Origin of the sequence: Vitreoscilla sp. C1, assembly GCF_002951955.2 — a bacterium.
Lineage (GTDB): Bacteria > Pseudomonadota > Gammaproteobacteria > Burkholderiales > Neisseriaceae > Vitreoscilla > Vitreoscilla stercoraria.
On the sequence record NZ_CP019644.2, the window covers coordinates 1320380 to 1435090 of the forward strand.

Annotated in this window: 125 protein-coding genes, 2 tRNA genes, 2 pseudogenes and 1 CRISPR repeat array (1 of these 130 running past the window's edge); of the genes and pseudogenes, 56 read left to right on the forward strand and 73 right to left on the reverse strand. The window is 42.6% G+C overall.

Annotated features, from left to right (window positions below):
• The 9 genes from accC to ADP71_RS06445 form a co-directional block, all read left to right on the forward strand.
• Nucleotides 1-1187 carry the 3' portion of an acetyl-CoA carboxylase biotin carboxylase subunit gene (gene accC / locus ADP71_RS06405; RefSeq protein ID WP_019958891.1) on the forward strand. Its footprint begins 175 nt before the window's first position, so the window shows 1187 of its 1362 coding nt (coding positions 176-1362); the start codon falls outside the window, past its left edge; the stop codon is at nucleotides 1185-1187.
• A gap of 1 nt (nucleotide 1188) precedes the next feature.
• Nucleotides 1189-2079: a 50S ribosomal protein L11 methyltransferase gene (gene prmA, locus ADP71_RS06410; protein ID WP_019958892.1), complete on the forward strand. Its 891-nt coding sequence runs from the start codon at nucleotides 1189-1191 to the stop codon at nucleotides 2077-2079.
• A 97-nt stretch (nucleotides 2080-2176) separates the two neighbouring features.
• The gene (locus tag ADP71_RS06415; protein WP_171460998.1) at nucleotides 2177-3448 is read left to right on the forward strand and encodes an MJ0042-type zinc finger domain-containing protein; all 1272 of its coding nucleotides are present in this window, start codon (nucleotides 2177-2179) and stop codon (nucleotides 3446-3448) included.
• Nucleotides 3445-4767, forward strand: a complete 1323-nt coding sequence (gene argA, locus ADP71_RS06420; RefSeq protein WP_026353630.1) for an amino-acid N-acetyltransferase — start codon at nucleotides 3445-3447, stop codon at nucleotides 4765-4767. The genes ADP71_RS06415 and argA overlap by 4 nt, the downstream gene beginning before the upstream one ends.
• Nucleotides 4768-4833: 66 nt before the next feature.
• Complete coding sequence (locus ADP71_RS06425; RefSeq protein ID WP_019958895.1) at nucleotides 4834-5106, forward strand: oxidative damage protection protein; 273 nt, start codon at nucleotides 4834-4836, stop codon at nucleotides 5104-5106.
• A gap of 126 nt (nucleotides 5107-5232) precedes the next feature.
• Nucleotides 5233-7293: a polyphosphate kinase 1 gene (gene ppk1, locus ADP71_RS06430; RefSeq protein ID WP_171460999.1), complete on the forward strand. Its 2061-nt coding sequence runs from the start codon at nucleotides 5233-5235 to the stop codon at nucleotides 7291-7293.
• Between the two features lie 146 nt (nucleotides 7294-7439).
• On the forward strand, nucleotides 7440-8519 hold the full coding sequence (locus ADP71_RS06435; protein ID WP_171461000.1) for an SIR2 family protein: 1080 nt from the start codon (nucleotides 7440-7442) through the stop codon (nucleotides 8517-8519).
• Between the two features lie 93 nt (nucleotides 8520-8612).
• Nucleotides 8613-9158 (forward strand): hypothetical protein, encoded by a 546-nt coding sequence (locus tag ADP71_RS06440; RefSeq protein WP_171461001.1) that lies wholly within the window; start codon nucleotides 8613-8615, stop codon nucleotides 9156-9158.
• A 513-nt stretch (nucleotides 9159-9671) separates the two neighbouring features.
• On the forward strand, nucleotides 9672-11093 hold the full coding sequence (locus tag ADP71_RS06445; protein ID WP_171461002.1) for a hypothetical protein: 1422 nt from the start codon (nucleotides 9672-9674) through the stop codon (nucleotides 11091-11093).
• A gap of 74 nt (nucleotides 11094-11167) precedes the next feature.
• Here ADP71_RS06445 and pth read toward each other — a convergent pair whose 3' ends face one another.
• The 3 genes from pth to ADP71_RS06460 are packed head-to-tail and all read right to left on the reverse strand — an operon-like array spanning nucleotide 11168 to nucleotide 12461.
• Nucleotides 11168-11749 (reverse strand): aminoacyl-tRNA hydrolase, encoded by a 582-nt coding sequence (gene pth, locus ADP71_RS06450; RefSeq protein ID WP_026353631.1) that lies wholly within the window; start codon nucleotides 11747-11749, stop codon nucleotides 11168-11170.
• Nucleotides 11750-11755: 6 nt separating this feature from the next.
• Nucleotides 11756-12037, reverse strand: a complete 282-nt coding sequence (locus ADP71_RS06455) for an RnfH family protein (protein ID WP_019958900.1) — start codon at nucleotides 12035-12037, stop codon at nucleotides 11756-11758.
• Nucleotides 12027-12461, reverse strand: coding sequence for a type II toxin-antitoxin system RatA family toxin (locus ADP71_RS06460; protein ID WP_171461003.1), 435 nt, complete (start codon nucleotides 12459-12461; stop codon nucleotides 12027-12029). Before ADP71_RS06460 ends, ADP71_RS06455 begins: the two co-directional genes overlap by 11 nt.
• Nucleotides 12462-12580: 119 nt before the next feature.
• Between ADP71_RS06460 and smpB the strand changes: the two genes are divergently transcribed.
• From smpB to ADP71_RS06480, 4 genes are all read left to right on the forward strand, one after another.
• Complete coding sequence (smpB, locus tag ADP71_RS06465) at nucleotides 12581-13027, forward strand: SsrA-binding protein SmpB (protein ID WP_019958902.1); 447 nt, start codon at nucleotides 12581-12583, stop codon at nucleotides 13025-13027.
• Between the two features lie 22 nt (nucleotides 13028-13049).
• Nucleotides 13050-13397, forward strand: coding sequence for a hypothetical protein (locus ADP71_RS06470; protein ID WP_019958903.1), 348 nt, complete (start codon nucleotides 13050-13052; stop codon nucleotides 13395-13397).
• Nucleotides 13398-13404: 7 nt separating this feature from the next.
• Nucleotides 13405-14967 (forward strand): glutamine-hydrolyzing GMP synthase, encoded by a 1563-nt coding sequence (guaA, locus tag ADP71_RS06475; RefSeq protein WP_104931775.1) that lies wholly within the window; start codon nucleotides 13405-13407, stop codon nucleotides 14965-14967.
• A gap of 174 nt (nucleotides 14968-15141) precedes the next feature.
• Nucleotides 15142-16341, forward strand: a complete 1200-nt coding sequence (locus ADP71_RS06480; RefSeq protein ID WP_104931776.1) for a tyrosine-type recombinase/integrase — start codon at nucleotides 15142-15144, stop codon at nucleotides 16339-16341.
• Nucleotides 16342-16460: 119 nt separating this feature from the next.
• Here the strand turns inward: ADP71_RS06480 and ADP71_RS06485 are convergent, their stop codons facing one another.
• From ADP71_RS06485 to ADP71_RS06530, 10 genes are all read right to left on the reverse strand, one after another.
• A complete protein-coding gene (locus tag ADP71_RS06485) occupies nucleotides 16461-16742 on the reverse strand; it encodes a hypothetical protein (protein ID WP_104931777.1) in 282 nt (93 codons plus the stop codon).
• Nucleotide 16743: 1 nt separating this feature from the next.
• Nucleotides 16744-17148, reverse strand: coding sequence for a hypothetical protein (locus ADP71_RS06490; protein ID WP_019958907.1), 405 nt, complete (start codon nucleotides 17146-17148; stop codon nucleotides 16744-16746).
• Entirely contained in the window at nucleotides 17145-17903 is a 759-nt protein-coding gene (locus tag ADP71_RS06495) for an N-acetylmuramidase domain-containing protein (protein ID WP_104931778.1), read from the reverse strand. Before ADP71_RS06495 ends, ADP71_RS06490 begins: the two co-directional genes overlap by 4 nt.
• 86 nt (nucleotides 17904-17989) lie before the next feature.
• Nucleotides 17990-18508: a hypothetical protein gene (locus tag ADP71_RS06500; RefSeq protein ID WP_104931779.1), complete on the reverse strand. Its 519-nt coding sequence runs from the start codon at nucleotides 18506-18508 to the stop codon at nucleotides 17990-17992.
• Entirely contained in the window at nucleotides 18508-19398 is an 891-nt protein-coding gene (locus ADP71_RS06505) for a hypothetical protein (RefSeq protein WP_104931780.1), read from the reverse strand. The genes ADP71_RS06500 and ADP71_RS06505 overlap by 1 nt, the downstream gene beginning before the upstream one ends.
• The gene (locus ADP71_RS06510; RefSeq protein ID WP_104931781.1) at nucleotides 19395-20084 is read right to left on the reverse strand and encodes a hypothetical protein; all 690 of its coding nucleotides are present in this window, start codon (nucleotides 20082-20084) and stop codon (nucleotides 19395-19397) included. Before ADP71_RS06510 ends, ADP71_RS06505 begins: the two co-directional genes overlap by 4 nt.
• Entirely contained in the window at nucleotides 20074-20352 is a 279-nt protein-coding gene (locus ADP71_RS06515) for a hypothetical protein (RefSeq protein WP_104931782.1), read from the reverse strand. The genes ADP71_RS06510 and ADP71_RS06515 overlap by 11 nt, the downstream gene beginning before the upstream one ends.
• Before the next feature lie 27 nt (nucleotides 20353-20379).
• Complete coding sequence (locus ADP71_RS06520) at nucleotides 20380-21222, reverse strand: IS3 family transposase (RefSeq protein ID WP_104931415.1); 843 nt, start codon at nucleotides 21220-21222, stop codon at nucleotides 20380-20382.
• Nucleotides 21198-21512, reverse strand: a complete 315-nt coding sequence (locus tag ADP71_RS06525) for a transposase (protein WP_104931416.1) — start codon at nucleotides 21510-21512, stop codon at nucleotides 21198-21200. Before ADP71_RS06525 ends, ADP71_RS06520 begins: the two co-directional genes overlap by 25 nt.
• Nucleotides 21513-21551: 39 nt before the next feature.
• Nucleotides 21552-21734, reverse strand: a complete 183-nt coding sequence (locus ADP71_RS06530; protein WP_158667162.1) for a hypothetical protein — start codon at nucleotides 21732-21734, stop codon at nucleotides 21552-21554.
• Between the two features lie 28 nt (nucleotides 21735-21762).
• Here ADP71_RS06530 and ADP71_RS06535 point away from each other — a divergent pair, with 28 nt between their 5' ends.
• Nucleotides 21763-21915: a hypothetical protein gene (locus ADP71_RS06535; protein WP_158667163.1), complete on the forward strand. Its 153-nt coding sequence runs from the start codon at nucleotides 21763-21765 to the stop codon at nucleotides 21913-21915.
• A gap of 9 nt (nucleotides 21916-21924) precedes the next feature.
• On the opposite strand, the gene ADP71_RS06540 is transcribed toward ADP71_RS06535, so the two are convergent.
• The 11 genes from ADP71_RS06540 to ADP71_RS06590 form a co-directional block, all read right to left on the reverse strand.
• Nucleotides 21925-22728, reverse strand: a complete 804-nt coding sequence (locus ADP71_RS06540; protein WP_104931784.1) for a hypothetical protein — start codon at nucleotides 22726-22728, stop codon at nucleotides 21925-21927.
• Between the two features lie 5 nt (nucleotides 22729-22733).
• The gene (locus tag ADP71_RS06545) at nucleotides 22734-23882 is read right to left on the reverse strand and encodes an AAA family ATPase (RefSeq protein ID WP_171461004.1); all 1149 of its coding nucleotides are present in this window, start codon (nucleotides 23880-23882) and stop codon (nucleotides 22734-22736) included.
• Nucleotides 23883-24084: 202 nt separating this feature from the next.
• Nucleotides 24085-24948: a BRO-N domain-containing protein gene (locus tag ADP71_RS06550; protein ID WP_171461005.1), complete on the reverse strand. Its 864-nt coding sequence runs from the start codon at nucleotides 24946-24948 to the stop codon at nucleotides 24085-24087.
• Nucleotides 24949-25235: 287 nt separating this feature from the next.
• Nucleotides 25236-25727: a hypothetical protein gene (locus ADP71_RS06555; RefSeq protein ID WP_158667165.1), complete on the reverse strand. Its 492-nt coding sequence runs from the start codon at nucleotides 25725-25727 to the stop codon at nucleotides 25236-25238.
• Nucleotides 25728-25789: 62 nt separating this feature from the next.
• Nucleotides 25790-26155 (reverse strand): hypothetical protein, encoded by a 366-nt coding sequence (locus tag ADP71_RS06560; protein WP_104931791.1) that lies wholly within the window; start codon nucleotides 26153-26155, stop codon nucleotides 25790-25792.
• Between the two features lie 203 nt (nucleotides 26156-26358).
• Nucleotides 26359-27066 (reverse strand): hypothetical protein, encoded by a 708-nt coding sequence (locus ADP71_RS06565; RefSeq protein WP_158667166.1) that lies wholly within the window; start codon nucleotides 27064-27066, stop codon nucleotides 26359-26361.
• A gap of 34 nt (nucleotides 27067-27100) precedes the next feature.
• Entirely contained in the window at nucleotides 27101-27541 is a 441-nt protein-coding gene (locus tag ADP71_RS06570) for a hypothetical protein (protein ID WP_171461006.1), read from the reverse strand.
• Nucleotides 27542-27614: 73 nt separating this feature from the next.
• The gene (locus ADP71_RS06575; protein ID WP_104931794.1) at nucleotides 27615-28013 is read right to left on the reverse strand and encodes a hypothetical protein; all 399 of its coding nucleotides are present in this window, start codon (nucleotides 28011-28013) and stop codon (nucleotides 27615-27617) included.
• A gap of 1 nt (nucleotide 28014) precedes the next feature.
• Entirely contained in the window at nucleotides 28015-30933 is a 2919-nt protein-coding gene (locus tag ADP71_RS06580; protein WP_171461007.1) for a cell wall hydrolase, read from the reverse strand.
• 72 nt (nucleotides 30934-31005) lie between these two features.
• A complete protein-coding gene (locus ADP71_RS06585) occupies nucleotides 31006-31899 on the reverse strand; it encodes a hypothetical protein (RefSeq protein ID WP_019959526.1) in 894 nt (297 codons plus the stop codon).
• Between the two features lie 208 nt (nucleotides 31900-32107).
• Nucleotides 32108-32863 carry an IS5 family transposase gene (locus ADP71_RS06590; RefSeq protein WP_104931801.1) on the reverse strand — a complete coding sequence of 252 codons (756 nt, stop codon included), beginning with the start codon at nucleotides 32861-32863 and terminating at the stop codon, nucleotides 32108-32110.
• Nucleotides 32864-33036: 173 nt separating this feature from the next.
• Between ADP71_RS06590 and ADP71_RS06595 the strand changes: the two genes are divergently transcribed.
• Nucleotides 33037-33207, forward strand: coding sequence for a hypothetical protein (locus ADP71_RS06595; protein ID WP_155970585.1), 171 nt, complete (start codon nucleotides 33037-33039; stop codon nucleotides 33205-33207).
• 352 nt (nucleotides 33208-33559) lie between these two features.
• Nucleotides 33560-33784, forward strand: a complete 225-nt coding sequence (locus ADP71_RS06600; protein ID WP_019959150.1) for a hypothetical protein — start codon at nucleotides 33560-33562, stop codon at nucleotides 33782-33784.
• Nucleotides 33785-33840: 56 nt separating this feature from the next.
• Here the strand turns inward: ADP71_RS06600 and ADP71_RS06605 are convergent, their stop codons facing one another.
• The 17 genes from ADP71_RS06605 to ADP71_RS06685 form a co-directional block, all read right to left on the reverse strand.
• Nucleotides 33841-35340, reverse strand: a complete 1500-nt coding sequence (locus ADP71_RS06605) for a hypothetical protein (protein WP_171461008.1) — start codon at nucleotides 35338-35340, stop codon at nucleotides 33841-33843.
• 74 nt (nucleotides 35341-35414) lie between these two features.
• Complete coding sequence (locus ADP71_RS06610) at nucleotides 35415-36614, reverse strand: hypothetical protein (protein WP_171461009.1); 1200 nt, start codon at nucleotides 36612-36614, stop codon at nucleotides 35415-35417.
• Nucleotides 36615-36626: 12 nt separating this feature from the next.
• The gene (locus ADP71_RS06615; RefSeq protein WP_104931808.1) at nucleotides 36627-37199 is read right to left on the reverse strand and encodes a hypothetical protein; all 573 of its coding nucleotides are present in this window, start codon (nucleotides 37197-37199) and stop codon (nucleotides 36627-36629) included.
• Nucleotides 37196-38125, reverse strand: a complete 930-nt coding sequence (locus ADP71_RS06620; RefSeq protein WP_104931809.1) for a hypothetical protein — start codon at nucleotides 38123-38125, stop codon at nucleotides 37196-37198. The genes ADP71_RS06615 and ADP71_RS06620 overlap by 4 nt, the downstream gene beginning before the upstream one ends.
• Nucleotides 38122-39081: a hypothetical protein gene (locus tag ADP71_RS06625; RefSeq protein WP_171461010.1), complete on the reverse strand. Its 960-nt coding sequence runs from the start codon at nucleotides 39079-39081 to the stop codon at nucleotides 38122-38124. The genes ADP71_RS06620 and ADP71_RS06625 overlap by 4 nt, the downstream gene beginning before the upstream one ends.
• A 12-nt stretch (nucleotides 39082-39093) precedes the next feature.
• Nucleotides 39094-40134 (reverse strand): hypothetical protein, encoded by a 1041-nt coding sequence (locus ADP71_RS06630; RefSeq protein WP_171461011.1) that lies wholly within the window; start codon nucleotides 40132-40134, stop codon nucleotides 39094-39096.
• Nucleotides 40135-40136: 2 nt separating this feature from the next.
• Nucleotides 40137-41546: a hypothetical protein gene (locus ADP71_RS06635; protein WP_104931814.1), complete on the reverse strand. Its 1410-nt coding sequence runs from the start codon at nucleotides 41544-41546 to the stop codon at nucleotides 40137-40139.
• 118 nt (nucleotides 41547-41664) lie between these two features.
• Nucleotides 41665-42774, reverse strand: coding sequence for a YkvI family membrane protein (locus ADP71_RS06640; RefSeq protein ID WP_171461012.1), 1110 nt, complete (start codon nucleotides 42772-42774; stop codon nucleotides 41665-41667).
• 200 nt (nucleotides 42775-42974) lie between these two features.
• The gene (locus ADP71_RS06645; RefSeq protein ID WP_171461013.1) at nucleotides 42975-43295 is read right to left on the reverse strand and encodes a hypothetical protein; all 321 of its coding nucleotides are present in this window, start codon (nucleotides 43293-43295) and stop codon (nucleotides 42975-42977) included.
• 3 nt (nucleotides 43296-43298) lie between these two features.
• Nucleotides 43299-44186 carry a hypothetical protein gene (locus ADP71_RS06650; protein WP_104931815.1) on the reverse strand — a complete coding sequence of 296 codons (888 nt, stop codon included), beginning with the start codon at nucleotides 44184-44186 and terminating at the stop codon, nucleotides 43299-43301.
• Nucleotides 44187-44203: 17 nt separating this feature from the next.
• On the reverse strand, nucleotides 44204-44617 hold the full coding sequence (locus tag ADP71_RS06655; RefSeq protein ID WP_171461014.1) for a hypothetical protein: 414 nt from the start codon (nucleotides 44615-44617) through the stop codon (nucleotides 44204-44206).
• A complete protein-coding gene (locus tag ADP71_RS06660) occupies nucleotides 44617-45114 on the reverse strand; it encodes a hypothetical protein (RefSeq protein ID WP_104931817.1) in 498 nt (165 codons plus the stop codon). Before ADP71_RS06660 ends, ADP71_RS06655 begins: the two co-directional genes overlap by 1 nt.
• 10 nt (nucleotides 45115-45124) lie before the next feature.
• A complete protein-coding gene (locus ADP71_RS06665) occupies nucleotides 45125-46030 on the reverse strand; it encodes a hypothetical protein (RefSeq protein WP_104931818.1) in 906 nt (301 codons plus the stop codon).
• Nucleotides 46031-46051: 21 nt separating this feature from the next.
• On the reverse strand, nucleotides 46052-46744 hold the full coding sequence (locus tag ADP71_RS06670; protein WP_104931819.1) for a hypothetical protein: 693 nt from the start codon (nucleotides 46742-46744) through the stop codon (nucleotides 46052-46054).
• An 11-nt stretch (nucleotides 46745-46755) separates the two neighbouring features.
• Nucleotides 46756-48366, reverse strand: a complete 1611-nt coding sequence (locus ADP71_RS06675) for a hypothetical protein (RefSeq protein WP_104931820.1) — start codon at nucleotides 48364-48366, stop codon at nucleotides 46756-46758.
• Nucleotides 48367-48370: 4 nt separating this feature from the next.
• Nucleotides 48371-48793: a hypothetical protein gene (locus tag ADP71_RS06680; RefSeq protein ID WP_155970582.1), complete on the reverse strand. Its 423-nt coding sequence runs from the start codon at nucleotides 48791-48793 to the stop codon at nucleotides 48371-48373.
• Nucleotides 48794-48811: 18 nt separating this feature from the next.
• Entirely contained in the window at nucleotides 48812-50527 is a 1716-nt protein-coding gene (locus ADP71_RS06685) for a hypothetical protein (RefSeq protein WP_104931821.1), read from the reverse strand.
• Between the two features lie 185 nt (nucleotides 50528-50712).
• Here ADP71_RS06685 and ADP71_RS06690 point away from each other — a divergent pair, with 185 nt between their 5' ends.
• Complete coding sequence (locus ADP71_RS06690; RefSeq protein WP_171461015.1) at nucleotides 50713-52614, forward strand: HpaII family restriction endonuclease; 1902 nt, start codon at nucleotides 50713-50715, stop codon at nucleotides 52612-52614.
• Nucleotides 52615-52662: 48 nt separating this feature from the next.
• Here the strand turns inward: ADP71_RS06690 and ADP71_RS06695 are convergent, their stop codons facing one another.
• The 3 genes from ADP71_RS06695 to ADP71_RS06705 are packed head-to-tail and all read right to left on the reverse strand — an operon-like array spanning nucleotide 52663 to nucleotide 54605.
• A complete protein-coding gene (locus ADP71_RS06695) occupies nucleotides 52663-53175 on the reverse strand; it encodes a hypothetical protein (RefSeq protein WP_019959132.1) in 513 nt (170 codons plus the stop codon).
• Complete coding sequence (locus tag ADP71_RS06700; RefSeq protein ID WP_171461016.1) at nucleotides 53165-54292, reverse strand: hypothetical protein; 1128 nt, start codon at nucleotides 54290-54292, stop codon at nucleotides 53165-53167. Before ADP71_RS06700 ends, ADP71_RS06695 begins: the two co-directional genes overlap by 11 nt.
• 1 nt (nucleotide 54293) lies before the next feature.
• Nucleotides 54294-54605: a hypothetical protein gene (locus ADP71_RS06705; protein ID WP_104931824.1), complete on the reverse strand. Its 312-nt coding sequence runs from the start codon at nucleotides 54603-54605 to the stop codon at nucleotides 54294-54296.
• A gap of 75 nt (nucleotides 54606-54680) precedes the next feature.
• On the opposite strand from ADP71_RS06705, the gene ADP71_RS06710 reads away from it, so the two are divergent.
• Together ADP71_RS06710 and ADP71_RS06715 are read left to right on the forward strand one after the other, a co-directional pair.
• The gene (locus tag ADP71_RS06710; RefSeq protein WP_104931825.1) at nucleotides 54681-55154 is read left to right on the forward strand and encodes a hypothetical protein; all 474 of its coding nucleotides are present in this window, start codon (nucleotides 54681-54683) and stop codon (nucleotides 55152-55154) included.
• 55 nt (nucleotides 55155-55209) lie between these two features.
• Nucleotides 55210-55533 carry a hypothetical protein gene (locus ADP71_RS06715; RefSeq protein ID WP_104931826.1) on the forward strand — a complete coding sequence of 108 codons (324 nt, stop codon included), beginning with the start codon at nucleotides 55210-55212 and terminating at the stop codon, nucleotides 55531-55533.
• 64 nt (nucleotides 55534-55597) lie between these two features.
• On the opposite strand, the gene ADP71_RS13125 is transcribed toward ADP71_RS06715, so the two are convergent.
• From ADP71_RS13125 to ADP71_RS06830, 24 genes are all read right to left on the reverse strand, one after another.
• Nucleotides 55598-55726 carry a hypothetical protein gene (locus ADP71_RS13125; RefSeq protein ID WP_257793062.1) on the reverse strand — a complete coding sequence of 43 codons (129 nt, stop codon included), beginning with the start codon at nucleotides 55724-55726 and terminating at the stop codon, nucleotides 55598-55600.
• A gap of 21 nt (nucleotides 55727-55747) precedes the next feature.
• Nucleotides 55748-56128, reverse strand: coding sequence for a hypothetical protein (locus tag ADP71_RS06720; protein WP_171461017.1), 381 nt, complete (start codon nucleotides 56126-56128; stop codon nucleotides 55748-55750).
• Nucleotides 56129-56575: 447 nt separating this feature from the next.
• Nucleotides 56576-56740 carry a hypothetical protein gene (locus ADP71_RS06725; protein ID WP_171461018.1) on the reverse strand — a complete coding sequence of 55 codons (165 nt, stop codon included), beginning with the start codon at nucleotides 56738-56740 and terminating at the stop codon, nucleotides 56576-56578.
• Entirely contained in the window at nucleotides 56737-59745 is a 3009-nt protein-coding gene (locus tag ADP71_RS06730; RefSeq protein WP_216603975.1) for a type I restriction endonuclease subunit R, read from the reverse strand. The genes ADP71_RS06725 and ADP71_RS06730 overlap by 4 nt, the downstream gene beginning before the upstream one ends.
• 120 nt (nucleotides 59746-59865) lie before the next feature.
• Nucleotides 59866-60978: a PD-(D/E)XK nuclease family protein gene (locus ADP71_RS06735; RefSeq protein ID WP_171461019.1), complete on the reverse strand. Its 1113-nt coding sequence runs from the start codon at nucleotides 60976-60978 to the stop codon at nucleotides 59866-59868.
• 134 nt (nucleotides 60979-61112) lie between these two features.
• Nucleotides 61113-62408, reverse strand: coding sequence for a restriction endonuclease subunit S (locus tag ADP71_RS06740; RefSeq protein ID WP_171461020.1), 1296 nt, complete (start codon nucleotides 62406-62408; stop codon nucleotides 61113-61115).
• Entirely contained in the window at nucleotides 62405-63991 is a 1587-nt protein-coding gene (locus ADP71_RS06745) for a type I restriction-modification system subunit M (RefSeq protein WP_171461021.1), read from the reverse strand. The genes ADP71_RS06740 and ADP71_RS06745 overlap by 4 nt, the downstream gene beginning before the upstream one ends.
• Nucleotides 63992-64220: 229 nt before the next feature.
• The gene (locus ADP71_RS06750) at nucleotides 64221-65054 is read right to left on the reverse strand and encodes a BRO-N domain-containing protein (protein WP_171461022.1); all 834 of its coding nucleotides are present in this window, start codon (nucleotides 65052-65054) and stop codon (nucleotides 64221-64223) included.
• 641 nt (nucleotides 65055-65695) lie between these two features.
• On the reverse strand, nucleotides 65696-65911 hold the full coding sequence (locus tag ADP71_RS06755) for a cold-shock protein (protein ID WP_019959121.1): 216 nt from the start codon (nucleotides 65909-65911) through the stop codon (nucleotides 65696-65698).
• Nucleotides 65912-66645: 734 nt separating this feature from the next.
• Nucleotides 66646-67036: direct repeats of the CRISPR family, unit length 28 nt; unit sequence TTTCTAAGCGGCCTGTATGGCCGTGAAC.
• A gap of 174 nt (nucleotides 67037-67210) precedes the next feature.
• The gene (locus tag ADP71_RS06760; RefSeq protein WP_171461023.1) at nucleotides 67211-69487 is read right to left on the reverse strand and encodes an LPD1 domain-containing protein; all 2277 of its coding nucleotides are present in this window, start codon (nucleotides 69485-69487) and stop codon (nucleotides 67211-67213) included.
• Nucleotides 69488-69498: 11 nt separating this feature from the next.
• Entirely contained in the window at nucleotides 69499-72213 is a 2715-nt protein-coding gene (locus ADP71_RS06765) for a hypothetical protein (protein WP_104931836.1), read from the reverse strand.
• Nucleotides 72213-72701 carry a hypothetical protein gene (locus ADP71_RS06770; RefSeq protein WP_104931837.1) on the reverse strand — a complete coding sequence of 163 codons (489 nt, stop codon included), beginning with the start codon at nucleotides 72699-72701 and terminating at the stop codon, nucleotides 72213-72215. The genes ADP71_RS06765 and ADP71_RS06770 overlap by 1 nt, the downstream gene beginning before the upstream one ends.
• A 98-nt stretch (nucleotides 72702-72799) precedes the next feature.
• Nucleotides 72800-73165, reverse strand: coding sequence for a hypothetical protein (locus ADP71_RS06775; protein ID WP_104931838.1), 366 nt, complete (start codon nucleotides 73163-73165; stop codon nucleotides 72800-72802).
• A 336-nt stretch (nucleotides 73166-73501) separates the two neighbouring features.
• Nucleotides 73502-75088: a hypothetical protein gene (locus ADP71_RS06780; protein WP_104931839.1), complete on the reverse strand. Its 1587-nt coding sequence runs from the start codon at nucleotides 75086-75088 to the stop codon at nucleotides 73502-73504.
• Complete coding sequence (locus tag ADP71_RS06785; protein WP_171461024.1) at nucleotides 75088-75807, reverse strand: hypothetical protein; 720 nt, start codon at nucleotides 75805-75807, stop codon at nucleotides 75088-75090. Before ADP71_RS06785 ends, ADP71_RS06780 begins: the two co-directional genes overlap by 1 nt.
• A gap of 117 nt (nucleotides 75808-75924) precedes the next feature.
• On the reverse strand, nucleotides 75925-76164 hold the full coding sequence (locus ADP71_RS06790) for a hypothetical protein (protein WP_155970576.1): 240 nt from the start codon (nucleotides 76162-76164) through the stop codon (nucleotides 75925-75927).
• Nucleotides 76133-76960, reverse strand: coding sequence for a hypothetical protein (locus tag ADP71_RS06795; protein ID WP_171461025.1), 828 nt, complete (start codon nucleotides 76958-76960; stop codon nucleotides 76133-76135). Before ADP71_RS06795 ends, ADP71_RS06790 begins: the two co-directional genes overlap by 32 nt.
• Nucleotides 76961-77626, reverse strand: a complete 666-nt coding sequence (locus tag ADP71_RS06800; protein WP_019959111.1) for a helix-turn-helix domain-containing protein — start codon at nucleotides 77624-77626, stop codon at nucleotides 76961-76963.
• On the reverse strand, nucleotides 77619-78158 hold the full coding sequence (locus tag ADP71_RS06805; protein WP_104931842.1) for a DUF1064 domain-containing protein: 540 nt from the start codon (nucleotides 78156-78158) through the stop codon (nucleotides 77619-77621). The genes ADP71_RS06800 and ADP71_RS06805 overlap by 8 nt, the downstream gene beginning before the upstream one ends.
• Before the next feature lie 238 nt (nucleotides 78159-78396).
• Nucleotides 78397-79203, reverse strand: a complete 807-nt coding sequence (locus tag ADP71_RS06810) for an ATP-binding protein (RefSeq protein ID WP_019959108.1) — start codon at nucleotides 79201-79203, stop codon at nucleotides 78397-78399.
• A gap of 10 nt (nucleotides 79204-79213) precedes the next feature.
• Nucleotides 79214-80194 carry a DnaT-like ssDNA-binding domain-containing protein gene (locus tag ADP71_RS06815; protein WP_171461026.1) on the reverse strand — a complete coding sequence of 327 codons (981 nt, stop codon included), beginning with the start codon at nucleotides 80192-80194 and terminating at the stop codon, nucleotides 79214-79216.
• Entirely contained in the window at nucleotides 80194-80928 is a 735-nt protein-coding gene (locus tag ADP71_RS06820; protein ID WP_104932386.1) for a phage antirepressor KilAC domain-containing protein, read from the reverse strand. Before ADP71_RS06820 ends, ADP71_RS06815 begins: the two co-directional genes overlap by 1 nt.
• Nucleotides 80929-80998: 70 nt before the next feature.
• A complete protein-coding gene (locus ADP71_RS06825) occupies nucleotides 80999-81481 on the reverse strand; it encodes a phage regulatory CII family protein (protein ID WP_171461027.1) in 483 nt (160 codons plus the stop codon).
• A gap of 27 nt (nucleotides 81482-81508) precedes the next feature.
• Nucleotides 81509-81715: a transcriptional regulator gene (locus ADP71_RS06830; RefSeq protein WP_104931849.1), complete on the reverse strand. Its 207-nt coding sequence runs from the start codon at nucleotides 81713-81715 to the stop codon at nucleotides 81509-81511.
• A gap of 109 nt (nucleotides 81716-81824) precedes the next feature.
• Between ADP71_RS06830 and ADP71_RS06835 the strand changes: the two genes are divergently transcribed.
• The 24 genes from ADP71_RS06835 to ADP71_RS13200 all read left to right on the forward strand — a co-directional run bounded on the left by ADP71_RS06835 (nucleotide 81825) and on the right by ADP71_RS13200 (nucleotide 94763).
• The gene (locus tag ADP71_RS06835) at nucleotides 81825-82520 is read left to right on the forward strand and encodes a helix-turn-helix domain-containing protein (RefSeq protein ID WP_104931850.1); all 696 of its coding nucleotides are present in this window, start codon (nucleotides 81825-81827) and stop codon (nucleotides 82518-82520) included.
• A gap of 589 nt (nucleotides 82521-83109) precedes the next feature.
• A complete protein-coding gene (locus tag ADP71_RS06840) occupies nucleotides 83110-83436 on the forward strand; it encodes a hypothetical protein (RefSeq protein ID WP_104931852.1) in 327 nt (108 codons plus the stop codon).
• A gap of 68 nt (nucleotides 83437-83504) precedes the next feature.
• The gene (locus ADP71_RS06845; RefSeq protein ID WP_237342997.1) at nucleotides 83505-83861 is read left to right on the forward strand and encodes a helix-turn-helix domain-containing protein; all 357 of its coding nucleotides are present in this window, start codon (nucleotides 83505-83507) and stop codon (nucleotides 83859-83861) included.
• 75 nt (nucleotides 83862-83936) lie between these two features.
• Nucleotides 83937-84482, forward strand: a complete 546-nt coding sequence (locus ADP71_RS06850; protein WP_104931853.1) for a hypothetical protein — start codon at nucleotides 83937-83939, stop codon at nucleotides 84480-84482.
• Nucleotides 84483-84785: 303 nt separating this feature from the next.
• Nucleotides 84786-85109: a hypothetical protein gene (locus tag ADP71_RS06855; protein ID WP_104931854.1), complete on the forward strand. Its 324-nt coding sequence runs from the start codon at nucleotides 84786-84788 to the stop codon at nucleotides 85107-85109.
• 69 nt (nucleotides 85110-85178) lie between these two features.
• A complete protein-coding gene (locus ADP71_RS06860) occupies nucleotides 85179-85427 on the forward strand; it encodes a hypothetical protein (RefSeq protein WP_104931855.1) in 249 nt (82 codons plus the stop codon).
• A gap of 208 nt (nucleotides 85428-85635) precedes the next feature.
• Nucleotides 85636-85953, forward strand: a complete 318-nt coding sequence (locus ADP71_RS06865) for a hypothetical protein (RefSeq protein ID WP_171461028.1) — start codon at nucleotides 85636-85638, stop codon at nucleotides 85951-85953.
• Complete coding sequence (locus ADP71_RS06870) at nucleotides 85953-86231, forward strand: hypothetical protein (protein ID WP_104931857.1); 279 nt, start codon at nucleotides 85953-85955, stop codon at nucleotides 86229-86231. The genes ADP71_RS06865 and ADP71_RS06870 overlap by 1 nt, the downstream gene beginning before the upstream one ends.
• A 92-nt stretch (nucleotides 86232-86323) precedes the next feature.
• Nucleotides 86324-86581 (forward strand): hypothetical protein, encoded by a 258-nt coding sequence (locus tag ADP71_RS06875; protein ID WP_104931858.1) that lies wholly within the window; start codon nucleotides 86324-86326, stop codon nucleotides 86579-86581.
• Nucleotides 86581-86823, forward strand: a complete 243-nt coding sequence (locus ADP71_RS06880; RefSeq protein ID WP_104931859.1) for a hypothetical protein — start codon at nucleotides 86581-86583, stop codon at nucleotides 86821-86823. The genes ADP71_RS06875 and ADP71_RS06880 overlap by 1 nt, the downstream gene beginning before the upstream one ends.
• On the forward strand, nucleotides 86813-87112 hold the full coding sequence (locus ADP71_RS06885; RefSeq protein ID WP_019959094.1) for a hypothetical protein: 300 nt from the start codon (nucleotides 86813-86815) through the stop codon (nucleotides 87110-87112). The genes ADP71_RS06880 and ADP71_RS06885 overlap by 11 nt, the downstream gene beginning before the upstream one ends.
• A gap of 2 nt (nucleotides 87113-87114) precedes the next feature.
• Nucleotides 87115-87915: a RecB family exonuclease gene (locus ADP71_RS06890; protein WP_104931860.1), complete on the forward strand. Its 801-nt coding sequence runs from the start codon at nucleotides 87115-87117 to the stop codon at nucleotides 87913-87915.
• A gap of 2 nt (nucleotides 87916-87917) precedes the next feature.
• Entirely contained in the window at nucleotides 87918-88871 is a 954-nt protein-coding gene (locus ADP71_RS06895) for a hypothetical protein (RefSeq protein ID WP_104931861.1), read from the forward strand.
• A gap of 50 nt (nucleotides 88872-88921) precedes the next feature.
• Entirely contained in the window at nucleotides 88922-90061 is a 1140-nt protein-coding gene (locus tag ADP71_RS06900; RefSeq protein WP_104931862.1) for a hypothetical protein, read from the forward strand.
• Nucleotides 90058-90291: a hypothetical protein gene (locus tag ADP71_RS06905; protein ID WP_171461029.1), complete on the forward strand. Its 234-nt coding sequence runs from the start codon at nucleotides 90058-90060 to the stop codon at nucleotides 90289-90291. Before ADP71_RS06900 ends, ADP71_RS06905 begins: the two co-directional genes overlap by 4 nt.
• Nucleotides 90281-90571: a hypothetical protein gene (locus ADP71_RS06910; RefSeq protein ID WP_171461030.1), complete on the forward strand. Its 291-nt coding sequence runs from the start codon at nucleotides 90281-90283 to the stop codon at nucleotides 90569-90571. Before ADP71_RS06905 ends, ADP71_RS06910 begins: the two co-directional genes overlap by 11 nt.
• Before the next feature lie 47 nt (nucleotides 90572-90618).
• Entirely contained in the window at nucleotides 90619-90864 is a 246-nt protein-coding gene (locus ADP71_RS06915; protein ID WP_104931863.1) for a helix-turn-helix domain-containing protein, read from the forward strand.
• On the forward strand, nucleotides 90861-91160 hold the full coding sequence (locus tag ADP71_RS06920; protein WP_171461031.1) for a hypothetical protein: 300 nt from the start codon (nucleotides 90861-90863) through the stop codon (nucleotides 91158-91160). The genes ADP71_RS06915 and ADP71_RS06920 overlap by 4 nt, the downstream gene beginning before the upstream one ends.
• Nucleotides 91157-91774 carry a hypothetical protein gene (locus ADP71_RS06925; protein ID WP_171461032.1) on the forward strand — a complete coding sequence of 206 codons (618 nt, stop codon included), beginning with the start codon at nucleotides 91157-91159 and terminating at the stop codon, nucleotides 91772-91774. The genes ADP71_RS06920 and ADP71_RS06925 overlap by 4 nt, the downstream gene beginning before the upstream one ends.
• Nucleotides 91775-91832: 58 nt before the next feature.
• Nucleotides 91833-92174: a hypothetical protein gene (locus ADP71_RS06930; RefSeq protein WP_158667179.1), complete on the forward strand. Its 342-nt coding sequence runs from the start codon at nucleotides 91833-91835 to the stop codon at nucleotides 92172-92174.
• 15 nt (nucleotides 92175-92189) lie between these two features.
• Nucleotides 92190-92756, forward strand: a complete 567-nt coding sequence (locus ADP71_RS06935; protein WP_104931867.1) for a hypothetical protein — start codon at nucleotides 92190-92192, stop codon at nucleotides 92754-92756.
• A 93-nt stretch (nucleotides 92757-92849) separates the two neighbouring features.
• Nucleotides 92850-93731, forward strand: a complete 882-nt coding sequence (locus ADP71_RS06940; protein WP_104931868.1) for a recombination-associated protein RdgC — start codon at nucleotides 92850-92852, stop codon at nucleotides 93729-93731.
• An 18-nt stretch (nucleotides 93732-93749) separates the two neighbouring features.
• The gene (locus tag ADP71_RS06945) at nucleotides 93750-94226 is read left to right on the forward strand and encodes a DUF551 domain-containing protein (RefSeq protein WP_171461033.1); all 477 of its coding nucleotides are present in this window, start codon (nucleotides 93750-93752) and stop codon (nucleotides 94224-94226) included.
• 348 nt (nucleotides 94227-94574) lie between these two features.
• Nucleotides 94575-94763 carry an AlpA family phage regulatory protein gene (locus ADP71_RS13200; protein ID WP_019959081.1) on the forward strand — a complete coding sequence of 63 codons (189 nt, stop codon included), beginning with the start codon at nucleotides 94575-94577 and terminating at the stop codon, nucleotides 94761-94763.
• A gap of 250 nt (nucleotides 94764-95013) precedes the next feature.
• On the opposite strand, the pseudogene ADP71_RS06955 reads toward ADP71_RS13200, so the two are convergent.
• Nucleotides 95014-96089, reverse strand: a pseudogene (locus ADP71_RS06955) (IS3 family transposase).
• Nucleotides 96090-96216: 127 nt separating this feature from the next.
• Between ADP71_RS06955 and ADP71_RS06960 the strand changes: the two are divergent.
• Nucleotides 96217-97351 (forward strand): annotated as a pseudogene (locus ADP71_RS06960) (IS30 family transposase).
• 392 nt (nucleotides 97352-97743) lie between these two features.
• On the opposite strand, the gene lgt reads toward ADP71_RS06960, so the two are convergent.
• On the reverse strand, nucleotides 97744-98604 hold the full coding sequence (lgt, locus tag ADP71_RS06965) for a prolipoprotein diacylglyceryl transferase (RefSeq protein ID WP_104931870.1): 861 nt from the start codon (nucleotides 98602-98604) through the stop codon (nucleotides 97744-97746).
• Between the two features lie 282 nt (nucleotides 98605-98886).
• Between lgt and ADP71_RS06970 the strand changes: the two genes are divergently transcribed.
• The 3 genes from ADP71_RS06970 to ADP71_RS06980 all read left to right on the forward strand — a co-directional run bounded on the left by ADP71_RS06970 (nucleotide 98887) and on the right by ADP71_RS06980 (nucleotide 102048).
• Nucleotides 98887-99675: a DUF2071 domain-containing protein gene (locus ADP71_RS06970; protein WP_216603977.1), complete on the forward strand. Its 789-nt coding sequence runs from the start codon at nucleotides 98887-98889 to the stop codon at nucleotides 99673-99675.
• Between the two features lie 160 nt (nucleotides 99676-99835).
• Nucleotides 99836-100102, forward strand: coding sequence for a hypothetical protein (locus ADP71_RS06975; protein WP_019957693.1), 267 nt, complete (start codon nucleotides 99836-99838; stop codon nucleotides 100100-100102).
• A gap of 602 nt (nucleotides 100103-100704) precedes the next feature.
• The gene (locus ADP71_RS06980) at nucleotides 100705-102048 is read left to right on the forward strand and encodes a YjiH family protein (RefSeq protein WP_019957692.1); all 1344 of its coding nucleotides are present in this window, start codon (nucleotides 100705-100707) and stop codon (nucleotides 102046-102048) included.
• 175 nt (nucleotides 102049-102223) lie between these two features.
• Here ADP71_RS06980 and ADP71_RS06985 read toward each other — a convergent pair whose 3' ends face one another.
• A complete protein-coding gene (locus ADP71_RS06985; RefSeq protein WP_019957691.1) occupies nucleotides 102224-102796 on the reverse strand; it encodes an adenine phosphoribosyltransferase in 573 nt (190 codons plus the stop codon).
• A gap of 189 nt (nucleotides 102797-102985) precedes the next feature.
• Between ADP71_RS06985 and gmk the strand changes: the two genes are divergently transcribed.
• The 8 genes from gmk to ADP71_RS07025 all read left to right on the forward strand — a co-directional run bounded on the left by gmk (nucleotide 102986) and on the right by ADP71_RS07025 (nucleotide 110892).
• Nucleotides 102986-103597 (forward strand): guanylate kinase, encoded by a 612-nt coding sequence (gmk, locus tag ADP71_RS06990; RefSeq protein WP_019957690.1) that lies wholly within the window; start codon nucleotides 102986-102988, stop codon nucleotides 103595-103597.
• A gap of 13 nt (nucleotides 103598-103610) precedes the next feature.
• Nucleotides 103611-103817, forward strand: coding sequence for a DNA-directed RNA polymerase subunit omega (rpoZ, locus tag ADP71_RS06995; protein ID WP_019957689.1), 207 nt, complete (start codon nucleotides 103611-103613; stop codon nucleotides 103815-103817).
• A gap of 10 nt (nucleotides 103818-103827) precedes the next feature.
• Nucleotides 103828-105990, forward strand: a complete 2163-nt coding sequence (locus ADP71_RS07000; RefSeq protein ID WP_019957688.1) for a RelA/SpoT family protein — start codon at nucleotides 103828-103830, stop codon at nucleotides 105988-105990.
• 232 nt (nucleotides 105991-106222) lie between these two features.
• Nucleotides 106223-106435 (forward strand): 30S ribosomal protein S21, encoded by a 213-nt coding sequence (gene rpsU, locus ADP71_RS07005; RefSeq protein ID WP_019957687.1) that lies wholly within the window; start codon nucleotides 106223-106225, stop codon nucleotides 106433-106435.
• A gap of 70 nt (nucleotides 106436-106505) precedes the next feature.
• Complete coding sequence (locus ADP71_RS07010; protein ID WP_019957686.1) at nucleotides 106506-106952, forward strand: GatB/YqeY domain-containing protein; 447 nt, start codon at nucleotides 106506-106508, stop codon at nucleotides 106950-106952.
• On the forward strand, nucleotides 106949-108727 hold the full coding sequence (dnaG, locus tag ADP71_RS07015) for a DNA primase (RefSeq protein ID WP_019957685.1): 1779 nt from the start codon (nucleotides 106949-106951) through the stop codon (nucleotides 108725-108727). The genes ADP71_RS07010 and dnaG overlap by 4 nt, the downstream gene beginning before the upstream one ends.
• Nucleotides 108728-108803: 76 nt before the next feature.
• Nucleotides 108804-110759, forward strand: a complete 1956-nt coding sequence (gene rpoD / locus ADP71_RS07020; protein ID WP_171461034.1) for an RNA polymerase sigma factor RpoD — start codon at nucleotides 108804-108806, stop codon at nucleotides 110757-110759.
• Nucleotides 110760-110816: 57 nt separating this feature from the next.
• Nucleotides 110817-110892, forward strand: a tRNA-Ile gene (locus ADP71_RS07025).
• A gap of 71 nt (nucleotides 110893-110963) precedes the next feature.
• Here the strand turns inward: ADP71_RS07025 and ADP71_RS07030 are convergent.
• Entirely contained in the window at nucleotides 110964-111692 is a 729-nt protein-coding gene (locus tag ADP71_RS07030) for a hypothetical protein (protein WP_171461035.1), read from the reverse strand.
• 166 nt (nucleotides 111693-111858) lie between these two features.
• The gene (gene rnr, locus ADP71_RS07035; protein ID WP_019957682.1) at nucleotides 111859-114348 is read right to left on the reverse strand and encodes a ribonuclease R; all 2490 of its coding nucleotides are present in this window, start codon (nucleotides 114346-114348) and stop codon (nucleotides 111859-111861) included.
• Between the two features lie 79 nt (nucleotides 114349-114427).
• Between rnr and ADP71_RS07040 the strand changes: the two genes are divergently transcribed.
• A tRNA-Leu gene (locus tag ADP71_RS07040) sits at nucleotides 114428-114514 on the forward strand.
• The last annotated feature ends 197 nt before the right edge of the window (nucleotides 114515-114711 follow it).

Genomic DNA, 114711 nt, shown 5'->3' on the forward strand with positions numbered 1-114711 from the left:
GCTATTTAAACATCCCTGCCATCATTGCAGCTGCCGAAGTTACCGGAGCCGAAGCCATCCACCCAGGCTATGGTTTTTTGTCTGAAAATGCCGATTTTGCCGACCGTGTCGAAGAATCTGGCTTTGCATTCATCGGCCCTCGTGGCGATACCATCCGTGTGATGGGTGACAAAGTCGCAGCCAAAGATGCGATGAAAGCCGCAGGCGTACCTTGCGTGCCTGGTTCTGATGGCGCGTTGCCTGACGATCCTGAAACCATCAAACGCATTGCCCAAGAAGTGGGCTTCCCTGTCATCATCAAAGCCGCAGGTGGCGGCGGTGGTCGTGGTATGCGCGTGGTTGAGCGTTTGGAAGATTTGATTTTATCCGTTGAAATGACCAAAACCGAAGCAGGCGCTGCGTTTGGCAATGCAACCGTATATATGGAACGCTATTTACAAAAACCGCGCCATATTGAAGTACAGGTTTTGGCTGACCAACATGGTAATGTGATTTATTTGGCTGAACGCGATTGCTCTATGCAACGCCGCCATCAAAAAGTCATTGAAGAAGCGCCAGCGCCTGGCATCACCGATGAAGAACGTCGTAAAATCGGCGAAGCGTGTGTAGCGGCCTGTAAACGCATTAACTATCGTGGTGCGGGCACATTTGAATTTTTGTATGAAAATGGCGAATTCTTCTTCATTGAGATGAATACTCGCGTACAAGTTGAGCATCCTGTCACAGAAATGATTACAGGTGTCGACATTGTACAAGAACAAATTTTCGTGGCGGCAGGCTTGCCTTTGAGCTACACGCAAGACGACATCCAAATCCGCGGTCATGCGTTTGAATGTCGTGTCAATGCTGAAGACCCGTTTACATTTATTCCAAGCCCTGGTTTGATTCAAACTTACCATGCACCAGGTGGTCCTGGTATTCGCATGGACAGTCATATATACCAAGGCTATACCATTCCACCATTTTATGACAGCATGATTGGTAAAATCATCAGTATCGGTCACGACCGTGATAAAGCCATGGCGCGCATGCGTGTGGCATTGTCTGAGATTGCCATCACTGGTATCAAAACCAATACACCTTTACACCGTGAATTGTTTGACGATGCTGGCTTCATTGAAGGCGGCACCAGCATCCATTACTTAGAACATTGGATGCAAGAGCACCACCCGAAAAAAGGATCTTAATATGGCATTTCAACAAGTCAACATCGTTGTTGCCTCTAAACAAGCTGAATTGTTGTCAGACGAATTGATGGAAATTGGTGCCTTGAGCACCGCTATCGAAGACGCTTACGCAGGTACTGACAAAGAACAGCCGATTTTTGATGAACCCAACGAGCCTAGCGCAGAAATTTGGGAACAAAGCCTCATCATTGCCATGTTTGATGAGGCTGCCGATATCAAACAAGCTTTGGCTTTGTTACCACCTGCCTTACAAGTGGCAGAAGCCGATTACAAAATCACTTCAATTGAAGACCAAGATTGGGTGAAATTGACCCAATCGCAGTTTGACCCTATTCATGTGTCAGACCGTTTGTGGATTACACCAACTTGGCATGAAGCGCCACAAGATGGCGCCATCAACATCGAGTTAGATCCAGGCTTGGCCTTTGGTACAGGCAGTCATCCAACCACGTTTTTATGCTTGCGTTGGTTAGATGCCAATATGCCAGTGGGTGCCACTGTATTGGATTATGGCTGTGGTTCTGGCATTTTGGCCATTACTGCCGCTAAATTGGGTGCATCACAAGTGGTCGGCGTAGACATAGACAAGCAAGCGATTCGTGCCAGTCATGACAATGCAGTACAAAACAATGTCAACATTGAGGTGTATTTGCCTGACGCTCAGCCTGAAGGCCAATTTGATGTGGTGGTTGCCAATATTTTGGCCAATCCATTGCGCATTTTAGGTCAAATGCTTTCAGGACGCGTGAAAGATGGCGGTCAAATCGTCTTATCAGGCATTTTAGAAGAACAAGTAGAAGAAATCTCTGCTTTGTATCAACAATGGTTTGATATGCAAACTGCTACAATTCATGATGGTTGGGCATGCTTATTTGGTAAAAAGCGCGCTTAACCTAATGATGTAAGGTTTAACCTGTGTTAGTCTTATGTTAATGTAATTATTATCAGGCTAACACGGGTTATCCTTTTATTTCGTTATTAGGTGAATTATGACCAATCCTTCTGAAGTCATGTACCATGCACAATGTCCTAACTGTGCAACTGTTCGTAAAATCAGCTTGTTACAACTGCAAGAAAACAAAGGCTTGGTAGCATGTCGCCGTTGCGACAAATCTTATCCTGCTCGCGGTCATCTGCTTTCACTGGAACAATTAGATCAATTAATGTCACAAGCAAGCAATAAATCCTCTATCAGCAGCACTCCTCCTGCTGAAGAACATACACAGACTAAAATCACACCGACTTCTATGCCTATCAGCAGTAACCCATCTAATACAGCATCACCCCCCCAAAACGCTGAACCTGCTCCCGTAGTCATGGAACATGTTTTTGTAGGCGTGATTGATGACGTTGAGCCAGTCAAACCTGCCAAAAGTATGGGTTTGTTGGCCAAATTATTGAGCCGTAAAAATACCAAACAAAATCCTGATATCTCAATCCATACAGATGAAATGGTGATTGACAACGGCAACTCCAATACAGGTGCTGATGGGTTTAGCGCAAGTAAAGCCAATTTACATGCCGATGACGCCAAACCTCTCGAAACGGCTCCTTCGCAACAACCAAGCTCTTCAGATATTGCCTCTGAAACAGTAGATGACTTTGACATTGAAAATTTAGATTTAAGCCATGTCAATGCTTTAGAATCTAGCGCGCCTAAAAAATCTTACACTACCGATTCTCAAAAAAACACTGCTGATAAGATCACTCATCACACCAATGAGCAGCAAAACGATGATTACATCACACCGATTTTGCCCAATAGCAGTAAAATTGATGAATTGTTGGTGCGTGAAGCCAGCGAGCGTCCTAATTACACGTTAAAAGAAACCGAAGTCATGGCTCCGGAATACGATGCCAATCGCCAATGGTTTACCGAAATGTTTCAGACCATGCAACAAATGCAAAACACGCAACTGGAGCCTGTTAATACTGAAACCAAACCTGAAAACGATGCCGCTGCTCAAGACATAATTCAAACTGCCAAACGCATGAATGACTCTGGCAATAGCAATACCGTGACCATGAGATTGCCTGAAAACAGCATGTTGGTGTTCACTTTAGAAGACAATGGCACCACGCAATCGATGCTAGAATTGCCACGTGCAGAACCGCAAGCTCACAATCAAACTTCTGTCATTCACACTGTCGAAGTGACCAACCAACAAAATGAGCATACCATGTGGACGGTTGCCAACATCGTGGCCATTTTGGTGTTGATTATTCAAATGTTTTACTATTTTTTATTACTCACTCCATGACCGAAACATACGAATCCGATTCATTTGTCAGGGCGTTCCGAGAGGCAGCGCCCTATATTCATTATTTGCGCGACAAAACTGTGGTATTGGCCATCAGCAGCCACATTGTCGCTTCGCCTGATTTTGCCCATTTGGCACAAGACATCAGCTTGCTCGGCAACTTGGGCATCAAAGTGGTGGTGGTACATGGTGTGCGCAAATACATCAATGATTTGATGCAGCAAAGCCAAACCACACTGCCCTCACATTTGGGCAGGCGCATCACTAACGAACACACACTGATTAAAGTCAAACAAGCTTGCGGTGAAGTGCGTTTTGATTTGGAAGCAGCCTTGTCGGTCGGACAAAGCAATTCTCCGCAAATGCTCACCCGCAACCGCTTGATTTCAGGCAACTTCATTTCTGCCAAGCCCTTAGGCGTAATAGATGGCATAGACATGGGTTATAGCGGCACTATTCGCCGCATCGACTTTGCCATGATCAAACAACATTTACAGCAACATTGTATGGTTTTGGTCAGCCCTATGGGACACTCTTTAAGTGGTAAAACTTACAGCTTGTCGATGGCTGAAGTGGCAGCAGAAGTGGCCATAGGCTTGCGGGCTGAAAAATTGGTTTTCATCAACGAAGAAGATGGCGTACTTGATGCATCAGGCCAATTGGTGCGCAATTTGTCTGCTAACCAAGCTCAAGAATTGTTTGAGAAAACACCACAAAGCAAAGCCATCAGTCGCTTGTTGCCGTCTACTTTAAAAGCCTTACAAAGCGGCGTACGTCGTGTGCAATACATCAGCGGTCATTTGGATGGCAGCTTGTTTGCAGAATTGTTTACCAAACACGGCTCTGGCACATCTTTGGCACAAAACGCCTTTGTGCACATTCGCCAAGCCATCAGCGATGACATTCCCGATATCATACAATTAATCCGTCCACTCGAAGAAAAAGGCGTTTTGGTGCGCCGCAGCCACGATTATCTCGATCACCATATCAACGAATTTGCCATGTTAGAACACGACGAACAAGTCTATGGCTGCGTAGCTTTGAAACAATTCCCACATGAAAAAATGGGAGAATTGGCATGCTTGGTGGTATCTCCCTATGCGCAAGAAGGCGGTTATGGCGAGCTGCTTTTAGAACATGTTAAAAACCAAGCTAGAGCAGCCAAACTCAAAACCTTGTTTTGCTTGTCCACGCATACAGGCGAATGGTTTAGCGAAAGAGGCTTTCAGGACGCTTGTATTGAGGATTTACCACTAGAGCGCCAACGCCAATACCATCAAGACGCACGTGGCTCACATGTTTTTGTGTTGCCGCTTTGATGGGCAAAAACGCTGCCATCGTTTACAATAAAGACATCGACACACTCATTTTGAAGGAAACAACACATGACACGTATGGTTCAATGTGCGAAATTAGGCAAAGAATTGCCTGGTATGAAATTTGCTCCCTTACCCAATGCTTTGGGTCAAAAGATTTTTGACCATGTTTCTCAAGAGGCTTGGGAAGGTTGGTTGAACTACCAAACCATGCTCATCAATGAAAACCGCTTGAGCTTAGCCGACCCACGTGCCCGCCAATACATCACCCAACAAATGGAAAACTATTTCTTTGGTGAATCTGTAGATGGTATCAGCGGCTATACGCCCCCTAGTGCTTAATCCAGACCGGCTAATAGCCGGTTTTTTTGTATCTTCACTTTACCAGCAGATTATTTTTATCAAACGTCATAAAAATGACCAAAAGATGGTTTAGAATTTAAAAGTTTTTTGATTAAAGGAAGTGTCATGCCCCAAGCTGCTAATTTACTGTGCCGTGAAATGAGTTTATTGGCATTTAACCGCCGTGTATTGGCGCAAGCGAACGATGAACGCGTGCCCTTATTGGAGCGCTTAAAATTTTTATGCATTGTTTCTTCGAATTTAGATGAATTTTTTGAAGTGCGCATGGCATGGCTCAAACAACAGCAAAAAATCAACGGTCATCTGCCATTGCCCAATGGTGAATTACCACAGCAAGTGATACACAATGTCATTGCCGAAACTCGCGCCATCGTGCAAGAGCAATACCAAATGTTCAACCAGAAATTGGTGCCAGCCTTACAACAACAAGGCATCCGTTTTTATCGCCGCCGAGAATGGTCGAAAGAACAAACGGCTTGGATTGAACAATATTTTCACCGTGAATTGAAACCAATTTTAACGCCTATTGGTTTGGACCCATCGCATCCCTTCCCTCGCTTGATGAACAAATCTTTGAATTTTGCCGTAGAACTCGATGGCAAAGACGCGTTTGGCCGCGAATCAGGCATGGCGATTGTTCAAGCGCCGCGCATTTTGCCACGTGTGGTCAAACTACCATCACATTTAAGCGAAGGCGAGGACGGTTTTGTTTTCTTGTCATCCATCATGCATGCTCACATTGACACCTTATTTTCAGGCATGGAAGTCAAAGGTTGCCACCAATTCCGTGTCACTCGTGACAGTGATTTGACCGTAGACGAAGAAGATTTGAAAAACTTGCGCACCGCCATTCAAGGCGAATTGCGTGATCGCCAATTTGGCGAAGCCGTGCGCTTGGAAATTACCAATACGTGTCCTGCTCATGTGGTCGACTTTTTATTAGAGCAATTTCAATTAAGCGAAGACGCCATGTATGTGGTTAACGGCCCTGTCAACTTAGTGCGTTTGATGGCCGTCACCGATATGGTGGATAAGCCAGAATTGAAATTCAACATATTTCGCCCGAGCATCCCAAAAAAGTTGCGCCAACACCGCGAAAAGATTTTTGAAACTTTGGCCGAGCGCGATGTGTTGCTACACCACCCTTACCAATCTTTCCAATCGGTAGTGGATTTGGTCAAACAAGCGGCCAAAGACCCTGCTGTGGTTGCCATCAAAATGACGATTTACCGCACAGGCAATAATTCCGATTTGGTCAAAGCCTTGTTACAGGCCGCCTTATTGGGCAAACAAGTGACGGTAGTGATGGAATTGATGGCACGCTTTGACGAAGAAACCAACGTCAATTGGGCCAGCCAATTAGAACAAGTCGGCGCTCATGTGGTGTATGGCGTCTTTGGCTATAAAGTCCATGCCAAAATGGCTTTGGTCATTCGTCGCGAGAATGGCATCCTGAAATCTTACGCCCACTTAGGCACAGGCAACTACCATCAAGGCACCTCGCGTTTATACACCGATTTAGGCTTACTCACTGCCAACGAACCCATTTGTCAAGACGTAAACCAATTGTTCATGGAAATCACAGGTTTGGGACAACCGAGCCATTTGAACAAATTGTTCCAAAGTCCGTTCACTTTGCACCCGATGTTGCTCGACAAAATCGAACGTGAAATGGCACACGTCCAAGCAGGCGGTCAAGGGCATGTGATGGCAAAAATGAATTCTTTGGTTGAGCCTAGCATCATTCAAAAACTGTATGACGCCAGTCAAGCGGGTGTGAAAATCGATTTGATTGTGCGCGGGATGTGTGTGTTAAAACCCGGTGTCGCAGGCTTGTCAGACAATATTCGTGTGCGTTCGATTGTTGGGCGTTTGCTCGAACACTCGCGTGTGTTTTATTTTGGGAATGCGGGCAAAAGTGAGGTTTTCATCTCTTCTGCAGATTGGATGGGGCGAAATTTCTTCCGCCGCATTGAAACTTGCGTACCAGTGCTAGACCCACAATTAAAGCAACGCGTGATTCGCGAAACCTTGACTTTGGCATTAGAAGACAATGCCAAAGCTTGGGATATGCAAGCAGACGGCTCTTACATCCGCGCGTATCCTGATTCACCTGAAAACGAAACCAATTTACAAGAAATTTTGATGCGCGAATTCAGTTTGTAATTTTGAAGCTGTTTGAATCTAACAAGCGTCCTGTAAAGGTTTACAGGACGCTTTTATTTGCACTTCGATTTCAATTACCACTCAAATCCAATTATCTGATATAAATATTTTAGCAACTTCAATATTCATTTCATTTGGACAGAACCATGCAAAAACCAACCTTACGTTTTGGTGAATTAAACATCCCAATTGCCATTATCGAAGCGCTTCAGCAAGATCGATTGGTTGTTTTTGTAGGTGCAGGTGTTTCGATGGGTGCGCCGACCAACTTGATGAATTTTGAAGATTTGACCCAACTGATTATCACAGGTCACAAAGCACAATCACCATCTTCATTAAGCAATCAAATTCAACACTTGAATATTGATGCGGATTTGAAAAAGCAATTAATAGATGCCACTTGGAAAACACAATACCGTGCGCCAGAAGAACGTTTGGGTGAGGCACAAGACAGCGGAAAAATCGATATCAAAGCACAATGTTTACATCATTTAAAAGATAGTGATTTAGAGCCCAATCACCTACACCATCAAATCATCCGTTTGTTTGCTCACAATCCTGTGCGCATCATCACTACCAATTTTGAACGCATGCTTCAAAAAGCCGCCCAATTACAAAATAAAACAATCAAAACCACCAGCATTGCCCCCAATTTGCCCCAAGGCGATGTGGTAGAAGGGATTGTGCATTTGCATGGCAGTTTGGAAGACAAAGAATCTATCATTTTGTCAGACCGAGATTTTGGCAGAGCGTATTTGACCGAAGGTTGGGCACGGCGCTTTATCACAAGGGTGTTTTCTCAATATACGGTGTTGTTCATTGGTTACTCTTATAACGACACCATCATGAAGTATTTGGCACGCTCTACTTCACAAAACACCACACAAAAATTATTTGGTATTTCATCGGTCACTGCTGAAAATCAAGAAGCCGAAGCGCGCCGTTGGGAATTATTAGGTATGACCCACATTCCCTATTTTGTGAGCCAAGAACATGGCCATCAAGCGCTAAACACGGGCATTGAAGCTTTGGCCGACTGTCTTAACTGGAGTTTTTCAGAACAACAAGCCCACATCCAACAATTGGTTCAAGACATTGAAGGGCGGCCTGAAAACTTATCAGACACCGCTTGGCAATATTTGCATTATCTCTACAGCAAACCAGAATTATTACGTTATTTTTTACTTCAAATCCAACATCCAGCTTGGCCAAATATTTTAGAGTAGTTACAAAACAAATACCCTCAGTCGAAAATTCTATTACAAGAAAATACAGCTTTTGTCTTGCTCGACCGTTTTTGGTATCAATCAGCACCAACGATGATGCGCTTGTTTCAAAAATACTATGCCAAGCCAATTTCGGCTCGAACCCTTTTACGTACCATTGACCAAAGCTTAGAAAAAAACGATGTAACAGTAGACATTCAATTTGTACAATGTTGGTTGCATTTATTAACGCCACATATTGATATTGCTGAATACAACCATATATTTTTAATTGAGCCCGCCTCTAAACACATTGCCCCATTTCTTTTAAAACACAATTGCCATCAAGAACTCGAAGCGCTGTTCAGACAGTTGTTGTTACTGCATGTGCGTTTTGATTCATCAAGCTCAGAAAAAACCACTCTTCAATACAATATTGATGAACATTCTTTAGAGTGCCTATTGCATCCCAACTCCAGCTTTATGCAGTTACCTGCCACCACCATCTTAGACATTTGCGTCCAAGCTTTAAAGCAACATTCTTATTTATTGGATATTTTTTCCATTCCCAATCAAAACAGATATGACTCATCAATCGTCATTCAATTTTATAAACCCTGTATTTGGCAACAAATTGATGAGTATCCTGAATTCTTGTAAGCCATGGCTTACCAATTGGTTGATGCTTGTTACCAAGTCCTGATGCGGCCTGAAATGTCTACAGAACAAACTTGGGCATGGGCGAATGAATATTTGCCTCAAAAAAACGTGTTACTGCAAAAGCTGGCTTTGTACACCATTGCCCATCATCCTGCTTACACAGCAGATGAAAAATTCACTCTGGTTACCAATACCCTAGACATGCATGCTTTGGATTTTCATGCTGAAATATTTGATTTTTTTAAACACTGTTTGATGAATTTGTCAGATGACAACATCGAATTGGTTATTGAAAGTTTGAATGACTATCCGAATCAAGACAATGGTCATTGTGAACAGTGGGCATTTTGGCTCAAACAATGCCACGCCACCGATTCTGCTATTGATGCTTACTACCAACAACAAAAACAACTGCATCCCCACTACCAATTGTCAGATAACCCGTATCTTCATATATTTATTGGAGAGGCTAGCGTCATCAGCCCTCGCAGCCCATACCCATCAGAACAATTATTGGCTCAACAAGACGCAGCTTGGTTTGATGAGTTACTCACCTACAACCAACAATCTTGGGATGGCTCTGAACCAGATACAGAAGGATTGTGGCGAGAAATTATCCAAGCCTGCCAACAAAACCCTACTTGGGCAATGGCATTCATCCAGCATGCTATTGATACGCAAAACAATACAAAAAAGCTGCATCAAGTCATTTCTGGTTTTGCTCAGTGGCAATTTACCGACTTAAAGCAATGGGACGCTTGTTTTAAATATTTCCAAACCTTACCGATAAAACAATATTCAAATTTATTATGCAATTTAATCGACCAAACCCACCGCAATGCCTTTTTCAAAAACCAGTCTGAAAGCACCACACAGCCAAATCGATTGGTGAGTACTTTGCTTCAAGAACAAGCCATTGATAGTCAATCAGGATTTTCCTCAACATATTATGCTTTTGGAGAACATGCCAATGTCTACAATAGCAACATCGGTTACGTTATCAGTTATCTGATAATGGCTTTTGAAAAAAGCATTCAAACCGAAAATATTCACAATCAAACACAGTCTTTTAGTGCCATTAAATCCTCATTAAAAAACGACAACTCAGGGCATGTCATTCATCTTTTGATGGCACAATATGGATTTTTTGAACACCATCAACCTGATTTTGCGCATGAAAAATTATTGCCTTATTTAAATACCACGCATCCTCAACACTTATTGGCTTGGTCTGGATTTTTAATGAACAATCAATTGACTGTCCACACTTACGGCCTCATTGAAACTGATTTGAAAACATTGCTTCAATCTCATAAGCCACAAGATAACCTATTGTCAGATTTTGACAAGAGGTGCTTAAACTTATATTTATGGAGTATTAGCCTTAACTACCATTCCAATGCTACCGACAGCATCAATTGGTTTTTAAAGCTTGCCTCAGCACCTTTGTCAAAAAATCTGACCAAAATCCTAACCGACATTTTAAAAGCAAAATACTCGGACACAAACAGTCGCCGTTGTGAAGCCATCCCTGATTGGATGGTTCAATATTGGCAACAAAGAGACCATGGCGTGGGTGGCAAATTGGATGCCTCAGAATATGAATGCTTGTGGATGCTTTCGGTAAATTGTCCCGATTGGATACCTCAAATATACGAATTTTTAATGCAATCTGATAACCTTAATGCTCATTCATCTTGGTTGCTACTAATAAGAGAAAAACAAGAACAATTAAAACCACAAGACATAACTCAATGGGCTCAGTTATTAAACCAATATTTAAAATTACAACCAAATTTTTATCATATTAATGGTAAGTGTTTAGACTTTATTTCTTTCATCTTAAAACAAGATATTGAAGAAACAATCAAACAAAGCATACACGACACATTGAACAGAAATGGTATTGACGTTAAAGAATTTGATTTAAAATAATAAAAACAAGCGTCCTGTAAACATTTACAGGACGCTTGGTATTAACCGTTTTTCATCAGTCAACTTATGGCAACTTATTTGGGATTGCCACTGTGTAACACACGGATGGCAGCGTCCATATCGCCTGCAATCATGGTGTTGATTTCACCGCGCGCGCGCCAAATGGCATCGTCAATCGCGTCTCGGTCATCGCGACTGGGTTTGTTCAACACAAATGCCGAAACCAAACTTTTGTCACCGGGATGTCCTATGCCCAAACGCAAACGCCAAAAATTGGCACTGCCCATTTTCGCTTGAATGTCTTTCAAACCATTGTGTCCACCATTGCCACCGCCTTGCTTCAAACGAATTTGTCCAGGGGCGATATCCAATTCATCGTGTAACACCAAAATGGCTTCCACAGGAATTTTGAAAAACTGCGCCAAGGCACTCACCGATTGACCCGATTTATTCATATACAACGAGGGCTTCATCAACCACACTTCGCCTTGTGGCGTGTTGGCTTTGGCGACTTTACCAAAATATTTTTTGTCTTCCCGAAACGATGCGCCCCAAGTAGCGGCCAATTCATCTATCATCCACCAACCTGCATTGTGGCGGGTATGTTCGTATTCAGGACCAATATTGCCCAAGCCCACAATCATTTGTATTTTCATAAACCATCAATCTTTGTTTTGTGCTGCACGGCGGCGGCGGTTTTCTTTCGGGTCGACCAATAAAGGGCGGTAAATTTCAATGCGGTCGTGTGCTTCTAACACATAGTCTTGCGCTACCACTTTGCCATACACGCCCAAAGGGTAATCTTGAATATGTGGATATTCATCATACAAACCACTTAATTGAGCGGCCTGTAAAGCCGTCGTACCCATGCTCACACTCAACGCAATGACAGTTTGCTGTTGTTGTGTGGCAAAGACGACTTCTACCAATATCTCATTTACCATAACGCTGATCGGCCTCTTTGATGAATGAGTCGACCAAAGTCGACGAAATGCGACCAAACACAGGCGCAATCACTCTGGAAATCAAACTATTGGCAAACTCATATTCCAAATGAAAATCAATGCGGCAACCGATTTCATCAAATGAAGTGAATTTCCATATGCCTTCCAAAGACTTGAATGGTCCTTCGAGCAATTGCATGCGAATTTCACAATTGGGAATATTGGTATTGCGGGTTGAAAAACCTTGTTTCAAGCGCATGTAATCAATCCCAACCGTGGCTTCTACCACATTGTTTTCACGCTTGTGCACCACAGACTGACCACACCATGGCAAAAAATCAGCATAATTTTCAATATCGTCTACCAAAGCGAACATTTGCTCGGCGGTGTGGGTCACCAACACATTCTTTTTAACAGTGTTCATTCAAATCTTTAAAAGCAAAAAATAAGCAAACGCTATTATGCCATCAATTGCCCTGCGGCGAAAATCCACTGATGCCGCGCTTTCTGTTAAAATAGCATCTTGTTACTTGGGGATACGCCATGAGCATTATTAACAATAGAAAAGCCTTCCATGATTTTTTCATCGAAGAACAATTGGAAGCTGGTTTGGTATTAGAAGGATGGGAAGTCAAAGCCATCCGTGCTGGCCGTGTGCAATTGAAAGAAAGCTATATTTATTATCGTGATGGCGATTTTTATTTGATTGGCTGCCACATCACCCCTTTGCCTGAAGCCTCGACCCACATCAAACCCGATGTGACCCGTTCACGCAAATTATTGATGAATCGCCGCCAAATCGACAAATGGTATGGCCAAGTTGAGCGTGATGGTTATACCGTTGTGCCATTGAATCTGCATTATAACCATGGCCGCATTAAAATCGACATTGGTTTGGCCAAAGGTAAAAAACAACACGACAAACGTGAAAGTGCGAAAGAAAAAGACTGGCAGCGCGAAAAACAACGCATCATGAAAAATGCTCGTTAATTGATGAAAGCGTCCTGTAAACATGCGTAGCCGATCCTTATTTTTCCCATTGCTGCTGATTATATCAGGCTGCATTTGGTTTTTAAAATCGACTGATTTATTGCCCGACACCGCCTCTATTTTCGCAATAGGCTTGGCGGTTTTTGGCTTTTTGGTCATGGTCATGGATGGTTTGAACAAACAATCCATCGTGGCAGGACCATTTTTAATGTATTTGGGCGCAGCCATTTATTTGTATCACGAATACATTTTTGGTTTGTCGCACATTTTTTCGGCGGGCATGGTTTGGTTGGGTTTGCTGTTGTTGCTTTCTCGCAGCAATCTCGTACCCGATAAATATGCTCGCCCTACACCTCCACCCAAAGATTGATTAGAGAATTCTGATGGACAAAATCCTGATTTTAGATTTCGGCTCACAAGTGACGCAATTGATTGCGCGCCGTGTTCGTGAAGCCCATGTATATTGTGAATTACACCCGTTCGATATGTCTTTAGAAGACATCAAAGCTTTTAATCCAAGCGGCATTATTTTGTCTGGCGGCCCTAACTCGGTTTACGAATCAGACTACCAAGCAGACACTGGTTTATTGGAATTGGGCGTGCCTGTTTTGGGCATTTGTTATGGCATGCAATGGATGGCGCATGTGATGGGCGGCGAAGTGTCTGCTGGTAACCAACGCGAATTTGGTTATGCCAAAGTCAATGTGGCAGCGAGCCCATTGTTAGCGGATTTGGCCGATGCGGACAACACCATGGAAGTATGGATGAGCCACGGTGACAAAGTGTCTCGTTTGCCTGAGAACTTTGAAATCGTAGGTCATACGCCAAGCTGCCCTGTTGCCATCATGCAAAATACAGCTAAAAACTTCTACGGGGTACAATTTCACCCAGAAGTGACCCACACTGTTAAAGGTCGCGAAATCTTAAACCAATTTGTGCTGAACATTTGTGGTGCCAAACCAAGCTGGACCATGCCTAACTACATCGAAGAAGCCGTTGCGAAAATTCGCGAACAAGTGGGTTCTGATGAAGTGATTTTAGGCTTGTCTGGCGGCGTGGATTCCTCTGTTGCTGCAGCATTGATTCACCGTGCCATCGGTAGTCAATTGACTTGCGTGTTTGTTGACCAGGGTTTATTACGCTTAAACGAAGGCGATATGGTGATGGACATGTTCGCGCGCAATTTGGGCGTGAAAGTGATTCAAGTCAACGCATCGGACGTGTTCATGGGCAAATTGGCTGGTGAAACCGACCCTGAGAAAAAACGCAAAATCATTGGCGCTGAGTTCGTGGAAGTTTTCCAAGAGGAATCTGGCAAATTAACCAATGCCAAATGGTTGGCACAAGGCACCATTTACCCGGATGTGATTGAATCTGCAGGCGGTAAGAAAAACAAAGCCCATGCGATTAAATCGCACCACAATGTGGGTGGTTTGCCAGAAGACATGCATTTACAATTGCTAGAACCATTGCGCGACTTGTTCAAAGACGAAGTACGTGAATTGGGCGTGGCATTGGGTTTACCTCGCGAAATGGTCTATCGTCATCCATTCCCAGGCCCTGGCTTAGGTGTGCGTATTTTGGGTGAAGTCAAAGCAGAATATGCTGATTTATTGCGTCGCGCGGATGACATTTTCATCCAAGAATTGCGCAATTTTAAAGATGAAAACGGTGTGTCTTGGTACGACAAAACCAGCCAAGCTTTCGCTGTGTTCTTACCTGTCAAATCGGTTGGCGTGATGGGTGACGGCCGCACTTACGAATACGTGGTGGCATTGCGTGCAGTGATTACCAACGACTTCATGACGGCGCATTGGGCACACTTGCCATACGATTTGTTGGGCACCGTATCTAACCGCATCATCAACGAAGTGCGCGGCATCAACCGTGTGGTTTACGACGTATCAGGCAAACCACCTGCAACGATTGAGTGGGAATAATTGAAACTCGTTTCATGACATTTCAGCTCATTTCAAATCTTCAATCAAACCCTGCATCTAGCAGGGTTTTTCTTTTCCCTCTATTTCATATCATTTCAAATCATTTCATTGATTTGACGGTAAACAAAACGGTAAAATCAGCAACAGTCAAAAACACCGTGAAAATTTACCGTCATGCTCAGCGATACAAAAATCAAAGCATTAAAACCCAAAGAAAAAACTTACAAAGAGTCAGACAGAGATGGTCTATATGTCATGATCAACCCGACTGGCTCGAAAGTCTTTCGCTACGATTACCGTTTCAATGGCAGACGTGAAACCTTAACCATAGGCAAGTACGGCATTATTAGCTTGGCAGAGGCGAGAGAAATATTGCTTGAAGCCAAAAAGCTGCTCAACCAAGGCATCAGCCCACAACAAGCCAAAAAAGACACAAAACAAAATCAGCAAGGGAACACCATTGACGAATGGTGGCTAAAGTATTTCAACCATACTGAACTGGCAGAATCAACTCGTAAAGTAAAAGCCGGTACCTATGTTTCAGAAATCAAGCCACAGTTTGAGCGCAAGCTTTTGACTGAGATTAAAGCGATACATATCAGGACGCTTTGTGAAACCATACTTGAACGAGGTGCGCCAACCACCGCCACGCGTGTGCGTGACATATTCAATGCCATTTATAAGTATGCAATCTTAAAAGGATTGGACATACACAACCCAGCGTCAACGATAGAAAACAAAGGTTATTACCGAGGTAAACCACGTAGTCGCTCTTTAACGCCCAAAGACATTGGTTTGTTTCTATCTGAAATTGATGAATGTGAAACCTATCCAACAGTAATCATTGCTATCAAGCTGCTACTATTGACCATGTTGCGCAAGTCAGAAGTAGTCAATGCCAAATGGGATGAAATCGATCTTGAATCAAAAGTATGGATCATACCTGCAGAACGCATGAAAGCGCGGCGTGAGCACAATGTTTATTTGTCCGACCAAGCCTGTGAGCTGATTGGCGCACTCAAAATACACAGCCACGGCAGTGAATTTTTATTTGCCGCTCGTGGCAATAAGCGCAAGCCAATGAATGTATCAAGCGTCAACCGAGCGGCATCAAGAATCATTGAGCGAGTGATGGCCAAGTATAAATTTGAAAGCTTTGTCATCCATGACTTTAGACGCACAGCCTCAACAATACTGCACGAGAAAGGCTATAACACAGACCACATTGAGAAGTGTTTGGCGCATACGGATGGATCCATCAGAGGCGTGTACAACAAAGCCGAATACGAGGCCGAGCGCAGGATTTTAATGCAAGATTGGGCCAACATGATTGATGCTTACCGAAAGCAAGATGCTTTACCAAACAAAGGTTAGCACACTCTCAAATACAAAAGAACCCACTTTAGTGGGCTCTTTTGAGTGATGTTTTTAAGCTTCATTAATGTTCAGCTTGCCATTAATTTTTTTGTTATACAAATTATCATGACCATTATCTAGTTGCTCAAAGATTTGCTTTCACTTATTTTTAAATTTCTTAAAAAGCGTAAGCAAATCACAATAACCAATACAATCTCTATTCTTATCAACCACCACATAACTTCTGGATTGTATTTGAGTAAGCAATAGATTCGTGCCATGGCATAAGTGCCAAACGACGCATGAAACAGCAAACGCACCACGTCATGTTGGCAATTTAAACAAAACCGTTCTTTGGCAACCACGCAAGCCGAAAAAACAAACATCACAGCCAAGATGGCCAATTGTAAAATCACCATCTTAGCCACCTCCCCATTTCTTACTCAGCAACTTTTTAATCACATCTGGCAATATGTCAGGCATGGCCAAAATCAATTTATTACATGTAGCAAAAAATGCTTCATGCAAACGCAATGAAATGAATGGCCAAGCAATGGCTGAAAATACTGCCACAAACAAATAGCCTTCACGTGGTAAGCCTAACCACATGCCAAAGAATGGTGGCAAGCTGCCTGCCACAAAAGATGTGATCACAATGGTGGCGACGCTGTTCCAACGGGTCACACGGCTGTGTACACCGACCAAACAAAACCCCAAAAAACAACCTGCAAAAAAACATTCAGCTGGCAAAGATCCGATAAGAGTCATGAAGCCAGCACCCAACCAAGCGGCAAGGTATCCTGCAATCGTGGTTTCTGCACTCATCGCATTTCCTTTGCAATCTTGGTATGGTAAGCATATTTTTCATATGCGGGACCGTTATAACCTTTGGCAAACGCACGACAGTCTTCAGGATGGCTGCTGATACGTAAAAATGCCCCTTTCAAATTGGCCACCTTTAGAATGTAATCACGCAACATTTCATAGTGAGCCAACTCACTGTTACGGGCTGCCCACAACATTTCAATCGGATGGTTATAGCCACATTCACGGTACCAGCGTCCTAAAACTTGAAATTTACCAATGCTAATGGCTTGAAAAGCTGCCAGTGGGTCTTTGCAGGCCGCATAAGAGAGTTTTTCCCAAGAATCATTGATGCCGTTGTTATTCGCATCCATAGTGTAGTCACCTGCTTTTGGATTGGAAAACCACGATAACACTCGTTTGCTTTTATCTTGCACCCATTCCCAAAACTTGTGACGCTCATACAAAATAACGGGCAAGCCTGACGCAAACCAACCACCATAAGTGCCACTTTCAACAGTCGCCACCGCTTTGATGCGTTGGGTGTTGGTGTCGCCCAATTGTTCGGCAATGGTTTGAAGTTGGTATTCAAGAATGGGCATGGCATGTTTGTTGGTGAACACTTGAATAATCGCCGCACGCGTCAAACTGCCACCATCGCCATCAACAGCCAGAGCAGGATAAGCGCCATGTACGTTCAGCCATTTTTGCATCCATGCCACGTTCAAATCTTTGGCGCGCTCAGCCTCTTGAGCTGTTAAAGTAATCTGTTGCATCGGTCTCACCTTTGAATTAAAAGTGATTCCATTGTAAGAATGAAAAAAACGGCCTTTTCGGACCGTTCCCTATCTGCCTCAATTATTTAAAATGGCTCATCTGTTGTACCACCACCATCCCCGTTTTCATTGTGTTTGTGGGTAGAGCCGACATCTTTATCATTGTTGGTCATCGTGCCTGTCACAGCCAGACCACTCAACAATTGGGTTAACAAAGCCACTGTCAGTGTTTTCAGGACGCTTAAAAGGCCTTTGATGGTCACATCACCGGTCACTTCCATGGTTTTGCAGTCAATGAGCACATGATCCGCAATCAATTCAATGCGCTTTTGGCGCCAACGACGGATACCCACCAAATTACCGGTTTCAGGCTGTCGATAACCCATGATTATGGGATAGCGCCAATCCCCCTCAACCGAAAAATCAATCCAAACCTTATCACCGGCTTCAATTTCAATTTCGGTGTCGTTGTGGCTGTCACCTAACGGATACATCAGTTCAGCTTCTGGATAAACATTGGAACCATCGGTCATACCAGGGATGGCAATGCGTGCACGACGGCGTTGGCCATCGTAGGATTCAACTACCGCAGGATAAAGGGCCATTATTGTTTCACTCCTGTCCAAAATACGGATTGGCTTTCTTCGCCACCATTGCCTGCACCTTGTCTGAATGAATGGGCAGCGGTAATAATCGCGAATTTGATTTGCCCGCCATCAATTAATTGACCACTGTGTACATCAGGTGCAAATTGGCTGGGAATCTCTTTGGCATTGAGCAATACATCGGTCATGCTGTTCAATTGGGCTTCGGTTTTATGCGGCATGAATTCAACATTGCGGTCTTTGTCAAAATTGCCCTTCACAATACTGCCATCGGGTGCGCAACTGATGTAAGCGGGCAATTCATGGCGCTCTAAAAAGCCTGACTTTTGGGTGTAGTCGGCTAAGGTTTGCAGCTTCATAATCGGCTCTTGGCCAAACAAGTCATTGATGCGGGTAAACTCCAAGCGATCACCATCTGGCATCCAACGCACCACACCACCGTGCTCTTGGCACACACGGGCAATCAAATAGCTTGGGGTTTCGCCTTTGAAGCAGTAAAACTTGGGTACCGCAAAGTCTTTGCCTATCTCGGACTTGCCACCACAAGCTTTGTAGATTTCGGACAAGGTGGTGTTTTCCAAAAAGATGCCTTTGACGGCGCGGTGGCTGATGCCTTCGGTATTCTTGTGTAAGGCAATGAAATAACGGATTTGCACCATGCCGCCTTGGTAGACGCTGCTGATAGAATCGCGTACGTATTTAATCACCATCGGTGTTTGGTCACGCCCTACTTTGATTTCCATACCTTCTAAAAGCTGATTGGCAAATGATTCTTTCAAACGGATGGTGGCTTCAAACGTGACTGGTACAGGCGTTAAACTGTCACGCAGCGTGGCATCGACAATCAAATCACCATCTATGGTTTGGCCATTGGCCATTCGAACAATCATGGGTTCACCTGAATATTGACATCACCAGTCTGAATGGCAGTAACTGCATCACCCACAAACGGCAACACATAGTTCAAAGTTAAATCCCATGCAAAAATGGTGATGTTTTTACGGCCACCGTCCACATCAATGACCGATTCCATAGGCTCAAAACCATCTTCAAACGTGCCTGTGGTTTCAAATTCTTCACCATCATGGTGCCAAGGGATTTGCCAGCGGTGGTTTTTGAAGCGCTGCATGTACAAACGCATCTGATCGGTCATGCCGGTAGCTGTTTCATGTTCGTGCGCCACAAACACCAATTGGCACCGCCAAGACTTATGCTGCATACGCACCTGGTAAAAGCCGCTGGTATTGTTGAGGTTCACATTTTGTACATCTGCCACGCTGCGTCCTCGATCTGTTGGAATCGGCGAGGTTTCTTTAGCAAAAGCAATGAACATCACTGGCAATGGTGAATCGATGGCTTTGCCATTGGCATCACTGCTGCGACGGTAAGTATTGAGCATGTCTTGTACATCATCCACCATCCGACTTGGGCACACCCGTAAGCGGCTTGAACGTGGCTTTGTGATGAATTTTTGCAGTGCAGGTGTGATAGGTAACATTTCATCCACGCCAGCCATGATATAGCGAACAAACGCTTCTTTGACCACATCTTGGCGACCTGTATTGTTAGTGGACATAAGGTGGTACCTCATCAGCATCAGGCAAATTCAAATTGGCTAACATCTGCATGGTGTAATATTGCTGCATGACGCTGACTTGATGGTATTGGCTGTTTTTCATTTGTTGCTCAATCAAATCCAACACCCATTTGCGGAATTGTTTGGCCACTTCGGTTTTGGCGAAAAATGCGATTGAATAACAGCCACGCAAGCTGAAAATACGGAAATTATTATTATCCAACTCATTGTTTTTATTCCGATACGTCAAATTGACGTAGCGGCTCATGTAATGACCTAGCACTTTCTGCACAAGTCACAAGCTTAATCGATAGACTTCAGTAGGAGTTTTCATACCCAATGCCTGATGAGGTCTTCGTTCATTGTAAAACTGTATCCAATCGCTCAATACACGATTGGCATGTTGCAAACTCTCAAAGCGGTAGCGATGAACGCATTGCTCTTTAATGGTGCGAATCAATCTTTCCACCATGCCGTTTTGCTGTGGGCAATGCGGTGTGATGAATTCTTGCTGCAAACCATAACTGCTCACCAACGCAGTATATTTGCGACTGGTAAACACCAAACCATTGTCTGAACGCAATAAGAAACGTTCAGGCACCTTGCCCAAACAGCGAAAGCGGCTGATCAAAGCGTGTTCCAATGCACTCACAGCCGTACTGGCTTTACCAGTTTTGGAAAGTTGCCAGCCCAATAATTCACGGGTATGGCAATCCATTACCAAAGCCAGACTGAGCCAACCATCTTTACCACCCCAAACCCGACACAAATCTGTAGACCAACGTTGATTTGGCTCCTGTGCTTTGGATGGCACCGCTTGAATCCGAGGTCTGCGACCGACTGAGCGTTTACGTACTTGCCAACCTTTGAGCTGAAACACACGTTGGACAGTGTTTTTATTCATACTCAGCAAAGCAGCAACCGTCCTGTAACCAAATGATGGTTGTTCTTCAATCAATTGTTTAATCGGTTCTGAATAGCATTCTTTTACCACTGGCTGTTTGCGATGTGGTCGGTAATACACTGAACGACGAGCCACACCAAACCAAGCACACAAGCGGCTGATGCTGACGTGAACACCATCAGATGCAAACTGTTCATGCAAACGCCAAATCAGTTCTCGTCCCGCTCCAACCATTCCTCCAACTTTTTTCGCGCACGCAGCTCCAACATCGCTTCACCATAAGCGGCCTGTAATTGGTGAATTTGCTTTTCGTATTGCTGACGCACATCACGAGGTTTGGCTCGCAAAGCGTTTTCCATACCTTCTTTAGCTTGATCAACCCAGCTTTCCAATTCAGATGGCGTTAAATCAAATTGCCGAGAAGCTTCGGCTACCGTGGTCTTACCTTGGATGATTTCCAATACCAATGCACTCTTGCGTTTGGCACTCCAACGTTTGTTTTCATCACTCATTTGGCTACTCATTTTAGTATCTCCTAGATGGAATAATACCTGAGCAGAAATTTAGTGGGTCATTACACTCATTTGGTCAGTAAACTCATCCGAATTGTGCTCAAAGATTTTATTTACTGAATCTGGGCGTGCATAACCCAACGCATTGGCCAACTGAGCAGAAGTCACCCAAATTTGATTGTCAGGCTGCGTTACAGGATTCAAAGCCACTTGATTAAAAGTAATGGTATTCATTTGCCCACCTACACCCATAAGATTTGAAATGCTTGGCCATTCACGCAGACAAGCCATTATGGGTGGTTTTGGCTTGCCTGCTACCGATGCGCATCGGCGAATGGTCAAACAGTGGGCAAAGAAAAACCCACAAGCGATATTGTGGGCTGGGTTTGGGTGGGGGTTTCGGAGCGTTCCCTGAGTTTCAGTCTCATATTGGTGCGGTATTGGGATTTGCCAACTTATCTCTAGCTTCCAACAAGTTCTGTTGCAATTTTTCTGAGCCATAATAATGGAGTAACATAAGGGGAAAAGCAGATAACAGATAAATATATCGACCCTTTTGAACTAAAAAAATATCATATTGAGTTACTATATCTACTGGAAAATTTTTATTGCCAGTGGTAAGGGCATTTGATTTTTTGCATGAAAAATCAATTATTTCTATCCATTGAGGCAAATCTATTCTTGAAAATCCACAGTTTACATCAAAGGCATGCTGCCTATAGTGCTGTTTAAAAATAGATAAATAATCATAGATTTTTTCAACTCTACATTCAATAAATGTATCTAAATCTGGATAACATAGACATTTTTTCACAGACTCAACCATTGGATAGCTGATAAATAATTTACCATTCCCTGTTTCATCATCAAAATACTCTAGCATTCTATTAATTTGCTCATTGCCTAAATCGACATTAATAGTTTTATTACCTTGATCATCCTTGTAGGTTAAAGCTTGAATATCATAATCAAAAAACAAGTAAATCTCGGCAAAATCATCCCGTTTAGATGTAGAGCTGATTAATTTTTGAGCAATTAAAAGACCAATAATATCTAGACCATCATCTTCAGACAATCTTTTATATAAATTGTACAATTGATAGATATCACCACAATATGCAATAACTTCATTATTAACAGGGAATAATCCAGAATTTTTCAATGATTGAATAATTTGAACTTCAGCTTTCTCACCCTCTACAACAATCAGAAATTTTTGGTTGGCCATTATTATTACTCTGAATCATTATCATTAGAATCAAACGCATTAGCTCTGTAAAGTTTTTCAAGATTATGAGCAAATCTTAATTCTTTTTCTGTCAAATATGGTAATGAGTTAATTTGCTGATTATGAATTACAAAATAACAATCAGGTCTCATTAAATCATTTGTCATTATAGAGGTATTATGAGTAGTTAACAGAATTTGAATATTTTGTTTTTTAAGCATTTCAACGATTTCTTTTGATAATTCATAATGATAAAAAGCATCAAATTCATCTATAAACAAAAAATTTATTTTTTCTTCACTAATTCTGCTAATCCAAAAATAGAACAAAGCTAATGCTTTTGTACCACTAGAAGCTATGTCAAAGAAAGGTACTGGGACACCTTCTATATCAAAACAGATATCGTTTAAATGTTTAATAAGCTTACATTCAATACCAACTCTATTTAAAAAAGATTCAAAATCTTCAATTTTCTCTCGCTCAATAATATCTAAAACAATACTCTTTTGGTTTGAAACATGTGTTCCAATAAATCTATTATCACTAATAGATCTAAAATAAAGCATCCCATCTATAAAATTTATCATTTGATAAAATATTTTATTAACTTTTGTTCTTTTATCAAGATTGGCATTTGATTTCAAATACATTAATATAGACAAATTATCGTTTTCAATTTCTTTATTAAGAGACTCTGTTCCTTTAAAATTAATAATAGCTTTAGTTCGTTTATTTTTATTAATTGTTCTACTTCTATCAATATCTACAAATAAATCACCACCAATAGTTAAATTTTCAGATACCAAATGATCGGCACTAATTTTTGAATAAGAGTACACTACCTCAACTTTTTCAAATTCGAAAACGTATTTGAACTCAACTACCCTATCATTTAATTTTGACCCCGCGTATACATAGTTATTTGCATATAAATCATGCGGTGAAAATGAATCACTAGCATGACGAATAATATCAAACATAGCTAAACCTAAATTTGACTTCCCTGAGCCATTCATCCCATAAATTATTGCATTATTACAAATTCCATTTTTAATACAACTTTCATTAAAAGCATAATTTTTAGTTTTACTCAAATCAAAAATTAAATTATCTTTAAATGACTTAAAATTCTTAACTTCGAATCTTTTTAACATTTGGAATTCCCATTTAAGTATCTGTATAATTGAGAAAATAATACCATAAGCGTTCCTATCCGTAGAAAAAATACGGCATATTATTAAACGTATTAAAAATTATTTAAATTAAACAGCCATTTACATTAATTCAATTAGATAAAAAAAACGTCCTATAACCCTACAGGACGCCAATTTACAACATTTCTCAACACTCAACCCATCAAGCAGGCTTAAACGCCACCTGTGCCAACTCAGGCACGCCACGGTTCAGTCGTACTAAATACTCACCCGTTTGTGTCATTGGAATGGTCACGATATAGTTTTTCATTCCATATTTCAACCAAGGCTGATGCACCTCTGAAGCAGTAAAGCCGATACTTCTGGCAGTTGTTCTAGCGGTAACACGCAAGGAGGCAAAAAAACCATTCATGGACGAAGTCATGTCTGGATTTACCTTGTACAAAATTGGTTTCACTGTTTCCCAAGCGGAATCGCAGGTCAACGCACACATGATCAATGGCTCCAAATTGACAGGACGCTCGCCGTTGTCATTGAGCAACAACCGATGCAAGTATTCAGTAGCCTCGCCAACTTGTTCCAAGGTCAATTCGTCGATGTGTTGGACGTTGAAACGCTGGTGTACCAATTTGTAGGCGTCAGGATAAAGCATGCTCTTTTTACTGACTACGGCGTTAACAGCATCACGCAGGCCTGTACGTTCGTCTGTGGTGGTTGAGCGTCCTGTAAACTTCTGCGCTTCGGTTTCGATTAAATCCAACACCCATTTGCGGAATTGTTTGGCAACTTCGGTTTTGGCAAAAAAGGCGATTGCATAGCAACCACGTAAACTAAAGATTCGGACTGATTTGTGCTGTAAGCCATTGATTTTACCGCTGACGGTCAAATTGACCGTCTGTGACATTTCCTCTGTAAACTCGTCTGAATTGCGGTTAAAAATCTTGGTTACAGAGTCCACAGCTTTATAGCCCAGCGCTTTTGCAAGCTCGGCTGAAGTAATCCAAATTTGGTTGTCAGCATGTGTAACAGGATTCAAAGAAACTTGATTGAAAGACAGTGCGTTCATGATGAACACTCCTTATGGTATTTTTCGAAATATGAAACCCAATTGGGCGGTCAAGAGGTTCGAAAGCCCCCATAAGCAGGCTGGGCGTATTTCCCTTGCGGGTATTATATTAGCCGCCCTCTCGACCATAACTTTGACGCACTACTGCCTAAACAATAGATACACGAATTCTATGGACGAAAAAAAATCACTTAATAACGGCAGTGATGACCGCTTATGGGGAAGGTTTCGACACCTTGAGCGCATCATAAAACAAAAAGCTGCCTGAGTAAAGGCAGCATAAATATTCATAGTGCTTTCAACTCCTTCAAACAAGCTGTCATACCCTCTTTGAAGGATTGATCCTCATACCATAAATCATCAATTTTGCACTCATTGGCATTACAGCTCATTTCATATGTGATTGAACGAGCCTCTAAGCCCTCTGTCGCACCAATACCAACTACAATAAATTTATAGTCTACCTGCTGAAGATATAAATTTGCACCCTCTGCTGAATCATTTGTTTGCCACATAACATCATGATCAAGGCAACCCAATTCTTTTGATTTACTCACATAAGCACTATCTGCATTAAAGACCTTCTTTAAACTAGGTGTAGCAAACTTAACAAGAAGCTCATTGTTGCTAAAGTGCTCTATATGCTTACTCATTTCCATAGAGTGACTATAAAGCGATTGGATTGTTTGGATAGGTAAAGCGTCATCTGCACTACTATTCATGCTAATTGAACTCAAGCTTAAACCAAAAATTAACGCTATCTTTTTAAACATCATCATCAGCTCATATAGATTTAATCGGTTATAAAATTATTATAACCATATTTTATTCCAATAGCATTTCATTCAGAACAAGCTACTAAAAAGGCCTGCTCAGCACGTGACTCAGGTGTAATTGGATCATTTAACACATCAACATTTGTATCAGAGTCAGAAGGTAAATAGTTACCTTGTTTATCATATGCCAATATTGTAGCCGCTCCCCCTGTTCTATTTGAGCAATCGAACTTTAGATTCATCACAATTGCACCGACACCTTCCAAGACCTCCTGCTTAAAAATAGTTTTAAGCCAAACACTTCCAAACGTGACTGATTCGGTATCAACATATAATTTTTCGGTTTCGGTTTCTTCTGCTAAAAACCATCTATCTTCAGCTTGAGCTGACACACTCAAAACAAGCAATACTGCACATAATATTTTTTTCACTATCTAACCCCTTTTTTAGCACTGCCCAAGAAACTCAGGCTGCAACCAATCGATTTTATCCACTTAAGATAAAAACCTTAGTGCTTATTTTGTTCAACTTATGCAAACTATAACAATGACCCTCAATTTGAGGGCCGTTAACATGCCATTTAAAAACTCATCCTCACCCACACAAGGGCCTGTAACTATTTACAGACCTTCGCTCAATCATTATTTTGATTAATACATCTCACTAACTTATCATCAAAATTGCTTACATGGTGTTCACCTTTAAGATAAAGCACATTACCAACTAGCTTTAAATTAAAATGTGATGCACTCATAGAATCTTCATATACCTCAACCCCATCAACACTCAAACTACCATCTGGGTTCTCCTCTGTATTTAATACAATCGCACTACCCCAATCTAAATCATTGGTTAAGCTGCTGTCTCTAATCCATGCAGACCTATCACCATCACACAATCGGGTGCTGCCCCATTTACCTATATATTTACTAGGAATAAGGCTAGATTTCTCAGAATATACAAAAGCACCTAATAAGCTACGCTCCATGAGGCATTTATCATCACCTTTTAATTCTAATGTGCCCTCGCTATCCCATAATGCGGTAATTCTACAATCACTCAATGCATCATCTTCATAATGCGCACTTGCTTCTGCCTTGAAAACATATGGTTTGTTAATAATCATCTTATCTTTTACTGGTGCAAAAAAACGATGAAACCCATATTGATTAAGAATCAACTCATAATGATTTATCCCTTGATGCTGATAAGAAGTAATATTAGCTACTTTACCTCTACTACCAACATACGTGCCCTCCTGTATGTTTTGAGCCTGAGCCAACGATACACATCCAACCAGTAGTAATAAACTTACAAAGTATTTTTTCATGCGGTAGTTCATATAAAGCCCTAAATTCAAAAATCACCAATTATTTTTACTTTTTCTTAATTACATAAAAAACATCATCTGGCGCAGTTTCAATATACAAACCAGTATTGGCATTTAATTGCACAAACGTCACGCTACCATCAGCGCACTCTGGCGGAAGGATTTCAATTGCTTGGTATTTTTTATCTGGATGAATCATCAATTTGGCGGCTTTTAAACTTTTAGAATCATCTCCAAACTCTATAGCCTCCTCAATGCGTGCAATCAATTCACTACCTGAATAAATCGCTATATTTTGTGACATTTTGTGTTTCACACCACCACAATCTACTACAGCTTGAGCATATTTATCCAAACCTTGCTTTGAAATTGATACTGCTTCTTCATAGCCATACCAATTACCATAGCTCTCTTTGATCAAATTGGTTGCATTAACCGCACCACTTATCAATAAAGCCAAAAATACCAACATTAATTTTTTGAACATATCAATTCCATTTCAATAATGACGTAGTAATAATACACATTAAAAAAGCATCTTATAAATGTTTACAGTATGACTACTTCATAACATCAATATCATAAATTACCTTTTCGTCAGGATACTGATTCCAACCAGTCCAAATCTCTGACAAAGTAACTTTCAAGTTATTGGCTTTTTGTACCTGATACAAAAATGCTCGCGGGGGCGATATATCATTAGTTCTGTCTTTTTCAAACAAGATAAATGTTTTATCATCAAGCCAACGTACTCTCAGATTTAAATTTGGCTCGCAAGTAAATCCAGCTTCATCATACATAAAAGCATCTTTGCCATTTTTTGAAAATGAAAGGCCAGCACAGCTAGCTCCATCAATAGTCAATTTTTTACCGAGCAATTGATTTTTTACTGACTCAGCATTGGCACCAAGCCCTACACTTAACAATGCTAAACTAAAGATAAATTTAGATACTTTCAACTTAAGCTCCCGTTCCACCACTCGTTACATTCGCAATTTCAGGATGTGATACCTGACGCTTGATTGGCGCATGGGCAATCTGACCTCCCACGCTCCCCTGATAGGCCACGCCAGCACCTCTGCTTGATGCTGGTAGCTTAACCTCTTGTGGCTGTATATTAGCAGCGTTTAAAGCAACATTATTAGCATTCACAGCAACTTGTTGTGATTTTGGTTGAACCACAGGCGGCGTTTTAACTTGATGCAGTTTTGGCTTGGTTTGACTTGGCTTAGAACCAAGACTCACTCTAAATGCACCTGGTCGGCGAGATTGTAAATCTTTGGTAGTGCCATGAACATGGATGCTTTTACCAGCCCCAAAAACCATGCCCTCTTTTCTTGCACTGGTTTCCATGTCATTAACCCATGCTTTTTTATTTTTTTCATCAGACATGTTTGGGTTAGCATAGTGTAAGTGACTACCAACACTAGACGGGCGGCCATTTTCACGCTCTTTTATGTATTTCATGGCATAGGCTCTCGTTCTTGCGCTAACAGCCGATGAGGGCATATTTTGTACCGAACCATAAGGATTATTATCTACCCACTTGCCGTTGGCATAATAGCCTTTAGGCCCATTGATTTTGGTAAATTGATTTTTAGCATTGGCCACATCACTCATAGAGTTACCCCATACGCCTGATTCAAGCCTGTTTAGCAAAGTATCCATTACTCCATTAGCCTGTGCTTCAAACGTAGCTTGATCCTTGAATTTAACCACTTCGGTATCTGTTACTTTAATCAAATTTTCAATGTCTTGGTCTGTCAATTGTAAAACTCGACCAGTAGCATTGGCATTGGACGGAGTGCCTTGCCCCGATTGTTGATTAACATGCTGCGTTGTCGGTTTATTGTTGCCAGTAACCATGTTTGCATACCTAGCAGCAGCTTCTTTGCTTTGCCATTCAAAATCAATATGGCCTGCGGTTGCCTTGCCTGATGGTTTGGTATATTCATCTCGAATGATGTAATCTTTTTTGTCTTTAAATCCTTGTTTCTTTAGCTCATCATGCATCTCTTGAACAATCTTAGGGGCTAAATTACGTCCTTCTGCCTCACTGGCTTTATTCCCTGACTGATTGTTGAGAGTCATATCAAATTTTAAGCCTTGTGTATGTTTAGAGTTCTTACTATTTACTTGATGCCAAACATCATTAAATGCACTAAACCAATGCAAACGGCTACCCAGTTTATCTTGCATGGTTTTTGCAAATTCAATCGTACCTTGTTCGGTTTTACCTCCACCGATTGATTCGGTAACGGTTTTTCCTTTGAAATTCGCATCAACGCGTTTTAGTTTTAAATCCTGCCAAGTAGTCAATTTACGACCATTTGGCTGTGCCTGTTGATTGGATTTAGGTACTTCAACCCCTGCATCCATTGAGCCCATATTCTGTCTTTTTGGGGTCTCTGCACCAGCATCCATGCTATACATATTTTTATCATCGCCTACGCCCACAAATTGCTTGGTTTTTTCCCAAGCATCGCCAGCATAGCGACTCACAGTATTCCATCCTTCACTAATAGTTTGACCAACTGGCGTTTTAGCAATAGCTTCAAACAATCGGTTAAAACCCTCTTTGAACGCATCAAATGCCTCTTTACCCAGACTTGTCAGCTTGTCAAAAAACACCTGTACTTTTTCAGGAACGATGGTTTTCCATAAAGCAATACCCGCTATGCCTATGCCTTTCCATGTGGTATCAGCAAGTCCTTTCACTGTTGACCATAAGGAACTCGAATCAATACCAAGCTTGTCAAAGAATGTTTGAAATTTACTAGGAATTAATGACTGCCAAAGATGGCTAGCACCTGATTTGGCAACATCAATAAAGCCTTTCCATGATCCAAACATCTTTTTGCTTAAATCTTTATCAATCGCCTTATCCACACGCTCAACAAAATATTCTGTCAAAGTAGAGCCGCCTAAGCCTCCAAGAATTGCACCGACAACACCACCAACTGCCGTACCAAGTACAGGCACAACAGAGCCAATAGCAGCACCTGCCGCACCGCCTGCCATTGCGCCAGCCACACCACCGCCAGCTACTGCAAAGTTTTTAGCATGTTCTTTGTTTTTTTCATGGCGCTCAAGGTCGCTTTGCTCGACACTAATACCTTCAAACAGCGCAAACAAAGCAGAAAGTGCACCGCCTTTGCCAATCAGCTTCAAACCTTGTTTTAAAATTTCCCACTTTGAGCTACTTGGACCTGCTGGACTTGGATTGGAATTGGGTGGTGCAATCGGTGGTACGCTAGGATTTGGCGATGTTGGTGGTCTTCTTGGTGTTTGCGGATTGCGCCCTGGTATCAGCAACGGTGATTTGAGCAGATTGCGCAAAAGACCACCGCCTGCACTCAAAAACCCCAAACTAGATGCAAGCATACCCAGTAGCGGTAAAAGTTTGCCCATCCACGACAATAAGCTGCTTCGATTGTTTTTGAGGTTCTTGTTGATTTCTTTGAGCATCAATTCTTGACGGTGATTGCTGCGAGCTTGAGCATCGCGATAACGACGCTGCTCACGGGTCAATTGTTTTTTCTTTTGATGCTCACCTTGATTGGCCAAAGGATGTGCCGTGTTGGCATTTCCGATTTGTTGAGCCTTATTTGAGGTGTTGGCCAAGCGTGGGCGGTTGGTTTGAACAATCGGTTTGCGCTGTGTTGTTGGCGTGGATTGACCTTGGCTGCTACCGTCCAGCCGCAAGCGTCCTGAAACCACCATTCGTTGCCCTGATTTTTGTATCTTGATGTGGTTTAAAATGGTTTCACTGTTTTTGTGCGTGGCAGCGACGGTGTTTTCAAGCGTTTTGATGCGCTTTTTACCGATTAAAAATCCATCATCGTCGTGCTGTAATTGAATCTGCAATTTGGTTGACATGAAAAAACCCATTACGTGGTTTGCAATGGGTCATTATCAATGCGGCTGTGAGGGTGTTTTAGAGATGTTCCCTCACTTGAACAAATCATCAATCGGTGACCAGTTATCTACCATTAAAGGCATTTTTTGAGTTTTCCCCGCATATTCATTCAAACTGTCTAACACCGCTTGTGTATTGGTTTGTGACAGCCAATTGGTTTCAGAAATATCCAGCTTCAACATCGGCTCAGGCTTCACGTCAAATTGACGTAACCGATGCTCAGCGTCCTGTAAACGCCATAAAGCATCATCCAATACAGATGCCATTTGCTGTTTTTCTAAACGCTCTTGTTCCACTACAACGTCGGCAATTTCCAAATCACTGACAACTTGGCCAAGTCGATTACGCACACTGTCCATCACCACACGCCGCTCGATGTCACGTGCTTTGAGCCATTCCATTTGCTGCTTAGAAGTCAGGCGATCCAAATCAAACACACCGTCCATCACCATTTCATAACCACGATTGGTGGCAAAATTAGGGACCATCACGTAATCAAAGCCGTAAAATTGTGTCGGGGCTTCGGGAGTGGGTGTGAACACACTTGAAAAGCCACCGATTTTGGCTTGATACCATTCCCAAGCTTTACGACCCAATTCATTGTCCAAAAACTCAGCTTGGTGCTCGATGGTTCCATCTTGGCTGGCAGTGATGTGGATGGTACGGATGGCCGGCTCAATCGCCACGTATTTTTGACCTTGGCCATCATTGGCCAATACGGTTTCACTCGGAAGCATGCCCCATTCAGCCCTTACCCCATGCCCCAAATAGCCATACATGTCACCTGAATTGACCATCTCTTGCACTTGCGGCCCGTTAATCAAACGCACCACTTGAGCCACGTTGAAATTGCGCGGCTTACCGATGTGCTTGCGCCCTCGGTCGGTAATGTTGTAACGGATGATTTCCGATTTGTTTTTTGCCATGATGTACCCTGCCTAAAATGAAAAACCCACAAAGTGATATTGTGGGCTAGGTTTGGGTGAAGGATTTGAGGCGTTCCCTGAATCTAGAAAAAGAACTTTAACTAAAAAAAATTGTCTCACTCCTGCTATGAATAATGGCAATGTCAAGTAATATTATTGCTTTTAAACACCATAATGTGTACGATGTATTTTAGGATCTGTTGAACATTCATAATTTCAACCAAATCAAGCCACAAGCAAGTGCTACGGTGCTAATGTAACTGTTTAGCAGCTTATCGTAGCGACTGGACAATGCTCGGTAATGTTTTAAATTGGCAAAAGTGTTTTCAACCACATGCCGAGCCTGGTAAATCAACCAATCCATATGTGAGTTACTGGTTCTGGCATTTTTCTTCCGTGGAATATTGGCACGTACTACCTTTGAATAAGCCAAATTCCTAAATTCTTCAGAGTCATAACCTTTGTCTGCATTTAAAAACTCAGTATCTTTCAAGTCCAAAAGCTGCAGCAACATCGGTGCTATTTTAATATCATGAGTAATGCCATCGCCCACAAGAAACTCAAGCGGATTACCATGTGCATCAACTGCCAAATGAATTTTTGAACTGTTGCCGCCAATACTTTTGGCGATACTTTGATCGCCACCACCTACGGCCCCAGCACTGCTCTGATGTGCTCGAATATGAGTCGCATCAATTGAAACCCATTCCGTATCAGCGCTTTGAATCAACCTTTTGAATAATTTATAAAATAAACCTGTTGCCGACCACCTACGAAATGCTTTGAATACAGTATTGGCCTTTCCATAACAACTGGGCAAATATCGCCATTGGCAACCCGTTTTGAGGCGATAAATGATTCCTAAAAAAGTCTTTTTCAAACTGGGTTTGTCATAAACATTCAAATCTAGGAGAATGGACTTTAGCTTCTGCCATTGTTCTTCTGTGATGATGGTTGCAAGCATGGATAGAGGGCGATTAAAAGTTGTTTGGCGATAATATTTTAACGTCCTCTATCCTATCCATCCAAATGTTCAACAGACCCTAAATTGATGATTATCAATGGCCATATGAAGGTGATGGAGTGTGAATAAAAAAGGACTGATTGGATTTGGATTGCAATAGGAGCATCAGTACCGTGTTTGAATTTTTTAAAGATTTTTTATTGAATTTGGTTATTGAATTGTTTTTGTTGTATCTTTATTGGTTACATAAGGATGCTTACATTGGTTATTACGAAGATCAAATTCGTTTTTGGGTGGTTCCGGTTGCTTTGGGTTTTACCGTATTGGAATATTTGTTTTGGTAAAAATTGATTCATTGAATCAGAGGTTTGAATCAAAATATATTTGCTAGCAAAAAATCCATTAAAATTGTAAGACACACACTGTGGTCATCATTCAATCATCGTTAATCAAGAATTTTTTAAAAAAGCAGTTTAAAATCACATCAGTGTAACTAATTGGATAGTCCGATAAACATCCAATGGGCGTCCTGTAAAAATATCCAGCAGTAAAATCAAGATGTGATCGATTATCAATGATTAAAAGTTTGGTTTTCGGCAGCGCGATGCTGATTAGAATTTCAATTTGAGATTAAAAACATAATGTAATATTTGCATTACATTATCGGTTAAAGTCGAAAAAATGATTTTAAATTGAATGACCAAGTTAGGTTATGAGATGGTTGCTTTACACCATTTTTCCCCAAATAATGAAAAGCTGCAATCTTATACAATTAAGGTAGATTCTCATTGTTTTGAAGAATTACTTCTCTTAATTGAACGTTGGCATCCAACGAAAAAGTCATTAATTAAAAATGAACGTAATAATGGCACCATACCAGAACTTTATACCGTAGTAGATTTTCAAAAACCTACCCCTTAATTGCATCACAGGGATATCAGTATTAACTATTAATATCCCTATTTAGCTTTTTTAATTTACTCCGTTTCACCCTTATCTAAATTATTAGCCAATGCCTGTGCATACATCAGTGCATCATCTTCATCCATGTTCATTTGACGGCGCATGAAGTTGCTTGAAGCCTTTTCATCAAAGCCCACGTCTTTCAATTGGGTGAACGCTTGCAAAACGGTCGAAGCGGCAACCGAGCGACGCTCTTGCGTGTCTTGCTTTTCTTTCTCTAATGCCGACTGAGCACCAATAAAGGTGATTTCATAAGGGCGTTTTTTAAACACGCCGCCATATTTCAATTGACAATGCACATCGATGATGTGGTTCACAAAGTTGGTAAAGCCTTGTCTGATCATGATGGCACGCTGTGCGCTTTGGGCTGAAACACGGTAAAACCCACCCTCACCCAAACCACCTGATAAGATTTCTGAAAATCCCAACATCGACAAATCATGACCCAATACCGCCGCCAGCATTTTGGCGTAAAACATCACGTCTTCGGTGCTGTAACCAATGGCATTGCCTGCCCCTGACATGGCCCCGTTGTCCACCGACATCATTTGTTTGTCGCTGTGCACCGGCAATATGTGCATGATTTTTTCAGTGATGGGACGGTTGTTTTTGATGGCAGAGGCCACGCGCGCTTTAGATGTTTGCAAAATGCCCAATACATTGTTGTACATCTCTTTTTGTTGGTCTTCGGTCATGCCATCCATGTTGATGGTGACCAAGGCTTCACGCACCGCATCCAAGATGCGACTGGACGACAAACCCATCAAGGCATTTTGCAGCAAAAAGAATGGGCGTTCAGCGTCCTGTAAAAATGAGCCACCAATGGTATCGGGCAAAGGCTTGTGGTTTTCCCAATCATCGTTGAGCAAATTGGCCTGCCAAGCGTTGTAAAGCATTCGTTGCTGTGGCACAAAGCCCATGCGCGGCATTTTAAATCGTGCCAACTGCATATTGGTCAAAGCAGCATCTTTACTGCCTTCCAATGACAATACATAGCCTGCATCCACACCAGCACACACCATCGGCTGCACCAAAGGCGGTAACAACACGTCATCAATGTGGATTTTCTGAACGCCCTTGCCTTCTTTACCATAGATGCGCGCATAAGCGTCGCCATAACCGGTGGCCAAATAACTCAATTGGTAAGCAGAATGGTTGATTTGTTCGGTCAGAATGTCTTGCAGCTCTTCAATGATTTTCAATTCTGCAGGTGTGGTATCGGCATTGGCTTCGATGAAAAATACCTCACTGGTTGTTTCATGCGCACCTAGTGATTGGGTGACATGTAAATTCAAAGCCGTAGCAATGATAGGATCCCCCATCATGTAAGCATAAGATTGGTAAATATCGAAGCGTTGCCGTGCTGGATTTTGAGAAGCAGCCAACACCTGACTGATAGACACCGCATCAATGCCCATGGCACTGAGGCTGGCTGATTGCTCGATGTCGTTAGCAGTGGTGTTTAAGAACGGCAAGCCTTGGCTGTCAAGGATGGTGGATTGTTTGCTTGGCATAGAAAAACCCCAATTTAATTGAGGTTATTATGCTGTGACTTAGCGTGGCTGATTTAGAGCGTTCCCTATACTGTTTATTTGATGAGCTGAATCACCAGGCGCGTATAGGTTTCCGCATAAATCTGAATCATATCACCGGCTTTAAACACTCGATTGACTTCAGCCTCATGGTAAAAAAACTCATCCCATTGTTCTGACGTTGTTCCCATGAATTTGGATACATCTTGTACGGTGGTGTAATTATTGTCTATTGTGGCACCATCTCGCGTATTGAGCTTGTATTGCATCAACATCCGTTTAACCACACCTTGCGAAGTTTCGCCATTGTTGGCATTGCGAACATAGCGACCTGACATCCGAATCAATATCTTGCTGCAGTCAGCCTTAACCACAAAAGTTTGTGGCTGTGGTACTCCCAATTGATTGTTCGTAATGTTGTAAATACCTTGGTGAATCACAAATCCAGCGGGCAATACATTGGCCAACAATGCGGCCACTTGTTTGGGTGTCATGGCCACAGCTTCATTGTCAGCATCTTTAGCCTCTGCAGTATTGGCTAATTTGACCACACCTTTTTGTGTGGTTGTGGCATCCACAATGCCATCAATCCCACCAATAGCCGCCTCAATCGCATCCACCATACAGGCTGGTGTAATGGCCACTGATTCATTATCACGATCCCGTGATTCAGCCAATGTGGCCAATTTAACAATGCCTTTCACCTCAGTGGTGGCCACATCAATTTTATGGGTATGCAAGCCGTTGTAAACTGTGTTTTCGGTTTCTTCATTAATGGTATCAGGATGGTTGTGGGCATCCTTGTCTGCAATGTGTTCATCTAAGTATTGCATGGTAATTGCTGATTCATCATCTGCCGATACCGTGATATTGATATTTTGGTCGTCAATCAACCCCAATTTCAAATAATAATTGAGCATGGTTTTTTTCTTACCAAAAATCTCATCGATGACTGAGTTATCTTCACGGCGAACTTGGGCAAACACAACATTACTGGTCTTGTCGATTAAATCAATACGGTACAAATCAAAAGTGGCTTCATTGGCCACGCCTATCATCACGCTCACACGAACAGTACCATCGCTCAAACGATAGCCTGTGGTTGGATAAGTGCCACGCAATACACCAGTACCATCATAAACCTTAGCTTGGTAAATTTGGATTTGGAAACCATTGCGATCAGGCGGATTGCTTGATGCAGCCAGCAAACCGGCATGGGTAATACGAACTACAATGTCAGCAGCGATATTGCTCATAATGTTTCCTTTTTAATAATATTTTTTCACTTTGACATTGATGAAACCAAGCCGGTAATTTCTCATCATGCCCATTTGTACAATCGCATCAAATACACCCAATTGATGCTCGGTTTGAAAACGCTCACGCTGATTCCTGACATACACCATTCCATCCCTAACATACGCAAAAATCACATCCGCATTGGCGTTTTGATTGGGTCTAATATCATCCAAGGCCAGCATTGGTGATAAAACTGTGCCATACGGTGTGGTAACAGCTGCATTGACCGTACTGTCATACCAATATAAATAAGATTGGCCATTGAGTAATTTGTAAGCAATATATGGATTCATATTCAAGTCAAATGCAAAACTCAATTGCTCCACATTGGCCACAGTCAAAATTTCATGCGAACCCAATTGATTGGAAAGAATGATTTTGTTGTCTACATATGAACTGGACCACAGATAACCATCGCGGCCTTGCGACAAGTCACGAATGCCCACGCCGCCCCACTCATAATCAACCAGTGGGTACATGCGTGTAGGTGTTAAAAATTCATCAGCAATGGGCGTGCTAGAGAGCTGATTGTTGGGAATCATGTTTTGCGCCCCCAAGATACAACATACTTGAATGTCATCGTTTGGGTACTGGTTTTAGACAAAGCCACATCAAAACCGATTTGGTACAAGCCCAAAGGCGTATAAATCAAAAATGATGACAAACTGCTATTGCCTTGGGCCACCGGCAAAGATACCGTGTGCACCACTTGAAAAGAACCGCCAACATACGCTGCCATGGTATGGGTAATGGCAGTCGTACTCGACACCCATCGGTTTGTACCGCTTGGAATGTATTCAGCCGCACCCATCGCGCCGCTATAAGCCGCCAACATATTGCCTGAAGTACTCACTGTCGCTCGCATTGAAGTGCCAATTTTGTAACTTGCGGCTTGGTTGACATTAGCTGGCCTAATCGTGTAATTGACTGTTTGCGACACTTGATCGCGATTCATAATGTTGATGCTGCCTGTTTGGTCGGTAGCGTTCGGATAAACACGAATCTCTACTGTGACATCCAAATACTCATCTGCAAGCATGGTGATTGAAGTCGGATTGCCTTGTGCATCGGTAATCAATGCACGATTGATAATTGCCGATGATGTGTTGCCTGACAAAATACCTACTTCGGACAAAATGGTGTTATTGAAGACACCAGCGGCAAAGCGAAAGGTTTTGCGTGAAAAGCCATAATAAGGTACTTCGCTTGATACGCCATTAACAGTGCTGCCCTGCTGCGTTGTAGATGCCGCAAAACGAGCATCTAAATCGGTTTGCGTTACCACTGGCGTACTGTTTCCTGTACCCAAAGCAACACCCCCAAACCAACTACCAGCCGCCATTAAATCCAAACCGCTGTTTAAGACAATATTGTCCATCCAGTCGGTTTCTTGAGTGACTTCATGTGTAACAGTGTTGCGCTTGGTGAATTGAAAACGCCCCTGCACACCTATCGCAATATTCATCATTCAACCACCCCTGTATATCTGCCCCAAGACACTGAAAAGAAAATAGTAAATATTTCATCAGCCGTTTTTTGGATGGTCTCGTCTAATTGAAATTGAAATGCAATCATATAAGTTTCAAGTAAAAATGATTTTATTGCAGCGGCATTGCCAAGACTCAAAGGCACAACAATACGGAATCTAGCTGAATAACTATCATTAACATAAGAAAGATAGGTTTTACTTACGCTGGTATTAGAAGTCGAAAATATCGTACTACCGCTTGGATAACCCGTAAAAATATTTGTAGACATTGAATTTGGATATGCTTGTAGGCCAAAGCCGTTACCACTTGAAAAACCACTTGATAGTGAATAAAAAATAGATGTATTGATTTTAGATGGCAAACACTGATATGAATGAGAGCGAATCAAATGATTATTTTTATCTGTTAAATTAAAGCTTCCTGTTGTTGGTGTTTTTGACACATACATTCTCAATTCGACTTTAACATCAAGATATTCATCAGATTTGATTTGAATAGATGACGGTTGACCATTGGCATCTAAAATCAATGCACGATTGAAAAGCAATGCGCCTGTTTCATTCGTTGTAATACCAACCTCTGTTAAAACTTGGTCGTTAAAAACCCCAGCATTGAAACGAAATTGCTTAATTAATGACGCATACGGTACATCAGCATCAATAATGGTTTTAATATCACTACCTACTGCGGTTGTAGTGGCCGCAAAACGGGAATCTAAATCGGTTTGCGTCACCACTGGCGTGCTGTTACCTGTGCCTACCGCCACACCAGAAAAAATATTTTTATTAAAAGCCAAATTCAAACCTTGGTTTAAGACAATGTTGTTAAACCAGTCGGTTTGCTTAACCAGCTCACCAGTGCTTTGCTTATACACTTCCAATTTAAAACGTCCGCACATTTCAACTTTGGCTGAGAACTCAGGAATTGATGACATATATCATCCTTTCTAATCATCTATATGAAATTCTTGTATTAAGATGCTGCAACTTAATGCCTCGCTCTGAGCATCATTGGTAATCAAAACATTTTTAAGTTGCGCACTTTCAATGGCAGCGTTGCTTGTAATGGCTTCTATTGGTGCTTCTTGATTAACCAACACATTTTTAAGCTGTGCGCTTTGAATGATGGCGCTGCTTGTAATGGCTTCTATTGACGCTTCTTGACTGACCAACACATTTTTAAGCTGTGCGCTTTCAATGATGGCGCTACTTGTAATGGCTTCAGGCTCTATATTGTCCAGCGCCACCATCACATTTTTAATCTCAATCGATTGAATACTCACACTGGTTTGTAGCGCTTCAAATTCATCAGTTGGATAAGGTTTAGATGTCAGATACACAGCCTCTTCAACCTCAAACTTAACCACGGTTTCCCTGGTCACTGAAAAGAAGTCGCTGTGTTGACCTATATTCACACCGCCATTCACATCACGGCGCACCACAATGTCATGAATGAATAAACGTGCTGGCAAAGTGTCGTCTAATGAATTGGCAACATCGCTAGGGATTGCATCAACTGGCGTTAAGTCAGGACTCAATTCAATGCGAACCCGTGACGTTAAAACAAAATCTTCTGCTGACCGCCCCATTTCTTCAATGTCCGTCGGTGAAAACAAAGAAGCGTCCTGAGCGTAAACCCCATCTTTAACAAAATACAGCTGATACGCCTTGTAATCGTCTCGCCAAAGCGCACGTAAATAGGTATTGAGTAAATGCAAGCCTCGTTTGCCATTGCGATAACGACGTGCCATGTGCAAATATTTCAGGACGCTTAAATCAACATTCTCTGCTTCAAAATTACCGATACCATCAGCAACCAAGCTTTTTTGAAGCAAATCACGGTTGCCCAAGTAAGGCGTACCATAAACATTGATGTTTTGTGCCGCATCTGCCAAATGCGTTTGATACAAAGCCACAAACACTTGCTTGAGTTCGGTTTCAAAAGCATCGTGTTCATGCGATTGTTGTAAGGGAATCAGCGCTTTCATGGCTAGATCGGTGTATTAGTGATGCTGATGGATGCAGCACTCACATATTGAAATACTTCAGGCAAGTGATTTTGTGGCTGCTCAATCACCATAGACAAATCACTACCTCCATCAGCAAATTGGGCAATCGCTTTGGTCAATTCACGCACCGTATTGCGGTTGTTAATACGTTGCCCACCTCGTTTTGCCCACAAGGAATCGCGCCCGTATTGATTCAACAACCACAATTTGATTTGTTGGCTGACATCGCCCTCGTCATACATGGATTTCAACTGCAAAGCCACTTGAATGTGAATGGCTTGTTCTACCGCAGGGACAAACACCAATTGGTAACTGTCATCCGCCATAAATACGGTATTTTTGATTTGGGTTTGCATCGCAGTGGTATTGATGCCTGACTTGATGAAAGAAACAAACAACTTGTTGATGTTGTTTACATTGGCACCACGAGCTTGCTCTTCCCGAATCTCATTCCATACCGATAAAAAGACAAAAGGACTGTGTTTGCGCTCAATCAGAGCTTGAAATTCGCCCAGATACACCGCGTTTTCATCGTAAATCGACGGATAACGAGTGATTTCACGCAATTCAGTGATATTGGGCGCATCAGAACCGGCCTGAATTTGACTGTCGGCATAAATGCTCAAATATTCTTCACCAGCTTGTACATATTCCAAACTCAACTCTGAATCTTGTTTGAGCACCACATCGCCATGGGTGTAACGCAATGTGACTTTGATTTGTTCACCGACTTGCGGTACATAACCAAACTTGTCTTTTAAGCCAAAAGTGACAAATAAATCCATGATTTCATTGCCGTGCAAATGCCAGACTTTTTGACCTTTCAACACATTACTAAAGCGCTCTACATGCTCAAACAAAGCACCAGCAACATCGTTTACTTGCACATTCAGTAAAAATTGATTGTCAGCCGGTTGTGGCAAGGCAATTTGGTAAAAGGATTCATATTCAGTGACGGTGTGAACAAAGTGCATTTCATCCAATTGCTCGGCTTCAACATAAGCTTGGCCCTTGGCAGGCACCACCACACCATCGGTTACCATCCAAGTGCGGTTGCGATTGTCCAATAAGCGGCGCCCTGCATGGATTGTGGTAGCCATGTCTTGTGGATTGTGTATGGCAAAACGGTATTTAGAAGCGGTCCCATAAGGAAAGATTTGACGGGCGGCAGCATCGGCAAGCACCATTGAGTCCCGCGCTTTGGTCCAAAACTCAGTTTCACCCAAGCCAATTTGAGACGATAACATGGCCAGCATTTGTGCTATGGCACCGATGTGCTCGATCACAAACACATCGCCCATGGCCACACGCTCAGCCAATTCGGTATCACTGCCTACCAACATGCGCAATGCGGCTTCTTTGAAGTCTTCCTTACTGTAAACGTCGCTCATAAAAAAAGCCTGAAAATGGATTCAGGCTTATTATCAGGCTGTTTATAACGCTATTTTCGAGGCGTTCCCTAACCTATCTTTTTTAATAAAAATATTTCATGTTTTACAATGATGAGATTTATTGTGACTTTAGGGTTAATACCTTTGTTTGGCGTAAACGTTGAATGGTGTGAATAAACAAAAATGCCAATAATATAATCCCAACATAACCGTTAATAACATAAATTATATTGACCAAACGATCAAATGGAATTTTCATTCCAACAAAAACACCTATTACGGTTAAAACTATTGTTAAAATTTTAAAACCAATTGACCTACCATTAGTAAAACGAGCCGAAGCCTGCCATAACAAAGGTACTGCTGTCGTATAAATACCAGCTAAAACAATGACAGAAAATGCTGTAGCAAACATAGGATGGATATAACCAGCTAACTTCAAAGTAGGGACCATAGAACCTGCTACCAATTCTAAATTAGCCATTAAACCCAAAGCAATAATGGCTAATGCCGCACTGAAACCTAACGCACCTAAAACTGCACCACGAGTAATTTCTTTTAAATTCTTGGCGGATGAACCCATTAAGCTCATGAAACCAGCTAACCACAACATACAGAATCCTACATAAGAAGTGGCTGCAAAAAACCAATGACCCGACGCAGTCATCAAATTTAAACTCGGTAAAATCTCATTAACGGATACCAAGCCATCTGGATTTTTGGCCATGGCAATTCCGCCTAAAATGATTGTTAATACTACAATAGCAGGACCCACTTTACCTAAAACATCGACAATTTTATCTAAGCCACAGATAACTGTTAACGCTACGACAAAGCCCATGCCCAAGGCACCAATCCAAGGATTCAAATCATATTGTTGTGATACAGTTGCTCCAGTGCCACCAATCATTACAATAAATGACATATAAATAAACAAAATAGAAAAATAATCGAAGAATCGACCTAGCCACCGTCCACATAAATATTCATAAATTTGACCACCATTTTCAAAGCGTTGATGATTACCAATAATGACAAATTCACGTCCTACATAACAAAATAACACTAATACTACCAATATGCCTGAGATACCTGAATAACCGTAAGCCGTAAAATATTGCATTACTTCTTGACCAGTAGCGAAACCTGAACCAATCAAAAAAGCGATGAAGGCGCCTGCATAAGTAAGAACACGCCCCCAAGAAATATGTGTTTGCGTTTGTGTCATAGATTTGCCTTAGAGTTGGGTAATGAATGGATTGGTAAATCTAAAGTGTTTTAATCAATCTTGAATGTATATTTTCGACATAATATTGTCATAAATTTATATTTATGTTGTTAATATATAACCAAAAAAATTTTATTTTTATAAATAATTATGTTTTTCGATAAGAATTTATGCATATTCTATAGAAATAGAAATAGAAATTATCTTTTTGTATCTTTTATTGCTAAGTGATTCAAATCAAACTCCAACGCATAGCCTTGCACTTCAATCACAATGATTTTGCTGTCAAAACCATCGTTGCGGCTGTAAATATTCAAACTGTCTTCGGCAACACTGCCCAACACAGGAACGTCGGCACGCATTTTGGCAATGATTTCATCGGCCATTTGGTGGGTCATGGGCTTATGCAAATACTGGTACAAATCAATGCCGTAATTGCTGCCCAAATAAGCGTTTTGTGGTGTGTGTATCCAATGGTTGATTTGGCCCAAGATGAATTGTGCGGTAATTTGATTGGCCATGGTTTACATCCAAGTGGGCATGAAGGTGGATTCTTGTACAAAGCGCAATGACACTTGTTCCAAAGCTTCTTCAGAGCGGTCCAAATCGCTTTGGCTCCCTGCTATCATCATGGTGTAAGTCTCATTGTAAAATTGCTTGTAGGCTTTGTTGGTACCGTAAATCACTTTCACATCAAAACAGTGATAATAAGGCGGCATCACCGTGCCATCACTTGGGGTTTGGTACAAAGCCTTGCGCTTGGCCCAATCCTTAACAATGCCCGTCATGGTGTCGTAAACGCTCAAAGTCATCTCTGTGAGCCCGTTCTGAGTCGGAATATTCATGGTACCTGAGCCAATTTGAATCTGTTCTGCACTGATTTCAATCGGATTGAACGACAAATTGGTGGTAAACAAATTGAACAAGCTGCGATTACCATCGCTGCCCTCAGTGGGTGCTTGCCCTGAGCGGTCATTGATTTGCAACACATAGAAATTTTTACGCGACAATTCATCTGCACGGGTTTCTTCAATGATTTGTTTCATATCATTCAGTGACAAGCCACCTGCAAAATGCAAATCTTGATCACTGCGGGCTTGATGGCCAAAATTGCTCAAGCCCAAAGCCGACAACACCTTGCCAGCACTTTGGTTGATGGTCTCATCCACTTGGTAACCCAAGTTTTGAATCGCTGCATTGGCGCGTTTGTTGATTTCAGTAGCAGCCATACCAATGGCGGCATTGGCCAAATTACCTGCCACTGTTTGGCTCAAAGCACCTGACACCTTGCCATTGATGGCTTGGGTAGCAGCACCACCCAAAGCTGTAGTTGCACTGCCAATCACCCCTGACAGCAAACCACTGGCCGTGGTGGTGATGTTACTGAATAAGCTGGGTTGGTAAATCGACATAAAGCGTCCTGTAAACATCAAACAGTGATGATGGGCATTCTAAATGCCAAACGGCGCAATTGATCATTGCGGTAAGCGGTGATGTCTTGCTCAATCTCGCTCGATGTGCGCCCAAACAATTCGTGCATGTGGTTTTTACTCGCCTCTTGTACCAAAGCTTCTTGGCGCTCGACATAAAAATATGCCAAAGGTTTGATGATGCCCCATTCAGATGCACTCAAAGTGGTATTGGCATTGACCACCACTTCATCGCTGACCCACTCTGAAACCTCACCCACTGTTTGCAAACGTGGCTGCTCTACTTTCAAAGCCGCCCATGCTTGATATTCATGCACCGCTTCAATGAACAAAGCTTCTAAAGAAACTTCGTCCAGAAGCGTGGTGACATGGGTGTCGCGGTATTCAGTTACCAAAGAAGTGATGGTCAGCATCAGATATTGCCTTTCTTGCTGCCAAAACAGTGGTAAGCAATGCTACCTGCGTATTGCATAATTTGGGTACGGTTCTCGCCATCGATTTCAGGTGGCTCAAAACCATGTAACAAAGCTGAAATACATGGCCATTTGCGCACATGCTCTTCCACAGTGCCTTGATAAATGGTGAAATTGAACTTGGTTCGATGGGTAATACTGCGTTCATAAGCCACTGCTTCGAACAGTTCCAAAGCATGACCTGGCACCGTTTCAGTAATGGTCAAACCATGTGAAAAGTCGGTTTTAGCCATTGGGCTGGTATGAGTGACAATACCACCTGCTAAAAACACATCGATTTTGTCTTCTGCTGATGCCAAAGGCAATGCAAAGCCTTTGGTTAAAAATTTCAGGTGTTCATAACCTTCAATCACCATCAAATACTCGCTGGCAATGGCGATTTCGCCCAAAGCGGTGACTTGATTGATGGCAGCCTGTTGCTGTTTTAAATTGAACATGGGTTTGCCTTTATTGGAATAAACGGGATACAGCGCTGGCGGTATTGTCAAACAAGGTATTCACCGCGCTGTGACCGATATTTTGCAAGTCTTTTTGATCCCAACTTCGGTGCGTTCCCAAACTGATTTGAACCGTGGCATACACATCACCAAAGCTGGAATAAGGATTGATCAAAGGGCGTGAAATGCTTTCAATCACCAGTGGCTTGTAAGTCTCACCTTTGTAAGTCAAAGACACATACGTCGGGGCAATGGTCGGAAACAAGGTTTCAATCAGTTTTTTCATGCCATCAGTGGTGGATGTCACGCCAGTTTGAGCCGCTTCTTCAGTGGATTGCACCGCTGCTGTGATCATGTCTTCGGCCATTTCGGCGGGATAACCCATGGCCCACAAGGTTTTGATGGGCTTGGTCACTTCTGATACTGGGTCTTGGTAGGCACGAAATGCCAAAGTCAGCTCAAACTTAATCGGCTCATGTCCGACAAATACCTGACGGCTATTAAGTTTGGTAATGCCGCTGCGTCCTTCGGCTGCACCCATGACTTCAGACAATGGCCGCACAATACCTGCCACCGATTCACCCGTTGCCCCACCGTATTCTTCCATCTTGCTTGCCAACAATTGTGTTACTTGTTCTGCCTGTCCTGATTGCAAACGTGCAGCCAAGGTTGGATTTTTGGATTCTAGTGGGACGTTTTCAAATGGAGACTGCCAATTGAATTGTTGTTGCATGTCGGCGCTATCAATTAAAGGCGCTGAAACGGCTATCGCGCCAGCAATCGGATTGCCATCTTTGTCGCAAGGCATGATGGTGGCAAACAAATTGGCATTCAAAGAACCCCAATTGGACTTCATGGTGTACTTTTGCTGCAAAACCTCAACACCAGCAGCCACCAAATCATTGAACCACGTCATGCCCTACGCTCCTATAAAACCTTACATGCCCATTTTGGCGCGTTTGCGCATTGATTTGGCGCGTTTCATACGTGCCGCGCCGTTATGTGATTTACGCTGTGCTTTTTTGATGGCTTGCTTTTGGGCTGCCGTCAAACGCACTTTGCCACTGATGCGTTTTTTGATTTTAACCTTTTGGCCATTTCGCACCGCCACCACTTTTTTGTAAGTGGCATCCATAACCGCACTGTCCATCGCTGCACCCAAACCCGCAAATTCATTGATGGCCTCCTGAATGGCATCATCACCATCTGGCAACACACCAGTCAGCAAATCAATGATGTTTTCAGCCACATCGTCGTCATCGTCGTTCAACAAAGCATCAATGTCAGCATTGACCACACCTTGCAATTGCAGCCACTCGGCGGCCACACTCAATGCCATGTCCAAATAATCGGATTCATCACTGCTGATGTCACCATCTTTGTCCAAATCCACAATGCCCATGAACAAAGCGTTCAAACGATCAGTTGGGGTTTCACCTTCTTGCAAGTCATCGGTTTCCGCCCAAGCAATCAAGGCACTGGCGACCAACAAACGCAAATTGGTCAATTCATATTGGCTTGCTGCATCTTTGGCTTCGACCACCACACTATCAAACACCACTTGGGCATTGTGCGGCACCATCGGTTGCGTGACTTGATGTGCCAAATCGTTTAAGTAATTTTCAATCATCGTGTTTCCCTTCAATCAATCGAGTACATATTGGTATCAATGAAGATGCGGCGTACCACACCATTGATGGCCAAGTTGATGGTCACATCCATCTCGTCATCCGGATAACGTTCATTCGGACGCACCACATAGCCAAAAGCCGCACCATCTAAAGACGCACTTGGCACCAACCAATCAGACGCTTGCGCCCATTCGCACACACGCTGCAATTGGTCTTCCATTGCGCGAATGGCATCAGTCATAGGCTTTTGCAACACACTTTTGGCATAACGACCAAAATAATGTTGAAACCAAATGGCAATCTCAGCCGCACTTTCCAACTTGGAAATGCCTGATTTATTGGCACCCGACAAAGAATCTGCCCATACATAACCACTGGTATCATGGTATTCCTGGTAAAGACAAGGATTGATTTTGGCTTCTGCCAATTGCGCCAATTCCAAATCGTTCGGATATTGGGTTTGATTGAATTTGGTACCAATCAACTGGTAATCTCGTCCCGCAATCGGTTGCTGTAAAGCAGGCATCCCGTAAGCGTTGTAAGTGGCATTGCGAGCACAAGCCAAACCTACTTTTTGACCAACAGACGACATCAACACAATGCCGTTTTTGTAAGTCGGGTCTTGACGCTCAAGCGGTGACCATAACCAACCGACATACATTGCCTCTTGGTCATCAATTTCAAACTGGTCTTTCCACGCAATCGCCGCTTCAGGTGACAACATGCCATCAATGGCTTGGTACATGCGGCGGTTTTGAGCAATCGCTACTTGGGTTAAAGCAAACACCAAAGCCACATGATTGGTATCCGACATGATGTAGCGGTATTGCAAAGAAGTATTGCCAATTTGATTGGCAGCCGCCACGTATTGGATATCTGCCAACACACCTGCATCGGTATAAGGCACCACAGCTTTGGCTTGTTTGGCAGCAAACAACGCATCATCAGGTAAAATCGCATGGGCATCATGATTGACCTCAATGCTCAACCAATCACCGTAATAACGTTGTGCCACATCGGCAATGAAATAAGACTGATTCAAGTCATCAGTGGCATCCACATCTGTGGAGCCAGTGACGGTGTACAACACATCCCCCGTACCCACTTCAACCCCGCGGCTGTTAGTCTTGCGCTCACGTACCACCAAACTGATTTCAGTATTGTTTTTGCCTTTTTCAAACGACACCCACACACCAGCATTGATACAGTCCGCCAATTTAACCGCCATGAACCACGTGCCTGAGATTGGGACTTCTTCAACCAAACTGATTTGTGATTCTTCAGCATGGCTCAATAAAATCCATTGATTCGAAGCCGCATCACTGGCCAAACGCATCACTACTGCAGCTGCTGCACCACGACTGAAAGCTTCAACCATTTGCAAATACGTACTGGCCGTTTGGGTCTTGCGCAAAGACTGCGGCTCACCCAAATAACGTTTCATTTTGCTGGCAGCCACCAACATGGGTTTGTCTATGCGTCCACGAGTGAACACACCCACAGTGGCAAAGGTTTGGTCCCCTGTTTCTTGCAACAAACGTTCGGTACGGTCATAAGGAATATTGACTTGTACGCCTGACTGTTGACCCACTAATTGGCGTTGATAAGTATTTTGTGCCATAAAGTTACTCCTGCTGTGCTTCAGGCACCGCTTCAATGAACACACCATGCGGTGCTACCCATTTGCCAATGCCGTTAAAGCTATTTACATTGCGCTGCAGTGTCGCCATGATTTCAGCGGTTTTAACCGTCACCACTTGGCTCTCACCACCACGCAAACACACATTGCCAACTTCTGGGTAAGCGACGGTGGCATAAGTACGATTGACCAATAAAACTGTGGCTGGATAGCGTTCAGGCTCAAATGGTGCAGATGCATTGGCTGTTTCAACTTCCACGGCTTCAGATACAGATGCCATTTGTGTGTTTTCAGCCTTCACTTTCGCTGCTGCTTTTTTCTGTGCCGCCGTCAATTTAATTACAGGTTGCTCAACACTGGCAGTGTCGCCAGCTTGAGCAACCACGTCTTTTTGAGTGTCTTCAGACATGGTTGCATCACCTTTCAATTAAAATTTCACATTGATCAAAGCTGCAGAATCAGCACACTGCAAATGCGGATTGACGGTGTCTACACCGGCTTCAAACACAAATTGACCTGTGATGCCATCTACTGTGGTAGCCAATGGTGAAACCGCCGCACCCAACGCAGTACCAGTGATGTAAGGATTGGCACCTGCTTGATCGGACGTACCGATACACAACATCGGGAAACCATCAGAAGTGGCAACTAATTCAGGAATTGGGCTGAAATACAATTCATATTTACCCAACAAACGACCCAAACGATAAGTGCCTGCACGTGGTTTCACATTGGATGCTTGTAAGATTTCAGGTGGCAAGGTGCCCAAATACGAAGCCGCTGACGCACCGACATAAATCACACCAATACCATTTAAATTGGTGCGTACAATCATGTCCAAATTGGCCGCCTCAATCGCCTGACCCAAATCCATCATAATGCTGGTGATGGAACGCTCATTCATACGGTTGGCTTTGTCCATTTCAAAATTGAATACATGGGCTGAAGCAATGCGCCACATGCGACGCACCGCCAAATGATGACGCTCAGCCACACTTTGGGTACGAATGGCAGCCATGTTTTGTGAACTTTGATCCAACTTCACATCTACTGCCCATTGGTGGCGTGCTTCTTGTGACACACTGTACAAAGCAGATGCATACGTTGCACGAATGGACTTGATGGTGGCGTGTGATTCCACCACTGGACGCTTTCCTTTCATATTGGCATGTTCAAAATCAATCGCGGCACTGAATTCAACCACTGAACCTGATGCCAATGCCGGTGTAAACACCGCGGACAAAACGCCTGTGGTAGCGTTACCTGTCACTGTCACCGCTGTACCTGCAGCTGTACCTGGCAAATGGAACGATTGTGAGAAGGTAATGGTGGTATCAGAACGATTGGCCATAGGATTGCTTTGACCGACCAACAAACCATTCACATACACACCCACTGCTGACGGCAAAATTGGTGAACCTGCCGCATCGACTGACGCATTTTTAATCGTTGCAGCCCAAGTGCCACTGGTGTCAACGGCTTGAGCCATGCGTTGTGACATCAAGAACGGCTTACCCGCATTCAAGCCATCTAATGAGGCGTACTGTGCGTAATCACCTGAAGCGGCAGCAGCTCGATGACCCACCAAAATCACACGACCTTCCAAGCCTTGGTCCATGGCAATGCGGCCACTGAACGGCATCGGTTCAGAATAAGCCATCACAATCGCAGTCAACACTTGGCTCACGCTCATCGCACCGCCTGAAGCACTGTTCACATCATCGAATACGGTTTTTTGACTGCCTAAAAATTGGCTTGGTAAACCCAAAAATTCCGCATAATTTTTTGATACCAATGGCAGCGTCGAACGCAAAGCATCGTCAGCGACCCAAGCAGGTGCTGCATGACCATGTTCATGAGCAAACATGGCTTCGGATTTGGCAATCGAATCCATCACCAAAGAGGCAGTGTTGTAAGGTGCAGCACCTTCGGCAAAAGTCACGGTTTCAGGTAATACTGCCATCAAGTCTTGCACCACTTGTGGCGCACCACTATCACGCAAATGATCTTGTACATTGGCATCATCAAACACAGCAATATTGCTTGGCTTGCCACCTGTGACTTTGTCCAAGGTTTGTTTGATGAATTGGTTGGTTTGATTTTGAACAGACGGTGTCATGCTCTTGGCTGCAGGTTGTGGCATACTTTTTCTCCAAATAAAAAAACGACATGCGTTGTTGGCATGTCGTATTGTCACTTTGATTGCAAGTATGATTTCGCAGCGTTCCCTATATTGCTTTCGATTCGCAAAAAGCTAATCTAACAATGACTGTTTACTGAATATGATAAAATACGCCATTATATTTAAAAAATAAAAAACCATAATTTATGAACTTCATCGACTTATTCGCTGGTATTGGTGGCTTTCACCTTGCTCTATCCCGTCTTGATATGAATTGTGTTTTTGCTTCTGAGATAGACTCTCATGCTCGAGAAGTTTATAAACTCAATCACAAGATTTCTGATGAGATTTTCAATGAGGACATACGCTCTATTAGTCCTGATGCCATTCCAGACCATGATATTTTATGTGGTGGATTTCCATGTCAGCCGTTTTCGCAAGCTGGGCACAAGCGCGGCTTTGATGATGTTCACAAATCAGAGCGTGGTAATTTATTTCATTACATAGCAGATATTATTAAAGAAAAACGTCCTAACGCGTTTATTTTAGAAAATGTACGTCATCTTCTTAAACATGATGAAGGCCGAACTTTCCAAACAATACGAGACATTCTTGAAAAAGAACTTAATTACACTGTTTATTTTAAAATCATCAAAGCTACTGATTTTGGCCGACCTCAACACCGACCTAGAATCTATATTGTTGGATTCAACAATCATACTGTAAACACAGTACCAAGTTTTGAATTCCCAAAACCAACTGGCACCACAATGACTATGTCAGACGTATGGGAAGGAGATTGTTCTCGCGAAATTGGTTTTACATTGCGCGTAGGTGGCAAAGGCTCACCTCTAAACGATCGAAGAAACTGGGATGGCTATTTAGTTAATGGCCAAGAGGTACGATTATCTCCAAAAGAAGGAAAGCGCATGATGGGCTTTCCTGATGCATTTCAATTATCAAAATCAAAAACACAAGCCATGAAGCAATTGGGAAACAGTGTTTGTGTTGACGTAGTTTATCATGTAGGCCTCGCAGTAAAAGAATACCTTGAACAAAATCAGATATCTAAAAGTGAAAGTGACGGCATGGCAAATTTCAACAAAGGGGAATGGGGAGAGCTGTATGCTTTTTTAAAAGCAATTCAAAATCCTCAAATAAAATTTGGTGATACCAATACCAATATTTTAAACACAAACGACTTTATTACTGTTTTTTCATTGCAACATAATGACCAACCATATCAATACACCATACAAAATAATCAATTAATTATTTCAGAAAATGGCATATTAATATCAGAGCACAATATTGATGAAATATTAAACCAAGAACGCCTGAATCAGCTTAAAAATGACATTGTTAATTCAAAAGCAACTTTTGAAATACAAGATCAAAATATACTTGAAACACTCAAAATCAATTCATTTAAAGGCAGCTCTTTTTCAAAAAAAGATGTGAGTGTGGGGTTTAACTATCAACATATGTGCATTGAAAATGACCCACTGGGAATTAAATCATTTTTAGGTAACAACCCTACCCTTTTAAATGCCTCATCCAATACAAACTTTATTTTCGAAGTAAATGGGTTCCAAGGCAGAATTGATGATGTCAACTCAATCGATACCAAAAATAAAGTACGTGATCGCATTGCCTATATTTTAGAGCACGGCGGTAGTTTTACATTTGATAAATGTGAAAAACCAACCTTTGAAGAAAACCTTTTCAGAGTAGACAGCTGCATGCCTCAAATTTTAGGTAATTTACTGTTGCAGTACTACTCTGGTAGTGGCTCTGAAATCTCACAGTTGATTACTGATGACTCAGAAAAAATCAAAATAAAACGATTGTTAGAAGCCATGTTGCTTGGGATGTTCCCAAGTAAACTGTGGGATGGCAATTACAGCTCAAATGGCATTATCGTAGTACGTAAATTAGGTGACTTACTGCTGTATCACACTTTAAAGCGTAATATTTTAATGAACTACTTATTTGAAAATACAAAACTTGATACGCCATCTACTTCACGCCATGGTTTTGGTAAACTTATTGAAGAAAAGAACGGCTCAAAATTTTTCAAACTGAATTTACAAATCCGAAATACTTAAAATCAAAAATCAAAGCCCACTCATATCATCACATAGTGGGCTTTTAATTTAAATCAAATCATTGAAATCAGGGTTTGAAGCCTGTTCTAACGGCTGCAAATACACCACACTGGAGCGTCCTTGCGGCAAACTAGAAGGCGATGTAATGCTGGACACCTGATAACCATAAGCAAAATCAGGCAAAATCACATACACCCTGTCATGTTTTTTGATTTCGAATTCGCCTTCTATAACCGGCTCAATTAATACTGGCACATCACCGTTACTCACATTGAAGGTCTGCCAATTGCCCGCATGTTCCGCACCACCATATTGACTGGCAAACACCATTTTGCCCGCTCCCACAATTTCCAATTCATAATCGGCTTCATCTTCCATGCCCATTTGCATTGCACCACCGAATGTAGCGGCATTGTCAGGATCATTGTCTTCATCAGGACGCAGCGAGATTTTACGGTAGACCACCACGTCTTGAGACCAGATGTGATTCATCACCACCATGCGCTTGGCACGGTTGTTGGCATTCGATAAAGGATTGCCATTGCTCCAATCAAGACCCACGTTTGGCTCCTTCCAAAAGCTTTTGAATCTGAGCAAAGACCTCGGGAGTCGTATTTTGCTGAATTTCAGGATTGTTCAATTGACGGTTGATTTCACGAATCGCCTCCATATTGGCGGCTTTGGCCTGCGCTTTGGCTTTGGCAATCTCGGATGGTGTCATCCCCACACCCGCAATGCTTTTGGCTTTGCGGCTGTTGCTGCTAAAAGCATCGGTCATGTCAGCAGGAATGGCCGCATTGGCATGTTGGCGGATGCGCTTTTTGTTCCAAGCCTCTTGGCTGATTTGCTCTGCCAATTGTTCAATCTGCTTTTTACCCATGGTTTTGGCTTTGGGCGTTGGATTCCCACGCATTTGTGCAATGTATTGTTTCATGTAGGCAGTGAAAGCAGGCGATTTGGTCAACACCAACATCACACGTAACACATGCTTACAAGCAATGCCACCCAATTTGGGATTGCGTACCTTAGGAAAACCCGTCTCAGGCTTGCCTTGCGCAAAGCCGCCTACGGTAGCCACATAGCGGTACCAAAATCGATGGCGTCCACAATCACAATCAAAACGAATAGGACCGCGTGCCACTGCTTCGGCCATTTTATTGCTGATTCGGCCACCTGAAATGGCGGCCTGAAAATCCAAAAACTGTACCGATACCGCATGGTGGGTTTGTTTGGACTTGGCACTGGCATTGACCCGAAACACCACCACGCCTTCTTTGTCACGTCTTGCTGCCACCGCTGTATTGATTTCAGTTTCACAACGCAACAAATCGACCTTACGGCTTTTGTTAATCACGGTTCGTGGATGAATGCCACCGCGTACTTGCATGGATTTGAACTTGTCTTGCAACTCGTCCATCGCTTTGGCCAAATGCTGCAAATCATCACGGGTCAATTCTTCGGTCATCACCCCACTGGCAATATTGATTTTGGCCAATACCTCTTCAACTTGCGTCGGCTTTAAACCCAAGGCATTGCCCAAAGCCAATATATTGCCCGCTTCGGTGCGCTCTTGCTCAGCGCGTTTTTCTCGCGCCTCAATCACATCCAGCTGCTGTTTAACCGTTAAAGCGGCTATGGCTTCTTTGTTTTCGGCAACTACTTTATTTCGTGTGGCCATATCAATACAAACTCATGCCAGATTTGGTTTTAAGCATTGCGGTGGCTTTGGTAATGGCAATGGCTTGGCTCATGGGAATAAAACGACGCGCGCCTTCTTGCACCGGCAAATCCACATCATTAAAGCCCACCACAGCAGCAGCCACCAACCAATCCGCACGGTTTTTATACACGAATTGATTGGTGAGACTGTGATCCAACACTTGGCGTGGCTGAACGTAATGGACTTTGTTCAATTGGTAGGATTTGGCATGTTGCGACGCTTTACGCATCTCACGATAAGCATGGCCCACACGCATGGAATCAATCGGCATAGGGAACTCACAATCAAATCTATTGGGATGCTTGGATAATAAGCCCACCAACCACCCTTAAATTGAGCGTTCCCCATGTCACAAGAAGTGATGATTCGTGCCTCGTTTGGCAGCTATGAAGGCAAACCCGTAGGCATTTTGTCTATGGTGATGGACATTGATGGCAAACCAACTTTGATTTGCACCCAAGAAGAAACGCCACCTAAGTTTGGTTTACAGGACGGCTTTATCTTGATCACTGATTTAGATGGTATTGGTGCCACCTTATTGTTTGACCAAACCCAATTCATCACTGCCATTGAGGCATACAAAGAGCTCAAAGCCAAAGGCACGATTGTATTGGAGCCTAGTTTACAAAAACACGACGTGTCCGATTCGGTACAGATTGCAGGCTTGAAAGATTCAGGCCGCTTCAATTATCAGGTTCAAAACGTCGGCAATGGCGCAGCTGCCATCTTGGCCACAGCACTGTATTTCAAAAAATACTGTGGTACCCAAACTGTTTTATCTGGCATGAAAGGCTTCATGAACATGCTGACCACTGTTTAAAGCGCCTTTTTAACACTAAGACACTTACCGTTAATTTGACCCATAGAGATTTGCCATGACGACCAACACTTATCCAAATAACTTTCAATTATCGTTGATTGACGAAATGGTGGCCATTGAGGGTATCCAAGACACCACCGAATTTCAGGACGCTTTGCATGCTGCAGCCAAATCATCATTAGAGGCTTTGCAATCTCAAGCCAAAAACCGTGTGGTGTACGTACTTTGCGGCTCAGATACAGGCATTGAGATGCTGCAGCGTGTGGCCGCTCAATATGGGATGGATTATTTTGAATGTGTGAAGCTGCATACAGAGGCAACCATGCCTGCTGAGGTTTTACGGGGGCTGCAGTTTATGAATTTGGTTGGGTATTTTTGAGTATGACGAATATTAAAAATATAGAAAAACGCCACCAAATTGGTGGCGTTTTTTGTCTTTGAATTTACGCTGCTGCTTTTAAATTCTGATTAATGATAATCGTTACAATTTCATCACATTTTTTTTCAACTTGTAAAGATAAAGACTCTAATTCATCTAATAATGAATTGATTTGATCATATGTATTTTGCATGTTAATACTCCTTAAGTTAGTTTAAAACTGCTGTTGCTCCAGCAATTTAAATAATTTGTCACATTCATCTAAGTCATTATTCGACATTGCAACCATAATTGACTCAAGTTGCAACACAACCTGTTTTGAATTGATAAGCGCCTTTTCAATCTCATAACTTTGCTCATGAGAAACAAAAACAGGAGTCAAATTAGATAGGCTATCAAGTCTAACTAACATTGTTTTAAGTATTACTATAATCTGATCAACACTAGGAGTTACACACCCATTAACTAAATTATAGTTATAACCATTATTATTAATGGCACCCAATACTTTTTGGGCACTAGAATATGTTTTTTCCCAAACATTCTCTGCTACTTCTAAGACTCTTTTTGTTATTTTTTGGTTCTGTTGATTCATAATGTAGACCTAATTTTTTGAAAATTAGAATACCTAATAAAAATCAAAATGTTATCCAGAATATTGTACAGTTTGTTTATATTGCCTGCAATAACTATAAAATACAGCCAAATTATTATTTTAAATTTATTTAAGTAGCCCAATTAAATATGTTTAATAAAAATCACTTTAGTAAGTAAGAGATACAATATATCTGAAAGCTTATTATTATGATAATCGCATTATCATAAATTAGGTTTAATATTATAAACATTGTTGTATTTAAGCAAATTGAGATTATTTTCAAGTAACTTGCTTTCATATCCCGTTCAACTAGACAATGTCAACAATGAGCATTTTTATTTCCAAGTAATAATAAATATATTCAAATGTAATAACATACTAATGTTATTTATAAAAAAACGCCACCAAATCGGTGGCGTCTTTCATTCATCCTCAGTCCAAACTCTAACCCAAAATCCTCGCCTCCATATCCTCATCAAACATGGACCAATTAGTACCTTCATCATCAATGGTGAATTCAAGCGTGCCTGCAAACCAAGTTTCAGGGTAAAAATCCTTGAAGCCTTCAGCAGCTGCAATCAATGCTGCAGGTGAATCTCCAACACTCACACCATCCCCTCAACAAACTGCCCCACAAACCTTTCAAACCTTGCCTTAATTCGTGTCAAAGTGGATTCGCGTTCTAAAATTCTTGGCACAAAAGACAAGCTCTTGGCGATTTCATCATCACGCGGCATGGTATTGGTAAAAATAAAGCTTTCGACCATTGTTTGGAAGCATTCATCTTTCAATTGCTCTTCTTCTACCAAATCATGAATGGCTTGCTGTTTTTCTTGCTCCCAAAAGTCTGCAAAAGCTGTATCAAACGCCTCACTTGATTGAATGCCTGGCAACACTTCTTGCACAAATTTTTCAAGCAACGGCAACTTCACCCGCAATTTAGGTTCTTTAGAGGCAATGTCCAAAATGGCTTGAACTTTGCGCATAAAGGTTTCTTGTCCTGAAATCCAATCGCTATGGTCTTCATCGGCCACGCCTTTGAGTAGATTCAGAATGTAGGCGACGTTGATGATGTCGGTATGGATCAACTCAGTTTCAAAATCCAACTCGTCCAGAACCGAAGTTTTGGCGGCTGGTGCGTCAGTAGGAATTTTCTTATGGCGTTTGACCTTGTCGTACAAGTCCAAGTATTTCGATTTGAAACCTTCAAATGTATTGTCGTCCATCGCCAAATCGTCTGTATTGAAGTCGGAGAACGATTTTAACGTTGTTTGCAAACGCAATAAGTCACGATAGGCTTTTACAAACTCAGCTTGTTCATTTTCATCAGCCAAAGCATCCACGCTTTGTACCGTCGGAGTAATACCCAATAAAGCATCCACAGCCTTGTGATATTTGGCCAAATACTCACTGTATGGCTGCAACAGCACTGTTTCATTAGCATTGGTATTGGCAAACAAGGTGACAGCCTCATCGGTCTTGTCTTTCAAATTGCGAAAACAAACGATGTTGCCATGGGTTTTGGAAGCATTGTAAATGCGATTGGTACGTGAAAAAGCTTGAATCAAACCGTGGTATTTCAGGTTTTTATCCACATACAAGGTGTTCAAAGTTTTGGCATCAAAACCGGTCAAGAACATGTTCACCACCAGCAAAATATCGATTTGCGCCTCTTGTGGCTGTTTGGCGTGTTTCTCAACTCGTTTGGTGATGTCTTGGTAGTAGTTGTAAAAGCTTGCAGTATCTTTCAAACTGAACTGTGAACCGTATTGCTGATTGTAATTGGCAATGAAACGTTCCAAATGGTCACGACTGACTTGAGGCTGCTCACCATCATCACCCATGTCTTGCTGCCCATCTTTGTTCTCAGCTTCATTGGCGGCATAGCTGAAAATGGTCGCTACCTTCAACTTCCGATAATTAGGATTATTCGCCAAAGCTTCAGCTTGGACTTTCTCAAACAACTGGTAATACTTGATCAAAGCCTGCACACTGCTGACACAGAAAATGGCATTGAATTGATAACGGTTGGTTTTCTTTGGATGTGCATCCACAATATAACGAACAATTTTCTCCAAACGGCGCTCGTCTTCCAAAGTCTCTTTACTGGCCGTGGTTTGAATATGGTCAGTTACATCTTCATCTTCGGGCTCTAAGTCTGAAACAATGTCCAATTCATTGTTAGAAACCCGCTCTTGGGCTTTTTCTTGGTATTTACCCACGTATTCAACCGAAAAACGCAACACATTGTCGTCACGAATGGCATCGGTAATCACGTATTTGTGCAAACACTCATTGAACAAGTCTTTGGTGGTCTGAGGGATGCCATTGGCTCGACTGACGTTCTCTTCTAAAATTGGCGTACCTGTGAAGCCAAACATCTGTACTTTGGTGAAAAACTTTTTGATATTCTGATGGGTTTGGCCAAACTGACTTCGATGGCATTCATCGAAAATGAACACCACTTTCTTATCTTGCAAATACGAAATCTGATTTAAATATTTTGGACTAGTCACCGCAATATTCAGCTTTTGCAAAGTGGTGACAATCAGCTTTTTCTTGCCGCCTTGCGCTTGGCTATCTGTAATTTGCTTAATCAACGACGACGTGTTGGTGGTCGTATCCACACAACCATCAGTATAATGATTGAATTCAATTGCTGTTTTGTAATCAAGGTCTTTGCGATCGACCACAAACATCACCAAATCCACTTCTGGCAAGGTCTGTATCACTTGGCTGACCTTAAACGAGGTTAAGGTTTTGCCTGAGCCTGTGGTATGCCAAATGTAAGCGTTTTGATTCGATAACTTGGCTCGCTCAATCAAGGCCTCCGCCGCATAAAACTGATACGGACGAAACAGCATCAACACTTTGTCACCATGATTCAACACTGTGTAATGCGTGATCATCTTTGCCACATGGCAAGGGCGCAAAAAGTGATCAGAAAACTGGTGTAAGTCCGAATAAATATTATTGTCTTTGTCTGCCCAAGAGAAAGTAAAATCGAAGCTGGCTTGGTGGTTGTTGGCAAAATACTTGGTACTGGCACCATTGCTGATGACATAAATCTGCGTGTACAAGAACAAACCATGACCCACCCAATACGAATCACGGTGGTAACGGTCGATTTGATTGAACGCCTCTTTCAAATCCACACCCAAACGCTTGAGCTCAATTTGCACCAAAGGCAAACCATTGATCAAAATCGTCACATCAAAACGGGTTTTATAGGTATTTTGTTGGGGATTGTGTATTGTCACTTGTTGTGTGACTTGGAATTCGTTTTGACACCAATGTTCTTGGTTGATGAATTGAATGCTATGGGTATCACCATTGTCGCGTTGCAATTGGTAACGACTGCGCAAAATCTGCGCCCGTTCAAACACCGTACTGCCTTGGCTCAAATAATTAAGCACCAAATGAAACTCTCGCTCGCTCAAAGGTGTGGTGAGTTCATTGAATACTTCCAATTGCCGTTTGAGATTGCGCAACATGGTCGCTTCATCAGGCAAAGCCACCAAGTCATAACCCAAACCACTTTTGCTATCACCCGTACCAGCCAATTGTACCAATAAGGCTTTTTCCAATTCGTATTCGCTTTGAACCAAACCCACTTCCCCTTATATTTTAAGCTTAATCTTTTTATTTAGATGATACTGTCATCATTCACAGTATAAAACATGCTCAGAGGATTTTGTAAGCATCTGGGCATGTTTTGGTCGTTAACTTAAAAATTAAGCTGCTCTAGCCGCTTCAACTTTCATCAAAATCCGCATTAATGTCACCACTTCATTACAGACTTCAGTTAAGTCAAAGTCTCCACCCTCCCAAGCGCATACCCAATAACGACCATTAATTTCAGCCCAAGTATTGTCTCCATCATTAACTATCCAAGATAACTTCTTCAACTCTTTACAAGCCAATTTCACCAATGCGTCTGTTTGTTTATCAATACGAATTTGTAAACTATATTGCAAAGGTTTCTCATCGATATGTAAATTAACAACCACTTCAGTCCATGTTGGACAATGATTATTAGCAAAACGCAAAGCAGGACCATTTGGCCAAGTATGCACCCGATAATGAACTTCATAACCTTTTAATTGGTTTTCCAACGCCTCAGTAATGTGATCACGGACATGTCGATAAAAATCATCACGCAACGTCACCATTTTCTTAATGTCACCCAAATGCTCAACCACAAAATCCACTTGCTGCTCATTCATCACATCCACCCCCAATTGTTCCCAATGCATTAAAAATTCCCGCGCAAACAAAGTCCATTTGTTATACGGCTGGTTTAACAAAGCCTCTGCCAACAACGGCCTAGTGTGCGTTGCCAATGTGCGATAAGACAGCCCTGTCCAAGCTGCAGCATGGCTTTTTCCATCCACACACAAAATCAAAAACACCTGTTTTTTGCCTGGATAATGTTGGCGAACATAGCGTTCATAATCAGTAAACGGATTGTTTTGATGGTGACCAATTTTGCATTCAATCGCCAACACTGCCTGATCGGTTTCAATCAACAAATCAATGCGCCCCTTACTGGTCACCACCTCGGTGTGTACGTTTTGCACATCGCCCCAAGCCTCGGTATCCGATTGTGCCACGCCACACTCACGCAAAGCCGCCAACAAGCCTTGGTAAAACACCCCGTTTAATCCATGCTCATTTTCTGAATTTAAAAAAAACGCCAACAACTCTGTGGTCGGGTTTTCATAATGCTTGCGCAAAGCCGTATCAAAAAACGTCATTTCTTTTTTACTCGTGTGCAAAGACTTCGCTTGCTCCAACACGCTTTGCAAACGTGATAATTCATCTACAGCCACATCGATACTGTCCATACAGCTTGTCCCTTATTGGTTTTGAAATATTGTTTTATTTACAGGCCGCTTTTAGTAAGCGTCCTGTAAGCTTTACAAGCGTCCTGTAAAAACAGCCAAAGCGCAGGGCTGCGGCTTTGGCTGTTTTTAAACGCTCACACAAACATCTGTTGCAACAAACCTTGCTTCCACACACGCGCTTGTTCCAATTGCTGCGCCAAAGCGTCGATTTTGGCATCAATGGATGAAAGGCAGGCGGCGATTTTGGTCTGCTCTGCAAGAGTTGGTATTTTTATTTCTACCTTGCCTAAATTAGTTTTAGATATACCCAATACAGAAATACCTGTAGCCAATTTTTGAATTTGTGCACGAACTGCCAAAGTTTGCATTAAGTAACCATGAAATCCCAAAGCAAAGTCCTGTTTCGGTCTAGCAATATAAGTATGCAAACCTGCAACAAGTTTTTGATTGCCTAAATTCACTATTTCGATGGTTTTACCAATATCTTTATAATCTTCAGAAGCATCTGCAATGACCAAATCACCAACTCTTAAAAACCGCTCTTCATCTAATTTGCTAATCTCAACCTCAGCACTTAGAAAAGGTACTTTTTCCTTAGTCGCATCAAACAAGCTAGAAAATTTTGTATGAATATCCCCATAATGAATATTCATAATTTCACCCTGTTCAGATAACAAAGCTCTCGAGTAAGAATTTGTCTGATGAAAAGTAAATTTTTCAGAAAATATTGTGGTTTTCCAATCAGGAAAATCCTGACCATTATCGTCCTGAAAGCGAAGCTTTTGGCTGAACAATTGCTGCATCATGCCTTGCTTGTATTGCTGCCACAAATCATGTTCTTGGCGCAAAGCCGCGATTTTGTCATCCACCGCAGATAGAAAAGAAGCGATTTTGGTTTGTTCTTGTAGACAAGGTATATTTAACTCAACATTCCCTAAATTTCCTTTTGAAATACCTAAAACCGAAATCCCTGTTGCTAATTTTTGTATTTGCTCTCGAACCTTAAAAGTTTGCATCAAATAACTATTAAATCCCAAAGCACTAGGTGAATTTGGACGGGCAATATAAGTATGCAGCCCAGCTACAGCTTTTTGGTTATTTAAGTTCACTACTTCAATGGTTTTACCAATATCTTTATAATCTTCTGAAGCATCAGCAATGATTAAGTCTTTTACTTGTAAAAATTGGTTTGTAGCAATTTTTTGTGTGTCCACTTTACAGCTTAAGAAGGGCACGTCTTCCTTAGCTACATCAAACAAAGCAGAAAATTTCGTATGAATATCACCATAATGAATATTCATGATACTACCTTGCTCAGCCAATAACGCTCTTGAGTAAGAATTTGTATTATGAAAAGTAAATTTTTCAGAAAATTTATGTACTTCCCAAGCGTCCTGAAACCCCTTAAACCTCAACTTAGGCACATTCATTTGCTGCCCTCCGCAAACGGGTTTTCAATGCCCAATTCGCTGCAAAAATCGGTAATTTGTGCTTCTATCGCCACGCTGTCGGCTTTCACTTGGCGCAAAGCCGCTGCCACTGCGCTCAAATCAATCGCCGCTTCCGCTTCAAACGTATCCACATATCGGGGAATATTAAGGTTGTAATCATTGGCTTTAATAGACTCGATACTTGCCACAGATGCGTATTTGTCTTCGCTTTGGCGTGTGTTCAAAGCCGTTACAATGCGCTCGATGTGTTCGGGCAAGAGTTTGTTTTGGGTTTTGACTTTTTCAAAATCGTTGCTGGCATCAATGAACACAATATCATTCGGATTTTGACGGCATTTTTTCAACACCAAAATACAGGTTGGTATGCTGGTGCCGTAGAATAAATTGGCAGGCAAGCCAATAATGGCATCAATCACATTCAATTGCTCAATTAAGTATTGGCGTATGTGCCCTTCTGCCGCGCCACGGAACAACACGCCATGCGGTAACACAATCGCCGCTGTACCCTCTTCTGACAATTGATAAACAATGTGCTGCACAAACGCCAAATCGGCTTTGGTTTTAGGCGCAAGCTTGCCGTATTGGCTGAAACGCTCATCGGTACTGGACAGCATCGGGTCAGCGCTCCAATGCGCTGAAAACGGCGGATTGGCGACAATGGCATCAAAGCGCAAATCCAAGTGTTGCGGCTTTTTCAAGGTGTCATCTTGCTTGATTTCAAAATCGGCAAAATGCACGTCGTGTAGCAACATGTTCATGCGGGCCAAGTTGTAAGTGGTGCGGTTGAGTTCTTGACCGTAAATCTTGGAAATTTTGTTGGCTTCACGTTTCACACGCAACAACAACGAGCCCGAACCACAAGTTGGGTCGTACACATTGCGTAGCTCGGTATTGTTCACCGTTACCAAACGCGCCAACAAAGTCGATACTGGTTGCGGCGTGTAAAATTCGCCTGCTTTTTTGCCTGCACCTGAAGCAAACTCACCAATCAAGTATTCATATGCATCACCCAACACATCGCTATCAGTATTGGCCAAATCAAAATCAATCAAAGCCAAACGCTGAATGATTTGTACGATGGTCTCATTGCGATCGTCGGCTGTTTTGCCCAATTTGGTTGAGGTCAAATCCAAATCATCAAACAAATGACTGAAATCGTCAGCTGAATCCGTACCTAAAGTCGATTGCTCAATGTTGCGCAACACTTGTTGCAAGTCATCCAAAATATAACCTGCGCCACTGCTGTCTTGTTTAGAACGTTCGGCAATGCTTTGGAACAATTCCGCAGGCGTTAAGAAGTAGCCCAACTCTTTGACGATGCTGTTTTTAACGGCACTGATATAAGCGTTGTAATGTTCATCACTTGGCTTGAGTTGGTCGTAAATCAAGTTGTCTGATACCAATATCTTATTGGCATAAGCAACCATTTTTTCAGACAGGTATTTGTAGAAAATAAAGCCCAAGATGTAATCACGGAATTCATCGGCATTCATTTTGCCGCGCAAAGCATCGGCAATGCTCCACAATTGGCGTTGCAGTTGGCGTAGTTGTTCTTCTGACATGTTTGGTATCTTTATATTGAGTCAGGCTTGACCTGAATGGGTTATTCGATTTTGGCTGATTATAGCCCAAGGTTTGTTTAGGTGGCGTGAGGTATGAATACTATTTTCAACTTTATGCAATCATACCAATAGCATTAAAAAACGTTACTTATTTGATTTGTTTTGATTCATAAAAAAGCGTCCTGTAACCCTACAGGACGCCACCATTTCATCTATTCAAACCAAAGCATTACTTATAAATTCCCACCGCTTTACGCCAATCTTTTTGGCTCTCGTAATCAGCAGCCCAAGGATAATCACGCATCGTCGTGTGATTCAACGCCACCATATCATGTTTTCTGCCAAAGTTTTGCGTATGGATCCATACAACTTTGAAATGTTCGCTCACTGAGCTGACCATTTTAGGATTGATGACGCTCAAAGCCATTTTGTAATGGTTGAACCAACAGAAAATCCAATCCATGCTTTGGGCGGCATTGACCAAGTTTTTGACTTGATGTTCTTCTAAAACGTATCCACTTGGCTTTTCAGTGGTGAGCAACAAGCGGTGCAAGTATTCAGTAGCCTCGCCAACTTGTTCCAAAGTCAACTCATCAATACTGGATACATTGAAACGCTGATGCACTAATTTGTAAGCATCAGGATACAACAAACCTTTTTTACTGACCACGGCATTGACCGCATCACGCAAACCTGTGCGTTCGTCTGTGGTGGTTGAGCGTCCTGTAAACTTCTGTGCTTCGGTTTCGATTAAATCCAACACCCATTTGCGGAATTGTTTGGCAATTTCAGTTTTGGCAAACATTGCAACCAAATGACAACCTCGCAAACTGAAAATTCTCACAGGCATCATAATATTACCCGTTTTCCTAATGACACTCATTTTGAGGGTCATTGACATACTGCTTGAAAATTCATCTTCATTGCGATTAAAAATTTGCGTAACTGCATCGGCTTTTTTATAGCCTAATGCATTAGCCAATTCAGTAGCAGTAATCCAAATTTGATTGTCAGGTTGCGAAACAGGATTCAAAGAAACTTGATTGAAAGTCAGTGCGTTCATGATGAACACTCCTTTGTAAATTTTCGAAATTTAAAAGCCCAATTGGGCGGTCAAGAGGTTCGAAAGCCTTACAAAGACGGCTGGAGTTATTTCCCTTACGGGTATTGTATTCCTCACCCTCTCGACCATGATTTTGACGCACTACTGCCTAAACAATAGATACACGAATTCTATGGACGAAAAAATATCACTCAATGACGGCAGTGATGACCGCTTTGTAAAAAAGGTTTCGACACCTTGAGCGCATCATAAAACAAAAAAACCACCTGTGCAAGGTGGTTTGGGTTGATAACATCCATTAAATAGGAGGCAAATTATAGTGGCTCACCTTTTTGAATGATTGAGTACTTTTTAAAGACTTTTGCCATTCGAGGTATTCGCTTTGAATCTTTGGCTTTTTAAATTTATCATTTAAAGTTACCAAATCATGGCTATCATAGCCGAGGTTTTGTTGAGCATATAATGTAAAGCTTTTAATTGACAACATGGATGTTCCCCTATGAGTTGATATGGTCAGCAGACAGCACAAATCAAAATTTCGCTTCAGTTGGCTTTTAGAATCATTGTGCTAATAAATAACCCGTCTATGAAGACGGGTTGATGAACACCAATTTACTTCACTACATTTAAATTAAATGTAATTAAGCAATGGCTTGAATATTAGTGGCTTGAGGGCCTTTAGGTCCAGACTCACTGTTAAAGCTTACTCGTTGATTTTCAGCTAAGGTACGAAAGCCTTCGCTTGTAATAGCTGAAAAGTGTGCAAATAACTCAGCACCTCCGTTATCAGGTGTGATGAAACCAAAGCCTTTAGAATCGTTGAACCATTTTACTGTACCAGTTTGTTGAGTCGACATTTAATCATTCCTTTTATGTTTATATAACAATATTAAGGTTTACTTAATAAAAAACTGAACCTGATAACTTAAAGAAACAATCAATAGAAAACTAACAAATTTATGATAGTAAAATATCTTGGAGACCTATAGAAAGACAGAGATAAGTGAATTCATTACTAAACCAACTTTTTCAGTATAACCCATATATCAAAAGATAAGTTTTTTATTTTCAATATATTATTTCAAGCTATCAATAATTTATTAGGGCGTGCCCCTATTTCACCCAACGAAACAAAATGGTCTAGTCCTATTGTATGAATATGAAATGGTATTTTTTGGCTGATTTAATCGCTTAATTTGGGAAAATTTCAGTATAAATTACACTGAGGCGGCTTCAATTATTGAGTAGTGCTTGAAATGAGGATACGCCCTAATATCCGACTCTCAGCAATATAATTTTCTATCACCTTTTCATCCCAAAAGATTGAAATTGACATTTCACCCTATCTAATTAAAATCCCAATAGATTCTTGCTCCCAACATACGCTGGCGAAGAGGAGGTTTATGTTGCGTAGGTATGAGTTTTCATCTGGCACTCTCATATTCACCAAGAATCCCCATTTTCTTTTAAACAGTCGCGCCCATGATGCAACGTGTCAGTGTAGATGCATCATGCGTAGGAATGAGCATCCCATATCTGTACTCATCTCCATCGACTGTTTCTCAATACCACATGAAGTGAGATTTTGACACTTCTAAGCGGCCTGTATGGCCGTGAACAACATCTGGGCAAAAGTAAAAACTGGCGAAACTTTCTAAGCGGCCTGTATGGCCGTGAACACAAAAAGAATTGGAAACTTTGGGCATGACTGCTTTCTAAGCGGCCTGTATGGCCGTGAACACGGAAACCATTTCTAAAGCGGGTGTCATGTCGTTTCTAAGCGGCCTGTATGGCCGTGAACCCTTGGTTTCGATTGCGCCAACTCCAATCACCTTTCTAAGCGGCCTGTATGGCCGTGAACACACATAGAGTCTGGCAAGATTTACAGTGTTGATTTCTAAGCGGCCTGTATGGCCGTGAACAATTGCGCCAAGACACGGCGATTAGAGCGCATTTTCTAAGCGGCCTGTATGGCCGTGAACAGTAAAAATAATCTACAAAAACAAGATACCACAATGGTTTGAAGCCTAAAACCTGTTAAATACCCAAATTTCAAGCTTCAAACATAAGTGATTGATTTTAATTATTTATTAAAGAGCGCATAAATATTGGGTTAAAATTGATATGACGCCACCTACGCCACCGATTATAAAATTTTAATGGACACAATCAAACAATGAATCCATCAAAGCTTTGTTTGCAGTAGCTGTTTCCAATACCTTCTTCTCCCGAATGACTTTAAACAAACCATCGAAAGCGTCATTGATGCGTTGGCGCTCTTCACCTTGTGGATAAGCGCGCTCACCGACTCGACCATTGCCACCTTGGGTTGAATAAGCCAAATAATCATTCTTGCGCCCTTGCTCTTCCAAACGATCCTGTAAATATGCTGAAAACGCACGCGCTGCCATTTCAAAGTCTTTGGACCAATACTTGCCTTCTTTGCCCATGTCCAATTCAATAGCGTTTTTATAGAACTCACTTTGTCCTGGTAAGCCATCAAACGTTAAAACACCATCTGCACTGATATCGACATCGCTCTCACTGCCCAAAGTCCAGTGACGCACTAACAAGGTGTAAGCCACATTCGAGCGAAGCTCTTGGGTTTTGGGCGGTGTGGTGGCGTAATTGGCATGGCTTGCAATCCACTTTTTTAGGTCACTCATAGCGGCATTGAGTGGCAAACGGCTGCCTCTCAAGAAATTACCCGCCATGCTTTCAAGGAAGGCTTTGGTGTCTGCACTTGGCTGATGAACATCAGGAATGAATGCTTTAGGATATTCAAACTTCAACACCCCATCGGTCTTCATCATGGCCACACGCAATGCTTTGAACACCTGAGCCAAATCCACATCAGGTAAATCATCAGGATTGCTGGTACCCATGAAACTGGCACTGCCAACGGTTTGTGTGGACAAATCTTTAATCAGGTTATCCAATGCATGGAAATATTCATGGCCAAGACTCCCACCGCCTTTCATTTTGGTGATGTTGATGACCTTACTGGATGACTCATAATGCGCTAATGCGCCTTTCTTACCGCGTGCACCAAACGCCAATGCCAAATTGCCCTTCAGCCCCAAATATTGTGGTTCAATGCCCAAAACATCCGACATGTCTAACATCGCAGCAGCGGCATTTTTCATGTGAAATTCAGCGGCAGACTTGTCTTTCAAAACCCAATTGCCTGATTGAATGCCTTTGAAACCAAACATGTCTTGCAACTGCTGCGAAGAGGTTAAATCCACCTCTTGCCCACCAATACGTTCAATGTCTTCTGCAGACTCCAATTGAAACGATGGCTTTTTGGGTTTAGAAGCACCTTCAGGAGCAGCATTGCCTTCACCATCAGTACCAGTTTTAAAATCTGCACACCAATTAGACCAATCGGCGTATTTTTTATCGCGTTGGGCATTGCGCAAAGTAGTGTTGACCGATTTACTGGTCCAACTAAAAAAACGCTCGCCCAATTCAGCCCAAACTTGGCTGTCGTAGGACAACAACTTCTCTCGCCCACGGACACTAATTTGTTTGAAGTTGTTATCAATATTTTCTTCAAAAGTAATGCCTGCAGTCAGCTCATCTTCGTACAACATGCGCATCAACTTGATGCTAGGCATGGCCACAATGATTTCATTCATCACTGCAGCCACATCTTTGAAGGTCAAACACACCTCCAAACGCTCACGCAAATTGGAAATGGCTTGTACGTAGTTCTTTTGACTGTGCTGACTCAATGGATGTAATGGCATTTTGTCCATATTGGCATACACCCGGCTGATGAAATACGCCACCTGTGAAGGCATACCTTTGTCCGCCAATGCCGCCCAATCTACCCGTCCAAATACGTTGTCTTTGACTATCAATGATTCAGACAAACGTGGGTCTTTGGCCAGCTCATCCCAATCGATGTCATTACTGTTCAACCTTTGCCCATCACGCTTGGCCTGTAAGATAGATTTTTGAGCCAATTCTTTGCGTGCACCGGCAATGTAAGCGGTATCTTTCCAACGATAATTTTCAGCTGTGGTGGTATCTGATAAATCATCATCGATGTTTGCTGCAGCAGCCAAATCATCTTCATCCAAACCCACCTCATCTTCGCTTGGTGGCAATTGATTATCTGTATCTTCTGCAGTCATGGGGGCCTCAGGCTGTTGTGAAACAGCCTCATTGCTTTCGGACTCTGCCTCAGTTTGCATTTGGTCAGACTCTTTTGGCTCTGCTGCAGGTTCAGGTTCTACCAATGGCTCTGGTTCCGCCGCGGGTTCAGATTCTGTCGCCGTCACAGCCAATCCAAGCTGCAAACGCAAATCCTGCACCACCTTAATCCAATCCAATTTCTTCAATACATCGGCTTCGGCATTGCGTGCTTCAATTGCTGTTTTAAGCTCACCATTTAAGCGCAAGCGTTCCATCGTATTCAATTCCATGCTCATCCCCTTTATTGGCTTAATTCGTCTAATTTGGCGGTATAAGCATTGACCGCTTGTTCTACCATGGCTTGCATTTCAGTATTGTCGCCACCGTTGTAACGCAAGGCGACTGCAGTCATGCGTTCATGAAAACCTTCACCCATCACATCAACCAAACCCTCAATGACCTCTTTTAAAAATGCTCGATCCGCATCATGACCAGACTCATCGGTTTCTTCAGGCTCAAATTCAGGCTCAAACGTATCTTCTAACTCAACCCATTCGCCATTTTCATTTTGTACTTTTACAAATAGATTCAACAAACTACTCTCATTCTGTTGACTGACATCATCAAAAGTGGCAGTATTAATCAAGCTTGAAACCCCAGCTTTGGTAGTTGGGAAAGGTTCGGGCTGTAAAGCGGCACTATCTAGTGTCGCTTTTACTTTGTTAGGCAACATCAAATCATAGTGCAGGTATCCTTGAATATCCCGTTCTATCATCACTACAACCTGATGTAACATCCCATCCACAGCAATAGTATTTTCAAGTTTGTAATATTCAAACGTACCTGGTTTAGCAGCTAATTTAAAATTCGGCTCTACCACTGCATTTCGCGCTGTTTCAATAATTTCTTCGATTTTGGCGGCCAGTAAGATTTTTACAGGATTGCCTGTATATCGGATGAACTCCTTCACGCTGCGATTACGAATTTCTACTTTACGCACATCACCATTTTCATCTCGCGGCATAGCAGGACAATCCACCCATTTACCACGCAATGATTCCAAATGTGTACGAGCAGCCGCACGCATGGCTTTCTTGCCTTCATCGGTGCTTAAATCAAAATCACCCAATTCATTTCCTACAAATTGGACGGGTTCCAACTGTGAATTTAAAACTGGCTCCGGTTCTAAAGCCGGCTCTGGCTGCGAATTAACAACATCCTCCAGATTGGCTACATGCTCACCATTACTATCAATCACGCTCACAATCTCAATATTCCATCCAGAATCATTGACAGCACTATCAAACGCAGCTACATTTGAATTCATAGGAGTCTGCCCAAGCAGTGACCGACCAACAAGATTGTTGCCCAAAGCATCAAGAACTGAATTGTTGGAGCCAGTATCAAGCTTGGGTTCGGCTCCTTTTAATTTATTGTGATATGCCAAGAATTCAAATTTTGCGTTTTCACGCTCAGCCACCGTAACGATATGCGTAACTGTGTAGCTTCCAATCACAGCCTCACCCTTAAAGCGGTGAAAAGCCACAAAGCTGTCTTTTCGGTCCTTTTTAACTCCCTCACGTCCCAAGTAATCGCCATTTTTTAAGGTGTTTGGTACGAACGGAATAATCGCTGCTCTAAAGCGATCTTTATCTGTACCCAATCGCATCTCACGCGTAGCAACTGAAGTAAACAATACATCACCAATCACTGTTTTAACGTATCGGCCTTGAAAGTTTTCACGCATATAACGCTGAACGGCATCATACAAATCAGCTTCACCGGCATTCATGAATGCGTGAATATCTGTATTAAGCAAATCAATGTTCATTTCAGATGGCTCTACGCCATTTGGCACTTGTTGCGGTTTCGGCTCTACAACAACCACGCTAGAACCATTTTCCAATGCCGCGATTTGGTCCAACAAGCTCTGTAAAACATTCTTCTTCTGCTCAATACGCTCTTCCGTGGCTTTGATTTCAGCTTCATTCTCAGCCGCTTTGGCATTGGCTCGCGCAAACTTGGTGGCGTTGGCTTCAACCAAGGCCATAATCTTTTTGGCAATGGCTGCAATGGATTGGTCTTGGCCATTCTCTTTGGCCACCACGATGGTGATGTCTTTCTTGTTGAGCATCCACTTCCAAGACACCATTGAATCATCAGGTGATAGCTTATTGGGTGTTACATCAGGATTGTGAAAGAACACCGATACTGTTTGGCCATCGCTCATGCTGAACAACATGGCAATGTTGGTGGTGCCACCTTGGCGGTATGGCTCAGTGACTTCAACGCCACCTTCTTCCACCACCTTAATGTCATCACCTGCAGCACGATTCAAAGCCATGCCGATTTGGGCGGCTTTCTTTTGGATTTGGTTATTAGGTATTACCAAGGCATCCAACACACCCAACTCGCCACCATCTTGGTGTTCAATTTGGTCTAATAAATCACGGTGGTTATTGGCTTCAATCAATTGGCCATAAGCACTGTCCATGACACGCATGTCGTATAAAACACGGCTGGCAGCCGCGGTAGGTTGATCCCAATCATATTCAGGAATTTGTTGCATGGCTGTCTCGCTGTAAGAGTCGAAAGGGAGGGATTGGGCACTCATGGCCTCTTTGTGATTACCGTACTCTAGCCACCATTTGAATTGACCGACGGTACACGCCACCACACTCATGGGCTTCTTGCCAAAGCAGCCAAGGCTGTACACATTGATGGCATGGTCTTGGTCTAGAAAACCAAACATGACTTTGTGTTCATCAAAACCCACACCTTGTTTGTCTTGGTTAATCACATACACAGTATTGGTTTCAGGATAAGGCCCAACGTAACAATCAATTGGGTCTTGGTCTGCCCCTTTGGTACCAACCAATTCGCCGTAATCATCTGAAACTAAAATAGGTGGGCGGCCTGATTTGATGCGATAACTGCCTGCTACGGATTCAATATGCACTGGCAAGCCATAAACCGATGTAACACGCCCGTTTTCATTGCGGGTGACGTTGCCCATCACACACCACCTTGCAGCGCGGCTAGGGTTGCCTGTGCTTCGGCAATCAAGCCATCCAACTCAGCCTCTTGCGACTCTAATGCGGCTTTACGGGTGACACGCGTATTACCCGACCCTTTAGGTGGCGTGGCTTTTTTGCGCGCCAAAGCCTTTTGAAATTTGGTTGCGTTGGCATCCAAGTCATTGACGATTTCAGCCAAAGCTTTTTTGATGTCGTCTTGCTCTTTCATCGGCAAAATTTTGCCATTCATACGCACCTGGTAGATGTCACCGGTTTGCTTCACACGCAAGACGATGGTTTGAGAGTCTGCCAAAGTAAAACCAATTTCACGGTAAGTGATGCTGTTCTCACGTTTGGTCTTTTCAGCCACCCAAGATGCGGCAATTTCAGCCCCTGCTCGCTTAAAAGCGGTGACCAGCTTTTTGGGTGCTGTTGTATCGTTTCCCTTGAGTTCATCCCAAGTAAACAAATGATTGGTATCTGCCATAACAAAAGCCCACTACAGTTGTTGTAATGGGCTTATTATCAAGCGGCTGATGATGGCAGTTTCGAAGCGTTCCCTCTTCCACTAAACAGTGATTTGCACTACTTGGCTTTAAACTCCTTAATAGGAATTGGTTTGTCTTTAACCAACTCCACCACACCTTCATTCAAGCCATTGAAATTTTTAAAGTGAATGGAAACCCCATCATTACCCACCATACGCATACCACTGCCTGAAACTGCAATTTTTAACAGGTGGTTTTTACCTGAGTTATCCATCATCGTCGCGGTTTTAAAACCATCGTTCGATTTCAATTCAATGGTTAAATCATAAGGGCCTGTAAAGTAGATGACTTGGGTTTCTTGCTGTATGGCATGTTCAGTACTAGAAACTTGCTTACTCTGTTCTACAGTCGCACAACCCACCAATCCAACAGCGATGAATCCCAATATGATGGCTTTTTCCATAACATTTCTTTCAAATTTGACGTCTCATTACATGAGCATATACTCACAAATCACCCTAAAAATATAATTTATTTTTATTAAAAATGATTTATTTATTACTCTATGCTATAATCGCTCTACCTTGTTAGTTTCAACAGCCAAATTGGCTCTTCTGTAATACCTTCTGCTTGATCCTCAGAAAATAAAAACAGCAACATCATAAGAAAGGACTGACGCTATGCAACATAGACGCAGACTGAATACTTTCCGTGCCATGAAAAAAGCTCAGGAAAATACTGAACAATCTAAATAATTAATAAAAAATATACCGCCATCAGGCGGTTTTTTATTGCTTAATCACTTGATAGTGATTGCCGCCATCTTCGCCTTGGCCAGTTCCAAAGCACTCTTTTTCTTCTCTTGCGCACCCACGCCACCATCAGCTCGATCACTAACGTTGTAATGCACGCCTTCCAAATTCGCAAAACACACCGTATCAAAAATATCGGGTGATTTGATGCCTTGGGCGGCCATCTTTTCTTTACCCATGATTTGGTAGCGCAACACACCCGAATCGGTAAAGTTGTAAGGGATATGTGTCGCCTGGTAAATGAACATTTCCTTGGTCTTCTTAGGCAAGTTCCACAAAAAGCGAATCCGGCCTTGGCGTATGGCATCACGAGTATGGACCGAACATTGGGCGCGCTGATTGATGAAACGGTTTTTGTACTCGGTTTTGAAATTGGGCTTGCCCCACGATACCCGCACCACATCAAAGCCTTCGTCTTCCAAGTCCTTACACAATTGCAAACCATTGCCACCACTGTCGATGACCAAACGAATGTTGGAATATTTGGCAGCTTCTTCGGCAATGCGGCCTTTGAACTGTTTCACATCGATGCCATTGCTAAAAATCGGAATGTCGATAAAATCAATGACGCGGTTTTCACCCACACCTTTGACCTTGGCCAAAGTGGCTACCGAATAATCTCGGTACTCACCTGCAGCGACGTCGCACAACAGAAACCAGCCCCAATCCTCGTCATCTTCGGCAATCAGAGGTGTGGTGTTGGCCATCGCTTCATCCAACATGCGCCGGTGTATTAAGGTTCGTTCTTCATCTTCGGCAAACTGTCCCAATACCCGTATGCGGTACTCAACTGAGTCACGACCACCTGATTCCACCTCTCGTGCTTTGAGCCACTTGCGGCTCACGTGTGGGGCGTTCTCAGAGTTGAAACACAGATTAATCCAACCGCCTTCATCCACAGGTGTGTTGATGTGCGATAAGGTGTGGTGAGTGTCATAGAAATAGCCTGTGGTTTTAACGCCTTGGCTGAATAAAAATGTGCGATTACCCTCTTGGGTTTGGGTACCATTAATCACGTCATAGTGACTGTCAGCCACACCTGCAGCTTCATCAATGAAAATGGTTTGGTAATAACGGTGCTTACCGGCAATGGCCACAGAATCAGCATTGCCTAAGGCAATTTTGGCAATAAACCATTGGTCTTTGTAGCCATCCATGTACCACCGTTCAGCCTTTGGATGTGTGCGTCCTGTCAGCCATCCCATACCATCCAGCATTTTGATGCGCTGAAAATTGTCGTTCATTTCTTTCCACACACCATCAGCCACCTGTTGAATCACCGGTGCGCCCACATAGGTGTTGGAACCGACTTCAATCTTGCCATCGTATTCCACCACAGGAAAACACCACATCGAATGCAGCGCAGCACCACCTAGCCAAGCAGTTTTGCCCGTACCGGTACCAGACACCACAGAAATGCGCGATGTTGGATTGATGGCCAATTTTGATAAAACTTGTTGATCACGGGTCAGTGTCAGTCCACACAAGTCAAACAGAAAGCCTTCTAGGTTGAATTGGTACTCTTTTAAGAAGTCATGGTAAATCGGCAGGCTTAAAATGGATTGAATGGCCATCAGGCGTCCTGAGATTTACCAGATTGTTGCTCATACAGCTCTTTGGCCAAACGTTCGGCGGCCTCAAAAGCGGCTGCACGTCTGGCGGCACCATCTTGAGCCAACAGCTTCAAAGTTTCGGTACTGGCCTCAATCGTGGTTTCTACTTTCAGATTGTTACCGTATTTGGCAGGCGCCAAACGGGTCAACGACCATTCCAAAGCATCAATAATGACTTTGCCACGTTGCACAAACAGCTTGTTCCATTCAGGTGTGAATGTGCCATTGCGCTCAGTCATCATAATGTCGTGCTCGATGTCATAAGCCACACGGAAACGCTCATCGTGCATCAATTGGATATTGGCTTCCATCACTTCATGATACATCTTCTCCAGCTCACCACTGGTATCACGCCGCAACCAACCTAAAAAGGCGGCCATGGTCGGGTATTTGTCACGATTGCCGTTCAGGACGCCTGACAAAGTCTTAAAACGCTTGGTATCAGGCTCTGGCATGGTCAGGTCGGTCAAGATGTCTAGAAATAAGGTGGCACTGAACTCAACATAAAGCTTGCGCTCTTTTTTAGCCAAATCGAGCGCCTTTGTGATTTCACCTTCAAAAGTGGCTTTTTTACGTCCAGAATTAGCGGGTTTACTCGTCCCCTTAGGTGCACCACGTGTTGGAGTGGGCTTGTTTTGATTCTTCTTTAATGTAGGTGTTCTCTTAGATTTAGTTTCCATATGATTGAATCCTTATTTTTAAGCTCAAAGCCTTTACCCGCGCGTATATGGAACTTATAAAATGTTGGAATTCCACCCTTTGACCGCTGTTTTAATTTCGGCTTAAATTAACAAAATTTAACGATTAGAAGCCAACGCTTTAAAGCCACTGGCCAAGGTTTTACAGATGGCATTGGCAGCATTGCTGATAGCTTTAATCAAGACTTCAAAACGCGCACTGTCCACATCGTTCTCTTGGTGCTTCTCCCAAGCTTTGGAAGTCACCAAATCTTCAAACTCAGAGAGGCTTAATTGTTTGAGCATTGGCAAAGGCATATTGGGCAATTCAAGCTGCATCATCGCCAATTGGTTCTTCATGTCGCGCCCAAACCTCAAGCGCGCCGTAAGGGACAATGGCATCAAAGCAAAATCGGTAAGGTGCGTACACCTCACCCCCTTTCGTTGGCATCAAAGCAAAACCATCATCAAACACACGTAAGCGCACGATATGATCCAATGCCAACAAGCCTTGCTCAAAAGCCATCATCAAGGCCGCATAATCACTGACCGACATCGACAAAATGCGTTGGATGTTTTCATTGATATAAGCATCAATGCTGACATGTTGCTCATCCAACCAAGACCATTCAAAATCACGGGCATGAATCTGAGCCGCCGCACAGGCAATACGCCAAGCTTCACGCTTGTCTGTCACACCTTTGACTTGGCCATTCAAGACGCAGCGCTCGATTGCCACTGCTGATGCACCTGTCAATGGCAACATCTTCAACAAATCAGGGCTGTCTGACTCACTGTCTAGCTCAAATTCATATTTCAAATCATCAGCCACCACTTGGCGTCCGATTTTATGCAATGGATAGTCTTGGTCTTCTAACACATACACTGACAAATCAGCACCGGTATCGGCATCCAACACCAATGCCTGACCACCATTGATGGCATGGGTATGGTAATGCAATAAGCCGGCATACAATTCTTGTACGGTCCATGCCTCAATAGGTACATTGGTTTCAGCCACCACTTGTTTGACTGAATGAAAAACACCTGCCTCATTGTTCAAAGTGGGCATCGCTGCCAAATCGATGACATCACCGATAGACAGCTCTTTCATGTGTGCATTAATACGGGCAGTGACCAAAGGTGGGATATACATTCATTTTTCCAATACAGAGGGGTGTGGTTCTAAATCCAATCTCGCCTGCATCACATCTTCTATTTCTGTTGGTAAGGTCAATTCCACCAAACGATGCCGACGTCCTGCGATTTGTGCTTGCATAAATGCAGCTTTAGCATGACCCAAAGCACTTTCTACTCGGGCACCATTGCGTACTTCAGATTCAAAATACTTGCGATTCAACTCAATCATGCGATCAATTTGCTCTACCAACACCACCCCGCTGTTAACCGCCTCTTCGTAGCAGTGCAGCTTGGCAGCATGTTGGCCAATAGAGCCTGAAATCTTAGAAGCCATCAAACTCCAATAGTGTTGACCCACCGTATGCAGCATTTCATTGATTTCCAATGAATGTTTTAACTCGCTAGAGCTGTCAGTGGCACATAGCAAGTAGTCAGTTGAGACCCCATAAAACATCGCCAATTCTCGCAAAGCCCACATGGGAATGGGTTTTTCACCATGCTCCCACTCACTCAGATGTGACTTTTGAATGCGACCAGGGAAGGCAGCAACCACTTGGTAAATCTTAATGCCCAAAGCAGTACGGGTTTTTTGTAAGCGTTCACCCGCCAAACGCGACAAACGCATGTTTTCGGTTTCTTTGCGCTTAGAGGGTGTGACTGTGTGTGGTGCTGCATTAGCCATGTTTGCTCTCTCCTGTCTTTGGACGCTTCCCTGCTTTCTTGGCCTTTTTATGGTGGCTGCTAAAAATTTCTGTAATTTTGATTCGGTGGCGATGCCACATCAGTGCTTTTTTTAATTTGTACAAACCAAGCACCATGCCTTTTACATCTACCAATTCAATGCGGCCATCTAAATGGGTTATGGCAAAATCCGCAACATAATCAATCTTATGCGAATACACCGAACCATCTTCATTCAAAACCTTATCGGCAATCGGATAACGCACCTGACACTCAAAATCAGCAATGATGCCAGCTTCTTTTTGCTGTTTAAGCAATTGGTAATGCTGGGCTTCTAAGGCACTGTCAAACTTACGGCCATCTACCTTGGTAATTTTATTGCCATACTTGCTAGTGGCTTTGGGCTTGCCCGTTTTAGCATCTGCTTCACGCCATTTGCCTTTAGCGTCCTGTACCAACTGCCCTGCTGCCACACGTCGGTTAAACTCAACCGTACTGATTCGCTCTTGTTTGCCTATTGCTGTATTAGACATCAACTACCTTCCCTTAAAACGCAGCGTTCCCTCTTTTGGGCTTGATTTTCATCATGCGCCCTCACCTCCAACCAATAAGCACGAATGGGCTCCATATCCATGCCTTTGTCTTTTTGCTCCCGCCACCATGCCTCACGGCTGGATTTGATTAATCGAGCCGCCCAGCGCCATCGACACTGATCGCAATGGGCTAAGGTGGTGTATCCCATCACCTTGCATGATGCGCAGTACTCTTCAATCATTTACGGTAATCTTCCCAAGAAAACAAAACATTCCAAGGCCTACCGCCTGTTTCTTTCATACGAGACATGGTCAAGTCACCAACGCTTTTTTCAAACTCAATCAAATCACCATTGCAAATGAAAATCGTAGGACGCATTTCTGCATAGCGTGCATTGAACACATCAAAAAATGCACGTGCATCGGCTTCGCTGTTCTGGTTTAAAATCCGTACTTCATCCACCACAAGCAAATCAAACGACACCAAAGCATCAATCACTTGGCTTTCAGTCACATTGGAGTCAAACGACTTAGCTTCACGAATACGACGTAACATGTCATTGGCAGTGGTGAAATGAGCCGTTTTACCGAAGCGCTCGATCACCGCATTGGCAATGGCACAAGCCAAGTGGTTCTTGCCATTACCACGGTTACCATGAAACACCACATTGCGACCTGAATGCTCAGTCTCAAACTCTTTTACAAACTCAACTGCAAAAGATTTGGCATTTTTTTGTTCTGCAGTATTGGCAACGTAATGATTAATCCGTTTATCACGGAAGCGCTTAGGGATACCTGCATCGACAATTGCTTTCTCAACTGCCATAATTTTTTGCTTGGCTTGATTCTCTGCCTGCATGACTGCCAACAATTGTTTGGTTTCTGCTTTCTGCTCCTCAGCCACACACTGAGGGCAACGGGTCCACAAATCACGTAAACCAAGCTTGGCAACGTAAGCACCGTGTTTTGAACAAACTTCATCACGGGCGCGGATTTGAGCGCTTGTAACACCTACAGGCAAAATGCTTGAAATATTTTGTAACATGACCATCCCCTTAAAAATCGATCTCGATGTTGTCCAAATCCACCGCAGCCAAAGTACGTGCCATTTGCTCACGGTATTCGTCTGTCACATCTGCAGATGTCAGAATTCTGTAGCTGTGGTGCTTGGTACCTCCCATGCCAGGTGGCAATTCGGATGGCTTGGCTTTTTGTGATGGTACAAATTTGCTTGATTCAGCATAGGCAGTACGACGTGCTTTGGCACCATTCGAGAAATTACGCAGCAGAGCCTTGTTCCACTCTGCCTGAGTGCGCTCAACGTCTTGGGTCATCCAGTAGGCAAGAAACTCAGCAAAGTCTGCTTGATTGTCAGCAGTGCTTAGGTCAACACGGGAAAATTTCAGTAATTGCTGTCCAGCATGGTCAGGTTGCCAGTCGATGTGCATCGCAAATTTTTGGTCATCAACTTTGGGCTGAGTCTGTGGCTGCGACTTGGACGGTTCGCAGTCAGGTGCTGTGTGCTGCGGCGAATTTTCGTGCGCGGGCTGTATGTAAGTATTCTCTGTTGTAGTCTTTGGTAATCTTTGTTCTATATACGAGAGCGATTTCTTCACTTCGGCGACAGCGATTTTCTTACTTCCCGAGAGCGATTTCTTCACTTCGGGAGAGCGATTTTTAGCGTTCGCGACAGCGATTTTGACAGCCTCTAAATCCAGCTTAAAAAAGGTTACATGTTGGATGCGATTTTCTTTGATTTGCACCACACCTAATGCCATTAATTTGTCACGTGCAGTTTTTACTTGGCTAATGGTCAAGCCTGTTTGTTCAGCCAATTCCGCAAGTGTGGTGTAAAAACCTGTCTCTTGATCGCAAATATCCCACCAATACAAAAGCTGGCTAAACAAGTCAGCAGCTTGCTTGCTGCCAAATGGCTTGGCTAATTGAGGATAAGTAGCAACAGGTTTGCCGATTAATTGTTGTAGCTCCATCTTGGCGCTAACCTCGGGCAATTTTTGGAATGGAATAGCAGCCATCACGCTACCTCTTGAGTTGAAATTTGTTTTGCTAGGAATGCCAAACCTTTAGGCGTCACCAAAACTTGGGTGGTCAAACGATCCATGCCCATACGTTCGCTGTAATGTGTATGTTGGGAATGGCGCAACAATCCAGATTGAATCTTGTCCTGGTAAGCAATCCATTCACCTTTGCCGCCACGCTTATAAATCCAAGCATTCTGGCTCAACCAATCAAATAATTTACGCGGTTGGGTATCCAAAGTTTTAGCAGCATCAGTAATACACAAATCACCATCAGCCTTTGAAATGAGGTCTAACGCCATGGCTTTGGGTGCCACCACTGCCAATTGGCTTTCTAAGGCCATGCGCTTTTCAGCTTCAGCAGCAGCCAAGCGCAAAGCTTCCGGCAAGGTTTGTGGAATGATTGGGGTTTGTGATGCTTTAAGACGACGCTCACACTCAATGAAATACAAACGGGCTTCACGGCCTTTTTCATTGCGCTCAACCATTGCCAGTTCTTTAGCCATTGCTAAGGTAATGTGGTATTCAGTAGCTGGACGACCTTTTACTAAAGTTTTAGTAAAAGTCACAAAGTCTTGATTTCCAATAAACGCATACTCTGCAATTCGATTGTTAATCCAATCATTAAAGCGGCTCTTCACTTCCAAAAACTCATATAACTCACGAGCAGATATCATTTGTACTTCTTCGCCAGCAATCTGCTGATTGACAACCAATATTTTTGTATCCATAATTAACTCACTTGTTTTGTGGCTCAAGCCACGTTTGGAATGGCCAGCAAAATCCCCTTGCTGGCTTTTTTTATTCCACCAACAATGCTTGGCGAAACGCCACCGATGCCTCAATCAACTTGTCTACCAGCTCAAGGCTGGTTTTACGTTCATTACGGGATAATTCATTGCCCAATTCAGAATTTTTATCCATTGCTGCTTTCACTGACTCACCAACGCCAGCACAGGCAGTAAACACATCAATGAAATGCGCCAAAACATCTTGAGATGACTTACTTTCAGGCAATGGCATCACCATGTGATCAACCAAGTAAGCCATGGCGCGCAACGGAGTCACATCCTGAGAAAGCTGCAAAATATTGCAGGCATCGTAGAGGCTCAAATGAGCATGGTCAGAATTGGCATTCAATTTGTTATTCAATGAACGCTCATGTTGTAAACCCATGTCTTGAGCCATCTTAATTACGCTGCGACCATCACCATAATTTCTAGATGAAACACGAAATAAATTTAAAATATCAGGATGTTGCATGTTTTCTTTCTTCAAACTCATGTGATTTACTCCTTAAAGTTTGGAATACTATTTACGATTCTTCCGTAAAGGTTCAAAAACTAAATCGGCTGCTGAAACACCTGTGACATTTTCAATATCTAAGGCGGTAGAAGGTGCAATCTGAATATAGCCCTTCACGTAACTATGAACAGTTTGTTTGGTTTTACCGATTGCTTTAGCAAGCTTTGCCTGGCTACCTGCGATTTCAATTGCCCTATTAATTGCGGTGGTCATAAGAGTCTCTTTTTTTAATATACCGCAAGTCTATTTTCAATATACAGAGTTGTCAATCTTAAATGCACGACATGGGTCAATTAATAATTTACTATTTAGGAATATAAAAATGGTTGATTGCAAAAATATGGAATTTAATATTGGACAATGGGTGAAACAAGCTCGAGAAAAGGCAAACAAAAGCCAAGAGCAGCTTGCTTTGGATTTAGGATATAAAGGAAAGGGAACGGTCTCAGCTTGGGAAAAAAATACCAATGCGGTACCATTTGATAAAATGCTGGAAATTTCAAAAATAACAGGCTTACCATTGCCTTATGCATCAAATGGCAGTCCTTCTGTAATAGTGAGTGATCCAGATGATGGGCCAATCAAATTAAAACTATACGATGTAGCTGCCTCATGTGGCAGTGGACACTTTAACGGTAACTACCCTGATTTAATTAGAACAATCTCATTAACCGAAGATGCAGCATTAGAGCTATTTGGCACGGCAAATTTAAAAGATGTTCAAATGATTCCACCTGATGGCGACTCTATGGAGCCCACCATCCCTGCAAAATCAATATGTTTTATTAAAACAAATATTGATTCAATTTCTAGTAGTGGAATCTATCTATTTACATTTCAAGGTGCCACATTTATGAAACGTCTATTTCTAGGCAGAGGAAATATCATTCATGTGAGTTCAGATAATCGATTTTATGAAAAAGGTGACTTCACTATTAATCCTGACGAGATACATGATTTGGTTATCCATGGAAAACTTTGGAAGGCTATGTCGCTTGATATGATAAATCTAGGGTAAATTTTAAATAAAACACAAATACACAAATTAATTTGATTTTTAATCAATTAGTTGTGTATTTTTTTGCTTTTTTAGTTCATTTTAAATTGACTTAAATTGTCTACTTAAAATATACTTAATTCATCAACTCACGAAGCACACAGCAACACGGGGTCGGTCAGCAACATTAGGTGCGCAGAACTTTCAAAACTCAGTAACGTGATAAGCAGCTTAGCCTGAATGGTGGCAAGTGAACCGCAAAATGCTTATGCGCCAAAACCAAACGCTAAAGGTAATCCACATAAGTGGCACCGGAACGAAGTAAGCGAAATCATTGTTAGGCGTGGTGAATACCAAAGCGTGACAGCAAGCGTGGATATGTCCAAGGGACGCACACAGAGCGGCGCAAACAATCGGCAAGTCGGCTAGAAACGGATTAGAAGTGGTTAGAACTTAATAGAAGTAAGTTTTTAGGTGTGGTTCAAATCTACGAAAATCAAACGTAACAAGCGCGCAGGGCAACGCTACCCTGTAACAGGTTCCAAACTGAGCAGCATCAAAACATCGGTGTTGCTTGGCTTGCAACTTCGCAAGGTAAAAGGAATAAAAAATGACAGTTATTCATGAAGATAACAACGCGGTTACAGCAACGCATTTGTCGGAAGACAATCCAGGTCACGATTATCAAATTGATTTTGGCGATTCGTCACATGAAATTTCATTCCAAAATGGTCCAGTAAAGGAACATGGCGTGAATGGCATTACTAGCGAAGCATTGCTGGCCATCTTGATTCATCGAACTGAAGTATTGAACAGCAATTTCCCTTGTGCTGAAAATGAAGCTGCATTAGATGGCTTAAATCAAGCCTTAAATGCTTTTGAATCTCGCACACAAAATCGTATTGATCGCGGCGTCGAAGGCGAAAACAAGCTGTAAGGTTTCAAACTGCTTGGCATTAAGGTGCCAAGTGGCTTGCAACTTCGCAAGGTAACTGGAGATTTATCATGGCATGGGAGACAGGTTTAGAGTTTATGTCCATGCAAAACTACATTGCTAAGGTTCGAGCTAATCCACGCAGAAAAGCTGCAATGGATAGAGCATCTGCCCGTATTGCCGTTCAATTAGAAGCAAAAATGGGCGAAACCATTGTTAGCTTGCGTTCTCGCCATGGGCTCACACAGCAAGAATTAGCTGAAAAATCGCAACTGAAGCAATCGTATTTATCAAGAATTGAAAACCATAAGTGCTCTTTGCACAATACAACGGTCTCTAAAATTGCCTCCGCATTGGGTTGTACTGATGAAAAAATCTGTATGGCCTTTAGCAATCAATGGAAGTACTTAGAAAATAAAAAAGCATGAGAAAAGTACAGATTTATGCACAATTGGGAAGCTTGATAACTTAAACTGGAAAATAACCAAAATGAAAGGGAACTCATGAGCGATTCAACTTCTGAAAACTCTTTTCCTGATGATTACTTCACTGATATTAATGACGAAATACTGTCATATCTAGAACAACAAGCTCATGGGGCTATATTAGAAAGCAAAGAAGCGATTTCTAAGGTTCGAGATAAAGGATCAAAGCTCGTTGATATTTTGATTGTTGGAATTGGCGCTGGGCTGGTGTTTTTATTGAATGGCTCTCAGCCTGACAATTTTAGAATTGCCTCATGTATTTTTGTTCTAAGCTGGTCAGGCATTACAGCTTACATTGCCCACAATTTGATTAAAACCAAGACCAAGGCCAGCGCCTTTAATAGCCCAAAAGCACTATACAGCCAATCATTCAAAAACAATCAAGCCCCAAATAAAGTAAAAATTATGCGGCAGCTTGAGCTTCATAATATGTCGCTAACGATTGATGAGTTGAATGACCTAAACAAAGAAGTAGCAGAGTATTTAAATAAGGCAATAACAGCGATTGCCTTATCAGGTCCACTAGTAATCGTAACCCTAATTGGCTCTATTCTTTTAACTTAACTGACTCAGAATGGATGTCATCCATCACAAACATTCTTTCAGCCTTCTGAAAAGGGAAGCTTGAATTTTGGCTTAACATTGTTTCCAAAACCTGAATCTAAAAAAGCGAAAGGCCCCGAAAAATTCGGAGCCATAACGCCGACCGAGGAACCCCTCAATCCACTTGACTAAACTATATATTACATGCTAGGCAATAGCAATAAGTAGATGCTTAAAACATAACTATATTTTGAATATTTATTCAAGTAAATACTGCCAAGTCTGTAAGAGACCGACACTTCACGCTAACAGAAAGGAAGCATCATGCAAGAAGATTTAACAAAACGCCTTCAAGCCTTAAAGCAATATGGTTTCAAAGACGAAAACGGACATCCGCTTGAAAATTGCCAAGAGTTTGTTGAATTAGAAATGATATTGAAACGCGCCAAAAGTGATGACGCTCCCTTGTCGCCAAAGGACAAAGAAGCTGTTAAATCCGCACTGTTGGCAATATCCCAAAACAATCCTCATATGGACCTTGAATCATTGGCTCGTACGCTGTGCAGCTCACTTAAGCATGTCAACTCATTCAATCAACCTGCTGTATCAGGTGGGGCGACTAAAATTAGCGATTCCAATCATTTATAGGACAGACTAGCAACAAAATTTCAAACAAGCGTCCTGTAAATCACAGGACGTTTTTTATGGGGAAGTGAAATGAAAGCATTTCAAGAATTTATAGCAAAAGCATCTGCTGAATTGGTTGCCGAATCAATCAAGCATGGCGTTTCAATAGGTATCAACACATCATTCGTAAATGGTTCGATGGCTTTATTTATAAACACTCCAAGCAAAAGTGTTTTCACTGCCGAGTATCGCAGCGAAGAAGATTGGTACGCCGCTTTAAGCCTAGCAAAGACAAGCATCCAAAAGACTGCACTTGAGGGAATTAAGGTGGCTGCTTGAACATCAGCGATACCATGTGAAGCAGGCAACTTCACATCAGGCGATTGGCTGCGCAGTTCCGGCCTGCGTCAGAAACAAGCTGGCATCGGTCAGTCGCTTGCTGTGAAGTTGCGTTGAAAATGGTTTGGGTCAGTCATGAGTGCCAAGCCACGGTTTTGAACCAACCGAGAAACCATGACGTGATGTAGCGGATTTTTATTGAGACTCCTTGCCGCGTGACATCAAACTGAAAAAGCACAGGCAGACCATAGCGCAAGAATGGTCTGCCTTTTTGCTTTTACGATTATTGCTTGGTTTGCAACAGGCATTATCCGTAAGAGTGAACAAAGGAGAAAACATGGCTCTTTTTAGAAGCACCCGCAAGCATCATGAAGTCACCCGCATGTCTGAGGGTAAGCACAACTGCTACATCAGATTGATTGCAGGTTTGCCTACACCCCCAGCAACCGAGAAGCAAAAACAAACGGCAGCCAGACGCATTCAGGCAAGCATCAACGCTACTTACAACGAAAGGACGGCAGATTAATGGCCAAATACTTTATCCGCAAAACGGCAGCCGTGATGGTTGCCCTTTTTATTTCAGGTATCGCAGGTGCAAGCCTCGATCGCAATGATGGAATTGTAAACCACTCTGCAACTGACCTAATGCACATTGAAGCCCAAGAGCGCCAACGTTTAGAAAATTGGCATCAACGAACGCTGCAAATTGAAGCAGAGCAAGCGCAATACGAAGCAGCTTTGTATGCAGCGATGGAAGCGCGTAATGCAACGGGTAATTATGGTGAAGTTTATGAGTACGAATAAGCGGCCTGCATTTTGGGCTTGCTTACTGGGTTTAACTTGGGTGGTGATAACGCTGCCCTTTTTCTATTGGAAGCATAGAAAGGCGGTTAAACATGTCAATCACTAAATTTGTTGAAATTGACGTTGATATTGATGAGCTTCTTGAAGAAATGAGCAGCTCAGAAAAAACTGAGCTTTGCGCTCAATTAATTGAAGAGGGATACGCTGACGGCTACTTTCCTGATGGCATCAGCAACAATCCTCGCACCACAGTCGAGCAAGCATGGGTTCACTCGCTGAATATTGATTTACCCAAGCCTTTAGTTGAGTTCTTAGAAGATACCACAGGCAAGACCTTTGGGAGGTGCTAATGAGCTATACCTTCAATATCCCGCCGCAACACAAGCTGGCAGTAGTCGCTGTCATCGCAGTCAAAGAGATGATTGCCGCCAAACACCAATACGCCACGATTACAGGCATCACCTTGCCTGATGGTCGTCAAATTTTCCAAATCGTGGCTCCTGCCAAGCGTACCGAGTGCATGGCTGTCGGTTTAAGGCGTTGGTTAAAAACTTATCAAAATCACAAACGGAAGGTGAAAAATGATTACTGAATTGCAATTACTGACTTTGGCTTGTTTGGCCTGTGGCTTGAGCCAAGAACAAGCATCTCGCTTCGATGGTGACATCGATGCCTTGCTTGATTACAAATTCGGCATGGCATTTGAAGACTTTGCCAATATGGCTCGTGCCAGTCAGCCTTTTTGGGGTTTGTTTCCGTACCAGGAGCCTGTTTGCGAGCAATGCAATGGTACCAAAAAAATGTTTGAAGAATTCTTCTGCTATGAAGAACGTGAATATTTCACCAAATCACACGAGTGTCCATTTTGCTATAAGACCTAGCCATGAATCAAATCACCATCCGCGCATCCAGCTTGGGCAGTCTGTTTGACTGCCCTGCTTCTTGGTACGCCAAGCACATCGAGCGCATCCAAATGCCACGCAGCCCACGCAGCTTGATTGGCAACGCAGTCCACCATGCTGCCGCAGCGTATGACGTCAGCCGCATGAACAAATCAGGCTTGACCATCAACGAAGCCGCAGGCGCAGCTGTGGACTACATCAAGCAATACACCACCGAAGTGGCTTGGGAGGGTTTTACACAGAAAGACGTTGAATCAAAGTCCATCGAATTACACCAAACCTATTGCGCCAAAATCGCCCCGAATTACGACTTCGTGGCCGTTGAAGTGAAGTGTGAACCAATCACCATCAAAGTCGGCAACTTGGCCATCACGCTTACGGGTGAAATGGATCGCATTTACCAAAGCTTTGATGGTGGTATGGGCGGTATGGATTTAAAGACAGGACAGAATGCTGTCAGCAAAGACGGAGAAGTGGCAACAGCCGAACACATTCCTCAAATGGGTGTTTATACCGTTTTGGCAGAAAGCCATTACGACATCGAATTGACCGAGCCATTTGCTATCGCAGGCTTGTCCACCACCAATGGTCAAGCGGGTGTGGGCTTGATTCCAAACGCCAAAGCCGCCCTGCTTGGCAATCCCGAAACCGAAGAAAAAGGCTTGATTCACTACGCTGGCAGCATTATCGAATCAGGCAATTTTTACGGCAATCCACGCAGCATGATTTGTAACAAACAATATTGCCCTATTTTCAATCGTTGTAAATTTCGAGGTAAATAACCATGAGCCAATTACAAACCACAGCAGACTTGCTGAAACCAGCCGCCAAAGCCAATACCTCAGTTGGCTTTTTTGATTTAGAGTCCTTTGAATTGACACAACGCATGGCTGCATCTTTTGCCAGTTCATCCATTGTGCCTTTGCAATTTCAAAAGCGTAACAAAAGCGGCAAAGCCTCAGATACTGAAAATATGGAGGCTATTTCAAATTGCTGCATCGCCATTAATATGGCTGCTCGATTAAATGCAGACCCACTTATGGTAATGCAAAATTTATATATCGTTCATGGTAAACCAAGTTGGTCAAGTCAGTGGATTATCGCCACCATCAACCAATGCGGACGCTTCTCAACGTTAAAATATCGCATGATAGATAAAGGTGAAACTACCATTCAAGGAGTGAAAAATTTAGCTTGCGTGGCATACGCAGTCAGCTTGGACACTGGTGAAACAGTTGAATCCCCTGAGGTTTCTGTTCAAATGGCTATCGCTGAAAGCTGGTATGGTAAAAATGGTAGCAAATGGAAAACCATGCCTGAATTAATGCTGCGTTATCGAACAGCCAGCTTTTTTGGGAAATTATATGCTCCTGAGCTATTGATGGGTTTCCAAAGCACCGAAGAAGCCGAAGAAATGGCCTACATCGAAACCATGCCAACAGGTGAAGTGGTAGAAGAAACCACCAAAGTGACCAAAGGCAAGATGAAAAAAGCCGAAGCGGTGGCAGCAGAAACACCACCACAAGAAGCCTTGCCAACTCCAAGTCCAGAAGCTGAAGCTATTGCGCAACAAGTCGCCGCCGCAAGCATTCAGGACGCTTCTCAGGAAGCTGCTGCCGAATATGTGGACACGCAGACAGGCGAGGTTTTATACAACACTGGACCTTTATCCGAGCCCAATCAATACCCTGTCAATCCTGATGAAGATGAAGATTTATTCGCAGGCACAGGCCTTTAACCTTTAACCCAAGCCACCCACTGCGGTGGCTTTTTACTTGGAGCAAAACCATGAACACTGCCGTGATGCCGCAAGAGTCACAAGAAGCCACCGCAATCGCCCCCTTAGCCGCCATTCCTGCCAACAGCTTGGCATTTTTAAACCAAATTGGCGTGATTGATGCGGCAGAAAGCACCGAAAACATTGAATTAAATTTGCATGAAATTGGCAAACCGATTTACTGGACCAAACGCCAAGTGCAAATGGCATTGATTGATGGCGGCGAATCTATCACCAATTTGTACCAGCAAATTGACGATGAAGCCGAAGCAATTTTCCAAAATACCGATGCAAGCACCAAGAAAGGCTTGGCCGTGCTCAAAACATTGGCCGTTAATGTCACCAAGGCCAAGACAACAGTTGCCACAATTGAAGCCGAGATGAAAAAAGCCATTGATGTGGCCATGGAATTGCCAACGCAAACCAAAAAAGCATTAATTGCCAGCAGCAAAGAAGCGCAAGCGGCTATTGATGTGGTACGCGATCGAGTACGCAAGCCTGTCACTTTGGCCGAAGAACACAAGAAAAAGCAGGATAAAGAAGCCGAAGCCTTGCTGGAAAAGCTTAAAGCGTTAACCAGTGTTGGTTATGACCCTATCAATCAAACCTACACATCAAGTGCCGAATTACAGCAGCGCTTGGATGCATTGCCAAATATAGTCCCGCCCCAATTCAAGACCGAACCTAAAATTTTGGCCGCATACCAAGATGCAGAGAAACGCCTGCCTGACATAATTGCCATTGCCCGAATGCAAGAGCGCAAAGACGCGGAAGCACAAGCCGCTATTGAAGCTGCTAAAAAAGCCGAAGCCAAAGCCGAGGCTATGAAAGAAGTCGTACAGGACGCTTTTAAAAGCGGGGCTGACATTGGTAATACTTATGGTGTGGCTGCCCAAGAAGCATTGAAAGAAGCTGCTCAGCCTGTTGTAGCAGAGCCAAGCCCGCCACAACCGCAACGCAGTGGCTTTACCTTAGATCAACGCAAAGCCATGGCAGGCGCATGGGTTTCCCATTTGCGTACAGTGTGCACAAAACATGGCTTCCATCCTGAGGAGCCTATCCCTGCTGAAATTTTGGCTGTTTTCAAAAGCTATTTCAATGATATCGGCAAAGGTGATGTACCTTATTTGGCCATTGAGTGGTCAGAATGAGCGCTACAGATACGCAAATTTTTTGCACCAAATGCCAAACAGCAAAATCACCATCTCAGTTTTCACGTTCATTAATCAGGGCAAATCAAAAAGGCATGTGTAAAGCATGTGCAAAACAACGCCAACAGCGGTTTTATCATGAAGTATGGATTAGCCCACTTATGAGTAATGACCCATTGATTGACCTTCTAGCAGCCCTCAACCCAAGGAATCAAAGCCATGGCATCTAAATACACCAATCTCATTGCTGACATGCGCCATGTGGCCATACAACTGTCTGAAATGCCTGAACAGGAATTTGTGAGTTTTTCCAAGCAAGTTTTGGGTTTGTTCGATGATCCAATTACCCCTAATGTTTTAATCGCACAGGTTAATTCCGGCGATATAAAAGCACAAAAAATTGCAACGATAGTAACTGTTTTATCTGCAATTTCGGCTAATTTTCTTCATCAACATCAACCGTCAAAACCCGTTCCCATTTCACAAAAACAATTGCCATTTCTTAACTAACGACACCAGCCGCATACCGATGCGGCTTTTTTATTTTGGAGAAAAGAATGCTAAAAACCAAACAATACACTGGAGCGCAGTTGATTGAATTGCGCAAACGTTTGCGACTGAATCAGCAACAATTTTGGGCTGAGGTCGGCGTCACCCAATCAGGTGGCTCTCGTTACGAATCAGGCCGCAAGATGCCTAAGCCTGTCACCAAATTGATTGAATTGGTGCATGAGTGTCAATTGGACATTTCTACTACCAAGGCTTGTAAGGCATTGGCCAAAGCGGCAAAAGGAATCGCATGAACCTCACATTCACCAGCAAAGATTACACCAACCTTGAGTTGGTGATGATGCGACGCAAGCTTGGTTTAAGTGTGGCTGAGTTTTGGGGTGCGATTGGCTTACCCAAAGACATTGGTGATGCTTATGAAGCAGGTGAGCCATTACCACCACCTTTGCCGCCCTTGCCTGCTCTAGTTTGTGTGGCCATTGAATTGGTACATGAGCTTGATTGCGACATCAGCACCCCTGAAAACCGCTTGCGTCTTGCATCCATTGTCCATCGTGACCAATACCTTCAAGATTTGGAAAAATTATGAACGAAAAACTCAATCGTCAAATTCTCAATGTTTTAGAACTTACAGGCGCCAGTACTGCCGATCAATTGCATGAATGCTTAAAACAGTCACGCAAAGCCACTATGGATGCATTAGAGGCTTTGGAACACATTGGCGCCATCACCCGAGAATTTGATGCTGGCTTAAATTGTTCGGTTTTTTCATTGCCGACAAAAACACTTACAGCAGAGCCAGCACCTGCCAAGGCCCCACAAAAGCAATCCCCAAATCAGCCTCCTGTCACCGCACAAACAGGCAAGCCCAAACGAGGCCGCCAAGCCAAGCGAGCTGCACCCGATGAGTCGGTTGCGGCGGCGCCTGTGTTTGAGCTTGCCCCTATGGTTGAGCCTGTACCTGTGGTTGAGCCAAAAATAGATGAGCCTGCCGTGGCCGCTGAAATGGATACACCACCCTCTGCCATCACCGCCAAGGCTGCATTGCGGTCAAAGCCATACACGCCAAACCCCACACGCGGCTATGAGGCCAAAAAAGGTTACGTCAAAATCTTCTTGGAGCGACGTGCGTGCAGCCGAACATTGACTTTGACCGTGGACGACTTGAAAGAACTGTTGCGAGCGGTTGAAAAAGCGGCTTAATGAGAACGAAATTTTTCATTACCAATCCCCAATAACGAAAGTCAAGGAATCGGATGACATGAAAAAGGCAAAAAAAGCCAAGTACAAATACATCCCATCAAGCGTCCACAAAGCTGCTGATGGCGTAACAGATATTCATGTACTACATCACTTTAGTATCAGGGAAGATACTCTCACATGGCTCTTTAATGCAGCCATTTACGGCTTGTGTCGCATGCTACAAGAAGATAAGCCTGAGTCACTTGATATTGCCGAAACTTGGGATGTGGGCATCCAAGGTGCGCTGCTTGATTTTAAAACAATCCCTGATGCAACACCTGAGCTGCTTGAGTTTGTAGAGACCGCCCGCCAATTTCGACAAGAGGCGATTTTATCAACCAGTATGCCAAATAACGCATAGCCTGAAAGAGTCAAGATGGAATCAATTTTAAATAAGATTGAACGAGCAATGCCTGATGCAGCTCAGAAAATCACACCCAAACAGACCAATTGTAAAGAAATAAATGATGCAATCGCAAATGTTATGCGAGTGTTTTTGCGAAGCCTTCTGGCGGCGGCTAGAAAAGGGGAAAAACACCCATCCTTTAATGACTATGCTGCCGCTCTTAGTCCTGATTTTGCTCACAAATCGCTTATGATGGCGCGCCATTTTGGATTGTTTCCAAAATATAGCGAATCGAAAGCTGAGAAATTTGGGATTGATTGGGGCTGCTCTTTTACAAATCAAAACGGTTGTCATTACTCGCCAAGCCACAAAAAGCCAGTTCACAAAGGACAGTACAGAGAAATCTTTGGAACACTTGACAGGTCAATGAAGTTTATTTTGACTGAATGCCTTGAGCATGAGCAGTCTTTGGAAGAAATCTTATTGGGCAATATCTCAGGCTACATGCCTGATTGGAGCGAATCCAAAGTTAAGGATGCATGCCAAAAATATCTGCAAGTAATTACATCTCAAATACCTCAAAAACATGGTATTTGAAACGCATAAGAAAATCGCCAGCTTGTCACCATCCATTTTCAAGAACGAAAGTCATCACTTGGCTTTCGTTTTCTTTTTTTACAGGACGCTTATATGTGGATCAAACAATTATCCATTTTTGTATTACCAAACCCCATCTGCATTGATTCCGAAACTTTGGCTAATGCAGTTTTTAAACCTTGCCCAAGCTTAAGTTGGTCAAGCTCAGGCTTTCACCAAGCCATGCCATTCAGTGACAGCTTGGTTTTTGATGCTGCTCAAAGTCGCAAAATTTGCTTGCGTACGGACACTAAAATTCTACCCGCTTCGGTCATTCGTGATGCTTTAAATGCAAAAGTGATTGAAACTCAACAAAGTGAAGAGCGAAAAATCGGACGCAAAGAGCGTTTGGAGTTGAAAGAACAAATCACAGATAGCTTATTGGCCAAAGCGTTTGTAAAGTCCACCCACCAATGTGCTTACTTCATTGATGGTTTGATTTTGGTCGATTCTGCCAATTCCAACAAGGCTGAAAACCTCATCACCGAATTACGCCAAGCTTTAGGCGGCTTGGCTGCTGTATTACCTAAAACAGCCCACGCACCTAGCCAAATCATGACCAATTGGCTATTGGCTGGCGAAGCTGTGGGCAATTTTGAGCTCGATAGCGACTGTGAATTGGTCAGCGTCGGTGAGAAAGCTGCCATTATCAAAGCCAAGCGCCAAGATTTGACTGCAGAAGAAATACGTCACCATTTGGAATCTGGCAAAATTTGTACCCAATTGGGCTTGGTTTGGAACGAACAAATCCGCTTTGTTTTAAATGATGATTTAAGCCTCAGCCGCATTCAATACTTGGACATGTTGCAAGAAGAAGCCGCCAATGAAGGTGATGATTTAGAAAACCTGATGACGGCCACCCAAATCATCATGACTCAAAACTTGTCTTTGCTGATTCATGAATTGGTTGAGTGTTTGGGCGGTTTTCTATTTTGAACAGTACAAGGAAGTTAAATGAAAAAATATTTTTCATACGATGCTTATTGCAATGATGTGCATTTTTTCGATACGTTAGAAGAAGCCAAGCAGCACCACATCGGTAATTGTGAAGAATTTTATGATTACTTTGCCGATTCAGGGGGTAGCGCTGAACATTATGTAGATGGTCTTGAAAGTGGATTTTATGGCGAAGTACGAGGCTATTCAACTTGCGAACGCCGCAAGCCAACACAGGCTGAATGTGATGAAGTTGACCGTGATTTTGAGGTTTATGTTGAACCGCCAGTATTGACTGAATCAGTCAGCGCATGGATTCCATGCAGCGAGCGGATGCCTGAGCAAAGCGGTTACTATCTTGTAAGTGTGATGGATATTAGCTCGCAAGATGTATATCAGAGTGTCTCTTATTGCATAGCAGGTTGCAGGTTTTCGTCTTCATTTAATGAACGAGTAACCCACTGGATGCCACTGCCTACCCCACCGCAAGACTGATGCCACCCTCGCGAATGAGGGTACCAACATACAGGCCGCTTATGCGGTATTTTTTTGGAGAAAATATGAGCAAGAGAACATTCATTGCCTTGGCGCTTGCAGTATTAGCAGGCGCAAACATGGGTGCAAATCAGCACTACATCACACCTAAGCGTTTCAAGCATCAAAACACATACTATCAGCGATTAAACAAAGCAAACTATCGCAACCAACGTAAACGCAAATAACCCACCGAATTGGTGGGTATTTTTTGAAAAAAAACATTTGCACGAAAGCCAAGCAAAAAGAATTATGATTTTAGACCCAAACGGCCTGTAAGTTACAGGCCATTTTTTATGGAATGAGAAAATGAACATTGACCCATTACTCACAAAAAAAGAAGTGTTACAATTGACCAAAATGTCAGACACTACCCTTTGGCGCTTGCGCCGCAACGGTGATTTTCCTAATCCTGTCAAAACAAGCACGAATAGCATCCGCTGGCACCAGTCATCAATCCACAAATATCTCGAAAATCTCAAGCAGCAAAATCAATAGACGGTAAGTTAGTCGGTAAAATAAAATCAAAAACTCGTTTTAATCAATAAAATCAACCCTCTTTCAAACATATCAATAATTGAGTGGGAGTGATTGAAAGTTATTTCATAACGCTTCATATCACACCCAAAAACTAATAAAGCCCCGATTATTCGGGGCTTTTCTTGTCTCTACTTCTCATATTTTCTGATTCAATATCACTTGAAACACAGGGTAATCCTCCCATTTTTAATGGACAGAATCAGTAGAATCAAATGTTCATCAATGGCGGCTTACCACCGTTGGCTTGATGAGGCCTTTCATGATTATAGAACCACAACCAACGGGTGGCATAATCCTGAATATCATTTAAGTTGTTAAACAAATATTGATTCAACAATCCATACCTTACAGTGCGGTTGTAACGCTCAATATAAGCGTTTTGTTACGGTTTACCAGGTTGGATGTATTCAATCCTGATGCCTTTTTGTACGGCCCAATTTTGAAATTCATGACTGGTAAATTCTGGACCATTGTCACAACGTATGGTATTGGGTGGCAATCTATATTCCAAGATTTGATTCAAAGTCCGAATCACACGGCTGGCAGGTAAGGATAAATCCGCTTCCATTGCCAAACCTTCACGTTTGTAATCATCAATCACATTCAACAATCGATAGCTTTGGCCATCGCTCATTTGGTCATACATGAAATCCAAAGACCAAATGTCATTGGTATGCTCAGGCTCTTTTAAGACTTCTGGTACAGGACGCTTAATGCGGCGTTTAGGTTTAATTCTCAGATTCAATGCCAATTCACAGTAAATGCGATAAACGCGTTTGTGATTGAATTGAAAGCCTTTTACATTACGAATATAGGCAAAGCACAAACCAAACCCCCAATCTTTATGTTCATTGGTGAGCTTGATAAGCCAATCGGCAATCAATGAATTGCCATCTTCACTTTGGTGCTGATAACGATAACATGTTTCGCTGATTTGAAAAGCATCACAGGCAAAACGTATGCTAACAGCCTTTTGTGTGACTGCCTCATACGCCATCTTTTTACGCAAAGATGGCTTTACCACTTTTTTGCCATCGCCTCCTGAATGATCTCAGCTTTGAGCCGTTCTTCAGCGTACATCTTCTTCAGACGGGCATTCTCAGCTTCCAATTCTCGCATACGAGCCATCAATGAAGCGTCCATCCCTGCATACTTCGATCGCCATTTGTAAAAGGTGGCAGAGCTGATACTGTGCTCTCGGCACACCTCTGGCACAGGCATTCCTGACTCGGCTTGTTTCAAAATGGCAATGATTTGGCCATCAGTAAATCGTGATTGTTTCATGCAAAATCTCCTGCGTATAGATTACGAGAAAATTCTACTTATCGCCTCTGCTGATTCAACCGGTCAGCGCAACACCAATCCTACTTTTTATGTTAAAAGGATTGTTATGGTTTCCATACATGGAGCAATGACTGATGAACGTAAGAAACGAATCTGGTTTCTATGGAAGCAGGGAAAGCCTATGGCCTTCATTGCCAAAGACATTATGAAACCACCTGCGACCGTTTACTCATTTCTAGAATACCATGGTGGTATTGAACCTGATATTCGACGCCGAAAAGCGACCGATTTAACCTTGCAAGAGCGCGAATGCATTTCTCGAGCATTGGTAGCAGGACTGAGTTTAAGAGCCATAAGTCGCCAATTAAATCGATCGCCATCGACCATTTCGCGTGAGGTTTCACGTAATGGAGGTGCTCATAAATACAGGGCTTATTTAGCAGAGCAATTGGCTTTAAAGAAAGCAAAAAGGCCAAAATCTTTTATTTTATAAAGCAATTCATTATTAAAACAGATGGTTATTGATAAACTGTCATGTTGTTGGTCTCCCGAACAAATAGCAGGCTGGCTGAAATTCATACAGTTTCCTCATAATCCATCGATGCATGTTTCTTATGAAACCATATACAAATCACTGTATCTGCTGAAAAAAAAACATTCTGCCTCCAAAGCTAAAAAGACATCTTCGCAGAAAAAGAATGTTTCGCCACGCCCGCAATCATCACAACTCTGGTAAGCAGCAGATTCCAAATTTAAAGTCAATTTGGGACCGCCCTAAAGAGATTAAAGACAGACAGTATGTTGGTCATTGGGAAGGAGATATGATTATTGGCACATTAGCTTCAGCAATAGTGACTTTGGTAGAACGCAAATCTCGTTATACATTGCTAGGTAAAACGGCTGATAAAAAATCCATATCTGTTATAAAGGCTGTCATTGACCAATTAGCTGGATTACCTTCATCCATCAGGCAAACACTGACTTGGGATAGAGGTCATGAAATGTCTAAACACCATCTTTTAACTGCTCAATGCAATATGTCTGTTTATTTCTGTGATGCTAGCAGTCCTTGGCAAAAAGGCACAAATGAAAATACAAATGGGCTTTTAAGACAATATTTACCCAAAGGTAAAAATCTTGGTCTTTATTCACAAGAACAATTAGATAAAATTGCTTTGCAACTTAATACTAGGCCGAGAAAAATCTTGGGCTTTAAAACACCTCTTGAGGTCTTTCAAACAGGTGTTGCGCTGACCGGTTGAATCCGCATCATTTATTTAAAGGGGGGATTACCCAGTATCAAATACAGGACGCACACATTTAACTAATATCTGTCCCGTATTTAAGCATCCGCTAGCAATACAGCACAATAAACATCAACCAATGCCATTGAATCAGTCAACAATATGGTACGCCATGCACAAACATAAAATTTTCTCTTCAAATAATTCAGCCTTGAAAAAATAAATTTTTTTATTTTTAAATGTCATGACTGTTACTCTTTTTTTACTTTAAATCTTATATTGAAATAACAATACCGCCCATGAAAGACGGTATTGAGTGTCACGATAAATCAAATCGTTCGCTTTTATCATACAAATACAATGATATGAACGAATACTTGCTAAAGTAGAAATATCTAAGTCATATTTTCTTATTTGTGAGTTACCAAATGGTTTTTTTGTGCCCACATAAACAATGCAGCGCCTGCCACAATCATCGGCAGGCTCAACCATTGCCCCATAGACAATCCCAAGCCTAATAAACCCAAATGTGCATCAGGTTGACGAGCAAATTCAGCAATAAAACGGAACGTGCCGTAACCGATTAAGAAAACGGCTGAAATTTGTCCGACAGTGCGTTTTTTCTTGGCAAAAATCCACACGATGGCGAACAAACACAAGCCTTCTAAAGCAAATTGATACAATTGTGATGGATGGCGAGGCAAAGCGCCCAATTGATTGAACCATTGTGAGTATTGAAAATTGGTGGCAGCTATGGCTTGGTCGGCATAATGCGCTTGTGGAAAACCCATCGCCCAAAATGAATCAGGCGGTGTGACTCGTCCCCATAATTCACCATTGATGAAGTTACCAATGCGGCCTGAAGCCAAACCAGCTGGCACCATAGGTGTGATGAAATCCGTCACTTGCCAAAAACCCAATTGATGACGTTTAGCATAAACCAACATGGCCACCAACACGCCTAAAAAACCGCCGTGGAACGACATGCCGCCTTCCCAAACTTTGAAAATAGACAAAGGACTGTCGATGTATTGGGCAAAATTATAAAACAACACATAACCCAAACGACCACCTAAAATCACACCAACCACACCATAAGTCAGCAAATCATCCAGCATATCATTGGTAAACACCGTATTGCCCTGTTTGATACGACGGCGACCCAAGAAAATGAACAAGGCAAACGCCACAATATAGCTCAATGCATACCAACGAATGGCAAACGGTCCAAGTTGCAGCGCAACAGGATCGAAATTAGGGTGCATCATCATAATGAATCAACTTTCTTATTGAAGATGGCATTATTTTAGCAAAAGAACGGTGTGTTGTTGCTCTACTTAAATTAATATAATTTCTGTATTGACAGAAATTTAAGATTAAAATAATATTGGCTGGAATTTATCGTGTTCAATCAAAGGGTCAAGTATGAAAGTACAATACTTTATGGACAAAGAACGTGGAATATTTCTTTTTCAAACGACTTATTTATCAGAGCAAGCGACCTTGATTAATATGATATTTACCAATGTCGATATCATGGAAAGCAAGGTGTTATGATGACTTTTCCGATTTTAAAATTTAAAGATTACCTACATCCTCGTCCTGAGCCTAAAAAAATAGATGTGTCATCTCATTTACAGCATTTTGCTTTGATTACTTACGCACTCAACCCTGAACGCTTCAAAGACATCATCCCACCTCGATTCAAACTCGACACCATTGAATACCAAGGTCAAACTATGGCGTTAATGTCGGTAGTGCCTTTTCATCATGTTGATTTTACCTCGGCAGTCTATCCTTTTGCCAAATTCAATATGGGACAGATTTATTACCGTGTCTATGTGATTGACCAACACACCCAAGAGCGTTGTGTTTGGTTTTTAGGCGCGGTTTTAGACTCTTGGACCTTAATTGTACCTCGTTACTTGTGGCAATTACCTTGGCATCCTGGCAACGTTCATTTCGAATGCAAGCAAAACACAGCAGGTTTATATGATGTTTATAACATGAATATGTCATCATCTTGGGGGTGTGCAGAGGTCAGTTTGACGCAAAATGAAGAGGATAAGTGGCAGTTTGAGGGTTTTCCTAATCAAGAAAGTTATCAGGTTTTTTTAACCCATCCTATGGCAGGGTTTTACCATAGGCGCGATGGTCAGTTGGGAACGTACAGAGTGTGGCACGACAAGCTTTGTCCTAAGCCCGCTCATTTGATTCATGTACGTTTTGAATTACTCGAACGATTGCAATTACTAAGTTTTACCGAGCAACAAAATCCTTATAGCGTCATGATTGAACCCATCAACGCCTTCACTGTTTATTTACCACCAAAAGTGATTTGAGAAGATTACTGTTTAGATTATGTGTTTTGAAAATACAGTGGTCTGTATAGCCATATATAGTTTCCAAATAGTTAATAATTGTTTAATTAAAAGACTATATTTAAAACTCTAGGTAAAGAATATAATTCAATCATACTTGAACAAACCTAGAGAAAATAAAATGAAAAATCTTTTTGTAACTGCTACTTTATTGACTTTGGTTAGCGTATCTTCTTTGGCTATGGCTGGTGTTGGCGAAAATCGCAATGCACCACAATTGAATCCACATGCACAAAGCAACCAGCAAATTGCCAAAACTGAAGTACCTATGAAAGAGGAAATTAAAACCAATCGATTGAATTCAAAAGAAATTAATCCAACTTTCACAGTCATTGGTGCCAATACATTCGGAACAGGTAGCGGCTATTCTGTTCGTGTTGACCATTAATGCTGTAAACTAGGTTCAATACCATAGCCCACTACAATCAATCGTAGTGGGCTAATTATTTATATATAAATATAATAAAATTTCATTTTAATCATCATCATTGAATCGACCATTTTGATTTTTTGGTAATTTGGCAAAAAATGTGCCTGTATATAGCTTTCCCAACCACCACTTTTACAGGCCGCATCGCTATATTGGCTTCATGTTTGCCAATCAACGTCAGATGAAGAGATGTCAAAACACTGTACTGCTGGATTTAAGATGTCACCCACATCTCATTCACACTCATCGCATCAACATTCATCACCATGATGACTAACAAACGGCTCAGTATCACTTCCAATGATGCTTTAAAATGGCAAGCCCTAGCTGAGATTGTTGATTCAACACAAAAATACCCTCTTAATTAAAAAATCATCTAATAAATACCTAATGATTAGAATTAAAAGCCTTGATATTTCATATCAAGGCTTTTTTTATCTTAAAAAATAATTCATTTGACATTTAAAATGCTTTCATAATATGCATCGTTGCGTGTGAAGATGCACCTATATATTATCCTGTATATACAAGAATAGAAGACCAAAACATGGAGAGTATCAATGAGCGAGCAAAGTTTTGTTTCAAAAGGCAATAAATCCGCATCCAACGATTGGCTAAGTATCGCCAAAATTTTGTTTTTTAGCAGCATCGGTATTTTTTTGTTTTTTGTTCCCGTTTCAATAGGTGGCAAAGAAACCATCTTATTAGACCACGCCACCGGTGTTTTGACTGGTCCACTCAAACCTGTAGCCATCGCTGCTTTATTGGCTTTGATGGCTTACGGCGCTTTGAGCCCATTCATCCAAGGCACTTTCCGCCATTCTGTCAGCAATATGATTTTCAGCATCTGTAAGCTGTTGGGTTTGATTTTAGCCGTATTGTATTTGACAAATACCGCTCCTGCTTGGGCCATGCAAAAAGACATGTTGCCATTTTTATTTGACAAATTAGCGCTCAACGTCGGTATTTTGATTCCCATTGGCGCGGTGGCTTTGACTTTTTTAATTGGCTTTGGCTTATTGGAATTACTCGGTGTGATGATGGAGCGTTTGATGCGTCCTGTATTTCGCACCCCGGGTGCCTCTTCTATTGATGCAGTAGCTTCATTTGTTGGCAGCTATTCTGTTGGCATGCTGATTACCAATCGCATGTATACCCAAGGTCGTTATTCTTTGCGTGAGGCGATGATTATTGCCACAGGCTTTTCAACGGTGTCGGCAACATTCATGATTATTGTCGCCAAAACATTGGGCATCATGGCATTTTGGAATTTTTATTTCTGGAGTGCGTTGGTGATTACCTTTACAGTCACAGCAATTACCGCTTACATTCCACCTTTGTCTTGGCTGAACAATGATTCATCCAATCCCATGCCAGAGGCACCACAAGGCCAAGCTTGGGCATTTGCCAAAGCCGCAGGCATCAAACAATATCAAAGCAATCCTTCTATCGCGAACATGATGTGGGCGAATTTTTTAGATGGTTTGCGCATGTCCGCCATTGTCGCTCCTTCTATTTTGGCCATTGGTTTCATTGGTTTGTTATTGTCCAAATACACGCCGGTATTTGAATGGGTGGGCTTGGTGTTAAAACCGTTCATGTGGCTCACAGGCATTGAAGGCTTGGCACAACATAGCGGCTCTTTTGCGTCAGGATTGGCAGAAATGTTTTTGCCTGCAATCTTATTAAAAGATGCAGAATTTGCTGTACGCTACATTGCCGCCATCACTTGCATCAGCAGCGTGTTGTTTTTCTCAGGCAGTATTCCATGCATGTTGGCGACCCAAATTCCAATCAAATTTTGGCATTTATTGGTGATTTGGTTGGTACGCACTATTTTGAGCATTTTATTGGCCAGCGTGGCTTTGCGTTTGGGCTTGATGATGGGCTGGTTGGTCGCTTGAAATCCGTTTATATGACCAATCGTCTTAATGATTGCTCCTAAACACCCTTCCAAGCGTCCTGTAAACCTTTCAGGACGCTTAAAATGAGTTTCATATACCAAAAAAGCGTCTTGTAAATGTTTACAGGACGCTTTTAAATTTTCAATCAATATGATTGAAATATTTTCTCAGATAATTAGGCTTCAGGAGCCATATCGCCTTCACTTTGGCACAGACTAAACAATGGCACACCTGCTTCACGAATCAATTGACCACCAGGTAAATCACTAAACTCCAATACAGAAACGGCTTCAACCACTTCTGCATCCAAACGGCGAATCAAGTTAATACCTGCTTGCATGGTACCGCCCGTGGCAACCAAATCGTCTACCAACAACACGCGTGCACCTGGTTTGACTGCATCGGTGTGGATTTCCACACAAGCTTCACCGTATTCTAAAGCATAGCTTTCTGAAACCGTATCAAATGGCAATTTGCCTTTTTTGCGAATCGGCACAAAACCTACGTTTAATTGATAAGCCAACGCTGCACCAATAATAAAACCACGGGCATCCAAACCCGCTACCACATCGATTTTTTCAGACATATAACGGTAAACCAACAAGTCTACCAGTAAACGAAAGTGCTTCGGATCTTGCAAAATCGGGGTGATATCATGAAACAAAATACCCTGTTTGGGCCAATGAGGGACCTTACGAATGTTTTGTGCCAACGTCTCCGCGTCAAAAACCTCGGGATGTATCAGCATAGAAAATTCCTTAAATACTCTTTTTTAATTTTCCTATTATATATCTGTCTCAGATAAATTATAATGTGCAACCGCAACAATTCACCAAAACAAACACCCTAAATTACATTGTCCTAAAGTATCAAGCACAGTAATTTGCCGCAGTTGCTGGCTTAAGGCATAATTTGATTTTGGTAAGGATAATATAATATGACTGCTCCCAAACTGGGTCAAATTTACATCATTTCTGCCGCATCAGGCACAGGCAAGACCACCATTGTCGGTCAAGTCTTGAAAACAGACCCTAGTTTGCGTCTGTCTATCTCACACACCACTCGCCCTTCTCGCAATGGCGAGGTGCATGCTCAAGACTATTATTTTGTTTCTGTTGACGAATTCAAATCACTCATTGCCAAAGGTGAGTTTTTAGAATACGCTCAAGTTTACGATAATTTTTATGGTACCAATGCCAATGTGGTGCGAAACTTGCAGGCACAAGGTTTTGATGTCATCTTAGAAATCGACATCCAAGGCGCGACGCAAATTCGTGACATTTTGCCTGACGCTATCAGTATTTTCATCGCACCGCCAACGATGGCGGAACTGGAACAACGCTTGGTTGGTCGAGGTACCGATAGCGAAGAAGTAATCGCTAAACGTCTGGGCAAAGCCCGTTTTGAAATCGACCAAGCACGGTATTTCGACTATATTGTTATCAATGATGATTTGAACCGTGCGTGTAGTGATGTATTGAGCATCATGCAATGCTTGCGTTTGACTCGTGACAAACAATTACCCTTTATCCACAATTTATTAAAATAGAAAGGCCTCTATCATGGCTCGCGTAACCGTTGAAGATTGCGTTCCTCGCATCCCTAACCACTTTTTGTTGACTTTGACTGCCTCAACCCGCGCCCGCCAATTGGCTCACGGCGCCACACCTTTGGTTGAAGAAACTGGTAAACACAAACCGACTGTGATTGCTTTGCGCGAAATTGCTGCAGGTCAAATCGGTGTTGAGCTTTTGGATCGTCAGAAATAATAAGGCTATTATGAAGAAATACGTTGGCAAAGTTCCTTTTGATGCTGTTTCACAAGAGGCAAAAGACAAATTGATGCAAGCGGTTGAATATTTAAAGCCCGATGAGGTAGCTTTAATTGAAAAAGCCTGCGACTTTGCCAACGATGCCCATGTTGGTCAAACCCGACAAAGCGGCGAAGCCTATATTACGCACCCTATTGCAGTAGCGACCGAATTGGCTTATTGGCATATGGATGCAGTCAGCATCGCTGCTGGCTTGATGCATGATGTGCTAGAAGACACTGGCACCACCAAACTGCAATTGGCTGCGGAATTTGATGACACCATCGCTGATATTGTCGATGGTTTATCAAAATTAGAAAAATTGGAATACTCTAGCAAAGAAGAACATCAAGCAGAAAGTTTCCGCAAAATGATTTTGGCGATGATTCAAGACATTCGCGTCATCATCATCAAATTATCAGACCGTTTACACAATATGCGCACTTTGGGTGCTGTTGGCCCTGAAAAACGCCGTCGTATTGCCAATGAAACCTTAGAAATTTATGCTCAACTGGCCAATCGTATTGGTTTGAATGAAGTCTATCGTGAATTACAAGATTTGGCATTCAAAAACTTACACCCTAATCGCTATAAAGTATTGACTCGTGCTCTAGAAGCCTCACGCCGTAATCGCCGCGATGTGGTTGGCAAAGTATTGACCACTTTCAGTAAAAGCTTGGTCTCTTTCAATATTGAAGCCCAAATCAAAGGTCGTGAAAAAAACCTGTTCAGCATCCATCAAAAAATGATTGATAAAAATCTACATTTTGCTGAGGTAATGGACATTTATGGCTTCCGTGTCATCGTTAACAATGTTCCTATGTGTTATGCCGCATTAGGCGCCTTACACAGTATTTACAAGCCTAAACCAGGCAAAATCAAAGATTACATCGCTATTCCCAAAAACAATGGCTATCAAAGCTTGCACACGACACTGGTCGGCCCATATGGCTTGCCGATTGAAGTACAAATTCGTACCCGTGAAATGGACGAGATTTCTGAAGGTGGCGTTGCCAGCCATTGGATGTATAAATCTGCAGGTGCATCTTTTGACACCGCATCTATGCGTACCCATCAATGGATGCAAAATATTTTGGCTTTACAAGCTGAAAGTGCCAATGCCATTGAGTTTTTAGAACACGTCAAAGTCGATTTATTTCCAGACGAAGTGTATTTGTTTACACCTAAAGGCAAAATTATTGTGTTGCCACGCGGTGCGACACCTGTTGATTTCGCTTATGCAGTTCACACTGATATTGGTAATCATTGCGTTGCTGCCAAAGTCAACAACAATATGGTACCGCTACGTACCGTCCTGAACACAGGCGATTCAATTGAAATTATTACCTCTAGCAAATCCAATCCAAATCCTGCTTGGTTGAATTTTGTGGTCAGTGGTCGCGCTCGCAGTGGTATCCGCAATTGGATTAAAACCATGAGTCGCCATGATGCAGTCATCCTAGGCGAAAGCTTACTTAACAAGGCTCTGGTTAGTTTATTACCAAAACAACTGCTGTTATCTGATAGCTTGCGTGAAACATATTTACAGCATTTGGCAAGTAAAAATACCACTTTTGAAGACATATTGTATGAAGTCGGTATGGGTCGCTTATTGCCAGTCGTCGTTGCCAAAGATTTGGCTCAATTAGCAGGCGAGCATATTACGCAAATCCAAACCATTAGCCCTGTCAAAATTTACGGCACTCAAAATGGCAATATTCATCTAGCCAAATGCTGCCGACCTATTCCAGGAGACAGCATCCGTGCACAATTGGTTGAAAATAAAGGCATTGTGGTACATCGAGAACAATGTCAAGTCATCTTAGAAGCCGATTCTGATCACCAATTGCCTGCCAATTGGGATTTACTCGAAACAGAACAACTCTATCCTGTTTTACTTTTGGTCAATGCCCGCGACAAACAAGGTTTACTGGCCGCTCTGGCCACTGCTATTGCAGGGCAAGGCGCCAATATTCAATCTGTTGAAACACCCTCTACTACGATTGATGGGGGTATTGAAGGCTTTATTGAATTCAAATTCCGCTTAGAAGTTAAAACAGCGCAGCATTTAGAGCAAGTCTCTAAAGCAATGGAACAAATTCCACAGGTTAGACGTGTCAGCCGTTGCTAAAATCTCAAAAATAGCATGCATATGGCAATCTTATTTGACAAACACACCCAAGCACATTAAAATATTCAATCTTATTTGAAACGTTTTAGTGGGTTTGGGGGTGATTTTTCAGTGGCAATGCCTCTAAGGCTGCCAAAACAGTGTGTTTGATAAGCTCAAGCCACAATCACTTTATGTAGTTTAAGTATTACTTATTTAGTAGTTTTATTTTTAAATTTAAGGAATATCCCGAATGCCAGCTATTCGTGTAAAAGAAAACGAGCCATTTGAAGTTGCGATGCGTCGCTTTAAACGCGGTGTAGAAAAAACAGGTTTATTGACTGAGTTGCGTGCGCGCGAAGCTTATGAAAAACCAACTACTGAACGCAAACGCAAAAAAGCTGCAGCGGTTAAACGCTTGCAAAAAAAATTGCGCAGCCAAACTTTGCCTCCAAAATTGTTCTAAGATACAGTTTTTAGAAAACACCGCAGCTTACTGCGGTGTTTTTTCCATTGCGCTTAATTAAGGATGAATCATGCAAGCCAAAGAACGTATTTCCCAAGACATGAAAGACGCGATGCGCGCCAAAGAAGCCAATAAATTATCAACCATCCGCATGTTGTTGGCTGCTATTAAGCAAGTAGAAGTGGATGAACGCATAGAGGTTAGTGATGACAGGGTAATGGAAATTGTCATCAAAATGATCAAACAACGCCAAGACTCTGTCAAAATTTATCGTGACAACCACCACAATGAAGCAGCAGACAAAGAACAAGCAGAAATCGATTTACTACAACAGTATTTGCCTGCTCAACTCAGCGATGTAGAAGTACAAGCAGAAATCCAAGCAGCAATTGCGGCCGTAAGTGCAACATCTATGGCTCAAATGGGTCAAGTCATGGCCATCGTAAAACCAAAATTAAATGGTGTTGCTGATATGGGGAAAGTGTCCAAATGGGTTAAAGATGCACTTAACTCATGATTCCCAGTGATTTTGTAGACGAATTATTGCAAAAAGTGGACATCGTTGACGTCATTGACGAAGCGGTGCCACTGAAAAAAGGTGGCCAAAATTATTTGGCCTGCTGTCCGTTCCACAAAGAAAAAACCGCTTCGTTTACTGTCAGCCCAAGCAAACAGTTTTACCATTGTTTCAGTTGTGGTGCCCATGGCAGCGCTATCGGTTTCATGATGGAATACCATGGCTTGTCATTTGTCGATGCCGTCGAACGCTTGGCTGAACGTGTGAGTTTACATGTACCACATGTCAACAATGGACCTGCCGTCGACCCTAGTATCAAAAAAGCCAAACAAGAAAAAAAACTTGCCTTACAAGATACCACACGCATTGCAGCCGACTATTATGCCCAGCAATTGCCCCAATACCCTAGAGCCAGTGCTTATATTGCCAAACGTGGTTTGAATGCCCAAACCATAGAACAATATCAAATTGGTTATGCACCCGATGCTTGGCAAGCTTTACAGGACGCTTTCAAACAAAATTATGTCCATCCTTTGCTTGAAGAGGCGGGTTTGGTCATTGCCAAAGAAGACAAACGTTACGACCGCTTTCGTGACCGTCTGATGTTTCCCATTCGCAATGCCATTGGTCAAGTAATTGGTTTTGGTGGTCGAGTCTTAGACAAAGGCGAGCCCAAATACCTTAACTCTCCAGAAACGCCATTGTTTGACAAAGGCAGTGAATTATACGGTTTGTTTGAAGGCAAAGCCGCCATCAAAGAGACCAGTCGCGTGCTGGTGGTAGAAGGCTATATGGATGTCGTCGCACTGGCTCAACATGGTGTAGGCTATGCCGTTGCCACATTGGGCACCGCCACCTCCGCCACTCACATCAAAACATTGATGCGCCACAGCGATAAATTGTATTTTTGTTTTGATGGTGACCAGGCAGGACACAAAGCCGCTTGGCGTGCCTTAGAAAATGCTCTGCCTTTGCTCAAAGATGACAAAGCATTGTCTTTTCTATTTTTACCTGATGGCGAAGATCCAGACAGTTATATCAGCCAACACGGCAAACAAAGCTTTGAAAGCTTACTGATAGAAAAAAGCCAGCCCTTATCAGAATATTTGTTTGCCAAACTGTGTGCGCCTTTGGATTTAAATCAACGTGAACACCAAGCTCGACTAGCACAACAAGCCAGCGGCCTAATTGAACAAGTCAAGAATGCCCCTGCTCTGAGCTTACTCATGAAGCAAAGCCTGATGCGTTTAACTGGATTAGATCGTCATGATTTAGCCAGCTTAATGGGTGAATCAACCAAGAATATTCCTATCAAAGCAAAAAGTTATCGCTTACCCAGTATGCCAGCGCAAGTGATTAGTCATTCATTGGTACAAAATCAAATCATGTGGCTCTTGATAAATCCCAATTGGGCCTCATATATCGATTTACCCGATTATTGGCCTTTACAAGATGATTATGCATGCTTAGCTGACTTGGCCGATACCATAAAATCAGCACCACAAAGTATGAATACTGTGCATATTCTAGAATCGATGCGCGGAAGCATCCATGCTGATACCATTAATCAACTGATGCGACATGCTTCACAAAATATGGATAATTTTGTTTATCGCAGTCCTGAAGACGAACAAGGTTTTCAGGACGGCATGCAAAAGCTGTACAAAGAATTGAAAGCGCAACAAATTCAAAATTTGTTAGCAAAAAGCAATACAGTAGGTTTGAGTGATGATGAAAACCGTTTGTTAGTGGCGCTTATTAGCGGCAAGCCATAATTTGGCAACCTAAACCAAACAATACGCTTAACACATTACTTAATATAGTCTTCCAAACCTTAGCTTTGAGAAAAACATGGCAAACAACAACCCTAAAAAACAAGAGATTGATCAAGACAATCAAGATGATGCGCCATTGAGTGTTGAAGAACAACGCGCACGTTTGCGTCAACTGATTATTCTTGGAAAAGAACGTGGCTACATCACGTATGCCGAAATCAATGACCACTTGCCTGAAGATGTGTCTGATTCAGATCAAATCGACAACATTGTCAGCATGATTTCAGGCTTGGGCATCCAAGTTACCGAAGAAGCACCAGATGCAGACTCTTTGTTAATGAGTGATGGTGCCACAGGTGTTACCGATGAAGATGCCGTTGCCGAAGCCGAAGCGGCGTTGTCTAGCGTTGATTCTGAATTTGGTCGCACGACCGACCCTGTGCGTATGTACATGCGTGAAATGGGTCAAGTTGATTTATTGACGCGTGAAGACGAAATCATCATCGCCAAAAAAATCGAACGTGCTTTGCGCAATATGATTGAAGCTATCAGTGCTTGTCCTTCAACCATCGAAGAGATTTTAGGCCTAGTAGAAAGAATTCGCACTGAAGAAATCCGTGTGGATGAAGTCGTTGAAGCCTTGATTGATCCAGAAGAGGAAGAAGCGGCCTTAAACGCCATTGCTGAGAGCGTGAGCAACGATACTTTGGTTGAGGAAGACGCAGATGAAGACACAGATGAAGACGAAGACGAAGACGAAGATTCTGTTGAAGATGCCGATGCGATGGCAGGCGCCAATTTAGAAGAATTGCGTCAAAACACTTTGGCTCATTTTGAGTTGGTTAAAACCAAATTTGAAACCATGATTGCTTTGTTAGCAGCCAAAGGTAGCCAAAGTGCAGAATATTTGGCCGCACGCCAAGCCATCACCGAAGACTTGTTAAAAGTACGTTTTGCCACCCGTCAAATTGAAAGCTTGTGCGAAAGCTTGCGCAAACGCGTAGATACCATTCGCCAATTGGAACGCGGTATTCGTGATATTTGCGTCAACCACGTTCGCATGCCGTTCGATTACTTCCGCGAGAATTTTGCAGGTAATTTAACAGATATTCAATGGGTAGAAAAAGAATTAAGTCGCAATAATAAAGACTGGAACCAAGCCTTAGAACGCTTCAAATTTTCTATCATTGAGAAACAAAGTAAATTATTAGATTTACAAGAAGAATCACGCTTGTCGATTGATGAACTCAAAGACATCAACAAAGAAATGGCACGTGGCGAACGTGAATCTGCTGCAGCCAAGCAAGAAATGATTCAAGCAAATTTGCGTTTGGTCATTTCAATTGCCAAAAAATACACCAACCGTGGTTTGCAATTTTTAGACTTGATTCAAGAAGGTAATATCGGCTTGATGAAAGCGGTAGATAAGTTTGAATATCGTCGTGGCTATAAATTCTCAACTTATGCGACATGGTGGATTCGCCAAGCCATTACCCGCTCGATTGCCGACCAAGCCCGTACGATTCGTATTCCGGTTCACATGATTGAAACCATCAATAAAATGAACCGCATTTCACGCCAATACTTGCAAGAAACAGGCGAAGAACCTGATTCTGCAAAATTAGCCGAATTAATGGAAATGCCTGAAGATAAGATTCGCAAAATCATGAAAATCGCCAAAGAGCCGATTTCGATGGAAACACCTATTGGCGATGACGACGATTCACACTTAGGCGATTTCATTGAAGATGCCAACAATGTTGCACCTTCTGATGCTGCTATGTATTCAGGTTTGCGCGAAGTGACCAAAGAAGTTTTGGAAAGCTTGACGCCACGAGAAGCCAAAGTATTGCGCATGCGTTTTGGTATTGACATGAATACCGATCATACTTTGGAAGAAGTCGGTAAACAGTTTGATGTCACCCGTGAGCGTATTCGCCAAATCGAAGCCAAGGCTTTGCGTAAATTACGTCACCCTACTCGCTCAGAACGCTTGAAAAGCTTCTTAGACAGCGAAGAAAACAAGCAATAATTGTTTTAAGGGCTTTTAATCCAGCGGCATGTTTGTTATAATGCCGCTTCTTTGCAAGGGCCTGTAGCTCAGCGGTTAGAGCAGGGGACTCATAATCCCTTGGTCGTGGGTTCGATTCCCACCGGGCCCACCAAAGAACCCTATAAAGAATGCACCTTTACGGTACTTTTTTATTTATGCATATACTGCAATACAAATCACGCCCTATTTGGCTGCTTTCCTCTTTGCTCGCCATGCTTTTATCTTGCCTGAAATGCTTTCTTTCACTGAAAAAAATGGCACCCATGATAGTCCTGTTTTCCATGGGCTAGGATAACCATGGAAGCACACGACAATAGCATCTTTCGGCGGGACACCTAAATGTCGTCCATTGCTACGCAAAGCTTCATAGCCAAGCATAGAAGGTTGGGCAATATCCACTTTGTAGCTAAAAATACGATTGGGCAATAAATGTTGCCATTGTTGCGGCTGCGTGATTTTGCTTAAAAAACCTTGATCACCCCAACATTCAGGTGTATCGCACTCGTCCATATGTTTTTGTGGATTGGCCATAAAACGATTCCACACAAATTCCTTAATTTCACAAGGAATATACATAATAGATGAATTACATTGATTGGTATAAGACAGACCTGACAGCATGGTGAAGTTTTTAGCTTCATTCATCAACTCTTGTAAATCACCTGTCACCACCACATCAATGTCAAAATACAATAAGTCTTGCTGACCCAAGACAGGATGATTGGGATTGAATAGTTCCAGTTTCGACCACCATCCAGGAAAATCATGTAATAAAGGCGCCGTTTTCACACCATCGATGTGTTTGGCATCGGTCAAACAAATGGACTCAAAAGGTGCAAATTGTTTGTGTATCCACTGTGCATGTTTGGGTGTGAATTTTTTACTTTGCCTTAATACGGTGACAACCAACATATATGAAACCCTTAATCGATGAATATCTATATATTCACATCATACCATTCCAAACCCCAGTTATTATTTGCCGCCATTAAAATCTTGATAGCATCAAAAAGCGTCCTGTAATGTTTACAGGACGCTTTATACCTCAAAACCATTCAGTTTTTAATGTCTGACTCAATTAAGCCTTTTTACTGGACTTGCTGCTTTTTTTACGCTCATTGCGTTTTTTGGCCTTCGCCGTTGTCGTCGCTACCGCGCCAGCGGCACCATTGCCTTTGGCTCGGCGCTGTGCTTTTGCAGATTTGGGTGGGCGTGAATTGGGCTTTTTCGTCGCGGCTACCGCAGTAGGCGTTTCGGCAGTGTCTTTACCTGTGGATTTGCGAGAACGACGGTTTTTCTTTGCTGCGCCATCACTGCGGCCATTGCGAACAACAGCTTCATGGATTTTACCACGCGCACCAGAGCGCGAACGTGGCGTCGAGCGGCTCTGACGGTTGCCATCGCCTGGGCTGCCACCGCTGATCAAACTCAAATCCACTTTGCCTGTATCCAAATTGGCACTGGCCACACGCACAACGACCGCATCGCCCATTTTAAAGCGCACACCACTGCGTTCGCCTTCGATGGCCATGATTTCAGGACGGTAATTAAAATAATCCTCACCCAAATCGCTGATGTGAACCAAACCATCAATGTGCAATTCGCTTAAAGTCACAAAAATACCAAAATTAGTCAACCCAGCGATGCGACCTTCAAACACCTCGCCCACTTTGTCTTTCATATAATACGTCTTGAGCCAATTTTCCACATCTTTGCTGGCTTCATCCGCACGGCGCTCATTAAATGATGTATGGCTTCCCAGACCTTGCCAAGATTCCTCTTGGTAAACCTCACCTAACAACACCGCTTTAATCGCACGATGGACAGTCAAATCAGGATAGCGACGAATCGGTGAGGTAAAGTGAGTATAAGCACTATAAGCCAAACCAAAATGGCCTTCATTTTTGGCCTCATACATCGCTTGCTGCATCGAACGCAACAACATCACTTGCAACACTTCTTTGTCATCACGATTTTCAAACTGTGCCGCCAATTCAGCATAATCCTTCGGTGTTGGCGCATCACCGCCACCCAATTGCAAACCTAACAATGCCAATTGCTGACGCAAAACTTCCAATTTTTCAGGCGTAGGACCTTTGTGATTGCGGTATAAAGACGGGTGTTTGTTTTGCAATAAAAAATCTGCCGCACACACATTGGCTGCCAACATACACTCTTCAATCAAACGGTGAGCATCGTTGCGCTTGATTGGTTCGATGCGGTCAATTTTGCCGTTGTCATTGAAAATCATCTGAGTTTCAACAGTGTCAAATTCCATCGCACCACGCTGCTCGCGTTTGCTTTGCAATTTTTTAAATAATTGATGTAACACATCAATTTGCGGTTTTAAAGCGTGCTCTTCGCCCGACTCTATCCAATTAGACACTTGTGTATAAGTCAAACGCGCATGCGAACGCATCACCGCAGGATAAAATTGATAGGCTTTGACATTGCCCATATTGGTGATAATCATGTCACACACCATGCACAAACGCTCAACATCAGGATTGAGCGAGCAAATGCCATTGGACAAACTTTCAGGCAGCATCGGGATCACACGGCGTGGAAAATACACACTGGTACTGCGTTCGCGCGCATCACCATCAATGCCATCACCATTTTGAACATAATGGCTCACATCGGCAATGGCCACCACCAAACGGAAATTGCGACCAACTTTCTCCGCAAACACCGCATCATCAAAATCACGTGCGGTTTCGCCATCAATCGTCACCAATGGCAATTCACGCAAATCTACACGATCTTTACGGTTTTTTGGACGCACATTTGCAGGAATTTTTGCCGCCGCTTTGAGACATTCTTTTGAAAATTGATGTGGCAAATGGTGTTTGCGCACTGCAATTTCAATTTCCATACCACTATCGGCATAGTCACCCAATACTTCAATGACTTTACCCGCAGCAGGCAGATTTTTTTCAGGGAATCGGGTCAATTGCACATTGATAACTTGACCATCTTGCGCCTGACCAATACTGTTAATATCCAAGACAATGCTTTGACTCAAGCGTTTGTCCTCAGGCACAGCGACAGCAACGCCACCTTCTTTAGACAAACGTGCCACCACCGTACTGTTTGCACGTTCAATCACATCCAATACCTGACCTTCACGACGACCACGCCGATCAATGCCTGCAGGACGCACGGTGACAATATCACCATGCATCAAACCTTTCATTTGGCGATCGTACAAAACCAAATCGGTGTCGCCTGCTTTTTTTTCCAAAGGTACGGCAAACCCAAAACCATCACTGTGTGCTTCCACACGACATTTGACCAAAGCCAATTTTTCCGCCACGCACACCAAGCCGCGGCGATTGATATAAATCTGCCCATCTCGTACCATCGCGCCCAAACGGCGACGGAAAAATTCATACTCATCTTCACGAATAGACAAGACATTTGCCAAGTCTTCCGTGCTGACTGGAACCCCTTTTTGTTCCAATAATTCAATCACCCACTCACGGCTAGGCAATGGGTCGCTGTATTTTTCTTGTTCACGTGCCAAAAACGGGTCTTGGCTGCGCAAATTATTTTTTCTTTTAGTCATTGACTTTCTCAATAGGGAAACTATAATGCGTTCTTCGCAATTCAAACACATTGTGCATCAAATTTGTGTTTTCATCTATGCCCAGGTGGCGGAATTGGTAGACGCGCATGGTTCAGGTCCATGTGCCAGCAATGGTGTGGAAGTTCGAGTCTTCTCCTGGGCACCAACGATATAGACATTGTGATATAAAAACATGACACTCAACAGAGTGTCTTTTTTTATGTCAGTTCATTTAAACCGATATCTTAAGCCACGATAAATGCTTAAGACCCACAGCTTAATCCACCATACTGGATATCAGCCAGTTTGAATACCATCTTTGCAATGGATTGCTTTGTCTTAGCCCACTCATGCCAATGTTAT

What these genes read in the sequence shown, in the direction of transcription:
- prmA (WP_019958892.1), top strand. Translation starts at nt 1,189, where the DNA reads ATGGCATTTCAACAAGTCAACATCGTTGTTGCCTCTAAACAAGCTGAA.
- ADP71_RS06415 (WP_171460998.1), top strand. Translation starts at nt 2,177, where the DNA reads ATGACCAATCCTTCTGAAGTCATGTACCATGCACAATGTCCTAACTGT.
- argA (WP_026353630.1), top strand. Translation starts at nt 3,445, where the DNA reads ATGACCGAAACATACGAATCCGATTCATTTGTCAGGGCGTTCCGAGAG.
- ADP71_RS06425 (WP_019958895.1), top strand. Translation starts at nt 4,834, where the DNA reads ATGACACGTATGGTTCAATGTGCGAAATTAGGCAAAGAATTGCCTGGT.
- ppk1 (WP_171460999.1), top strand. Translation starts at nt 5,233, where the DNA reads ATGCCCCAAGCTGCTAATTTACTGTGCCGTGAAATGAGTTTATTGGCA.
- ADP71_RS06435 (WP_171461000.1), top strand. Translation starts at nt 7,440, where the DNA reads ATGCAAAAACCAACCTTACGTTTTGGTGAATTAAACATCCCAATTGCC.
- ADP71_RS06440 (WP_171461001.1), top strand. Translation starts at nt 8,613, where the DNA reads ATGATGCGCTTGTTTCAAAAATACTATGCCAAGCCAATTTCGGCTCGA.
- pth (WP_026353631.1), bottom strand. Translation starts at nt 11,749, where the DNA reads ATGAAAATACAAATGATTGTGGGCTTGGGCAATATTGGTCCTGAATAC.
- ADP71_RS06455 (WP_019958900.1), bottom strand. Translation starts at nt 12,037, where the DNA reads ATGGTAAATGAGATATTGGTAGAAGTCGTCTTTGCCACACAACAACAG.
- ADP71_RS06460 (WP_171461003.1), bottom strand. Translation starts at nt 12,461, where the DNA reads ATGAACACTGTTAAAAAGAATGTGTTGGTGACCCACACCGCCGAGCAA.
- smpB (WP_019958902.1), top strand. Translation starts at nt 12,581, where the DNA reads ATGAGCATTATTAACAATAGAAAAGCCTTCCATGATTTTTTCATCGAA.
- ADP71_RS06470 (WP_019958903.1), top strand. Translation starts at nt 13,050, where the DNA reads ATGCGTAGCCGATCCTTATTTTTCCCATTGCTGCTGATTATATCAGGC.
- ADP71_RS06480 (WP_104931776.1), top strand. Translation starts at nt 15,142, where the DNA reads ATGCTCAGCGATACAAAAATCAAAGCATTAAAACCCAAAGAAAAAACT.
- ADP71_RS06485 (WP_104931777.1), bottom strand. Translation starts at nt 16,742, where the DNA reads ATGGTGATTTTACAATTGGCCATCTTGGCTGTGATGTTTGTTTTTTCG.
- ADP71_RS06490 (WP_019958907.1), bottom strand. Translation starts at nt 17,148, where the DNA reads ATGAGTGCAGAAACCACGATTGCAGGATACCTTGCCGCTTGGTTGGGT.
- ADP71_RS06495 (WP_104931778.1), bottom strand. Translation starts at nt 17,903, where the DNA reads ATGCAACAGATTACTTTAACAGCTCAAGAGGCTGAGCGCGCCAAAGAT.
- ADP71_RS06500 (WP_104931779.1), bottom strand. Translation starts at nt 18,508, where the DNA reads ATGGCCCTTTATCCTGCGGTAGTTGAATCCTACGATGGCCAACGCCGT.
- ADP71_RS06505 (WP_104931780.1), bottom strand. Translation starts at nt 19,398, where the DNA reads ATGATTGTTCGAATGGCCAATGGCCAAACCATAGATGGTGATTTGATT.
- ADP71_RS06510 (WP_104931781.1), bottom strand. Translation starts at nt 20,084, where the DNA reads ATGTCCACTAACAATACAGGTCGCCAAGATGTGGTCAAAGAAGCGTTT.
- ADP71_RS06515 (WP_104931782.1), bottom strand. Translation starts at nt 20,352, where the DNA reads ATGAGCCGCTACGTCAATTTGACGTATCGGAATAAAAACAATGAGTTG.
- ADP71_RS06520 (WP_104931415.1), bottom strand. Translation starts at nt 21,222, where the DNA reads ATGGTTGGAGCGGGACGAGAACTGATTTGGCGTTTGCATGAACAGTTT.
- ADP71_RS06525 (WP_104931416.1), bottom strand. Translation starts at nt 21,512, where the DNA reads ATGAGTAGCCAAATGAGTGATGAAAACAAACGTTGGAGTGCCAAACGC.
- ADP71_RS06530 (WP_158667162.1), bottom strand. Translation starts at nt 21,734, where the DNA reads ATGAATACCATTACTTTTAATCAAGTGGCTTTGAATCCTGTAACGCAG.
- ADP71_RS06535 (WP_158667163.1), top strand. Translation starts at nt 21,763, where the DNA reads ATGCTTGGCCATTCACGCAGACAAGCCATTATGGGTGGTTTTGGCTTG.
- ADP71_RS06540 (WP_104931784.1), bottom strand. Translation starts at nt 22,728, where the DNA reads ATGGCCAACCAAAAATTTCTGATTGTTGTAGAGGGTGAGAAAGCTGAA.
- ADP71_RS06545 (WP_171461004.1), bottom strand. Translation starts at nt 23,882, where the DNA reads ATGTTAAAAAGATTCGAAGTTAAGAATTTTAAGTCATTTAAAGATAAT.
- ADP71_RS06550 (WP_171461005.1), bottom strand. Translation starts at nt 24,948, where the DNA reads ATGAACGCACTGTCTTTCAATCAAGTTTCTTTGAATCCTGTTACACAT.
- ADP71_RS06555 (WP_158667165.1), bottom strand. Translation starts at nt 25,727, where the DNA reads ATGATGATGTTTAAAAAGATAGCGTTAATTTTTGGTTTAAGCTTGAGT.
- ADP71_RS06565 (WP_158667166.1), bottom strand. Translation starts at nt 27,066, where the DNA reads ATGAACTACCGCATGAAAAAATACTTTGTAAGTTTATTACTACTGGTT.
- ADP71_RS06570 (WP_171461006.1), bottom strand. Translation starts at nt 27,541, where the DNA reads ATGTTCAAAAAATTAATGTTGGTATTTTTGGCTTTATTGATAAGTGGT.
- ADP71_RS06580 (WP_171461007.1), bottom strand. Translation starts at nt 30,933, where the DNA reads ATGTCAACCAAATTGCAGATTCAATTACAGCACGACGATGATGGATTT.
- ADP71_RS06585 (WP_019959526.1), bottom strand. Translation starts at nt 31,899, where the DNA reads ATGGCAAAAAACAAATCGGAAATCATCCGTTACAACATTACCGACCGA.
- ADP71_RS06590 (WP_104931801.1), bottom strand. Translation starts at nt 32,863, where the DNA reads ATGCTTGCAACCATCATCACAGAAGAACAATGGCAGAAGCTAAAGTCC.
- ADP71_RS06600 (WP_019959150.1), top strand. Translation starts at nt 33,560, where the DNA reads ATGACCAAGTTAGGTTATGAGATGGTTGCTTTACACCATTTTTCCCCA.
- ADP71_RS06605 (WP_171461008.1), bottom strand. Translation starts at nt 35,340, where the DNA reads ATGCCAAGCAAACAATCCACCATCCTTGACAGCCAAGGCTTGCCGTTC.
- ADP71_RS06610 (WP_171461009.1), bottom strand. Translation starts at nt 36,614, where the DNA reads ATGAGCAATATCGCTGCTGACATTGTAGTTCGTATTACCCATGCCGGT.
- ADP71_RS06615 (WP_104931808.1), bottom strand. Translation starts at nt 37,199, where the DNA reads ATGATTCCCAACAATCAGCTCTCTAGCACGCCCATTGCTGATGAATTT.
- ADP71_RS06620 (WP_104931809.1), bottom strand. Translation starts at nt 38,125, where the DNA reads ATGATGAATATTGCGATAGGTGTGCAGGGGCGTTTTCAATTCACCAAG.
- ADP71_RS06625 (WP_171461010.1), bottom strand. Translation starts at nt 39,081, where the DNA reads ATGTCATCAATTCCTGAGTTCTCAGCCAAAGTTGAAATGTGCGGACGT.
- ADP71_RS06630 (WP_171461011.1), bottom strand. Translation starts at nt 40,134, where the DNA reads ATGAAAGCGCTGATTCCCTTACAACAATCGCATGAACACGATGCTTTT.
- ADP71_RS06635 (WP_104931814.1), bottom strand. Translation starts at nt 41,546, where the DNA reads ATGAGCGACGTTTACAGTAAGGAAGACTTCAAAGAAGCCGCATTGCGC.
- ADP71_RS06640 (WP_171461012.1), bottom strand. Translation starts at nt 42,774, where the DNA reads ATGACACAAACGCAAACACATATTTCTTGGGGGCGTGTTCTTACTTAT.
- ADP71_RS06645 (WP_171461013.1), bottom strand. Translation starts at nt 43,295, where the DNA reads ATGGCCAATCAAATTACCGCACAATTCATCTTGGGCCAAATCAACCAT.
- ADP71_RS06650 (WP_104931815.1), bottom strand. Translation starts at nt 44,186, where the DNA reads ATGTCGATTTACCAACCCAGCTTATTCAGTAACATCACCACCACGGCC.
- ADP71_RS06655 (WP_171461014.1), bottom strand. Translation starts at nt 44,617, where the DNA reads ATGCTGACCATCACTTCTTTGGTAACTGAATACCGCGACACCCATGTC.
- ADP71_RS06660 (WP_104931817.1), bottom strand. Translation starts at nt 45,114, where the DNA reads ATGTTCAATTTAAAACAGCAACAGGCTGCCATCAATCAAGTCACCGCT.
- ADP71_RS06665 (WP_104931818.1), bottom strand. Translation starts at nt 46,030, where the DNA reads ATGACGTGGTTCAATGATTTGGTGGCTGCTGGTGTTGAGGTTTTGCAG.
- ADP71_RS06670 (WP_104931819.1), bottom strand. Translation starts at nt 46,744, where the DNA reads ATGATTGAAAATTACTTAAACGATTTGGCACATCAAGTCACGCAACCG.
- ADP71_RS06675 (WP_104931820.1), bottom strand. Translation starts at nt 48,366, where the DNA reads ATGGCACAAAATACTTATCAACGCCAATTAGTGGGTCAACAGTCAGGC.
- ADP71_RS06680 (WP_155970582.1), bottom strand. Translation starts at nt 48,793, where the DNA reads ATGTCTGAAGACACTCAAAAAGACGTGGTTGCTCAAGCTGGCGACACT.
- ADP71_RS06685 (WP_104931821.1), bottom strand. Translation starts at nt 50,527, where the DNA reads ATGCCACAACCTGCAGCCAAGAGCATGACACCGTCTGTTCAAAATCAA.
- ADP71_RS06690 (WP_171461015.1), top strand. Translation starts at nt 50,713, where the DNA reads ATGAACTTCATCGACTTATTCGCTGGTATTGGTGGCTTTCACCTTGCT.
- ADP71_RS06700 (WP_171461016.1), bottom strand. Translation starts at nt 54,292, where the DNA reads ATGGCCACACGAAATAAAGTAGTTGCCGAAAACAAAGAAGCCATAGCC.
- ADP71_RS06705 (WP_104931824.1), bottom strand. Translation starts at nt 54,605, where the DNA reads ATGCCGATTGATTCCATGCGTGTGGGCCATGCTTATCGTGAGATGCGT.
- ADP71_RS06710 (WP_104931825.1), top strand. Translation starts at nt 54,681, where the DNA reads ATGTCACAAGAAGTGATGATTCGTGCCTCGTTTGGCAGCTATGAAGGC.
- ADP71_RS06715 (WP_104931826.1), top strand. Translation starts at nt 55,210, where the DNA reads ATGACGACCAACACTTATCCAAATAACTTTCAATTATCGTTGATTGAC.
- ADP71_RS13125 (WP_257793062.1), bottom strand. Translation starts at nt 55,726, where the DNA reads ATGCAAAATACATATGATCAAATCAATTCATTATTAGATGAATTAGAG.
- ADP71_RS06720 (WP_171461017.1), bottom strand. Translation starts at nt 56,128, where the DNA reads ATGAATCAACAGAACCAAAAAATAACAAAAAGAGTCTTAGAAGTAGCA.
- ADP71_RS06735 (WP_171461019.1), bottom strand. Translation starts at nt 60,978, where the DNA reads ATGGACAGTATCGATGTGGCTGTAGATGAATTATCACGTTTGCAAAGC.
- ADP71_RS06740 (WP_171461020.1), bottom strand. Translation starts at nt 62,408, where the DNA reads ATGAATGTGCCTAAGTTGAGGTTTAAGGGGTTTCAGGACGCTTGGGAA.
- ADP71_RS06745 (WP_171461021.1), bottom strand. Translation starts at nt 63,991, where the DNA reads ATGTCAGAAGAACAACTACGCCAACTGCAACGCCAATTGTGGAGCATT.
- ADP71_RS06750 (WP_171461022.1), bottom strand. Translation starts at nt 65,054, where the DNA reads ATGAACGCACTGACTTTCAATCAAGTTTCTTTGAATCCTGTTTCGCAA.
- ADP71_RS06755 (WP_019959121.1), bottom strand. Translation starts at nt 65,911, where the DNA reads ATGTCGACTCAACAAACTGGTACAGTAAAATGGTTCAACGATTCTAAA.
- ADP71_RS06760 (WP_171461023.1), bottom strand. Translation starts at nt 69,487, where the DNA reads ATGGAATTGAATACGATGGAACGCTTGCGCTTAAATGGTGAGCTTAAA.
- ADP71_RS06765 (WP_104931836.1), bottom strand. Translation starts at nt 72,213, where the DNA reads ATGGGCAACGTCACCCGCAATGAAAACGGGCGTGTTACATCGGTTTAT.
- ADP71_RS06770 (WP_104931837.1), bottom strand. Translation starts at nt 72,701, where the DNA reads ATGGCAGATACCAATCATTTGTTTACTTGGGATGAACTCAAGGGAAAC.
- ADP71_RS06775 (WP_104931838.1), bottom strand. Translation starts at nt 73,165, where the DNA reads ATGGAAAAAGCCATCATATTGGGATTCATCGCTGTTGGATTGGTGGGT.
- ADP71_RS06780 (WP_104931839.1), bottom strand. Translation starts at nt 75,088, where the DNA reads ATGGCCATTCAATCCATTTTAAGCCTGCCGATTTACCATGACTTCTTA.
- ADP71_RS06785 (WP_171461024.1), bottom strand. Translation starts at nt 75,807, where the DNA reads ATGGAAACTAAATCTAAGAGAACACCTACATTAAAGAAGAATCAAAAC.
- ADP71_RS06790 (WP_155970576.1), bottom strand. Translation starts at nt 76,164, where the DNA reads ATGAAGAACCAATTGGCGATGATGCAGCTTGAATTGCCCAATATGCCT.
- ADP71_RS06795 (WP_171461025.1), bottom strand. Translation starts at nt 76,960, where the DNA reads ATGTATATCCCACCTTTGGTCACTGCCCGTATTAATGCACACATGAAA.
- ADP71_RS06800 (WP_019959111.1), bottom strand. Translation starts at nt 77,626, where the DNA reads ATGGCTAATGCAGCACCACACACAGTCACACCCTCTAAGCGCAAAGAA.
- ADP71_RS06805 (WP_104931842.1), bottom strand. Translation starts at nt 78,158, where the DNA reads ATGTCTAATACAGCAATAGGCAAACAAGAGCGAATCAGTACGGTTGAG.
- ADP71_RS06810 (WP_019959108.1), bottom strand. Translation starts at nt 79,203, where the DNA reads ATGTTACAAAATATTTCAAGCATTTTGCCTGTAGGTGTTACAAGCGCT.
- ADP71_RS06815 (WP_171461026.1), bottom strand. Translation starts at nt 80,194, where the DNA reads ATGGCTGCTATTCCATTCCAAAAATTGCCCGAGGTTAGCGCCAAGATG.
- ADP71_RS06820 (WP_104932386.1), bottom strand. Translation starts at nt 80,928, where the DNA reads ATGGATACAAAAATATTGGTTGTCAATCAGCAGATTGCTGGCGAAGAA.
- ADP71_RS06825 (WP_171461027.1), bottom strand. Translation starts at nt 81,481, where the DNA reads ATGAGTTTGAAGAAAGAAAACATGCAACATCCTGATATTTTAAATTTA.
- ADP71_RS06830 (WP_104931849.1), bottom strand. Translation starts at nt 81,715, where the DNA reads ATGACCACCGCAATTAATAGGGCAATTGAAATCGCAGGTAGCCAGGCA.
- ADP71_RS06835 (WP_104931850.1), top strand. Translation starts at nt 81,825, where the DNA reads ATGGTTGATTGCAAAAATATGGAATTTAATATTGGACAATGGGTGAAA.
- ADP71_RS06840 (WP_104931852.1), top strand. Translation starts at nt 83,110, where the DNA reads ATGACAGTTATTCATGAAGATAACAACGCGGTTACAGCAACGCATTTG.
- ADP71_RS06845 (WP_237342997.1), top strand. Translation starts at nt 83,505, where the DNA reads ATGGCATGGGAGACAGGTTTAGAGTTTATGTCCATGCAAAACTACATT.
- ADP71_RS06850 (WP_104931853.1), top strand. Translation starts at nt 83,937, where the DNA reads ATGAGCGATTCAACTTCTGAAAACTCTTTTCCTGATGATTACTTCACT.
- ADP71_RS06855 (WP_104931854.1), top strand. Translation starts at nt 84,786, where the DNA reads ATGCAAGAAGATTTAACAAAACGCCTTCAAGCCTTAAAGCAATATGGT.
- ADP71_RS06860 (WP_104931855.1), top strand. Translation starts at nt 85,179, where the DNA reads ATGAAAGCATTTCAAGAATTTATAGCAAAAGCATCTGCTGAATTGGTT.
- ADP71_RS06870 (WP_104931857.1), top strand. Translation starts at nt 85,953, where the DNA reads ATGGCCAAATACTTTATCCGCAAAACGGCAGCCGTGATGGTTGCCCTT.
- ADP71_RS06875 (WP_104931858.1), top strand. Translation starts at nt 86,324, where the DNA reads ATGTCAATCACTAAATTTGTTGAAATTGACGTTGATATTGATGAGCTT.
- ADP71_RS06880 (WP_104931859.1), top strand. Translation starts at nt 86,581, where the DNA reads ATGAGCTATACCTTCAATATCCCGCCGCAACACAAGCTGGCAGTAGTC.
- ADP71_RS06885 (WP_019959094.1), top strand. Translation starts at nt 86,813, where the DNA reads ATGATTACTGAATTGCAATTACTGACTTTGGCTTGTTTGGCCTGTGGC.
- ADP71_RS06890 (WP_104931860.1), top strand. Translation starts at nt 87,115, where the DNA reads ATGAATCAAATCACCATCCGCGCATCCAGCTTGGGCAGTCTGTTTGAC.
- ADP71_RS06895 (WP_104931861.1), top strand. Translation starts at nt 87,918, where the DNA reads ATGAGCCAATTACAAACCACAGCAGACTTGCTGAAACCAGCCGCCAAA.
- ADP71_RS06900 (WP_104931862.1), top strand. Translation starts at nt 88,922, where the DNA reads ATGAACACTGCCGTGATGCCGCAAGAGTCACAAGAAGCCACCGCAATC.
- ADP71_RS06905 (WP_171461029.1), top strand. Translation starts at nt 90,058, where the DNA reads ATGAGCGCTACAGATACGCAAATTTTTTGCACCAAATGCCAAACAGCA.
- ADP71_RS06910 (WP_171461030.1), top strand. Translation starts at nt 90,281, where the DNA reads ATGGCATCTAAATACACCAATCTCATTGCTGACATGCGCCATGTGGCC.
- ADP71_RS06915 (WP_104931863.1), top strand. Translation starts at nt 90,619, where the DNA reads ATGCTAAAAACCAAACAATACACTGGAGCGCAGTTGATTGAATTGCGC.
- ADP71_RS06920 (WP_171461031.1), top strand. Translation starts at nt 90,861, where the DNA reads ATGAACCTCACATTCACCAGCAAAGATTACACCAACCTTGAGTTGGTG.
- ADP71_RS06925 (WP_171461032.1), top strand. Translation starts at nt 91,157, where the DNA reads ATGAACGAAAAACTCAATCGTCAAATTCTCAATGTTTTAGAACTTACA.
- ADP71_RS06930 (WP_158667179.1), top strand. Translation starts at nt 91,833, where the DNA reads ATGAAAAAGGCAAAAAAAGCCAAGTACAAATACATCCCATCAAGCGTC.
- ADP71_RS06935 (WP_104931867.1), top strand. Translation starts at nt 92,190, where the DNA reads ATGGAATCAATTTTAAATAAGATTGAACGAGCAATGCCTGATGCAGCT.
- ADP71_RS06940 (WP_104931868.1), top strand. Translation starts at nt 92,850, where the DNA reads ATGTGGATCAAACAATTATCCATTTTTGTATTACCAAACCCCATCTGC.
- ADP71_RS06945 (WP_171461033.1), top strand. Translation starts at nt 93,750, where the DNA reads ATGAAAAAATATTTTTCATACGATGCTTATTGCAATGATGTGCATTTT.
- ADP71_RS13200 (WP_019959081.1), top strand. Translation starts at nt 94,575, where the DNA reads ATGAACATTGACCCATTACTCACAAAAAAAGAAGTGTTACAATTGACC.
- lgt (WP_104931870.1), bottom strand. Translation starts at nt 98,604, where the DNA reads ATGATGATGCACCCTAATTTCGATCCTGTTGCGCTGCAACTTGGACCG.
- ADP71_RS06970 (WP_216603977.1), top strand. Translation starts at nt 98,887, where the DNA reads ATGATGACTTTTCCGATTTTAAAATTTAAAGATTACCTACATCCTCGT.
- ADP71_RS06975 (WP_019957693.1), top strand. Translation starts at nt 99,836, where the DNA reads ATGAAAAATCTTTTTGTAACTGCTACTTTATTGACTTTGGTTAGCGTA.
- ADP71_RS06980 (WP_019957692.1), top strand. Translation starts at nt 100,705, where the DNA reads ATGAGCGAGCAAAGTTTTGTTTCAAAAGGCAATAAATCCGCATCCAAC.
- ADP71_RS06985 (WP_019957691.1), bottom strand. Translation starts at nt 102,796, where the DNA reads ATGCTGATACATCCCGAGGTTTTTGACGCGGAGACGTTGGCACAAAAC.
- gmk (WP_019957690.1), top strand. Translation starts at nt 102,986, where the DNA reads ATGACTGCTCCCAAACTGGGTCAAATTTACATCATTTCTGCCGCATCA.
- rpoZ (WP_019957689.1), top strand. Translation starts at nt 103,611, where the DNA reads ATGGCTCGCGTAACCGTTGAAGATTGCGTTCCTCGCATCCCTAACCAC.
- ADP71_RS07000 (WP_019957688.1), top strand. Translation starts at nt 103,828, where the DNA reads ATGAAGAAATACGTTGGCAAAGTTCCTTTTGATGCTGTTTCACAAGAG.
- rpsU (WP_019957687.1), top strand. Translation starts at nt 106,223, where the DNA reads ATGCCAGCTATTCGTGTAAAAGAAAACGAGCCATTTGAAGTTGCGATG.
- ADP71_RS07010 (WP_019957686.1), top strand. Translation starts at nt 106,506, where the DNA reads ATGCAAGCCAAAGAACGTATTTCCCAAGACATGAAAGACGCGATGCGC.
- dnaG (WP_019957685.1), top strand. Translation starts at nt 106,949, where the DNA reads ATGATTCCCAGTGATTTTGTAGACGAATTATTGCAAAAAGTGGACATC.
- rpoD (WP_171461034.1), top strand. Translation starts at nt 108,804, where the DNA reads ATGGCAAACAACAACCCTAAAAAACAAGAGATTGATCAAGACAATCAA.
- ADP71_RS07030 (WP_171461035.1), bottom strand. Translation starts at nt 111,692, where the DNA reads ATGTTGGTTGTCACCGTATTAAGGCAAAGTAAAAAATTCACACCCAAA.
- rnr (WP_019957682.1), bottom strand. Translation starts at nt 114,348, where the DNA reads ATGACTAAAAGAAAAAATAATTTGCGCAGCCAAGACCCGTTTTTGGCA.